This is a genomic window from Streptomyces sp. NPDC030840 (assembly GCF_055572015.1).
Genome location: NZ_JBVIEE010000033.1, coordinates 1 through 96,646 on the forward strand (window position 1 = coordinate 1; position 96,646 = coordinate 96,646).

Below are 96,646 nucleotides of genomic sequence, written 5' to 3' on the forward strand. Positions count from 1 at the left end.
CCGCCAGCGAATCAACGTGCTGTTCGCGATGCTCCGCGACGGCACCTTCTACGAACCCCGAACCCCACGCCTCGCTTGACGAAAGACATAGAGGCCCCCCCCGCTCGAGCGAAGCCGAGAGTGGGGGAGGAGCTACCAGGGCTTTTCGGCAACGCGGCGAGGTGCGGTGCCAGGCCGCGCGACCCGGACGGGCATAGTGAAAGGACCCCTTAAAGCCAATGCCGTGACTCTGTTGGTGATCTTCAGCGGGTGCTGACAGCTGTTCCGGTCGGTGCTTCAGTGGAGGCAGCGGGGCGGTGCCGAGGTCGGGGCGGGCCTGATGTCGTTGCAGCCAGGGGACTACCAGCGGATTCCGGCGCGGACGGTGCGCACAGCGTGGGCGGCGTGCCCGAAGGGAACCCCCGCGATGCTGGTGCGGGATCGCCTCGATGTGCTGTTCGAGGACGAGGAGTTCGCGGATCTCTATCCCGCTGATGGGCGGCCGGGGTTCTCGCCGGGGCAGCTCGCGCTGGTGTCGGTGCTCCAGTTCGCCGAGGACCTGTCGGACCGGGCGGCTGCTCAGGCGGTGCGCACTCGGATCGACTGGAAGTACGCCCTGGGGCTGGAGTTGGAGGACACCGGGTTCGACTACTCACTGCTGAGCGATTTCCGCGCTCGCCTGGTGCAAGGCGACGCGGCGGACCGGTTGTTGCGTGTGATGCTCACGCGGCTGACCGAGGCGGGATTGCTGAAGGCCGGCGGGCGCCAGCGTACCGACGCGACGTATGTCCTGGCCGCGGTGCGACGGCTCAGCCGGTTAGAACTGGTCGGGGAGAGCCTGCGGGCCGCCCTTGAGGAACTGGCCGTGATCGCGCCGGATTGGCTGCAGCCGCTGATCGAACCTGAGTGGGACAAACGGTACGGGCGGAAGATCGAGATCAGGAAGGTGCCCGGTGGACCGGAGGCCGTGACCGCGCGGGCGGAGGTCTTCGGACGGGACGGGCAGAAGGTGCTGGCCGCTCTGTGGTCCCCCGGCGCACCGGGCCGGCTGCGGACCCTTCCCCAGGTGGAGGTTCTGCGACAGGTGTGGGTTCACCACTACTACTGGGACGAGGAAGGACAGCTCCGCTGGCGCGACGGGCACGCGCTGCCACCGGCGAGCCTGCGCTTCGATTCCCCCTACGACACCGACGCGCACTACTGCACCAAGAACGGCACCGAGTGGAGCGGCTACCGCGTGCACTACACCGAGACCTGCGAGGAACAGCGGCCCGAGATCGTGGTGCACGTGGCCACCACGATCGCCCCGGTCCAGGACGGCCAGCTCACCGAGCAGATCCACGACGAACTGGCCCAGGCCGCCCTGGTCCCGGCCGAGCACGTGGTCGATGCCGCCTACATCACCCCGGCCCGCGTCCAACGCGCCCAGCAGGTCCACGGGATCACGCTGCTCGGTCCGATCGTCGCCGACCACAGCCGCCAGGCCAAGAGCGGCGAGGGCTTCGGGAAGTCCGCCTTCACCATCGACTGGGACCTACAGCAGGCAACGTGCCCCCGCGGCAAGACCAGCTCCCAGCCGGGGACGCTCCGCATCCAGGACCACGAATACCTTCAGTTCCGCTTCGCCAAGGCCGACTGCCTGACCTGCCCGGACCGTCACCCGTGCACCGCCTCGGCCACCAGACCCCGCTCGATCGCCCTGCTTCCACAACCGTTGCACGAGATCCAGGTCCAAAACCGCCTTGACCAGCAGACCGAGCAATGGCAACGACGCTATGCCGTCCGCGCCGGCACCGAGGCGACGCTCTCCCAGACCGTCCGGAGCAACGGCCTACGGCGTACGCGCTATCGAGGGCTCGCCAAGACGCACGTCCAGCACGTACTCACCGCCATGGCCTGCAACCTCACCCGCACCGCCGACTGGATCGCCGAAACACCCCGAGGACGTACACGATCAAGCCGCTTCCACGCCCTCTGTACCGAAGCGGCCGGATGACTCCTGAAGATCACCAACAGAGTCACAGTATTGCCCCTAAAGCGGGTGTCGCAGGTTCGAATCCTGCCGTGGGCACCATGTGTGATGTCTCAGGACATCGGAAACCCTCGAACCTACGGGTTCGGGGGTTTCGTCGTGTTGGTGGGGCGCTGGGGCTGGTAGTCGCGGGTGGGGGCAATGGTCAGCTCGCGTAGGAGTTCTCCGGTGGCGGCGTTGACGATACGGACGTGGAGGTTGTCGACGAGCAGGATGACGCTGGTTCGGGCGTAGGTCCGTCCGACGCCTATGTGGTGGAGCCTGCCGCCCACGCGGAGGGTGACCAGGCCGGATTGGTCGATGCGGTCGTGGCGGACGCGGGTGTGGGTGTCGGCGTCGCGACTGTGCGCGGGGATGGCCTTGGGCCGGGTGGTGTAGATCGCTGCCGGGGTGGCGCGCTGGGGCAGCGATCGGTGGGGCCGCTGGTGGTTGTAGGCGTGGACGAACTGGTCGATCAAGGTCTGCAACTGGGGCAGGGTGGCGGGCTGGTCGGGCTGTGCGCGCAGCCAGTTCTTCATCGTCTGCTGGAAGCGTTCGACCTTGCCGCAGGTGGTGGGGTGGTTGGGGGCGGAGTTCTTCTGGGTGATGTGCAGCCGGCGCAGTTCGTGTTCCAGGGCGTTGCGGCCGCCGCGGCCGCCTGAGAGGCGGGTGGTGAAGACCATGCCGTTGTCGGTGAGGGTGGAGGCCGGGATGCCGTGCGTGGCGACGGCCTGGCGGAAGGTGTCCAGGACGATCGGGCCGGTCACCCGCTTCCAGCAGGTGATGTGCAGGGCGTAGCGGGAGCAGTCGTCCAGCCAGGTGAGGATCTCGATGTCGGTGCGGTCGGCGAGGCGGTAGTGGGTGAAGTCGGCCTGCCAGGTCTCGTTGGGCAGGGCGGCCTGGAAGCGGATGTAGGACGAGTGCGGTCGTTTGGCGGGCTCGGGGGTGACCAGCCCGTGCCGGGTCAGGTAGCGGCTGATGGTGGCCCGCGAGACGGTGCGCTGGTGATGGTGGGCCAGGTGCCAGGCGAGCGTGTCGGGTCCGGCGTCCAGGCCTTGTTCCGTCAACTCCTTGCGGAGCCGGACGATCACCTCGACGGTCTCCGCGTCGAGCGCGGTCGGTGAGGTCTTGGGCCGCCTGGAGCACGGCTCGAACGCCGCCTCGCCCTCGGCTCGGTAGCGGGCGAGCAGCTTGGAGACCCAGCCCTTGGAGACCCCGTAGGCGCGGGCGACCTCGGCCTGGGAGCGTCCCTCGACGACAACAGCAGTGATGATCAGTCTGGCCTTCGACACAGCCGCCAGACTCTTGAGCGTTTCCTATCTCTTGAGACACCCGTTTCCTATGTCCTGAGCGAGGACACTGCCGTGGGCACCAGCCAAAGGTCCCGGACCGATCATGGTCCGGGACCTTTGACATCCACTTTTGGCATAAGGCCCAGCAGTTGAAGCCGCGACGCCACGGGGCCGGGAGGCGACGCACACCTCTTGTCCCCATAATGGCTTGCCACAAGCGCACTTCCTCCACGCGCCGCGGCGTGATCCGGCGCCGCATGCGGCAGCGCCTGCTCGGCCCAGATGGTCTTTCCGATGGGCGACTGGCGGGTGCCCCACCCCTGACGTCGCCGCCGCGGGTGGCCGCGGCCATATGCAGGGAGGCGGCCACCAGCTCCGCACCGTGGCGCTCGCCCATCGCGTAGCCGAGCAGGCGGCGCGAGAACAGATCGATCACGGTGGCCAGGTACAGCTTGCCCTCGCTGGTGACGATCTCCGTCATCTCCCCGGCCCACACCTGGTCGGGAGCGGTGGCGCTGAAGTCGCGGCGCACGCAGGGCCAAGCACTCCAGACCGGCCCCGAAGGGCAGGACGTGGGATTGCGCCACGCGACCGTGCGTGTCCAAGCGAACCTGTCGAGCTTCATGGATTTTCGGCTCATGAGTGCGTGAAAGCGATGTGTGCTCGACAACGGCGGTTCCGTAGCCCACACTGTCGTTGTCCAAATGGACAACGCCGTTCAGATCCCAGGGAGACAGATGGTTGCGACAACGGTCGAGTCCCTCGAGACCGACAGCTACCCGAGCTCGGTACTTGGCAAGGCACGCCTCCTCCTGGAGGCGTTCACGGGCGGCAACGCCACCTTGGGCCTGAGCGAGCTGAGTCGTCGCTCGGGCGTGCCGAAGGCGAGTGCCCATCGCCTTGCGGTCGAGCTGGTTGAGCTCGGCCTCCTCGCCCGGACCCCAGCAGGCTACGAGCTGGGCTGGCGCATTTACGAGCTCGGACGGCTCGTTCCCGGCCCTGCCCGACTCCGATCAGTGGCCTACCCCGTGCTGATGGATCTGCACGCGGCGCTCCGTGGCGTCGTGCACCTGTCCGCGGCGCACGGCACCGACTGCGTCTACCTCGAGCGGTTTGCGGGCCGCGGTGACCTGACCCCGCTCCGCGCGGTCGGCGCCCGCGTGCCATGCCACCAGACCGTCTCCGGCCGGCTCCTCCTCGCGTACGGCGACCCGAATGACGTCGACTCGACCGATCCCGACGTGCTCGCTGCCTTCCGGGTCTCCGCGCCGGCCCAGCTGACCACCAAGCTGGAGTCGATCCGCAACCAACGCTTCGCTGACGAGCACGAGCAGTGCCTACCGGGGTTCAAATCCGTGGCTGTTCCTGTCAGGTACGGCGACCAGGTGATTGCGGCGATCTCCTCCACGGTGGTGGTCGACCGCAAGGACGACCAGCAGGTCGTACACGCGTTGTGGGGTGCGTCGAACGAGATCAGCAGGGCTCTGCAACGCAGCTCGGCTCGCCGCCCGCAGGCGCCGCTTCTGGCGGTGATCTCGTGACCGAGTTCAATCAGGCCGCGTTCGCCGCACTCCAGGACCGTGTCGAGAGGCTCGAAGCCGAGGCAGACATCCGGCGGGTGCAGGCGCGCTACATGTTCTTGTGCGACACGCCGATGCCCGAGTTCGGCGTGACCGACGATGCCGAGCGAATCGAGCTGATCCTCGATCTCTACACCGAGGACGCCGTCTGGGAAGGCGTGGGCGAGTACTACGACAACCAGTTCGGCAGGGCGGTCGGCAAGGCTGAGATCCGCGCACACTTCCAGCGGTTCTGGCCGGAGGTCCGGGAGCCGGGACTCGTCCTGAACGCGCACTACCTCACGTCGGAGCAGATCCATGTTCACCCCGACGGCCAGACCGCCGACGGGCAGTGGATCCACTTCCAGCCGTGGCTGTTCAGCGACGGGCGCGGCCTCGTTCGCGGGAGCCGGCTGAACAACCTGTTCCGGCGCGTCGACGGCACTTGGAAGGTCGCGCGGACTCGGACAGAGAACGTCTTCGTCGTTCCTCTTCCCGACAACTTCGCCAGCGACTACCCGAAGGCGTCAGTGCTCCTCCGCCCGTGACGTCACCTTCTGCAGCTCCGCCTCCACCCAGACCGCCGCGGCGAGCGCAGCGGTTTCGCCTCCGGCCCTACCGATGAGCTGCAGACCGAGCGGCATGCCCGCGGGATCGCGCAGCCCCGGTAGGGCCACAGCCGGCAGGCCCAGCGAATGCCAAGCACGGCTGAGAACCGGATCCCCGGTCGAACCGAGACCCAGGGGAGCAGCACCCGGAGCAGCCGGGCCGATGATCCCGTCACATGTCGCCAACAGCTCGGCCACACGGCGCCGGCCATGGGCGATCACCGACCGGGCGAGCGCGTAGTCCGCCTGGCTGGTCGTCGCGCCGGTGAGCAGGAGGTCCGCCAGCGGTGTGCTCAGCTGGTCGGCACGAGAAAGCTCGAACGCCCGCTCACGCGCTGCCTCGTACGCCATCACGACCCTGTGCGCCGCCGTCACCTCGGCGACGAGGCGCTCGAGCGGGAACTCCTCGACCGTGGCGCCCGCGGCGCGAAGGTGATTCGCCGAGACGGTCAGCACCGCCGCCATCTCATCGCTCACCACACCGAGTGGCGCTGCGGTCCACAGCAGCAACCGCGGGGCCGGCCTCGTGGCTGCCCCGACATCGGGCTCGCCGGCCAAGACCGACCAGGCGAGCGCGACGTCCGAGACGGTCGCCGCGTAAACGCCGTGGCTGTCGAGGCTCTCGCTCAGGCCGACGACACCGTCGGTCGGAAAACGGCCGTGCGTCATCACCAGGGAGGCGACGCCGCAGAAGGATGCTGGGCGGGTAACGGACCCAGCCGTCTGGGTACCGATCGCGAGCGGTACCTGGCCGGCCGCGACGGCGGCAGCCGATCCACTCGACGAGCCACCGGGAGTATGACCGGTGTCAGCTGGATTGCGCGTCGGCCCAGGTGAGAAGAAGGCGAACTCGGTCGTCACGGTCTTGCCCAGCGGCGTCGCGCCCGTGCCGCGCCACGCGTCGACGATCGCCGCGTTGACGGTGGGTGGCGCGACGTCAGCTCTGAGCGCCGAACCACAGCGCGTCGGGAAGCCTGCCAGGTCGATGATGTCCTTGACTCCTAGCGGCACTCCCGCCAAAGGGCCGGAACCGACGGCTTCGGCGGTCTCGTCGAGCGCGACCCAGGCCTTCACGAGATCTTCCGTCTCGGCGATCCGTGCCCGCGACTGCGCGAGAACCTCGTTCGGCGTGGTGCGTCCCTCGGCCAGGTCGGCCACCACGGCGCGCAGCGACCACGGCTGCCACAGTGTCAGGCCCACTCGACGTCAGCCACCCAGTAATCCATCCCACTGTCGGACTGGGCGTGCCGCCATTGCGACGTGCGGCGCAACGTCGGCTCGACCTTCGCGGTGACGGCATCCGCGGCATCGGGCCCATCGTCGGACACAGCCCAGTGCACCCAGTTCAGCTCGCGTCCCGCGGCATCGTGCACGAAGAGATCGACGTGCTTCCACCCCCACCCATGGGTGTCGTTGTAGCAGGTGAGCCTCATGCGGTGGCCGGTCTCCGATGTGGTCATGACTCCTCGCTCGTGCTTCGGGCCGCCCCGATCATGGTGCTCTGGACGCGGTACCACCGACCGTACGTCGAACCGAGTCGCAGTGTGGACGTCGGGGTTCGCTGACCGGACCGAGCGATGGAGGACTCGCCAGGGGCGCCGCAGCATGACTGCCATGACCACCACGCCCACCGGATTCAGTCCCGACACGATCTACGAGCTTGCCGCTTCGGACCTGGTCCAGGCCGACCGGGTCGCGGGCCGGATGTACACGGACACCGCCATCTTCGACGAAGAGATGACGAAGATCTTCGAGCGGACGTGGATCTGGGTCGCGCACGAGTCCGAGCTGCCCAAGGCCGGTAGCTTCAAGTCGACGCACGTCGGCCGCCAGCCGGTCATCGTCGTGAAGGACCGCAAGGGGAATGTCAACACCCTCCTCAACCGGTGCCGCCATCGCGGCGCGAGCGTGTGCGAGCAGAGGAAGGGCACCACCAACGGCTTCACCTGTCCCTACCACGCGTGGTCCTACGGCCTGGACGGTGCCTTGCGAGGCATCCCCTACCCCGACGGCTACGAAGGCGTCATGGAGAAGGAGGGCATGGGCCTACGGCACCTCCGCACCGAGTCCTACGGCGGAATGATCTTCGCGACGCTCAATCCGGACGTCGAGCCACTCGACGACTTCCTCGGTGACGCACGGCTGTGGATCGACCGATTCATGAAGCAAGGCGGCGGATTCCCGATCAAGGTGCTCGGCACGCACACGTTCAAGTTCAAGGGCAACTGGAAGATCCAGCTCGAGAACACGACCGACGGCTACCACTTCCCCATCGTCCACCGCTCATGGATGGCATCGGTCGATGCCGAGACCGCGGACATGATGAGCTTCATGACCGACCCCGACTGTGTCACCCACGACCTCGGCAACGGCCACTCGGTGATGCAGATGGTGCCGGAGCACTCGGACCTCGACATCGACGACGGCTCGGAGAAGCTGCAGGGCCGCTTCGACACCCTCGTCGCAGAGCTCAAGGCTGCCGGCGCTGACGACGCACAGGTCCGCAAGCTGGTCCGGGCCATGCACGGCACCGGATTCAACCTGAACCTCTTCCCGAACGTGTCCCTCTCGATCTCGTTCTTCCGCGTGCTCCGGCCGATCAGCGTCGACGAGACAGTCATCGAGCACATCGCACTCGGCGCCGACGGCCCTGAGGAGATGGTGGGCCCGGTCAACCGCGACCGATTGCGGGTGCACGAGCACTTCCAGGGACCGTTCGGCTTCGGGACACCCGACGACGCAGAGGGCTGGGACCGGGTCCAGCGCGGAGCGCAGGCAGGCCCCGACATGCCGATCATGGTCAATCGAGGTCTCGGCCGCGAGGCGAGGAGCCCAGAGGGCTGGCCCACCTCCCACGTCACCGACGAGACCGGCATGCGCACGGCCTACGCCAAGTGGAAGCAGATGATGAGCGATGACTGAGGCGCCCCACACCCTGAGCGACCCGCGCATCGTGCGCGCGATCGAGCTGATCTGGCACGAGGCGGATCTGCTCGACCGCAAGGAGTACCACGCCTGGAAACAGCTCTACGCGCCCGATGCCCACTACGTCGTCCCGGTCGACCGCGAGACGGAAGACTTCGCGAACACCCTCAACATGGTGTACGACGACGCGCACATGCGTGACCTGCGGGTGCAACGCCTGACCGAGGGACACGCGATCGCCGCCGTCGACGCGGCCCGCACAATCCGCACGGTCTCGCGGTTCGTGCCGATCGAGGTGACGGACACCGAGGTGTCGCTCCGATCGGCGCAGGTGCTCGTCGCGTTCAAGCGCGGTCGGCACGACGTGTGGGCCGGGGAGGTCACGCACACGATCCGCCTGGCCGACTCCGGAGACCTCGTCGGCCGGAAGGTGGTCCGGCTGATCGACAGCGACGACGCCGTCCCCGCTGCGGGGTTCCTGTTGTGAGCGACACCGGTGTCGTCGTCCGAGTCGCCGAGATCGTCTCCGAGACGCCGAGCATCCGAGCCCTGCGACTCGTGCACGAGGACGGGCGCCCCTTCGGACCGTTCGCAGCAGGCGCGCACATCGACGTGACCGGACCGACCGGCGTCCTTCGGCAGTACTCCCTCGCGAGCGACCCCAACGATCCGTCCTCGATCGTCATCGCCGTCAAGCGCGAGTCGCCATCACGGGGAGGCTCTTCGGCGTTGCACGAGGTTCAGGTCGGTGACCGTCTCAAGATCGGGAAACCGCGCAACCTGTTGGCGATCGCCGACGATGCCGACCGGCACCTGCTCGTGGCCGGAGGCATCGGGATCACGCCGCTCCTCGCGATGGCGTACGACCTCTACCAGCGTGGCGCCGAGTTCGACCTCCTGTACGTCGTGCGCTCCCGCGAAGAGGCTGCCTTCCTCGACCTCCTGGAGAACCGGGTCGAGTTCGCCGACAGGGTCCACCTCGTGGTCGGCGTACCCCGTCAAGCACAGCTCGATGTGTTCGCTGAGCACGCCGGCCACCTCACGCCTGACAGTCACGTGTACACGTGCGGACCGGACGGCTTCATGGCCCAGGTCACTTCTGTCGTATCGGCGGTCCTGGGCGATGACCAGATCCACGTCGAGTACTTCGTCGCCGACAACGTCGACAGCGCCGACGACACGCCGTTCACCGTGGAGCTCGACACCGGTGAAACCTTCGAGATCCCTGTGGGCACGTCGATCCTCACTGTGCTCGAGGAGAACGGCATCGAGGTGTTCAAGTCCTGCCAGGAGGGGATCTGCGGCTCTTGCGTCTCGGGTGTCCTGGACGGCATCCCCGACCACCGCGATCACTGCCTCTCCGCGGCGGCGAAGGCGTCGAACAAGGAGATCGCGCTCTGCGTCTCGCGCGCCCGCACCGACAGGCTCGTCATCGAGCTGTACTGACACACCGCCGAGAATCGAACCTGCACGGCCCAGGGAAGTCCCCGGGCCGTGCAGGCACCACGAAGATCCAGATCGCTGAGCGCCGCGACGGGCGTGATGTGGTCATCGAGCATGTAGGCACAGCGCGCACCGACGCGGAGTTGGCGGTGCTGGTGGCACAGGCTCGTCGGCGCCTTCACGAGGGCCAAGAAGTGCTCGACCTCGACGTGGGTGGAGTCGATCGCTACGCACGATGTTCAGGTCCCTAGTACTGCAACGGTGCTTGTTCTGATTGCTGGGCAGTTTTCAGGGGCTGTGTCCGCGTCGTTTGTAGTGGCTGATGCGGGCTTGGTGCTGGCGTCGTCGTCGCCAGTGTGACCAGTGCAGAATGTCGTCGACCGGGGTGGGGCGACGGTCGGTGAGGCGGGTGATCAGGCGTCTGATCTCGGCGAGACTGAGGTGGATGAGCTGGGAGGATCCGTTTCTGCTTTTTCCGTGTCCAGCTCTCGGGCCCGCAGTACGGTCAGGCAGGCGTGGGCGGCCATGGCCAACGTCATGTGGCGGTGCCAGCCCGGGTAGCGGCGGACCTGGTAGTCGTCCAGGCCGCATTCCTGCTTCGCGGTCTGGAAGCATTCCTCCACGGCCCACCGGCTGCCCGCGACGCGAATCAGCTCGTCCAGCGTGGTGTCGGCCGGACAGTAGGCGATGTAGGAGGAGATCTCCTCGGGCCTGCTCACGCTGCGGCGGGCGAGGACCCAGTGACGACGGTCCTCGCGGTGCCAGGGCCGGACCTCGACGCGGGCCCAGTCGAAGATCCGCCGGCCGTGGGCCCCCTGTCCGCACGATCGGCGTTTCCACTTCTGCCGTGGCAGGCCGGGAAACAGTTCGTGCACGGGGTGGTCGATGGACCAGCGGGTGACGACGGTGTCGTGCCGGGTGGTGGCCATGACGTGGAAGACATCTGCTTGCTCCAGCTCGAACCGCCAGCCTTTGCTGTAGCCGTAGGCGGCGTCCGCCGTCACCCAGCCGAACGGGATCTTCTCGGTGATGGCACGGCGGACCATCGCCTTGGCCATGGCCACCTTCGTCTCGAACCCGACCGTGTCGTCGATGCCCGCCCTGCGGCAGCGATCCCGGTCGTCCGTCCAGGAGGTGGGCAGATACAGCCGCCGGTCGACCAGGGTGCGTCCGCGGCCGGTGGCGTAGGCGAGGAACACACCGATCTGGCAGTTCTCCGTGCGCCCGGCGGTGCCGGAGTACTGCCTTTGCACCCCGGCCGAGCGGATGCCCTTCTTCAGGAAGCCGGTGTCATCGACGATCAGGACGGCTTCGCTGTCGCCGAGGTGTTCCACGACGTAGTCACGTACGTCATCCAGGACCTCCTCGGCATCCCACTCGATCCGGTTCAGCAACCGGTGGATACGGTCGGGGCCGGCATGACCGGCCTGTTCCGCCAGTGTCCAGCCGTTCTTGCGTTCCAGCGGTGCCACCAGTCCTCGCATGTAGGCCAGCGCCGACTGACGCGGCTCTTCCCGGTTGAACCGGTGCACGAACCGCCCGTGTACCGCGGCCAGTTCACCGGCCCACAGCCGGACATCAGCAAGGTCCCCACCCATAACCACACCAACGACAGAACTGGCCAGCAGTCACCGCAAGCACCGTTGCAGTACTAGGGCGCGCTCAGGAACGCGACTACCGCGGCCAGATCGCTGCCGCCTGCTTCAACCACGCCGCCACCAACTGCGACGTGATCCTGGTCCTCTACGACGTCACCACGCTCTACTTCGAAGCAGAGACGGAGGACGAGCTCCGCAAGGTCGGCTACTCCCAAAGAACGTCGTGTCGACCCCCAGATCGTGGTCGGACTGTTGGTCGACCGACACGGCTTCCCGCTCGAGATCGGCTGCATCGAGGGCAACAAGGCCGAGACACTCACGATCGTCCCGATCGTGAAGGCCTTCCAAGAGCGCCATCGCATCGTCGACATGGTCGTCGTCGCCGATGCCGGGATGCTCTCGTCTTCGAACCTGCGCGACCTGGACGAGGCCGGCCTTCGGTTCATCGTCGGCTCACGGGTGACGAAGGCGCCAAAGGATCTGGAGTCCCACTTCCGCTGGCGCGGCACCGCGTTCACCGACGGGCAAATCATCGACACCATCACCCCGCGCGACCAACGCGGACCCGCCGCGAAGACGAGTGACCGATGAAGCGTGCCGAGCCGGTCTGAGACCCGACCCTGCATGCGAAGTCGTGGCGGGCGGTGTGGGCCTACTCCACCAAGCGGGCGGTGCGGGACAACAAGACGCTGACCCTGCAGGAGAACGAAGCCCGCACTGTCGTGGCCGAGAGAAGACCGCCCGGACCCCACGGTTCGTCAAGACCCGCAACGGCCCGACCGTCTTGGACGAAGCCTCGCTCGCCAGAGCACGGGGGCTGGTCGGGTTGAAGGGCTACGTCACCAACATCCCCGCCGACATCATGGGCGCCGGCGAGGTGATCGGTGGCTACCACAACCTGTGGCATGTCGAGCAGTCCTTCCGGATGTCCAAGACCGACCTCGCGGCCCGGCCGATGTTCCACCACGAACGCGAGGCGATCGAGGCTTCAACGTCGCTCGCCAACGCGCTGCCCGAACCAAGCGAGTATCTGCGGCTGGGCTGGCGCGCGGAGCGGCTCAGGCATCGGCCTCGTTCCGGCTCACGTGCATGGCGATGGCGCGGAGGAACTCGAGGTTCTCCATATCGCGATTGGTGGCTTCGTCGTGGGACGTACCGAAGTTGCGATTCGCCGAGAGCTTCACGATCGTCGTGCTGGTGCCGGGATCGACGTAGACGAGCTGGTTGAGGACGCCCATTGCGCAGAAGTCGCCGCGCGTCCCGGCCGGGAGCCACCACTGGTAGCCGTAGCCGAGGTCGACGGGCTGGTCCCCGACGATCGGACGGCCCGGTTCCCGGGTCGGCGAGTTCACGCTCGTGGACCTCCGCACCCACTCCTCGGAGACGATCCGCCGGCCCTCCCAGATGCCGCCGTTGCGGTAGAGCTCGCCGAGCTTCGCGAAGTCGCGGGCGGTGAGGTTCAGACCGGCATAGGACATCTCGGTTCCGCGCAGGTCCGTGATCCAGAAGCCAGGCGACTCGAATCCGAGCGGTTCCACCAGCTTCTCGCGCATGTAGTCCGCGACGGTGCGTCCGGTCGCCCGCGCCAGGAGCGCCCCGAGGACCTGGGTCTCCCCGGAGTTGTACCGGCACACGGTGTCGGGCGCCGTCTCCCTGACCATGCGGGCGACGTAGCCGTCGAGGCCGCCCCCCAGGCCGAGCATCGCACGGGAGATCTGGTGGACGTCGGACCCCGGATCGTTGTAGTCCTCGTTCCAGCGGGCTCCAGAGGACATGGTGAGCACCTTCTCGATCGACACGCCGTCGTACGCCGAGCCGGGCCGGACCGGAACGTAGTCGCTGATCGGCTGGTCGACGCTGCCGATCAATCCCTCCTCGAGAGCGATGCCGACCAGGCAGGACACGAAGCTCTTGGCGACCGACATCGACAGCCAGGTGACTTTCGGCCCGCCCGTCAACCAGTAGCCCTCGTAGCGGATCGCCCCGTCGACCAGGACCAGCAGCGCTGCGGTGTCGGTCTCGACCAGGAACTCCGCGGTGGACCGCGTTCGGCCATCGAACCGATAGCTCGTCGGCAGCTGCACACTGGGGCCTGTCGGCCAGGCGAACGGTCTCGACGCGGCCGGCATGCTCCTCGTCGGAGCGAGGTCGCGGATGCGCGGGAAGGTGTCGTGCTGCGGCGCACCGGTGAATAGCCCGACGTCGGCGAGCGAGGCCGGCGTCGACGACCTGATCGCCTTGCGACCGAGGTAGCGCAGCAGGAATGGAACGGTGTTGGCGCGCGTGTGAGCTGACATCGTGGTCCTTCGGGAGGGAGTTGGATAGGTGACGCGGCCCTCGAGATCGAGGGCGTAGATCATGTCGGCGGCCCGCTCGACCAGGTCGCGATAGTCCGGCTCGGGCGCCTCGCGCATGGCCATACGCTACTGTCCCCCGTTCGCGTCAGCTCGGCCCGAGCTTGGGAGCCACGTGGTTCGGGCGTTCCCTGCGATCGAGTCGTGCTACATGGTTGCGCGCGTTCTGGCGATCGTTGAGACGGCGGTGGGATAGCGAAGGCAAAGTCCTGGGCACCCCACCGCCGTGAGTGGGGCCGGGATCAGCGCCTGTCAGGCTGAGCAATACAGCCCCGGCGAGCGATCGCGGTCTTTGGGCAGGCGTCGGCAAAGTGACGTGGGCGCGTCACGCCGTATCAGGCTCGGGCGTCCTCAAGCGGTCCATCTCGGCCCGAACCAGAAGTTCGTGCTTCAGCTCGTCCTCGCGGGCCTTCCTGGGGTTCCACCGGCCGGTCAGGACCAGCACGCAGGGCAGGAACAGAACCTGACCAAGAAGACAGATCCACCACCATCGCTGCCACTGCCGCGGGTTGTCCTTCGCGGCCTCTTGTACGTCGACGGCGTGGGCCGAAAGGAAGGCCAGATCGGCAGGGGGGATCTGCGAGACTGACTGAAGTCGTGCTCCTGCGTTCTGGACCGCGGCGCCCTTGGTCTGCAGGAAGCCGAAGTCTGCGGCCGGAACGGCACCCAGCGCCTGAAGGCGGGCGGCTGCCTCACGTGCCCCGACGCCCAGCCTATCGACGATCTGTCCGACCGCTTTCGCAGTGGCCGCCGCATTGGTTGGCTCGGTGGCCAGTACGCCGAGAACGGCCGGGTCGACTGCCGCCGCGGTCTTGAGCTCGGCGCTGTACTTCGCACTCAGCGTGAGGATCTTCGTCACATCTTCGGCCGACATGCCGGACAGCTGCGAGAGAGCCGCGACCTGGGCCGCCTGGTCCTGTGGGTTCGCCTTGAGTGCTGCGAGCGTGGCACCGTCGACCGTCTGCAGCACCTTCACCTGGGCTGGGTAGGCCGCGACGATCTGCTGGACCCGCGGTCCGTCGTTCATCAGCGTGGAGACCGCCGGCATAGCGAACGGGAATACGGCGAAGGCGGCTGTCACCACGAGTCGGATCGTGTAGCCCCAGACCGCCAGCCCCGTAGCTGTGGCCGCTGGGTTGTGCTTTTCGACGGTCTCGGTGAACGCCGCCATCCAGGCGACGTAGGCGATCCCCTGGCCGACCGCCGCGAGCACGAGGGAGAACTTCAGGTCGGAGGTCGACGTGGACGGGTGCGTCGCCGCGGCAGCGAAAAGTCCCAGACCCACCATGCTGACCGCGGCTCCGACCAGCATGAATGGCTTGCGCACCCGCAGCCGGTCCGACAACAACCCGGCCGCGACCAGGGCAATGGCGTTCGGCGCCCAGAACCAGTTGGCCAATGAGTTCGACTCAGCCTCGCTGTAGCCGTAGACCGTGGTGAAGTAGACGACGATGAAACTGACGAGCACGAAGTAGAACATCAGGTAGAAACTCACGGCGAGCGATGATCCGATGATGTCCAGTCGCAGCATCTGCCGCCAACTTCCTGCGAGCGTCGCCTTCGGATCGATTCCCGCAGCGCGTGCTTCGATCAGTGCTCGGTCGCGCATGCTGACCATGAGCTGATCGCGCAAGGCGGGCGAGAGTTCCCGCAACCACAGCAGGGCGAGCACCCAGACGGCCAGCCCGAAGTAGCCGGCTACGTGGAACTGCCATTCCCAGTGGGGGTGACTGTCGAGTGTGCGGCTCGACACCTGCGTGAGCAGGAGGCTGCCGAGGACAGGACCCAATGCCCAGAAGCCCATTGCGGCGCCGCGGCCGATCTGGGGAGAGAAATCTCGGATCAGGGCAGGGGTGGCGACGAGCGCCATGCCCTCGACGATGCTGACCAGCGCGTAAATCACGGCGTACTCCGTCTTGGAGCCGGCCGCAGGCATGGCGAAACCGACCAGGAGCGCGGTGATGAGGAGCCCGCCGACGACCAGGTTCGCCCGTCCGAACCTGTCCGCAAGGCCAGCACCCAGAGAGGCGAACGCACCGACCAACCCGCCGACCACCCCAACGTAGACGAATTCGGCGAAGGTGAAACCAAAGTCCTGAACAATCTTGGGAGCGACCGCGCCCTGCACATAGAGCTCGTAGTAGAGCGTGATCGTTGCCAGCACCGTGATCCCCAGGTACACAGACCTCGGACCATTGCTCGGATAATGGACCAACCGTCGGTCCCAGACGCGAGAGAGCCGCTGCGGGGCCGCAGATGCGATGGCCATGTAATCTCCTCTTTGCGGTAGCGGGCGGGCCCACTGTGGATAGATCGTCCGAGCGAAAGACGCATTCACCGGACGGTTGCTGACCGCGTTGACGACTCATTCGCGGGTCTGGGTCGCGAGATCGGGGGGAAGATGACCGACCATGTCGCACGGCAGGTCGAGGCCACGTCCCACGCCGCAGCACAGGCGCTGTGAGCAGTGTCCTGGCCAGAACTCCTGAGTGTCCCGGCCAGAGAGTCGCACGTGCCACAGGCGAACGTCCGGGTGGGAAAGGTGCGGGCGGTAGCGGACACTCTCACCGGATTTTGCATTGTGCGAGCACGTCAAGGGGCCGCATCACACGCAACGTGAGGACACGCTCACGCGTCGTCGCCGGGGAGACCGAACATCGCGAGCGGGTCGAGCTTCGCGCGCAGTTCCACGATGCGCGTCCAGCTCTGCTCCGAGAACGAGCCCGGCAGTCGTCGCGGGTATGACTGGATGTCGCACTCGCTCACGAAGTTCCCCGAGCTGATCGGCTCCAGGATCGCCGACATCGACGCCATCCATTTCCTGTTCGGTTCGGCGGCCTCCTGTTCCCCGAAGATCGCGTAGGCCATCACCAGGGTCGGCTTGTCCATGGAGTACGCCGCTTCCTCGGGGGCGAGGCCCAGTAGCTCGCCGTGACCCGGCATGATGACCCCGAAGTTGTTCATGCCAGACGGCGCCTCCGTGAACTTCTCCTTCAGCGCAGCCGTGACGGCCTCTACATCGAGATCCGTCCAGAAGGCATCAGCGATGTAGCAGTGGTCCTCCGGATACTCCGCGTCGAATGACGCCGGGAGTTCCTCGAACGCCACCGGCACCAGTTCCTCGGCCGTCAGTGCTGGGAACCCTGGCCCCTGCGCGAACGGCGCCAATGCCGTGCGCGCCTCGTCCTCGGAGTCGACGTACGCAGTAGCGACGACGGTGACGATCCGGTCAGGGAAGCCGTCTGCCGGCAGGTGCTCATGCCGTGCCGGCCCAGACGCGGCCGTGAAGACCTCCACATGAGACGGCAGTTCTCGTGAGACCTGGGTGACCCAGCGCCCGACCGCGGCGACGTCGTCGAAGTCGAACGCCCACGACGAGACATGCGTTGCCCTGGGACGGTCCTGCAACTCGATCTCAAACTCGGTGACGACACCGGGGAAAGCAGGGCCCGAGCCGCGCGCGAGCCACCACAGGTCACGGTTCTCGGTCGCGGTGGCGGTGACCAGCTCGCCGGAGGCCGTCACCACCCGGACGCTCCTGATCGAGTAGCACGCGGGTTTCCAGTGGCCCCAGTTCAGCCCGAGGCCGCCACCGAGCAGGTAGCCCCCGGTTCCGGGGGCCCCGCAATGCCCCGAGGCGTAGCAGAATCCCTCGGCGGCAAGAGCCCTGGCGACGTCGCCACCCCGCGCGGCCGGCCCGATCCTGGCGGTGCGCGCCTGTGCATCGATCGAGATCGAGGTGAAGGCCGACATGTCGACCAGGACGCCGCCCTCGCGCAGCGGAGCGGCGATCCAGCTGTGGCCGCCGGAAAGGACGGCGACCTTCCGGCCGTACGCCGCTGCACCGCGGACCGCGGCGATGACCTCGTCTTCGGTCCGTGGCGAGACGACGAGGTCGGGTGCGCGGTCGAACCGCAGCTTGTTGTTCACCAGCCCGTGCAGGCGCTCAGCGAAACCTGCTTCCCCGCGTGACAGCTGTGGAGCTCCCGTACTCATGGTCGTGCCCTCATCCGACGACGAGCTGGCGCGACTCGTGGCAATGGATGAATCGCCAACCACCGTCAGTCCGACGCAGACCGACCGAGAACCGGATGTCGCCGGCGAGCAACTCGCCGGAGTCCTTGAACTCGAATGCGGTGTGCCACCGCGAGTAGACGAGCGCGGCATTGCCGAGCACAGCGACGTCGCTGCTGATCTCACGCCATTCGACGATCCGGCCGACGACTCCCGGAATGTAGCGCCAGTAGTCGACGATCTCGTCCCATGTCGTGCAGGCGACTTCGTACTCCTCCGGCTGGTAGACCAGGTGCTCGTAGCCGTCGTCCCACAGATCTTTCATCGCCTCGAGATCCATCGCCTGCATCGCCTTGCCGAAGGCCGTGCACGCGGCGCGGACTGCCGTCTCGTCGTCAGTCATCGGTGCCCTTGTCCTGTGTCGTGATGGAAGGTCCGGCTATTGGTACCCGTGCCGCCGGGCCCCGCCCACGCGTCGGTTCGCTCAACGGACCGGCTCGGCGCGCACCAACCCAGCTCGATCGCTCGGGCATGATGGTTCCATGGCTGAGTCGACGTCCCGACGGGGACCTGAAGGCACCGATCCCGACACCCGCACGCGCCTGCTCGACGCCGCGATCCACGTCGCCAGCACTGAGGGTATCGACAAGGTCACCTACCGGTCGGTCGCTGCCCAGGCAGGGCTGTCGCACAGTCTGGTGCGCTTCTACTTCGGCACTGGTACCCAGATGCTCGCCGAGGCGCTCGAGCGGGCAGCACAACTCGACGCGCAAGAGTCCCGGCTGCACGCCGAAAGCATCGACCACTTCGGACTCGATCTCGTCGATGTGGTCTCCGGCGAGCGCACCCGCGGCATGCTTCAGTACGACTACCTACTCCGCGCCGTGCGCGGTGGAGTGCCCCTGGAGCGGGTTCAGGCGCTCTACACGTTCTACCTCGACGAGGTGACGGGGACTCTCGACAACGCGGGCATCGACGATGACGACGGCTCCATCGCTGCCTTGATCTTCGCCGCGATCGACGGTTTGATCCTGCAGCACGCGGTCTACCAGTCCGACGAGCGCACCGAACTGGTGCTGGACAGGATCCGCGATGTCTTGCGCCTGCTCCAGCGACAGGCAGCTCATGCTCCGTCCTGACAGGTTCGGTCAGCGGACCGTAGTGATGCGTCCGCGCTGATCGCGTGGCACGGTCACGAGCATCTCGCACCACAAGGAGCTGCTCGTGAAAGCGACCAAGTTGCTCATCGGAGATGAGTGGGTCGACGCCGATTCAGGAACCACGGCCGAAACCATCAACCCGGCGACCGGTGAGGCCATCGCGACGTTTGCCGACGCCGGCGCTGCTGATGTCGACGCCGCTGTCGTGGCAGCGCGTTCGGGATTCGAGTCCGATGTCTGGCAGGCGATGAGCTTCGACGAGCGCGGCAAGATCCTGTGGCGCGTCGCGGAGCTCCTCGAGGAGAACGCGACCGAGATCGCGGCGCTCGAGACGCTGGACCAGGGCCAGCCGACGTTCATCTCCACCGGCATCTCGCTCCCCCTCGCTGCCCAGGTCTTCCGGTACTACGCGGGCTATGCCACGAAGATCGAGGGCAGAATCTCGCCCGTCTCGATCCCCGGCCAGCTCAGCCTCCAGCGGAGCGCTCCACTGGGCGTCGTCGGCCTGATCACCCCGTGGAACTTCCCTCTGGACATTGCAGCGTGGAAGCTCGCTCCGGCCCTTGCAACGGGCAACGCCGTGATCCTCAAGCCTGCGGAGCAGACCCCGTTGTCGACGGTCCGTCTCGCGGAGCTCTGTCTGGACGCAGGCGTCCCCGCCGGGGTCGTCAACCTCGTCACCGGCGGCCCCGAGGCCGGGAAGGCGTTGGCCGCCCATCGAGGCGTCGACATGATCTCCTTCACGGGCTCGACGGCGGTGGGTCAGGAGATCGCCCGGACCGCCGGCGCCGACCTGAAGCGCGTCGGCCTCGAGCTCGGCGGCAAGGCCGCGAGCATCGTGTGCCTCGACGCCGACATCGACGCCGCCGTGATCGGCAACCTCCGCGGCGCCGTGTTCAACACCGGCCAGGCGTGCGGCGCGTTCACTCGCTTCTTCGTCCACCGGTCCAAAGTCGACGAATTCACGACCAAGATCGCGGCCGCGGCCGACTCCCTCAAGGTGGGCCCCGGCCAGGACCCCGAGACGATCGTCGGGCCGCTCGTCTCCGACGAACACCTTCGTCGCGTCGACGGCTACGTCCGGTCGGGTAACGACGAGGGAGCCCAACTGGTGACCGGCGGATCGCGCGTCGGGGGCGCCCTCGAAAGCGGCTACTTCTACCGCCCGACCGTCTTCACCGACGTCACGGACGAGATGACCATCGCCCAGGAGGAGATCTTCGGCCCGGTCATCTCGATCATGCCCTACGACGACCTCGACGAAGCCGTCACCCGAGCGAACAACACGTCCTACGGCCTGGTCGGTGTCGTGTGGACCCAGGACCTCAAGACAGCGCACAACCTCTCGGCACGCATCGAGGCGGGCACTGTCTTCGTCAATCAGCTGCCGCTGATCGACCCCGCCTCACCCTGGGGCGGTCTCGGGCTCAGCGGATGGGGCCGCGAGCTCGGCCCCTACTCGATCGACGAGTTCACCGAGACCCGCACCACATTCATCAACCTCACCTGAGCCGCTCCCAGGCGCCCGAAAGGCACCCCATGCACAGCCCGTTGTTCGACTCCCTCACCGCCGACGAGATCGCCGCGGCGTCCGCCCTCATCCGCAAGGCGGGCATCGGCGGCGAACGTCCCGGCTTTGGCGCCATGTTCACCCAGGAGCCGGACAAGGCGAGGCTCCGCGCGGGTGAGGCGGTGTCGCGCCAGGCCCGGGCGCTGGTACTCGACCGCACTTCCGCGGCGACCTATGACGTGCTCATCGACCTCGACCTGAAGCGAATCGTCTCCTCGACCCAGCTCACCGAGGGTGGCGCCCAGATGCTTCACGAGGAGGTCGAGATCGTCGAGCAGGTCGCCAAGGCTGACCCGACGTACGTCGAGGCGCTCGCCAAGCGCGGCATCACCGATCTCAGCCTCGTCCAGCTGGACCCGTTCGGGACCGGGAACCTCTCCGATGTCGACCTGCGCGGTCGCCGTCTGTGGGCATGCGTCTCGTACTACCGGCACTTCCCCGAGGACAACGCCTACGCCCACATCGTCGAGGGCGTCATCGCCATCGTCGACACCGTCAGGCGAGAGGTCTACGAGATCCGCGACTCCGGCGTGAAGCCGCTGCCCCAGGCGTGCAACAACTACACGGCCGAGCACAACGGCCCCATGCGCGACGACATCAAGGCGCTCGACATCATCCAGCCCGACGGCCCGAGCTTCCGCCTCGACGGCCCACAGATGAACTGGCAGAAGTGGCGCTTCCGGATCAACATGCATCCGATCGACGGCCTGGTGCTGTCCGGCATCGAGTACGACGACTCCAGGTCCGGGGAGCCCGCGAACTTCCGATCGGTCATCCACCGCGCCTCCCTGGCCGAGATGGTGGTGCCCTACGGTATTCCGGAGGAGGCGCACTACTTCCGCAGTGCCTTCGACGCCGGCGAGTTCGGACTCGGCAGGATGGCAAACTCGCTCGTCCTCGGCTGCGACTGCCTCGGGGACATCACCTATCTCGACGCCGTGATGGCCGACGACGACGGCAACCCCCAGGTCATCCCCAACGCGATCTGCATCCACGAGGAGGACGCCGGCATCCTCTGGAAGCACACCGACTGGGTAACCGGGAACGTCGACGTGCGACGCTCGCGCAAGCTCGTCGTGAGCTTCATCACGACCGTGGGCAACTACCACTACGGCTTCTACTGGAACTTCTTCCAGGACGGACACATCGAGGTCGACACCAAGCTCATGGGTGTCGTCCAGACCATCTCCTACGACGCGGGCCAGGTTCCGGCCAACGCCAGCGTGATCGCCGAGAACCTCGCCGCCACATGGCACCAGCACCTGTTCAGCTTCCGCCTCGACATGGAGGTCGACGGGTGGCAGAACTCGGTCGTCCAAGGCGACGTCGACGGAGAGCCGATCGGTCCGAGAAACCCGTACGGCAACGCCATCCGCGTCACCAAGACCCTGCTCAAGACGGAGCAGGATGGCAACGGCATGACCAGCCCGCACACCGCCCGGTCCTGGACGGTGATCAACGCGAACAAGACCAACGCCTGGGGCGTTCCGGTCGGCTACAAACTGCTGCCGGGATGGGCGCAGGACACGCTCATCGCCCAGGAGCCGTCGCTGATGGTCACGCGAGCGGGATTCGCCACCAAGAATCTCTGGGTGACGCCGTACGCGCCCGACGAACTGCACTCCGCCGGCGACGTCCCCAACGGCGACCGGTCCGGCGCCGGCCTCCCTGCCTGGACGCGGGCCAACCGCTCGATCGAGAACACCGACGTGGTGCTGTGGCACACGGTCGGCGTCACGCACATCCCACGTTCAGAGGACTGGCCTGTCATGCCCAATGAGGTGGCCACCTTCTACCTCATCCCCAACAACTTCTTCGACAGGTCCCCGGCGCTCGACGTTCCGGAACAGTCCAAGGCCCACTGCGCACCGGAGGGCTGCTCCCACTGCGTTCCCGGCCACTGCACCTGCGGCCACTGAGGGCAACCGGTGCAGACCGCGCTCACCGTCGGATCGCTGCTGCCGGCAGGGATTGGTCTCGGCTGCTGCCTGCACCGCCGGGCCCACTGGCTCGGTCTGCTGGCGATGGTGGTGATGCTCTGCGGAATGTCCGACGTCATGCTGGGCGGGGCCCGTCTGCTCCCGGAAGCCGGCTGGGGCCTCGTGTTCGCTTTGGCCGCAGCCGCACAATTCGTCGCAGCCGGGACGATGCGGACCATGCGCATCGCCGAGCTCGGCGTGATGAGCCTCCTGATCGTCCTGATGCCGCCGATGACTTCCGACCCGACAGCCGGCATGCATCACATGGGAGCCATGGAGATGTCGAGCATGTCGAATACCGGTCACTCCATCACGCCATTTCTCGACTTCCTCGGGATAGCAGCGGCCTCTGGTTACCTGGCGTACGCAGCATCACGGTTCGTCCTCGCCAAAGCCGGGTTCTCCCGTCTCGAGGTGGGGATGAGCGCGGTCTCGGTGGCCGCGATGGCCGTGATGTTGGTGATCTGAACGGCGCAGGTGCGGGAGCACGCATGAAGACCATCGACGCCAACGATCCCGTCGGGGTGACGCCTCGCCGACCGGATGCGCGTGTGCCCGATGCCCGGGTTCGAGATGTCGGGCCGGTCATGCGGTGGCTGAGCACAGAGTGCGGAAGTGGGTGGCCCGGCGTCGTGTTCTGGGTGCGGTGTCGATCCAGTCGGCGACGCGGGCGACGTTGCACGCCATCGCGGTGAGGACGTGCGGGACGTGGGTGCGGGCCAGGCCGCGGTAGCGAGCGTCGCAGCCCGTGAGCCCGGACGTTCTGCGAGAGGGTGGCCTCGATGCCGGCGCGGATCGCGTAACGGTGCTGCCATTGCTCGGTCTGCTGGTCGAGCCGGTTTTGCGTCCGGATCTCATGCAGCGCCGGGGCAGCACGGCTACTGAGCGGGGCCGGGTCGCGGAGGACGTGCACCGGGTGCGGTCCGGGCAGGATCGGCAGTCCGCCTCGGCGAACCGGGCCTGCAGACAGGTGTTCCCCTTCATCCGCAGCTCGGTCCAGGACACACTCGTGGCCCCGCGTGGACAGATCGCCTGCTCGTTGTCCCAGTCGATGGTGAAGACGGCCTTGCCGAAGCCCGAACCGGCCTTGGCCTGGCTGCTGTGGTCGGCGACGACCGGGCCGAGCAGGGTTATGCCGTGCACCCGCTGTGCCCGTTCGATGTGTGCCGGGGAGATGTAGCCGGAATCGACGACATGCTCGCGGGCAGCAACTGCCGCTCGGCGAGCTCGTCGTGGATCGTGTCGGTCATCTCGATGTCCTGGACGGGGTTATGTGACCTGAACGGCTGTCTCAGACCCAGGGTGTCTCAGGCAGCGCTTCTTTGGCGGGACTGGCCTTGGAGAACATCGGTACAGCCTTGGTGCTGAGATTGATCATGGTTCTGAGCTGAGATGGCCCACTGCGGACCCCGAGTAGATGGTCTCGGCGTGACCGCCAACATCTCCGCGTGTGCGGAGACCTCACGCGGCTGTGCCCCCGGAAGAAGCCGCTTGGGTTCCACCGGTCGCGCGGTCGGCGGAACCCGCCTGTCATGGGCTGGGAGCAGGCGGTAAGGGACGGTGTCGGTGGTACAACTTGGTGCCGACCGTGCGCAGTGTGGCGAGCACCAGTGCCCGTTGTGACGGAGCCTGCGTGGCGTCGTTGACCGGGCATGATGCTGGGTGTGTCGGCTGAGCAGATAGCCGGGTGGGATGCCGAACTGCCCTCATCGACGGGTTCGTTGGGGTGTTCAACCGGCCGGAGCCTCGGGTGGTGTTCGCGCAGTTCGTTGAGGGCTGCTGGCGGAGCTGCCGAAGAAGAACGGCTGGACACTGTCGGAGCGTGCCGGGTGTGTGACCGCGGACCGGATGCAGTGGCTGCTGAATGGATCGGTGTGGGACGCCGACCGGCTGCGTGACGCGGTCCGCGATTACATCATCACGCATCTGGGCTGCGAGGACGCCTCACTCGTTATCGATGACACGCAGGCGCAGAAGAAGGGCACCAAGTCGGTTGGGGTGGCCTTCCAGCACTGTGGGCTGACCGGCGATGTCCGCAACTGCCAGACCATGGTGATGCTCACGCGTGTGCGATCGCCGTCTCCGAATTTCCCACTGCCTTCCTCATCTTGCTGAACACGAGAACACGTGGAAGCCGACGCACTGGCTTGCCGGCGCCTGCCGCTCTGACGTCCGGCTCGCAAGCACTCAATGGTTTCGATGCCGTTCACCCAGCCGCGGTGATGGCTGCCCGGCGGCGCCGCGCGCGAGCGCCGCCTGCCCTGCTATTCACGGGCTTTCTTGCGTACCACCGCTGTACTCGGCCTCAAGGATCGCTTCCAGCAGCAGTTGGGCGTCCTCGGTGTAGCCCTTGTTGATCTGCTTCTCCGGGATGCGCGTGTGATCGAGCATGAAGTCCCGGAACCGACGAACCGGCCAGGGGACGTTGTGGAAGACCTTGCCGAGCGTTCGAGCGAACGTCGTCACGCGATTGCAGTATGCGACACGCTGACTGTCGTACTTCGTCAGTCCTGCCCGCAGTGCAGCAGCTTCGGACAGGTCCGTGCCCGCCAGGTACCGGCCGAGGAAGAAGCCGTCCTCGATCGCCATGCCGGCTCCGTAGCCGGCGTACGGCGAGGTCGGGTGGGCAGCGTCTCCCAGCAGAGTAACCCTGCCTCGTGACCATGCGTCGAGCGGATCACAGCTCTTGACGACCCATCGGAAAAGTCCGTGTTCCGGGTCGGTGGCGTCGAGCAGATCGGCAACGGGATAGGTGAAGTCCTTCAGACGCTCTCGCATGTACGGCAACGGCTCTTCAGGTGCGGGCTGGTCCTCGGCGCAGGGTTCCACGAACCAGTACTCGAAGCAGTTCTTGCCTCGGAACCGGAGCGGCGCGTAGCCGAGTTGGTGGCGGTCGCTGTGGTGGAGCACCATGTGTGTGCGTTCCGGCCCCTCCAGTTCGCACCAGCCAAGCCAGACGGCGATGCCGAGGTGCTTGAGCTCCGAGGGCCCCCACAGCTGTCGACGAATGACGGAATTGATGCCATCGACCCCGATGAGCAGGTCGGCTTCGTAGGTCGACCCGTCAGCGAAGTGCAGCGTGACGTCGTCGGGTGTCTCGGTATAGCGCTCCACTGGCGCAGAGACCTGGATCATGTTGCTGGGGACAACGCGCAACATCCGTTCGTAAACCTCTGAGCGCATCATCCCGGAGATCCAGCCCGAGACTCCGGCTCTCTTCAAGAGCTCCTCATCAGTCTCCAGCGTGCCCGGAAATGTCCGTCGTACCGACGGAACTCTGATATCCCCGCGGTGTACAGATCGTCGACCTGAACGCCGTAGGAGCGAAGAATGTCGATGCCAACCGCGTTGAGCAGAATGGCGCCGCCCAATGCCTCGATCGCGTCGTTGCGCTCGAAGATGCGCACATGGTATCCGGCTTGCCGCAGGGCGATTCCGGCAGAGATCCCGCCGGGTCCAGCCCCCACGATGGCAACCCGCTTACCTCGCGCCCCTTCGGCGGCTATCTGATCGCCGGACGTCGTTGTCTCGATGTCGATGTGCATGGCTTTGCTCCTGGCTGCTTCCTGATTGTAGTGATTCGGAGGTGGGCGGTCATTGTGGTGATGGGCCCTGACCTGTGCTGCTCAAAAAGTGATCCGTGCTCCCGCATGGCCCCGGGTCGGATGCCCGGTTACTTTTGTGTGATCCCGGATGGGTTCCTGGCACCTAGGTGACGAGTCGGTGCAGGTATAATGGAGGATGGCTCAAGTGACGGATAACAGCGCGCTTTGCCGAGTTGGGCGATTGATGAATGATCGAAATTGAAGCGCATGCGAACGCCGTCGCCGACCTGCCCATTTGGCCTCCGCATCTTGCTGACTATGAGAACCACATGGAAGTCGACGCACTGAGCGTTTTCAGCGTTGCCTCTCCAGGGTGAGGACAGCTTTGGTGATGACGGTCATGCGGTTGGGGCTGATCCGGGATCTGCGGAAGATCTGCCAGACTTGAGCCGTGCCATGCCGCGTTCGACTGGTGCTCTCGCCGCCGCCAGAGCCCGGTTGACGGTGCGCTGGGTGAGGGGGAGTTCACCACCCGGTGGCCGTTTGAGTCCGGTCGCAACCCAGGGGCCGGCACCTTGGTAGGCGCGGTCGGCGAGGATCGGGACGCCCTGGCGTTCGCAGATCCGGATGATGCGGTGGGTGCGGGCTGCGGTCAGGTCGTGGGTGCGGCCCGGCAGCGCGGGTGAGATCCACAGGACCTCACCGGCGGGGTCGGTGACGACCTGGACGTTCACGCCGTGCCGACGGTGCTTTGCCGAGTAGTCGGCTCGGCTGTCACCGACGCGGTCGCACTCGGCAAGGGTCCCGTCCAGCAGGACGAACTCCGGATCATGCTCGCGCAGAGTCTTGAGCAGGCCCGGGGCCCGCTCGGCGAGCAGGACGGTCACGGCGGTGACATACGCGTGGGCGGTGCCGACGGATATCCCGAAGCCGGATGCGAGCCGGGTAAGGGTGTCGTGGCGGCGTAGGTACACCAGAGCGACGAGCGCCCGTTGGTGCGGCGGGAGTTTGCACCGTCGGTCACCCTCACGGCTGACGATGAGCATCGTGACCCACTCGACGAGGGCATGCGGGAGGTCGAGTGCGGCAGGATAGGGAACCAACAGGGCTCCTGTGCCGATGGGTTGAGACTTCGAACACCTCCCCCAACGGCACGGGGGCTTTGTGCGTTGCGGCCCTCACCTCGGCCTCACCGGCGTCACCCAATCAGTGGCCAGGCTGAAAACGCTCACTGGCTTGACGGGACCCGACGCTATGGCGTCCGGCTCGCAGGCACTTTGACGTCCGTCGGGCGCCCCAGGCTTCAGCATGCGGCGCTGAGCGCGTCGGTGTGCAGGGATGCACTGGTGCGTGCCCTGACCTCTTCAAGGGTGACGCCGGGTGCCGTCTCGACAAGGGCGAGCCCGTCGGGAGTGATGTCGAGGATGGCGAGGTCGGTGATGATTCGGTGGACGCAGGCCTCCCCGGTGAGGGGCAGGGTGCACTCTTCGAGGATCTTCGGGGTGCCGTCCCTGGCGGTGTGTTCCATGAGGACGATGACGCGGCGGGCGCCGTGGACGAGGTCCATCGCGCCGCCCATGCCTTTGACCGTCCTGCCGGGGATCATCCAGTTGGCCAGGTCGCCCTTCGCCGACACCTGCATCGCGCCGAGCACGGCCGTGTCGATGTGGCCGCCGCGGATCATGCCGAAGGAGAGGGCCGAGTCGAAGAAGGAGGCGCCGGGCAGCACGGTGACGGTCTCCTTGCCCGCATTGATCAGGTCGGGGTCCACCTCGTCGTCGTACGGATACGGGCCGGTGCCCAGGATGCCGTTCTCGGAGTGCAGGACGACATCGATGCCAGGGGGGAGGTGGCCGGGGATGAGGGTGGGCAGGCCGATGCCGAGATTGACGTAGGAGCCGTCGTTGAGTTCGGCGGCGGCGCGGGCGGCCATCTGATCGCGGGTCCAGCCGGTGGGCGTGCTCATGCGCGTACCGTTCTCTTCTCGATCCTCTTGTCGGCGGCCTGAGTGGTGGTCAGTCCCACTATTCGTTGGACGAAGACGCCCGGTAGGTGCACCTCACTCGGCTTTAGTTCGCCCGGCTCCACCAGTTCTTCGACCTCGGCGACCGTCACGCGTCCGGCCATGGCGGCCAGGGGGTTGAAGTTGGCGGCGGCTTGGCGGAAGACCAGGTTGCCGTGGTGGTCGCCGCGCCAGGCCCGTACGAGGGCGAAGTCCGTGGTAATAGCGTGTTCCAGGATGTGGGGGCGGCCGTTGAAATCGCGGGTCTCCTTGGCGGGGGACGCGAGGGCGATGGAGCCTCCCCCATCCTCCGCCCGGGAGGTGCCGCCGGGCGCGTACCGCCAGGGCAGGCCGCCTCGGGCGACCTGGGTGCCGACGCCTGCCGGGGTGTAGAAGGCGGGGATGCCCGCGCCTCCCGCGCGCAGGCGTTCGGCGAGGGTGCCCTGCGGGACGAGTTCGACCTCCAGTTCGCCACAGAGATACTGGCGGGCGAACTCCTTGTTCTCGCCGACGTACGAGCCGGTCACTCGGGCGATACGGCCGGCCGCAAGCAGTACGCCCAGACCTCGGCCGTCGACACCGCAGTTGTTCGACACGACCGCCAGGCCCGTGGCGCCCTGCTCGTGCAGGGCCCGGATAAGGACTTCGGGTACACCGCTGAGACCGAAACCACCGACGGCGAGCGACGCGCCGTCGGGGATGTCGGCGACCGCCTGCGCGGCGCTCGCACTGACCTTGTTCACGCTTGTTGTTCCTCTCAGTGCGGACGGACACACGTGTGTCGGCTCGCTGGCTTCATCGTGGCCGCGCGGTTCAGAAGGGCTGATTGAGGAAGCCCTCCACCTGCCCGAGCTGCCCGGGCAGGGCTTCGCGCATGTACTCGACGGCGTGCGGCAGGGTGGCCGCGGTGACAGCCATCTCGCCGAACAGGATCTGGTGGGACACCTCTTGGACGAGCCTGACCCGCTCGAGGCGACGCTCCATGAAGGCCCGCAGTGAGGCCTCGACGGTCCGGTCGGGCTCGGCGAGTTCTTCAGCGAGGACGACGGCGTCCTCGAGTGCCATGCCGGCGCCCTGGGTGAGGTGCGGTGCGCTGGCGTGTGCGGCGTCGCCCAGCACGATGGCACGGCCTTTGAACCAGGGCGAAGGCAGAAAGACCTCGTTCAGCGGGCTGTAGACGATGCCGTCAGGGCTGGTGATGCTGTCGCGGAGTTCTCCGATGAGCCCGCCGTACCCGGCGAGACGCTCGATGAGCAGATCAGCCATTCGGCCGGAGGGCATGTGCGGATTGCCGGGCTCGGCAGTGACGTGGAGCAGGTACATGCTGTCGTCGCTGAGGGGGATGACACCGGCCTTGGTGGCGTCGCCCTGGAACAACATCGTGTTGCGGACCTCTTCCGGGCGGGGCATCGTCAGCCGCCACACCGAGTAACCGGTGAAGACCGGCTCGTGCTCGGTGCCAAAGAGGCGCTGCCGCAGCGGAGAGCGCAGCCCATCGAAGCCCACGACCAGGTCGTAGGTCTCGGTCCTGCCATCCGAGAAGGTGACGCGTACCTCTTCACCCGTGTCCTCGAGATCCCGCACGCTCACACCGTGAGTGACCTTGGCGCCGGCGCGTTCGGCCGCACCGCTGAGGATGCGGTGCAGTTCGCGACGCGTGAGCGCGTTGTTGGCAGGGACGTCACCGCCGAAGGCGGACGGGCATTCGACGATGAGTTGGCCCTGCCAGTCGTAGAACGCGTTGCGGTCATAGCGAAAACCGGTCTCGAGAACCTCGTCCAGCACTCCCAGCGTGCGAAGTGCACGGAGTGAGTTGGCGGGTTGGTTGATGCCAACGCCCAGGACGCCGGAGTCCTCCCGGACCTCTACGACATCGACATCGACGCCGCGCCGGGCCAGCGCAACAGCGGCCCCGAGCCCGCCTATCCCTGCCCCGGTAACGAGAACTCGCGTGACCTGCATGGTCGCCACCTCACTTCAGTGTGTGCTGGACAACCGCGACGGTAGGACGCCATCACAATGTTTCAAAGCGATTACTATCAATGATGCAGATCGATACCATCGATGCCTGACGAACGGAGCACTTCGGTATGAGTCTGGGCGGGGTGGACCTCAACCTTCTGCTGGCACTGGACGCCCTCCTGGGTGAGCGCAACGTGACCCGGGCAGCTGAACGCATGTCGGTGGGACAGCCCGCCATGAGTGCGTCGCTGGGACGGCTCCGCAAGCACTTCGACGATCCGCTGCTCGTTCGCGAGGGCAGGACGTTGGTTCCCACACCCCTCGCCCTCTCGCTGGCCCCGCTGGTCCGCGAGGCGGTGGCGGCGGCCGAGGCGGTGTTCGGCCGGCCGCGGGGATTCGATCCGCTGGTCGACCGCCGGTCGTTCACTATCATGGCCAGCGACTACGTCACGCTCATCCTGCTGCGCCCGCTGGTCGCGCGACTGGCACAGGAGGCACCCCTGCAGCGGGTGCACGTCGTACCTGTACAGAGCAATTTCGCCGAACAGCTACACAAGGGCGAGATCGACTTTCTGGTGCTGCCCACGGAACTGACCGGGTCCCGGCTCACCTTTCCGCACCGCCACCTGTTCAACGACCGCTACGTCCTGGTGGCCGACCCGGACAACGACGCGGTCACCTCCGCGATCACCGCGGAGGACTTCGGCCGACTGCCCTACGTCGCCTACAGCGGCGGTCCGCTGCCCTCGATCGCCGACTCCCAGCTCGACTCGCTCGGGATCGCGCGACGGGTGGAGATGAGCACGCAGAGCTTCGTCATCATCCCCTTCCTGGTGACCGGCACCCCTTTCGTGTCGCTGGTGCATGAGCGGCTGGCCCGGCAGGTCGCCGACAAGGCCCGCCTGAAGGTGCTCGAGGCACCCGTGCCTCTTCGTCCGATCAGTGAGGCGTTGTCCTGGAGCCTCCGGCACACGGACGATCCCGCTTTCACCTGGTTGCGGGAGCGGATCGCTGAGCTCGCCGCCGAACTATAGAGATCGATGGCATCAATTTAATCCATCGATACCAATCGTTTCAGTTGTTGGCTTTCTCTCCGTAGCGTTCCGGCTGCGCCCGCAAGGATGCGGGGCGCGCACCACACGCTGGAGCAGCCGACATGAACCTCTCGACGACCACGCGCTCCCCGATCACCCATTTGCGCCATGTGGCCATCGCTGTGCCCGACTATGACCCCGCGGTCGAGTTCAACCGTGGGGTGTGGGGCTTGACGCCGGTCGCGGAAGACAGCGGTGTCTCCTTCTTCGCCGCGGAGGCCAGCCCCGAGCAGTACATACTGCGGGTCCGCCGCGCAGCCGAAAAGCGCCTGGACCTGATTGCCTTCGGCGCGGAGAACGCCGCCTCCGTCGACACCCTCGCGGAGCGCCTCATCGCCGCGGGCGTCACCATCGACCGAGAACCCGCGAGCCTGGATACGCCGGGCGGCGGATACGGATTCCGTTTCTTCGACCCAGAAGGCCGCCTCATCGAGGTCTCGGCCGATGTCGAGCGACGGACGGCGCGAACGCTGGAGCCGCGTGAGTCGATTCCGCAGCGGCTCAGCCACGTGGTGATCAACAGCGTGGACATCCTCAAGACCAAGGCCTTCTACGAGCAGCATCTGGGTTTCCGGCTGTCGGACTGGCTGGAGGACCACATGTGCTTCATGCGGACCCGGATCGATCACCACATCCTGGCCATCAGTTCGGGACCGCATGTCGCGCTCAACCACATCTCATTCGAGATGCGCGGCATCGACGAGTACATGCGCGGCTCCGGCCGGCTGATCCGGCACGGCAACAAGCCTCTGTGGGGCCCTGGCCGACATGGTGCCGGGGACAACACCTTCACCTACTTCCTGGACCCCAACGGCAACGTCGTGGAGTACACGACCGAACTGGAGAAGATCCCCGACGACGAGACGTGGGTACCGCGCCGGTTCGAGGCCACGCCCGAGGCCGCTGACCAGTGGGGAACGGGCGGGCTGATCACCGACGCAATGATCCCGGCGATGTTCAACGAGCCCGACAAGGGGCTGTGGACCCCGTCCCCGCTGTGATCACACCGCCCACCCCGTACGACAGGAGCCCGCAGTGAGCACCGTCCACCACGACGTCACCACCCTCGCCCCACCGCGGCTCGAAGAGGTCAGCGACGGCGTTTTCGCCTACATACAGCCCGACGGGAGCTGGTGGATCAACAACACCGGGTTTCTCGTCAGCGGACGCGGGGTGATCAGCGTGGACGCCTGCTCGACGGTCCGCCGTACCCGCGCCTACCTGGACGCCATCGCCACCATCACCCCGCAGCCGGTGCGGACCCTGATCAACACCCACCACCACGGCGATCACACCTTCGGCAACCACCTCTTCACCGGCGCCACGATCGTCGGACACGAGGCCACCCGGACGGGCATCCTCGACTGGGGTGAGCCGAAGTCGGCACCGTTCTGGACCGAGGTCGACTGGGGTGACGTCGTCCTCGAGCCGCCGTTCCTCACCTACACCGACTCGGTGACCGTGTGGGCCGACGACCTGCGCGCCGACGTACGCCACGTCGGTGTTCCCGCCCACACGACGAACGACTCGATCGTCTGGCTTCCGGAGCGCGGGCTGCTCTTCAGTGGCGACCTGCTGTTCAACGGCGGGACTCCCTTCCTCGTCCAGGGGTCGGTGTCCGGAACAATCCAGGTGCTGGAGGACGTCGTCAAGCCGCTGGGAGCGACGACCATCGTCCCCGGGCACGGCGCCGTCGCGGGGCCCGGACTCATCGACGACGTGCTCGGCTACCTGCGGTTCGTGCAGGCCGCCGCCCGCACCGGCCGCGACGCCGGGTACACCCCGCTGGAGACCGCCCGCGAACTGGACCTGGGCGAGTACGACGGCCTGCTCGACCGTGAACGCATCGTCGGCAACCTGCACCGGGCCTACGCCGAGTTGGAGGGCGGCCCGCTCGGCCGTCCCATCGATGTGGCCGCGGCCCTCACCGACATGATCGCCTACAACGGCGGACGTCCCCTCACCTGCCTCGCCTGAGCCTCACCGGAGCCGTCATGACCACCATCATCACCGTCGCCCCCACCGGCCCGATCGCCACCAAGGCAGACAACCCGGCGCTCCCCACCCAGCCCGAGGAGATCGCCGCAGCGGTCGCCGAAGGCTACGAGGCCGGTGCCGCCATCGCCCACCTCCATCTGCGTGACGGGCAGGACCGCCCCACGGCAGACCTCGGCATCGCCAAGGCCACCATGGACCTGATCAGCGAACGCTGTCCGATCCTCATCCAGCTCTCCACCGGCGTCGGCCTGACCGTTCCCTTCGAGGCACGCGAGGCGCTGGTGGAGCTCCGGCCCCGCATGGCCACACTGAACCCCTGCTCGATGAGCTTCGGTACCGGAGAGTTCCGCAACCCGCCGGACGCGGTCCGGCGCCTGGCCGGGCGGATGCTCGAGCTCGGGGTCAAACCCGAGCTGGAAATCTATGACACCGGCCATCTCGACGCCTGCCTTCAGCTGCTCAACGAGGGCCTGCTGGCCGAGCCGCTCCAGTTCAGCATCGTGCTCGGCGTGCGCGGCGGCATGGCCGCGACCCCGCAGAACCTGATGACGATGGTCGACCGGCTACCCGACGGCGCCGCCTGGCAGGTGATCGCCATCGGCCGGGCCAACCTCCAGCTCACCGCGATCGGCCTGGCCCTGGGCGGAAACGCCCGCGCCGGACTGGAGGACACCCTCTACCTCCGCAAGGGCGAACTTGCCCCCGGTAACGCCCCATTGGTCCGCCGCGCCGTGCAACTCGCGCACGCGCTGGACCGTCCCGTCGCCGACATCGACCAGGCCGCCGCCCAACTCGGCCTGCCCGCAGTCTGAGGAGCACCCCCGTGTTCGAGATCTTCCCAGGCAACTACGTGTGGAACCTGTCGGTCAACATCGCGCTGAACACCGGCGCCCACATCACCGAAGTCAGCGAGGCGTGTGCTCCGGTACTGGAGGCATCCCGCAAGGGAGAGGACGCCGGCACCGAGCTCTTCTTCGAGTCCTGGACAGCCCTGGCCGATCGCCTGGTCGGGCTGGCCGAAGAGGACGAGGCTGCCGGGCACACACTCACGGCCGGCGCCAGGTACTACCGGGCCTCCGTCTACTACCTGACGGCCGAGAGACTGCAAAGCCGCCACTACGCCCCCCGCTGGGACGCCTACCGCAAGATGCTCGACTCCTTCGAAAAGGGCATCACCCTCGGCCGCCACAACTGCACCAAGGTCGAGATCCCCTACGAGGACACCAGCCTGCCCGCCCTGTTCGTCCAGGCCGAAGGAGCCGCCAGCGGCCAGGCACCGTGCATGGTGCACTACAACGGCCTGGACAGCACCAAAGAGATGATCTACGGGTCCGGCATCGCCCACGAACTGGCCCGGCGGGGCATCTCCACCCTCATCGTCGACCACCCCGGCAGCGGCGAAGCGCTGCGGCTGCGAGGACTGACCGGACGGTACGACAGCGAGCACTGGTCGTCCGCCTGCGTCGACTGGCTGGAGAACCGCGACGACGTCGACCCGGCACGCATCGGTGTGATGGCCTGGTCGCTGGGCGGCTACTACGCGCCCCGCGCCGCCGCCTTCGAAAAGCGCTTCAGCCTCTGCGTCGCCTGGGGTGCCAACTACAACTGGGGCGAACTCCAAAAACGCCGACTGGCCCGCGAGGGCGACCGGCCCGTTCCCCACTACTGGGACCACGTCCAGTGGGTCTTCGGCAAGGAGACCCTGGATGAGTTCATGGAATTCGCCCCGAACATGAGCCTCGCCGGCGTCACCGAGCACATCACCGTCCCGTTCCTGATCACCCACGGCGCAGACGACCGGCAGATCCCCAGCGAATACGCCCTAGCCCAGTACGAGACCGCCGTCAACAGCCCCAAACGCGAGCTCAAGTGGTTCACCGAACGCGAAGGTGGAGTCGAACACGTCAGCGCCGACAACATGCCCGCCGCCACCGGCTACATCACCGACTGGATCGCCGACACCATCTGACCCGCATCATCGCTGCTGATGTTCAGGGTTGCAGGCCCGCAGCGACGTAGGCGATCTGCTCACGCAGCCAGCGGTGTCCCCGATCATTGTTGAGCCGGCGTGGCCAGTACAGGTTCTCGTGCAGACCGCTCAACTGCACGGCCGGCTGCACGATCCGGACGTCGGCCATGGATGCCAGCCCGGAGCAAGCCCCCGACCAGGGAAAGCTCCGAGCACCGACGAGAGCGAGGCCGCTGGCCGATCCCCGGCCCGCTCCTGCGGCGCTCGGTCCACACCATCCGGCACTGCCTGGCCGTCACCCACCTCAACCCCCACCACCCTGCGGAGACAGTCCTGACCTGCGGGATCCCGGTCCCCGGCGTCGGCTCCACCAGACCCGCGCCATGGTCAGTCACTACCGACGCCCCGGAGACCCGCTCCCGGACCGCCTCCGACCCTGGGCCCACCACCGGCCGATCCCACCCATCACCGACCCTCAAGATCTCCGGCTGTGGGAGTGTCATGAATCAGGTGTGAGCCTCCACGAAGGAGTCACCTGATGAGTACGACGATGGATCACCGGATCGAGACCTCGGGCAGCGTGTCGCTTGCCGTGGCCGGCAGCAGTGTTCAGGGTGCCGACGTGAAGTCGATGCCGGTGTCGCCAAACGGTCTGTCCAGCGAACTGCTGGAGGAGCTGGCCGCGCTCGCGGCCGAGAAGGTCCGCGGTGAAGGGCTGCGGCTGATGGGCGAGGGCGGGCTGCTGCCCGAGCTGGCCCAGCACCTGATGCAGGCCGCCCTGGAAGCCGAGATGGACGAGCACCTGGCCGCCGAGGCCGGCCGGACCGGCGGGCGCGGGTCCCGCTCGGGCGGCAACATGCGCACCAGCCGTCGATGTGGGTAGGGAAGGTTTCGGTGCCGAGGATGATCCGGTTGGGGAACAGGTCGCGGTCCAGGGCGTAGCGGGCCTCGGCGTAGTTCATGCCGGAGACGTCGAGGACGGCGAAGGACTCGGCGGTATGCTCGGTGACCAGCTCGGAGGCGCTGATCGTGTTCATGGCGTCGCCCGCGTCGGCCATGAGGGTGTTGATGCCGGCGCCGTCCTCCGCGGCCTGCTCCAGCCACTGCTCCCGGAGGGCGGCCAGTTCGGACATCACGGCCAGCATGCCGTTGACGGCGTTGGTGACGTAGCGCGTCGGGTCCAGGGAACGGACCTTCTCGGCAGGTCTGCGCCCCCACGCGGCGCCGTGGGGGGAGCCGGTCTCGGGGATCTCATTGCCGATCGAGTACGTGATGACGCTGGGGTGGTTGACGTCCTTGGCGACCATCGCCTCGATGTCTCACTCCCACCACTCCGGGAAGCTGAGGCTGTAGTCGAACTCGCTCTTGCCGGACGCCCATACGTCGAACGCCTCGTCCACGACGAGCATCCCGAGCCGGTCGCAGGCCTGCAGCATCGTCCTGCCCGGTGAGCCGAAGCTGGTGCCGCAGTGCACCTACCCGCTCGCCGGCGTCGGCTGTGTCAGCCGCGTCTACACGGACTGCGGCGTCTTCGACGTCGGCCCTGACAGCGTACGGATCCGGGAGACCTACGGCGCCGGCGCCCACGAGCTGGCGGAGCGACTCGGCATCACGCTGTCTTGGCGGGCGTTTGCATAGGGACCGCTCATCGAGGCGCCAACATGGGCGCCGTTGACTCCGCTTTTCGGACATGGGCGTGTAGGGGGAGCTGTGTACGAGGCCGGCACACTGTCCGCACCGTCCTCAACGCCAATCCGCTGGAAACTCCTCGGCCGTAACGACACTGCCCCCACACCCCAAGACCCGAGGTCACCCCGCACCCCTCCAGCGAACCACCCGAAGGCCCCACCGTCACTGGTCCATACAAGATCACCGGCAGAGTCACGGCATTGGGCCCAGGCACGTAGCGGCGTCGACGTCTTCGGCGTCCGGTTTTCGTTCGTCAGGCGCCTTCAGGCGCAAGAACGATGTCGAACTGCGCCCGGGACCATCCCTGTCCCTGGAGGTCGCGTCCGTCGGGTGTCGGCGTGCCGGCCTGCTGTGGCACGAAGTTCTTGATCAACGAGCGCTTGACGCCGAAGACCGAGTCTCTGCTCAGGAGCGCGTCTCCAGCCGGGAAGATGTGGGTGACCAGTCGACGACACCCGGGCGCAGTGACCATGAAGTGCAGGTGCGGCGCCCTCAGGGGCGACCGGCCAACGGCCCTGAGCATCCGGCCCACGGGCCCGTCGTCCGGGATCGGATACGGGGTAGGCACAATCCCCCAGAACGAGTAACGGCCTTGGTCGTCGGTGAACAGGTGCGCGCGACCCGCGACACGTCCGTCGGCGTACTGCACGTCGTACTTGCCGTCGTCGTCGGCTTCCCACACGTCGATCCGCGCCCCGGCGAGGGGCGTTCCCTGCCCATCGGTGACGATCCCCTCGACCCAGCACGGTGTGCCGCTTGCGCCGCATGCGATATCACCGCCGAGCTCGATCCGCGGTGACCCGTCGACGAAGAACGGCCCGAATACGGTCGCCTCCGTGGCCTCACCAAAGGCCTGGTTGTTGATGGTGATCGTCTGCATCGAAGCTCCGAGGACGTCGGAGAGCAGGATGAACTCGTGGCGGTGACCGTCGGTGATGTCACCGGCTTCCTTGAGGAACTCGATCGCTCGCCACCACTCGTCCTCGCTCAGCCGGGTCTCGCGCAGGAACGCATGCAGATGACGAACCAGCGCTTGCATGAGGTGCTTGAGCCGCGTGTCGACGCATCCCTCGAACGAATCCAGGACCTGCGCTACGAGTGCATCCTCGCGACGTTGCTGCTCGGGGGCCGGAGGTTTCGCGACATTCGTCATCGGGGTTCGGCTCCTTGCCAGGCTGCATGCAAGAGGTGTTCGATCTCGGTCGGCGTGACCGGCCTGGGGTTGTCTCGGGGCGCGACTTCACAGATCGCCTCGGCTGCAGGGCGCAGATCCGTGGGCTGCGGGGCGTAGTCACCCAATGCCCGCGGAGCGTCCAGTCGTTCGCACAGGTGTTGAAGGCCGGCGAGCGCGTCGTCGACGCCGAAGGCATCCGCGATGCGATGAGCGGCCGCAGGCGCGTGGGGAGCGTTGAACCCCAACACGTAGGGCAGCACGACGGCGTGGGTCTGCGCGTGCGGCAGGCCGAACATGCCACCCAGCACGTGACAGATCTTGTGGTGCAGTCCGGAGCCTGCCGAGGAGAAGGCCGAGGCAGCCAGGTACGCGCCGTAGAGGACCTCTTCCCGGCCTGCAGTGCTGCGCGGATTCGTCACAATCTTAGGGAGCCCGGTGTTGAGGGCCTGAATGCCCTCTCCCGCTATCGCACGGTCGATGGGATCGGACATCGGCGCCCACATCGAGTCCACGCAGTGCGCCACTGCATTGAGTCCTGAAGCGACACTCAACTCCACGGGGAGAGTCAGGGTCAACGTGGCGTCGTACACGATCGCCCGCGGAAGAACCGTCGGATCGATGCCGGTCGTCTTGCGCGATCGCTCGGTGAGGCCCCACACCGACGTGGCCTCTGAACCGGCGTACGTGGTCGGGACGGCCACAATGGGGAGATCACTTCGGAGTGCCACGCCCTTGGCCAGCCCTGTCGCCGAACCGCCACCGACGCTGACGAGGACGTCCACCCGGTGCTTCTCAGCGGCGCTGCAGGCACGCTCGACGACGTCAACCGGGACGTGCATGACCACCTCGTGGTGTCGAACAACCACCGGCAGCCCTGCGGTGACGCGATCAGCCAACTCGGCTTCGGCCTCGCCGGCGATCAACATCACCCGTTCAGCACCCAGTCGGTCGATCGCCGTCTCCAAGGACTCGCGGGCCCGGCCGGCAGCGAAGACGACCACCTGCGGGAGGGATTCATGCACGAAGTTGAGACTCACTCGACCAGCCTGCTCCTGTTCCTCATGGCAACGTTCGAGAAGTTCACCGCTCCCACGACACCGTTGGCACGTTGACGGTCCGTTCAGCGGACCGCCTCCGGTGCACGCAGCGAGGGAGAGTGTCAGGTGCGGTGCACGGCGCGGCGCAGCGGGCAACGGGCAACGGGCGACGAAGCCGTAGCAGATGGCCACACCGGCGCCCAGCGAGGCGATGGCCGCCAGGGCCGGGACCGCTACGTGGGCGGGGGGTCTGCTGGACCAGGACGAAAGTGCCCATGGCCAGCACGAACCAGGCGAAGAGCCGGGAGAGGACGTGGGCGGGGACCCGCCCGGCCAGGCTGCCGACGACCGCAAACCCGGTGACGGCCGGGGTCAGGCTCCAATCGATCTGGACGCTCGACAGGTAGCCGGCGAAGCCCGCGGCGGACTTCATCGCGATGACCAGCAGTGAGGTGCCGACGGCCACCGGCATGGGCAGGCCGCCCAGCAACGCCAGGGCGGGGACGACCAGGAAGCCGCCGCCCGCGCCGACCAGGCCGGTGGCCAGGCCGACGGCCGCGCCGTCCAGCAGGACCCGCCCCACCGGGAGCTGCTGATGAGCCCGGTCGGGGCCGGCAGTGCGGCGGCCGCGGAGCATGGCGGCGGACACGGAACCGCCTTATCGACGCGCTGCCGCCTCAACCTGACTCGACGTGTTGCCCCGAGATACTGCAGGCCACCCAACCCGCACAGCGTTGTGACCGGGGTGAGCATGGATGTCGTCGGGTTCGTCATGCTGACGACGACGCCTTCGCCGTTCCCGCGGGGCGTCGGACCAGGAGCTGAACCGCGGGGCCAGACCTGGGTATGACCCGGCATCGCACCCGACGGTGATCCGGAGGCTGCCGCTGGGTCGCCGTCCGCCACGCCCCCGACCACATCCACATCGCCGCCACCAAGGTCCGGCGGATCTGCGCACCGCACGCCACTGGAATGACTACCTCACCGCAGATCGCGAACTCACCGCCATCAAGAAGGAAGACGGCCTCTTCCAAGTGGTCCGCGGAGACCGCACCGCCGCCAAACGCCCCACCCGGGCCGAGCAGGAGAAGGCCCGACGGCCCACTCGCTTCAAGCGCGCCGACCGCATCCGCAGCGGCAGTGGTCCAGCCGCTGTCAGGACACCCTGGGCCCCGTCCGAGGCAAGAGGAGAGCGAGGGCGAACACGAACGCCCGATCGGCCCGCGCGCGGTCTCCCGAGACAAGAAGGTCGAGCTGAAGCCCCCGTACCTGAGCCAGGAAGAGGGTGGCCAGGGCCGACGCGTCCTCGGGCGCCCACCCGTCCTGCCTGAGCCACCCGGAGACGAAATCGACGTCGTCCAGCATCGGCTGTGTCAGCTCCCCGCCGTCGCCGGACTGCCACGCCTTGCCGGCGACGATTTCGAACAGGAGCAGGAACTGCCGCTGCTCCTTCGGCTCGCACAGCCGTCGCCAAGTGATCCTCAGCAGTTGTGCCGTCGACCCGGCTTCCTTCAGTTCCCTGTCGGCGGTCACCTGAGCGAAGAGATCGGTGCGCATCTTCTCCACTACGCACTTGATCAGCTCGTCCTTCGACGAGAAGTGGCGCAGCAGCGTCGCATGGGTCACCCCCAGCGCCTGGGCCACCGGACGCAGCGACAGGCCGGCGACGCCGTGATCGAGGACGTACTCGGTCGCCGCCGCCAGCAGCTCCGGCCGCCGGTGCTGAAACCGGAGGGTCCGCCCGTCGACGCGCTCGGAACTCATCATCTGCCGTCCTCACTCCGGATGCCTGGTTTCGATTAAGCGTACCAACCGGTTGCCCTAACCGAGTGGTACTGCTACTTTTTCATGCACCGGAGCCGGAAGCCTCCGCATCGGCCGAGACCCCCTGGGGGACGGCGATGACTGATCCGGCACGGGTACCGATAGCCGGACCTTCCATCACGACAAGGACACTGCTGATGACTGACACGACAACGACACCGATGACTGACGACGAGACGGCAGTCCGCGCCGCGAGCACGGCCTTCGCCCAGGCGCTGCAGGCGATGGATCTCGAGGCGCTGAAAGATCTGTGGGACGACGGCTACGAGCACCTGGTCTACCAGCCGGAGGAGATCGAAGCCGCCCTCACGACGTGGGACGCGATCGTCGACTACTGGCGCCAGCTTCCGGGATTCGTCGACCGGATCGAAGGGCGTGAGTACAGCAGCCACGTCGCTGTGCTCGGCGATGTCGCGCTCGTCTACTGGCGGGGCCACACCACGATCGAGTTCAAGGGCTCCAGCGAGTCACTCGCCGGCGACTCACGGCTCTCGGCCGCTCTGCGTCGGACTGACGACGGTTGGCGATTCATCCACTGGCACGAGTCGCGCCAGCTCGTCGCCGGGTGAGAGCACGACCATGAGTACGGGAGTTCCGCAGCTGTCACGCGGGGACGCGGGTTTCGCTGAGCGCCCGCACCGGCTGGTGTTCAACAAGCTGCGGTTCGACCGTGCACGCGACCTCGTCGTCCCGCCACGGCCCGACGACGAGGTCAACGCCGCGGTCCTCGGTGCAGCGGCATACGGCCGGAAGATCGCCGTCCATTCCGGCGGCCACTGGGAGCACTGCTGACCCGGGCGACCGGCCGTCCCCTCAGCGAGTACATGCGGGAAAAACGGTGTGAGCCCCTCGGCATGGAATCCCCCGTCCACTGGATCGTGGACTGCGCCGGCACGGAGATGGCCTTCGCCGGCCTGAACATGACCGCACGGGATTTCGCCAGGTTCGGTGAGCTCTACGGCAACGGCGGGCTCTGGCAGGGCAGGCAGATCATCCCGGCGCAGTGGGCGCGCGACTCCGTGACCGTCGCGGCTGCCATCTGGAGGCGGGCCGGCCCTGGGTCGGCCCGCAGAGAGACATTCCGCAAGACCACCGGCGTCGACGACGCCGTCCTGCCGGTCGCCGTGGTGTACGACTCGGAGCTCACCCTGTCGCTGCCCGTCGGTCTGTCGGTGGCCTCCGGACTCAACGCGATCGCCCACTGCGTCGACTCCATGTGGGCCCCGCGCGCCAACCCCGTGAACCATGCCTTCGCGATGGAGGGGCTGCGCGCCGTCGCCGACGGGCTGCGGCGCGTCGTACACGAGCCGGACGACATCGACGCTCGGGACGCCACGCTGTACGGCTGCCACCTGTCCGGAGTGGCCTTCGCCTCCACCGGCTCGGGTCTCCATCACAAGATCTGTCATGTGCTGGGCGGCGCGTACGACCTGCCGCACGCACAGACCCACGCCACCGTGCTGCCCTACGTGCTGGAGCTCAACGCGCCAGGCGCGCCTCAGGCCGCACACCGGATCGCCGGCGCTCTGGGCAGTGCCACACCGGTGAGCGGACTGAACGCACTGCGCGAGGAACTCGACGCCCCGCGCGGGCTGGCCGAGCACGGAATGCGACGCGAGGACATCCCCGAGGCGGCCCTCCTGGTCCTGCGCCACGTGCCGCCGGGCAACCCCGTCCCGGTCGGGGTCGAGGAGCTCACCGACCTGCTCACCCGGGCGTGGGCCGGGGAGCCCCCACGAGACAGCGAGGCGGTCTGAGATGGAGCGGCCTGAGATGGACAGGACGGCTTTCACCACCACGCCCGATAACCCGCACCTGGCAGGCCCGCCGCTGCTGCGCGGCGCGCCCCTCGACCAGGCCGGGCTGGTCGTCTACGCCGTGCACGGACGAGGACAGGGCCCTGCGTTCATGGCCGACCAGGCCCATCGCGTCCGTCTCCCCGGCGTTGCATGGGTGATCCCGGCAGCCGACGCCGACACCTGGTACCCGCAGGGCTTCCTGGCACCGCTGGAGGAGAACCAGCCACGCCTGGACCAGGCCCTCGACACGGTACGCACCCATCTCGCCGATCTGGGGCGCATGGGCTGGGGCCCGCAGGACGTGGTCCTGTTCGGGTTCTCCCAAGGAGCCTGTCTGCTCTCCGAGTACCTGCTGCGGGACCAGCCGTCGTGCGCCGGCGCGTTCCTGCACACCGGCGGCCACCTGGGACCGGAGGCCCGGCCGTGGTCCGCCGCACCCGGAACCGGCCTGCCCGGCACCGAGGTCGTGCTGCTGTGCGCCGAGGAGGACGAGTTCGTCCCTCTCGCGCGGGCCGAGCAGACGGCCGGCGCCCTGGCCGCACTGGGCGCGAGGATCGAGCTGACCGCATACGACGATCCGCTGCACCACCTCAACGAGGACTCGATCGTGCGGCTGCGGCGTATGCTCCGCACTCGTCTGCTGGATCGGGTCGAGATGGTAGCGGAGTCGGGAGCCCCAGGTGAGAGCCATCCTGGCCCGTAGAGACAGCCCCTGAGACGGCCGACGGGCGGATACGTCGGCATCGCGCCCCATGAGGCATCGACCGACGATGCGGCCGTAGCCTCTCTGCCGCGGGGCACGAAGGCTGGTGGGCAAGGAAGCCCTCCTCGTATCTGGGGTCGGCCACGGTGACGGCCGACTCCCGCCGCCGCGTCCTGCGGACGGTGCGCGTGCGGGTGCCGAGTTGCGCGACATCCATGAGGCGCTGGCCGACCGGAACGCCGAGCGAGCCGTCCTGGTGCGACGGTCATGCCGCACGTCATCTACCTGCACTCGGCCCTGACCGCGCAGCGGCAGCGGCCTGACGGGCCGGCCGAGCGCGAGCGTGCCCTGCGCACACTGCGCCTCGACACCACGCTGGGCCTGACAGTGGCCGGGCTGATCAACCTCTCGATGCTCTGCGTCGCGGCCGCCGTCTTCCACGGCGCCGCCGGAGGTTTCGACGGCAGCCTGAGCAGCGCGCACGAGGGCTTCGCCCATATCGTCGGTGGCGGCGCCGCGTTGGCCTTCGCCGCCACGCTCCTGGCGTCCGGCCTCTCCTCGTCGGGCGTGGGCACCTACTCCGGTCAGGTCATCATGGAGGGCTTCCTGCGGATACGGATCCCGCTGTTCGTGCGGCGGGCCGTCACCATGGCGCCCGCGCTGGCCGTCCTCGCACTCGGGGTGTCGCCGGACATCGTGCTGCTGATGTCGCAGGTGGTGCTCTCGTTCGGCATCCCGTTCGCGCTGATCCCGCTGGTTCTGATCAGCCGTCGCAGCGATCTGATGGGTGATCTGGTCAACCGGCCCGTGACCACGTTCCTGGGATGGGTGGCGGCTCTGCTCATCTCCGCGATCAACGTCTATCTGTTGCAGCAGGTCTTCTTCGGCTGAGCTCACGGGACTTCGGCCGAGACCACTGAGACCCTGACCCCGATGCGCCTGCTGTGCAGGCACGTCCGGGTTTCCGACGACCCTGATGTCGCGGTCGCACTGGAGCTGGGCGGCGCCCCTGTCCCGGACGACTGGGTGGTCGTCGGGCCGAGCACCGAGGTCATATCCAGTTCAGCCTTCTGAACGGGCGCAGCGAGCCTTCTTCCGGCACCAGGCCGACGCACGTCTGCGGGTATGGGGTCGGGTCCGCAGGATTGGCGGGGCACCGGCGGCCGGCGGCCACCGAGTCGGCGCCGTAGCCGAAGGCGCTCCCCCGATCCACCGCTGCAGTCCCGGGGCCTGTGCGGATCGGCGCGGAGGCCGTCAGGGTGCGATCGCCCGCGGGGCGGGCCGGGGCGGGGACGGAGGGTGTCCACGCGCATGTCCGGGCGCCGGCCGCGCAGGTGTCCGCGCGCCGTAGGTGTCCGCGGCTTCGCGAGCGGTCCGGTGTGAGGACCGGCCGGCCGGCGGGTGGAGCCGCTCGGCGGCCTGCTGCCGGAAGGGCCATTCCGGGCGTCAGCGAAAACGTGGCGATCTTCTGGTGACCTGGGGACGCCCAGCACGCTGTGGGCCTTGACGTTCTCCGCCCGGCAGGCCGCGTTCTTCCCGGAACGCCGCATGTCCGTGCGCGCAACGCCGCAGCGGCGAAGAGCCGGACTTCTAGCTTCTAGGCACTTCGAACCCCTCGGGAGGAGTAACCGACATGCCCACCGCGTTCCGCGTAGCAGCAGTCCAGGCCGAGCCGGTCTGGCTCGACATCGACGCCACCGTCGACAAGACCATCGCCCTCATCGATGAGGCCGCGAGCCAGGACGTGGCTCTCGTGGCCTTCCCCGAGACATGGATTCCGGGCTACCCGCTGTTCCTGTGGCTCGGCCCGGTCGTGGGTCAGATGCCGTTCATCGCCCGCTACCACGCCAACTCCATGACCGTGGACAGCAGGCACCTCACCGCGATACGGCAGGCCGCCCGTCGCAACGGCATCAGTGTGGCGCTCGGCTACAGCGAGAAGGACCACGGCAGCCTGTACATGTCCCAGAGCGTCATCGGTCCGGACGGGGACGTCCTGCTGCACCGTCGCAAGCTCAAGCCCACACACGTCGAGCGCAGCCTCTTCGGCGAGAGCGACGGCAGCCACCTGAAGGTGGTCGACACCCACCTGGGCAGGGTCGGCGCTCTCAACTGCTGGGAACACCTTCAGCCACTCAGCAAGTACGCCATGTACGCGCAGGCCGAGCAGATCCACATCGCCTGCTGGCCGGCCTTCGGCCTCTACAAGGGCATCGCCTACTCGCTCGGAGCCGACGCCAACATGGCCGCGACGCAGACGTACGCACTGGAAGGCAGCTGCTTCGTGCTGGCCTCGACCCAGGTGCTCAGCGCCGAGGGGGTCGGGGTCTTCGCGAGCACGGACAAACAGCGCGCCCTGCTGACGCCCGGCAGCGGCTGTTCGCGGGTCTACGGTCCCGACGGCTCGCTGGTCAGCAAGCCGCTGGACGAGCACGCCGAGGGACTCGCGATCGCCGACATCGACCTGGCCTTCATCGACCTCGCCAAGAATGCGGCCGACCCGGCCGGCCACTACGCCAAGCCGGACGCCACCCGGCTGCTGCTCGACAACAGGCCGAAGAACCCGGTGGTCACTCCGGGCGGGCCGACCGATCCGCTCTTCCCGGACCTGGATGACCTTGCCGACGAGCCCGCCGTCACCGGCTGAACCACACGTCCGAAAGACGAGGGGCGACACCTATGCGCAGACCCGACGGCCACCGGCCCAGCTACCCTGCCTTCACCTCCCGGTTCCCGGAGGCCACGGACAGCATCGTCTTCGCCCAGCTGGCCGTCGAGGCGGCCACGCCGGCGGAGCTGGAAGTCGGCACCAAGGAACTGGACGCCCTGCTGGCCGGCGCGGAAGGTCCCCGTCACATCAACAGGGTCCGACCGGTCGAGGAGTCGGGGAAGCACACCAGGATCGTGCTGGCCTATTGGGACAGCGCCGAAAGCCACCACGCGTGGCGGTCCTCGCAGCCCGTCCGCGACTGGTGGGACTCACTCCCGGAAGAGGGCACCCTGGGCCACTGGAGAGAAGTCGCCACGATCCCGGTGACCCGGTTCGAGTCGCTGCACTCCGGCGAATGGCACGACAACGGAGTCTCGCACTTCACCCCCGTCGAGATCACCGAGCACCACGACTACTGGGGCGGCATGCGCGACCGGATCCGCGCGTCGCACCACGACGACCTCGCGCCGGGCGGAGCCCGCGCCCGGACCGCCGCCCGCGGACGGCGGATCCGCTTCACCAATCCCGACAACCTGTGCCTCATCCGCACGGCGCAGGACTGGTCTCACTGCCAGGACACCGAGCGCTCCACCTACACGCAGGACGTGCTGCCCACGCTGCGTGCGGGCGCCTCCTACATCGGCTCCAACCCGGACACCGGCTGCACCTCAGCCCGTTACGTCCAGGAACTGGACGAGACGTGGTCGCGGCCCCAGGACCGGACCTGTGTGCTCGCGTGGTGGCTGTCACTGGCCCACCTGGAGGAGTGGACCGTCAACCACCCCACCCACCAGGCGATCTTCGGCGCCTTCCACCAGATGCTGCAGCACCACGAGTTCGAGCTCGACCTCCGCCTGTGGCACGAGGTCTGCGTACTGCCGGCCGGCGCCGCGGAGTTCGAGTACGTCAACTGCCTTCCCCCAACGGGCTTCGCCACCCAGCTCGACAACTAGATCTTGTCTTCCGGATCCGGCCGGGGCCGGCTGGGCCCACCCGAAAAGCTCCGTCAGCCGGAGTCGGCCTGATCCGGAAGAAAGGCCCAGGCCGTGGGCGGCCGTCCGGCACACGTGAGATGCCGTTCGCCGGTCAGGCCACCCGCTACCTTCTCCCTGCACATGCCCCGGAGTCACCCGCCATGAGAGTTCCTCTGCCCCATAGATCCACGCCCGCCTCCCGCCGCCTTCGCCGCACTGCCGCCGTCGCGCTCACGGCAGCGCTGCTGTTCGGCTCGGTAGCCTGTACCCGCGACACCACCGGCGTCGCCGCCGGCGAACAGCCCAAGGTCGAAGCGGCGACGTGTCCCCCGGACCTCTCGCCCCAGAAAGCCACCGGTGCGCCGATCGAGGTGGGCAACATCAGCTCTCTCACCGGTCCCTGCACCTTCCCGGAGGCCTCACAGGCCGTCAAGGCCGTCTTCGACCGCCTCAACGAGTGCGGTGGCGTCGGGGGACGCCCCGTACGCCTGCACGTCGAGGACGACCAGGGCGACCCGACGATCTCGGCGCAGGCCGCGCGGCGGCTGGCGGAACAGGACAAGGTCGTGCTGAACGCGGGCAGCGCCAGCCTGCTCGACTGCGCGGTCAACTCCGCCTACTACGTCAAGCAGAAGCTCCGCTCGATCCAGGGCACCGGTGTCGACCCCGTCTGCTTCGGCTCTCCCAACATCTCCCCGGTCAACACCGGCCCCTTCACGGGCGTAACGGTGTCGCTCTACTACGCCAGTGAGATCCTCAAGAAGGAGAAGATCTGCCGTATCAGGCTCTTCGACATCCCCGGGTTCGGCTCGGCCTTCGACGCCGCCGACGACCGGTGGGAGGCCATCACCGGGAAGAAGCTCACCTACAAGGGGCGGATCGGAAAGGCCACCGACGACGTGACCCCCCTTCTCCTGCAGGCGAAGAAGTCCGGCTGTCAGGCTGTCGTCGTCGACGGTGTCGAGGCCCAGGGCGCCGCGGTCGGCAAGGCGGTGCAGGCAAACGGGCTGACCGGCATCACCTGGATCGGCCTCACGTCCTACTACACCGACGCGGTGGCCAAGCAGCTCGCCTCGGCCGACAACGGACTGTACGCCAACGCGGAGTTCGAGCCCTACAGCGACGCCACGGTCGACTCCGCAGCCATGAACGACATGCGGGGTCTGCTCAGGAAGAACGACATCCCGCTGACCTCCTTCGCCGAGGGCGGATACCTGGCCGCCACCATCGCCGAGAACGTCCTGCTCGGCATCAAGGGCGAGGTGACCCGCGCATCGGTGGGCACGGCGCTGACCGAACTCCGTTCCTTCCGCACCCCCCTGATCGGTTCGCCGTACTCCTTCGGCCCCGGCGACACCCACGCACCCAATCAGTCCAGCAAGTTCGTGGTCCTAAAGGGCGGGAAGTGGACGGTGACCACCAAGGAGTGGATCACCCTCCCCGTCCACAGCTGACACCCCCCAACCGTGAAGGAGGTGAACCGCAGATGGTGCAGATGACCGTCGCCGGCCTGGCCCCCGGCGCCGCCTACGCGATCCTCGGATGCTGTGTGGTCCTGCTCTTCAGAACCACCGGCGTGCTGAACTTCGCCCAGGCCGTGCTGGGTGCCTTCGGTGCCTGTACCGCGGCCGAGGCCTACGACGCGCTCGGCCTGACCGCCGCATCGGCCGCGGCGCTCGGAGTGCTGTGCGGAACGGTACTCGCGGCAGCCGTCGGCGCCCTGATGACCTGGCTGTTCAAAGACAGCGAGGTCGGTGTCCGCGCGACGGCGATGATCGCCGTGACCGTGGGACTGCTCACCCTGGGCCTCAGGCTCTACGGCGACGTCCCGCTTCCGGTGGCCCCCGTGGTCCCGACGACCGTCGTCGATCTCGGCGCAGGGGCCACGGTGGCCCTGGACACGGTCGCGGTGCTGGCGCTCGGAATGCTGCTCGCCGCGGGATCGGCCCTCGTGCTGGGTCGTACCCGACTCGGCGCGGTGCTGCGCGCGGTCTCGGCCCGGCCCGCGACCGCGGAACTGCTCGGCGTTCGGGTGCGGCTGCTGTCGATCGGCATGTGGGCGGTCACCGGCGCCCTGTCCTCGGTGGCGATGCTGCTCATCGCTCCGGCGCGCTCCGACGATTTCCGCACCATGGGCATGCTGATCCTGCCCGCGCTGGCGGCAGTGCTGGTCGGGGCCTTCCGCAGCGTCCCCGCCACGCTGGCGGGAGGACTCGTCCTCGGTGTGATCGAGTCGGTCTCGGTCACCTGGCCGGCCGTCTCCGCGTACAAGGCCGTCCTGCCGTTCCTCGTCGTGATCGTCGCCCTGCTGTGGTCGCAGCGGAAGCAGGTGTGGGATGAAGCGCGCTGAACTCACCCCGGTGCTGGGCGGTGGCGCACTGCTGCTCGCGGTTGCCGGGGTCGCCTTCGGGTTCTCCTCGTACTGGCTGTTCCTGGCCACCAGCGCGGTGCTCGGAGCGCTGATCGCGCTGAGCGTGGGTGTCGTCCACGGGCGCGCCGGCATGGTCACCCTGTGTCCCATGGCCTTCGCGGGCATCGGCGCCTGGACGACCGGATGGCTGGGCATGCACACGGGGCTGCCGTTCCTGGTCCTCGTCCTGGTCGGAGGCCTGGCCGCCGTGCCGGTGGGTGTGCTGATCGGACTCCCGGCGCTACGGCTGCGCGGGGTCAACCTGGCAGTGGCGACTCTGGCCTTCGGCGGGGCGGTCGCCGTCATGGTGTTCGACAAGGGGTTCCCCGGGGCGGCGGCACGTACTCCGGTGGCCCGGCCCTCCTTCGCCTCGTCCGAATCCGGTTTCTTCCTGCTCTGCGTCCTCGTGCTGGTCGTCGTGGCCGTGGCCCTGTCCGCGGTCTCCCGGCGCATCACAGGCGCCCGCTGGACGGCCGTACGCGACAGCGAACGGGCCACGGCGGCACTGGGCTACAGCGTCACCACCACGAAGCTGACGGCCTTCGCGACCAGTGCCTTCGTCGCCGGTCTGGGTGGCGCGCTGACGGCCGGCCAGCTGGGCATTCTCAGTGGGGTCGGGTTCCAGCCGATGGCGTCCATCGTGGTGTTCACCGCGGCCGTGGCGTTCGGCTCGTCCTACGTAGAAGGAGCCCTGCTGGCCGGCGTGGCGACGACCGTAGTCCCGGAGCTGCTGCGCCAGCTGGGCCTGCCGCAGGACATTGCACCCGGGCTGTTCGCACTGGCCGCTTTGCAGGCGCTCGCAGCGGGCTCCGAGGGTGTCGCAGGGCAGCTGAGAGCGGCCCTGCGGGCCCGTCACCGCAAGCGCCACATCGTGCCCGCGGCCAAGACGGCGCCGGAGCCGGCCGGTGAGCCGGTCCCTCGCCCCAGGCCGCCGGTACCGGGGGAACCCGTCCTGCGGGCCACGGGTGTCAGTGTCCGCTACGGGACCGTCACGGCGCTCGACTCGGTGGACCTGACGATCCGGGCAGGCAGTGTGCATGGACTGATCGGACCCAACGGCGCCGGCAAGTCGACCCTGATCGACGTGCTCTCCGGGTTCGTCGGGCCCACCGGCGGACGTCTGCTGCTGCGGGAGACCCCCATGGACGGTGTGCCTCCCCATCTCCGCGCGCGCCAGGGCGTCAGGCGCTCCTTCCAGCAGGGCAGGGTCAACCCGCAACTGACCATCGGCCAGTACCTCACCCTCTCGGGACGCGGTCTGGCCGACCGGGACCTGGTCGAACGGCTGATCGGGGCCTTCGGGTGTCCGCCGGCCGATACCAGGGTGGCCGATGCCGATGTCGGCACCCGCAGACTGGTCGAGGTGGCCGCGACCCTGGCCGCGCAGCCCTCCGTGGTGCTGCTCGACGAGCCGGCCGCCGGGCTGTCCGCCGAGGAGTCCGCCAGGCTCGGCCGGGCCATCGCCCAGATCCCCGAGCACTTCGGATGCTCGGTGCTCCTGGTCGAGCACGACATCGAACTCGTCGCAAGCTGCTGCGACGAGGCCACGGCACTCGACTTCGGCCGGGTGATCGCGAACGGAACCCCGGCGGACGTCCTGAACGACCCCGTCGTGGCCCGTGCCTACCTCGGCACCGACGGCGGATCCGAGCCCCGTGCCGGTGGCACCATCATGGAGGTGCGCTCATGACGGACCATCTGCTCGACATCGCGGGCCTCAGCGTCGACCGGGGCGCCGGCGACGTCCTGCGCGACGTCCGGCTGGGCCTCCGTGAGGGCGAACTCGCGGTGCTGCTCGGACCGAACGGGGCGGGCAAGACCACTCTCCTGGAGGCCGTGTCGGGACTCGTCCGGCCCAGGACCGGTGTAGTCCGGCTGAGCGGCAGAGACGTGGCCGGGCTGTCCCGGACCGGGCGGGCCAGGCTCGGCATCCGCCATGTGGAGCAGGGCCGTACGGTCTTCGCCGACCTGACGGTGCGGGAGAACCTCGCCGTCGTCGCTCCTGCCCGGCGGCACACCGAGGTCCTGGAGCTCTTTCCCGAGCTGGAAAAACGCCTGCATACCCGGGCCGGACTGCTGTCGGGGGGCGAACAGCAGATGCTGGTCCTCGCCAGAGCGCTCATCGGCGGCGAGTCGACTCGCATCGCGCCTCCCCGGTTGCTGCTGCTCGACGAGCTGAGCCTCGGACTGGCTCCGGTGGTCGTTTCCCGGCTGCTGCCGGTCGTCCGCTCGCTCACCACACGCGGTATCACGGTGCTGCTGGTGGAGCAGTTCGCCACACTGGCGGTGCCGCTGGCCGACACCGTCCATGTCCTCGACCGCGGGAGCCTCGTGTTCTCCGGCACCCCCGCCGAACTCGACGACCACCCCGGTGTGCTGCACGAGGCCTATCTGGCCCGGTAACGAGTTCGTACCGACCCGCTCCACGAGGCCCCCTGCCGTCCGGACGCTGTTGGTAAATCCGCCCCGCTGGATGTCATCCAGCGGGGCGGAGTGCTGCGAAAGGTGAGGTGCGGGTGCGGGCGAGGGGTCTGCCGGTGAGCCAGGCATCGAGGCGGGAGAGGTTGACGGCGGCGCCGGTGAAGTGATGTTGCAGTCGGGTCTTGGCGAGTCCGCGGTAGCGGGATCTGCGCAGGCCGAACGCCTGGACGGCTTGGGAGATGGTGCCCTCGACCCCGGCTCGGTGGCCATAACGCCCTCGCCACTGCTCGGTATCCTGCTCAGCCCGTGCTCGTTGGAGGATCTCGTGTTCGGCCCGGGGCCGGAGCGTGAGCGAGCGGCCATGAACCGAGTCTGTGCAGGACGTCTTCAGCTCGCACCGGCCGCACTCGCGGGCCGGGAACTTGACGCGGGTCACGGGTGTGCCCCGGTGGCTGGTGGCCTCACGCCAGATGGTGTTCTGCCTGGCTCCGGGACAGGTGACAGTGTGCCGGTCCCAGTCGATGGTGAAGTGGGTGTTGTCGAAGTGACCCGATACCGCCTGCTGACGTGAGGTGATCGGTTTGACCGGCCCGACCAGTTCCACTGCATGATCGCGGTGGGCGTGGTGGATCTGCTCGGCGTCGATGTATCCGGCGTCCACCAGGTGCTCGTCCGGCAGAAGGCCGCGTTCGGCCAGGGCGGAGTGGATGTTCTCCACAACGGCGTCGTCGTTGACCGGTGCCGGAGTGGTATGGACGTGCGTGATCAGGTGCGGAGCGTCCGGCTCGCAAGTCTCGCTGAGGTGAACCTTGTAGCCAGACCAGCCCAGATCGCGCTTCGCCCCGGTCCTGGCCTCGGGCTCATACGGCGTGCGTAAGCGGATCAGGCCGGGCGGAAGGTCCTTCGACTCACGCCAGCGCACGACGCCGTCGGTGTGCTGGAACTGCTGCACCCACGTCTGGCGCAAGAACTCCACCGCAGGCAGAACCCGCAGGGCAGGAGGTGCTGCATCGGACCAGACGGCTTCCAGCAGCACCATGCCGTCGGCCCCGCACTGGTCACCGTGCTCGACGCGGGCCGCCCACCGGGACGGGAAACGGCTGTCCTCCGGCCGGGCCGAGTAACGGTCGAACCACTCCGGCGCCGCCAGTGCCATCAGCCAGTCCCCGGCCGCCTCTGCAACCTCGTTCAGCGAGGCCCGCAAGGTCTCGACCACGAACTCCAGCCGGTTCAGGTCCCTGGTCGCAGCCAGCACATGCGTGGCGTCCGTGCGCTGCCGCTTGCCCGCCTTCACCAGCCCGGCCTGTCCGGCCGCCCGCAGCACCGCGTCGAACACAGCCCGGCCTGCATCCGCCTCGACCAGCCGAGTACGGAACTCGCTGAGCACGGAGAAGTCGAAGCCGGTGTCGGTCAGCTCCAGCGACAGGGCGTACTTCCAGTCCAGACGCGAGCGGACCGCGTGCGCGGCCTGCCGGTCGGTCAGGCCCTCGGCGAACTGCAACACCGACACCAGCGCCAACCGGGCCGGCGAGATCACCGGCCGCCCCCGCGCCGGGAACAGCTCCTCGAAGTCGGCGTCGGTGAAGACCGGCCCGAGCACATCTCGCATCCGCATCGCCAGACAGCCCTTCGGGAACACTGCGCGAGCCACCCGCGCGGTCTCCTCTGGGATCTCCGCCAAATAACCCCGCGCCACGACACGACCCCACCCCAGCAAACACGACGACGGCCTGCACAGCCCCAACGGGGTCACACAGGCCGTCGTCACGCAGGTCCCGGATTTACCAACAGCGTCCGTCCGGCCGGGGGCCTCGTGGTGTCCTCGCACATCTTCACAAGAGCTTCCGCCGAAGGTAGTGTCAGTTAATCAAAGCTTTGATCAATTACTCTTGGGTCATGGCCCCGCTGCCGCGTGGTCCATATGCCGTGATCATGATAATTGTTTGTCTTTCGTATCATTCTTGGCATGAAGGTGTGACATGCGTGGCGCAGGGTCACCAGCGATGAAGGCATTGGTCGCTCACGACGCCGAGCAATGGGCGCACGTCATCAGCGAGAGTTTCGTGCCGCTCTCGCTCACGTCGGCGTGCGAGACGTTCCACGGCATGGCACGGCAGAGTGTCCTGCAGCCCGGACTGACCGTGACGGAAGTCCGGACCCGGGGATTCTCCATGGTGACCCGGACGCCGCGGCTGACGCGCACCGATCCACGCGACGACCTCATCTTCTCGCTGCATCTCAACGGCTCCGGGGCCGTAGTCCAAGGCGAGAAGGAGACCCCGATGCCGCAAGGGGGCGGCGCCCTGTACGACGCCGCGCGCCCCTACCGGCTGCTCTTCCCGACCGACACCAGGGAGGTCGTGCTGCAGGTGCCCCGCGAGCAGCTGCGCCGTCGCTTCGGCCGCGTCGAGGAGATCTGCGGCCTCGCGCTGCCCGCCGAGCGCCCGGCGACCCGCATCCTGGCGGCCTTCCTGCGCGAGCTGACCACGGTCGCCGTGGATCTCGATGCCGACCAGCGGTCCGAACTCGGCGACACCGCCGTGGACCTGCTGGCCACCGCGCTGCGCACACTCGCGGGTGACAGGGAAGAGGCACCGATCGGGCGGCAGACACTCCTCGCGGCGATGCGCGCCTTCGTCGGCGAGAATCTGACCGACCCCCGGCTGACCCCCGAGGCGCTGGCCCGCCGGCACCGCATCTCCGTCCGCTACATGGGGGAGCTCTTCGCCGAGGCCGGTACGTCGCCCGCCGCCTACATCAGGTCCGAACGCCTGCGTGCCGCCCACCACGCCCTGACCGACCCCCGGCAGTCCCACCGCACGGTCGCCGGCATCGCCTCGGCGACGGGCTTCACCGACCGTACGACGTTCACCCGGGCCTTCGTCCGGCGCTACGGTGTCACGCCCGCCGAGCTGCGGGCGGGCACCGGGAGCCGGTAGCCGCTCGCTCCGGCCCTCTGGTGTGGGCTGCGCCTGAGTCAGGCGCGGTGGCGGGCGTCGAACCGCACGGATTGCGCGGTGAGCTTCTCCAACAGGGCGACCAGGGTGGACTGTTCGTCCTCGGTGAGTGAGCCCGCCCAGTCCCGTTCGCGGGCGTTGTGTTCGCGGAACGCCTCCGTGATGGCCTCCCGGCCCTTGCCGGTCAGGCCCAGGAGGACGGCGCGTCCGTCGTACGGGGCCCGTTCCTTGGTCATGAGTCCGTCCTTGTCCAGCGTGGCGACCAGCGCGGAGACGGCGGCGCGGCTCATTCCGGACAGCTCGGCGACCTTCTTCGCCTCGACGGGGCCGGCGAGCCAGACGACGAAGAGCACCCGGAAGCCGGGCCAGGACCAGCCGCGCGGCCGGTGGACGGTGGATTCCAGGTCGTAGACCAGCATGTTCGCGGCGCGGTGGAGGGTGAGTACCAGGCGCATGGCGAGCGGATCCACGTCCGGCAGTTCCCGGCTGGTACGTGAGATCGCGTGATCGATGAACGACCAGAAGTGCAGTTGTTCGTTGTCCGGCTGTTCCTGGGGCACGTTCGGAGTCTATGGCCGCGTGCCCCCCGGGGCGGACCGCCTGCCCTCCGACGGTGTGTGGTAAGAAACCTCCTCCGCGGGGCTTCCGCTGACCGGTTGAGCGCTGCTTCGCTCGGCGACGCCGAACCCACCAGGTCGTCACCCGCACCACCGCCAGGACCGAGTACATCCTGTGCCTGGTGTCCCTGCTCACCGAGGCCATCGGCATCGAACAGTTCCAGCACGTCCAGGAGGACATCGCAGAGATCATCGTCACCCTGGAGATGCTGCGGGCCTTCCTGCGGGCAGCCGAGGCCGACACCGAGATCAACGGGTAAGGCGTCCTGACCCCGGCGCAGGTACCGGCCGAGGGTGGGCACCCAGGCGACGGGCCTCTCGCGCACAAGTCGTCGGTAGGTCGGGGCGGGGTCGAGCATCACCTCCGCGGGATCAACCCAGTCGGCGATGCGGGCCGCGGCGGTGGACGTCGTCGTCAGCGCGGTTCCTCATGCGCGACGTGCTCAGGACGTGGGGGCGAGTGCCCGAGTGAAGGCCTTGAGGGAGAAGCCGGGATCGTCCAGCTGCTCCGGCGCAGGTGAGCGCCCCTCGGCGAGCAGCCTGCGGGCGGCCATGTGGTCGGCGGGCCGGTTGAGCGATTCCACTGCGACGAGCCGTTCCCCGCGGTAGCAGCACACCGAGAACTTCCCGTCGGTCGGGTCGCCGAGGACGCGAGCACGGTCGCCGGGCAGCCGGAGGCCGGCGATCTGCAGCTTCAGGGACCCCTGGTAGCTCCAGAACCAGGGCAGCTGCTGGTATCCGCCGGGGTCCTCCCGACCCAGAATCACCGCCGCCACGTGCCGGGCCTGGTCAGTTGCGTTCTGAACCGACTCGAGACGAATCCGGGTGCCCGTGAACGCGTCCGGGAAGCTGGCGCAGTCCCCGATCGCGTAGATGTCGGGGTCGCTCGTGCGAAGGCGCTCGTCGACGACGATCCCGTTGTCCACCGCCAACCTCGCCTTTGCGGCCAGACCGTCCCGCGGGACGACACCGATGCCCACGAGGACCAGATCGGCCGTGTACTCGGTGCCGTCCGGTCCGAACGCGCCGCGGACGCGACCGTTCTCGCCGACGAACGCGGTCACGCCCGCACTGCACCGCAAGTCAACCCCGTTGGTGCGGTGAGCCTCGGCGATGTGCTCGGCCATCTCGGCGGACAGCGCGCGGCCCAGGGGCCGCGCGGCTGCCTCCACCACGGTGACGGAGATGCCGTGCTTGCGGGCCGCCGCAGCGAACTCGAGTCCGATGAACCCCGCCCCGACGACGAGCGCGGATCCGCACCCGGCCATCGCGGCCCGTATGGCCTCGGCCTCAGCGAGGGTGCGCAAGGAGTGGACGCCCTCGAGGTCGGAGCCGGGGACCGGCAGGGTGCGGTTCGCGGCACCGCTCGCGATCACGAGGCTGTCGTAGGGCAGATCGCGCCCGTCGGACAGGTGAACCGTTCTGTCTGCCCGGTCGATCGCCGTGGCCGACACACCCGTGCACAGCTCGATCCGCTGCTCGGCGAAGAACTGCGAGCCGCGCAGGGGAAGCGGCTCGGCTTCGGCCGTGCCGAGGTGTTCCTTCGACAACGGAGGACGCTGGTAGGGCAGGGTCGGCTCGTCACCGACCAGGGTCAGCGGCCCGTTGTGGCCCGCTGCGCGGAGGGCCTCGGCCACCTGGACGCCGGCGTGGCCGGCGCCGATCACGACGATGCTGCCGGTGGCCGCCTCATATCTGGAAGCCGGGCACATCGACCTCGACCTCCTCGAGATCCGGGCCGAGGACCACCTGACACCCGAGCCTGCTGCGGGTCGCGTCCCGCGGCGCGGCCGTGCACTCCAGCATCTCCTCCTCGTCCTCGCCGATCTCCGGCAGCCGATCGAGGTAGTCGTCGCGGACGTAGACGTGGCAGGTCGCGCACATGGCCTGGCCGCCGCACTCGCCCACGATGCCGACGACGGCGTTCTGCAGCGCCGCCTTCATCACGGAGGCGCCGTCGGGCGCTTCGACGACATCGGTCTTGCCGTTGTCGTGGTGGAAGATCACTTTGGGCACGGGAAACTCCTCGGAGGATCGGGTTCGGCGGTCAGTCCCAGAGGACGGGCAGCGAGGTCACGCCGCGGAACACCCAGCCGCCGCAGACCGCGGGTCGGTCGGGATCGAGTCGCAGGCCGGACAACTCGGTGAACAGACCCGGCAGCGCGACGTTCACCACGGAGGCGCGGGCGACCCAGGCACCCGCGCAGAAGTGAATGCCGCCGCCGAAGGCGAGGTGCGGCTTCCGGGGGCGGTCAATGTCGTAGGACTCGGCGTCGTCGAAGACCTCGAGGTCCCGGTTCGCCGCACCGACCGCGATACCGAGTCGCGCGCCCTTGGGGATGTGCAGGCCCGCAAGCTCGGTGTCCCGGGTGGCCTCTCGGGGGTACATGCCGATGGGCGCCACCCATCGGATCGACTCCTCGAAGGCGTCGGACCAGCGCCCGTCGGTGACCACGGAGGCGAGCTGCGCGGGATGGTCGAGCAGGGCCCAGGCCGTCGTGGCGATGGCGTCTCGAGGCTCGTTGAGCCCACCGCCGATCGTCATCTTGAGGTTCGCCCGCAACGATTCCAGCGGCATGCCGGACGCACCGAGCAACGACAACAAGGTGCCGTCCGGACGGTCGCGCAGGATCGGCAGCATCTCGTCGATCGCCGCATCGACCTCGCGGGAGGAGCGTTCGGCCGCGGCCCAGACGTCGGTGTCGTCGGCGTAGTTCCCGGTTCCGTCGATCATGGTCTGCGACCACCGCTGCATGTCCTCCTGCGTGGCGTTCTCGAAACCCATGATCACTCGGAGGTTCTCCGCGGCGAACGGCGCGGCGAAGTCCGTCACCAGGTCCGCGCCGGGGCCCACCTCACGGAGCCGTCCCAGGTACTTCATGAAGCTCCGCTCGAAGACCGCGGTCCACTGCTCCTTGATCGCCCTGGGCCGGAGTACACCGCCGTAGGCCTTTCGTTCGACGTCGTGTTCCGGGTCGTCCTTGCGGAGCATGCTGTGCCCCATCGCGCGCTTCATGAGTGACTTGGTCTCGTCGGCGGTAAAGCGCTCTTGGTCGAGCTCAATCGTGTGGCACGCTGCGTACCCGACCACCAGGTAGCGGTTGACCGCGGGGACCCAGTGGATGGGCGCCTCCGCACGGAGGCGTTGGTAGATCGGGTACGGGTCCGCGTAGAGATCCGGGATGGTGACCCAGTCCGCCGCGGGGATGGATCGAGCATGCGTGTCCGAGGTCATCGTTGACGTCGTCCCTTCTGGCTCCGTTCGTCAGAAGTGTGAGTCCGGTCCCCTCCGAAATAAAGTTCATACGAGCTGGCAACAAACGAACTTCAGGTTGGGTTTATGCGGCCCCGGCCTTGTGAGCGCGCGGGTCGAGGAGGTGCCCATTGCTCTGGGCGAAGTCCACAAGGGCCATCGCCCGGTCGGTCAGTCGCACGTCGTGAGGCCACATCATGCGCACGACGGCGGGTCGGACCGAGGGGCCGATCTCTCGGACGGCCAGAGGCATGCCGTCGTAGGTCGTGGGCAGGACGGGCCGCTGAATGAGGACCGTGTAACCGAAGCCGTGTGCGACCAGCGAGCGAGTGAGTTCGAAGTCCGTGGTCCGCTGCACGATGGTCGGTGTGACGCCTGCGTCCGCGTAGAGCATCAGCGTGTGCTCCTGGGCGGGCGGGAAGTCGAGGAGGATCATCGGCTCCGCGGCGAGGTCGGCCAGGCTGACCGACCTCGCCGACGCGGCGGGGTGATTCTCCGGCAGGAGCACGTACGGAGGCGCGTCGTACAGCACAACCGAGTCGAGTCCTGGCGGCAGGCCCATATCGTAGCCGACCGCCAAGTCCAGCGACCCGGCGAGCAGTCGGTGTGGCAGCTCTGCCTGACTGCCGGTGACGACGGTCAGGTCGACGGAAGGATGTCGCTCGGTGATCCATCGCATCAGGGGCGGAACGACGGTGGGTGCGAGCGTGGCGTAGCAGCCCAGAACCAGGGGACCGACAAGCTCGGTCCCGCCGCTCGCCGTCGCGAGCTGTAGCTCCTCGGCGTCCCGGAGGAGCGCGGCGGCGCGGTCGTAGAGGAACGTTCCGGTCGGGGTCAGGACGATCCCGTGAGCCTTGCGTCGAACCATCAGCTGCGTGTGCAGGATGCGTTCAAGCTCGGTCATCGCCGAGGCGACGGCGGTCGGGGTGACGTGGAGCGCGCCCGCCGCCGCCGATATCGAGCCCGCATCCGCGACGGCGACGAAGTACTCGAGCTGGCGCAGCGTGTAGGTCGGCATGTGAACCTCAGATGCTCGACCGGCCTCGTCCTTGAAGGCGCGGTGCGGAAGTCACCTTAGCGGCCGACTTTCGCCGCCCCAGTCGTTGCGGCCCTCAGCCTCGCACGTGCCAGAGCGCGGGCACTTCGTGCACGCAACGGACCGATGCAGGTCGCCCTGCGGACCCGGCGCTGCTCCGTACCCGGGAAGGCGGGAGCCTCGATATACCGACGCGCTGGACCCGCCCGCTTGACTCATCTTCGCCACGCATCCGGGTGCCGATGGACGTCCCGGCACCGGTGGGTCGATGACGGTCGACGGCGCGGACCTCTTCTTCGCGCCCTGCACCACTGGCACGCCGGTCCACGACTTCACTGTCCGCCGGCCCGTGGCCCTCTTCGCTCAGGGAGCCGCCGGCAGTTCACTCCGACCGGCCTCGTTGACGGAAGTCCCTCGGCGACGTCCCGTGCTCCCGGCGGAAGAACCGGCCGAAGACGGTCGGATCGGGATAACCGCAGCGGGCGCCGACCTCGGCGATCGGCAGCGCCGAGGCAGCGAGCAGGCGGGCAGCTGCTGCCGCGCGCTCGCGCCGTAGCCATGCCGCAGGAGAGTCACCGACCGCGGCGAACACGGAGTGCAGCCGGCGCTCCGACACGAAGTTCGCCCGGGCCAGCTCTGCCACGTCGAGGTGGGGGTCGCTCAATCGCTCTGTCGCGTACGCTCGCACGGCTTCGACGAGCCGTTCATCGCTTGGCTGCTCTGTTGTCGCACCGCTGACGCGCGCTATGGCCGCGGCGAGAAGGTGCTCCATCGCACGCGCCACGCTGACGGGCATCCCATCCGGTTCCGAAAATACCGCCCGGGCCATTGCGGCAAGGCTGGGCACGCCGGCGATACCCGCGTCCATAGTGCGGGCGACGGACGCCTGGACGGCGTCCGTCCTGATGCCCAGCGCTCGCCGATCCAAGGCCATCACAATCACTCTTTGAGCCCCAGCGCTGAGATCGAGCGTGTACGAGAACCTGGGATCGTAGATCGCGAGTTCTCCCGGTCGCAGTCGCGCATGGCGACCCGCCTGCACGACCGAACTCGACCCGGACACCTGAAGAGTTACGAGGAGGTCGTCCCCCGCGAAGCCGCGGGCCATCCTGTCCGACCGAGTGACCGTGAGCGGCTCCGACGACACGAAGCTCAACGCGGGTCCCCACGGACTCGCCCGGTGATCGAGACGTGCGCGAAATCGCGCGGAATCGCTCGAGCAGATCAACGGGACGAACACCTGACTGCCGATCGACTGCCAATCCTCGACCGCGTCGGCGGCGAAAATAGCCATGGATCACCATACCTCAGCCCGCGGCACGACCACGTGTCCGGCTTCACGCGGCACCCCCGGCACCTGCAGCAACACACTCGTAACAACGAGTGCGGGAGAAGTCGAATCGTGTGCGCGAATGGTCGAGACAGTCCCGCGGCCGCCTGCCTAACGTGCTCGCCACGCATAAGAGAGCGGAGCGGAAATGACGTTCAGACTGGCAGCGATTCAAGCGGAGCCTGTGTGGCTCGACCTGGACGCGACGACCGAGAAGACCGTAAGGCTCATCGAGGAGGCGGCCGATGGTGGCGCTGATCTCGTCGCCTTCGCGGAGCTTTGGCTGTCCGGCTACCCGGTGTTCCTGTGGTCGATGCCGGTGTACCAGCAAGGTGAGTTCGTCGCGCGCTACCACGCGAACTCCCCGACACTCGACGGTCCGCACATCGCGCGGATCCGCGACGCCGCGCGACGCAAAGGCCTCACCGTCGTAGTCGGCATTTCCGAGAAGGATGCCGGCTCGCTCTACATGGGCCAGTTGATGATCGGCCCCGACGGCGACATTCTGCAGTACCGGCGCAAGCTGAAGCCGACACACGCCGAGCGGACGCTGTTCGGCGAGGGCGACGGGACCCACTTGACGGTCGTGGAGAGTCCTGTCGGCCGGCTGGGGGGACTTCTCTGCTTCGAGCACCTTCAGCCGCTGTCGAAGTTCGCGCTCTACGCGCAGAATGAGCAGGTACATGTGGCCGGGTGGCCGAATCTGAGCATCTTCGGCGATGTGCCGATGCTGGCGCCGGAGTCACTGCTCGCCGCAACCGTCACGTACGCGTACGAGGGCAGCTGTTTCGTCGTGCTTGCGCAACAGTTGATGTCGGCGGAATCGGCCAGCATGTTCTCCATCGCGGAAGACGGATCCCTGCCGATCTTCACCGGCGGCGGCGGGATCGCGAGAATCATCGGCCCCGACACCTCGGTGCTGTCGGAGCCTCTCGCGCCTGATGCCGAGGGGATCGCATACGCCGACATCGATCTCGCCTGGATCGACTCGGCGAAGAACTTCGTCGATCCGGCCGGACACTACGCCCGTGGCGATGTCACCCAACTCGTCGTCAACGATCAGCCGCGCCGCGCTGTCGTGCGCCTTGGCGACCGCGGAAGATTGCAGGCCGGTCCGATGGAGGGCGCGGAGCTGGATAAGTTGATCAGCGAGCCGGACGAGGGCTGATTGCGAGTCGGCGGGGGTCGACGATCGACTTCGGCCGGTCGTCACCACCGCGCCACCGTCGTGCTGCAGATGAGACTGCCGGCCTATCGTCACCCTGTCGCGCCAGGCACTGTCTCCGGTTGTCCAGCCGCATCGCGAGCGGATCGGTGCCGGGCAACTCCCGGGTGGCCCGGTCGACGGCGGTCGATGCAGGGCCAGAAATTCAGATGCCCGGCGTCCGGCTGTTCCTGGCTCACAACGGGAGTCTGAGCCGTCCCCCTGCCGGGCCGTCGGCCCCGGCCGGCGCGGCCCGCACAATCCTCATTCCCGGGGGTTTCCAAGCGCCCGCGGCCAGGGTACTGTCCAATTAATCAAAGCTTTGATTACATGCTTTGATCCGTATATGAGCCCCTCCGTCCTCTCCAGGATCGACGGCATCCGCCTGCTGCCCAGCCGGCTCTCATGGAGTTCCCCATGCCTGAAGCGCTTGCTCCGCCCAGTCCCGGCGCTCTGCGCGCCTGTACGTCTCGGTTCGCGACCGGAGTCACCGTCGTGACGTACGAAGGCGACGACGGCCCGCGCGGCGCGACGATGAACTCGTTCACATCCGTCTCGGCGGACCCCCCGCTGGTGCTGATCAGCGTGGCCCGGCGCGCCCGTTGCCACGCCCAGCTGACGGACCGGCCGTTCTGCGTGAACATCCTCGGCGCCGAACAGGAGGCGCTGGCCCGGCAGTTCGCTGGAGCGCAGGGCGCGGCCGAACCCCGCTGGGTGGCCGGCGCCCGCGTCCCGCGCCTCGCCCACCCCCTGGCGTGGGTCGAGTGCGACCCATGGCGCTCGTACGACGGCGGTGACCACACCCTCGTCCTCGGTCGCGTCACCGACCTCGGCCACCGCGACGGGGACGCCCTCACCTACGCCTGGAGCCGCTTCGCCACGGCGGCCGAGGCCACCGATGGCATCGAGCACCTCATCTGACCAGCCCCGATCCTCCGGCCCGCACCACTTCTCAGGAGCAAGACCATGGCCGCACGCACCGGCAAGGAATACCTCGAGCGACTAGCCGAATCCCGCCCCACGGTTCACATCCAGGGCGAGACCGTCACCAGCGGGATCCAGGACCACCCGGCCTTCCGCAACGTCGTGCGCACCTACGCGGAGCTCTACGACCTCCAGCACTCCGCCGAACACAAGGACACTCTCACCTACACCTCTCCCACCTCGGGCGAACCCGTCGGTACCTCCTTCCTCACCCCGCAGACCCCGGACGACCTGGTCAAGCGCCGCAAGGCGTTCAAGGTGTGGGCGGACCACAGCAACGGCATGCTCGGCCGCACCGGCGACTACATGAACAGCTCACTCATGGCGCTCGCCTCCGCCGCCGACTGGTTCGCCCAGGTCAACCCGGCCTTCGGCGAGAACATCCGCCGCTACTACGAAAAGGTCCGCGAAGAGGACCTGCTGTGCACCCACACACTCATCCCGCCGCAGGTCAACCGATCCGTGGCCGGCACCCAGCAGGCCGGCGGCAAGCTTGCCGCACGGATCGTGAAGGAGGACGACAACGGCGTGGTGATCCGCGGTGCGCGCATGCTCGCCACCATCGCCCCGTTCGCCGACGAGATGCTCGTCTTCCCCTCCACCGTGCTGCGCGGCACCCCCGAGGACAAGCCGTACTCCTACGCCTTCGCCATCCCCAACGACACCCCCGGCCTGCGTTACATCGCCCGCGAACCCCTCGACCACGACCGCCCGCGCCACGACCACCCCCTCGCCTCCCGCTTCGAGGAGTCCGACTGCGTGGTCGTCTTCGACAACGTGCACGTGCCCTACGAGCGCTGCTTCGCCCTCGGCGACGCCGAACTGTGCAACGGCTTCTACGCGCAGACCTCGTCAGTGGTCCACATGACCCATCAGGTCGTCACCCGCACCACCGCCAAGACCGAATACATCCTCGGCCTGGTGTCACTGCTCACCGAGGCCATCGGCATCGAGCAGTTCCAGCACGTCCAGGAGGACATCGCAGAGATCATCGCCACCCTGGAGATGCTTCGGGCCTTCCTGCGGGCAGCCGAGGCCGACGCCGAGATCAACCAGTACGGTGTCCTCACCCCGGCCTTCGCCCCGCTCAACGCCGCGCGGAACCTCTATCCCAAGCTCTACCAGCGGTTCCCGCAGATCCTGCGCAAGCTCGGCGCCTCCGGCCTGATGGCCACCCCGACCGAGCTGGACATCAACGGGCCCGCCGCCGCCGACATCGAGACCTACCTGCAGTCCGCGACCCTGACCGGCCCCGAGCGCGTGAAGCTGTTCCGGCTGGTGTGGGACACCTGCATCTCCGCGTTCTCCAGCCGCCAGGCGCTGTACGAGTACTACTTCTTCGGCGACCCGGTCCGCATGGCGGGCGCGTACGTGAAGTCGTACGACCGCGAGCCGTACAAGGCCAGGGTGCAGGCCTTCCTGGAGCGTCCCTGATGGCGCATCCGCTCGGGAACCCGCCGACGAAGATCGTCGCCGTTCACCTCAACTACCCCAGCCGGGCGCGCGAGCGCGGGCGGGTGCCGTCGCAACCGTCGTACTTCCTGAAGCCGCCGTCGTCACTGGCGGGCACGAAGGAGGCGATCGTCCGGCCGGCCGGGTGCGAACTCCTCGGCTTCGAGGGCGAGATCGCGCTCGTCATCGGCTCGCGCGCCCGGCACGTAGCACCGGAGGACGGTTGGTCGTACGTCCGCTGGGTGACGGCTGCCAACGACGCCGGCGTCTACGACCTGCGCTACGCGGACCGCGGTTCCAACCTCCGCTCCAAGGGGGCTGACGGTTTCACCCCGGTCGGCCCCCGCCTGCTGGACGCCCGCCAGGTCGACCCGGCCGGGCTGCGGCTGCGGACCTGGGTGAACGGCGAGCTGGTCCAGGACGACGCGACCGACACGCTGCTGTTCCCCTTCGGGCAGCTGATCGCCGACCTGTCCCGCCTGGTGACTCTGGAACCGGGAGACGTGATCCTGACCGGCACGCCGGCCGGTGCTTCGGTGGTCCGCCCCGGTGACCTGGTCGAGGTGGAGGTCACCGCCGGACAGCTCTCCACCGGGCGGCTGCGTAACCCTGTCGCCGAAGGCGATCCGCTCGCCCCGTACGGAGCGATGCCCAGGGCCGACCCCGCCGAACGGGAGGCCGCCCATGGACCCTCGTACGAGCCGGAGCCCCTGCTCGACCCGAAGCTGGCGGACGGGCTGCGCTCGGTCGCCGTGGCGACGCTCAGCGCACAGATGCGTTCACGTGGCCTGCCCCACATGTCGATCGACGGCGTGCAGCCGCTGCGGCCGGGTCCGCAGAACATGGTCGGCGTCGCGCACACCCTGCGGTATCTGCCGCTGCGTGAGGACCTGTTCAAGCGGTGCGGCACCGGGATGAACGCCCAGAAGCGGGCGATCGAGGAGCTGCGCCCCGGGCACGTCCTCGTCATGGACGCCCGGCGCGACCCGTCCGCCGGCACGCTCGGCGACATCCTCGCGCTGCGGGCGGCCAAGAGGGGCGCAGCCGGTGTCGTCACCGACGGGGCGGTCCGTGACAGCGCCGCCGTCGCGGATGTGGGCCTGCCGGTCTTCGCAGCGGGCAGCCATCCGTCCGTCCTGGGCCGCCGGCACGTCCCGTGGGACACCGGGGTGCCGATCGCCTGCGGCGGCGCCCTGGTCCAGCCCGGCGATCTGATCGTCGGCGACGTGGACGGCGTCGTCGTCGTTCCCCCGGGTCTGGCGGCCGAGCTGGTCGCTGACTGCCGGGAGCAGGAGCGGCAGGAGCGGTTCATCGCCGAGCAGGTCGCCGTGGGCGAGAGCATCGACGGCCTGTATCCGCTGGGCTCTGCCTGGCGGGATGTCTATGAGAACTGGTGCAAGGGAGAAACACAGTGAAGTTCCGCAGCGACCCGTCCAGGATCCGGGGTTCGATCGCCCCGGTCGTGACGCCCTTCACCGCCGAGGGTGCAGTCGACCACGACAGCCTGGCCGGGCTGATCCGTTTCCAGTTGGAGTCCGGTTCGCACGGCATCTCGCTGGGCGGGTCCACCGGTGAGCCGAGCGCGCAGACGGTCGCGGAGCGGATCGCGGGCATGCGGACCGCGGTCGAGGTGGTCGGGGACCGGGTCCCGTTCATGCCGGGCACGGGCTCGCACAAGCTCGACGAGACCATCGAAATGACCGCCGCCGCACAGGAGTTGGGTGCGGACGCCGCCTTGGTCATCACCCCCTATTACGCGCGGCCCACGCAGGAGGCCCTGTACGAGTGGTACGCGACGGTGGCCCGGGAGTTCCCGGACATGCCGATCGTCGCCTACAACGTGCCTTCCCGCACGGCCGTGGACATCGCGCCGGAGACGGTCAAGCGGCTCTTCACGGACTTCGAGAACTTCGTCGGCGTGAAGGAGACGACGAAGGACTTCGAGCACTTCTCCCGAGTGCTGCACGCCTGCGGGCGGTCGCTGCTGGTGTGGTCGGGCATCGAGCTGCTGTGCCTGCCGCTGATGGCACTCGGCGGCGCCGGCTTCGTGTCGGCGGTGGCCAACCTGGCGCCGAACGCGGTGGCGCGCATGTACGAGCTGTGGGAGGCGGGCGAGTTCGACGCGGCCCGTGACCTGCACTACCGGCTGCACCCGCTGGTGGACCTGCTGTTCGTCGAGACCAACCCGGCGCCGGCGAAGTGGGTGCTCGCCCAGCAGGGCCGTATCTCCTCCGCGCACGTCCGCCCGCCGCTGACGTCGCCCACCGAGGCGGGTCTGACCAAGATCCGCGCGCTGCTCGCCGAGGGCGGCGACCTCACCACACAGATCGGAACCTGACCATGACCATCGAGAACCTGCCCTCCGAGATCCGGCACTGGATCGGCGGCGAACTGGTCGACAGCGCCGACGGACGCACCTTCGACGTCTCCGACCCGGTCTCCAACACCGTGTACGCGCAGGCCGCGCGGGGTTCGTCGGCTGACGTTGAACGTGCCGTGACGGCGGCGCGGGCCGCCTTCCCGGCCTGGTCCGGGATATCCAACCGGGAGCGTGCGAACGTGCTCTACCGGATCGCGGACGCGGTCGAGGCGAGCCATGACCGGCTGGCCGCCTTCGAGACGTACGACACCGGTCTGCCGATCACCCAGGCGAAGGGCCAGGCGCGCCGCGCCGCGGAGAACCTCCGCTACTTCGGGGACGTCGTCGTCGCCCTCGGCGAGGAGGCGTTCCGGCAGGGCGAGGACCAGTTCAGCTATGTCGTGCGCGTCCCCGTCGGGGTCGCCGGGCTGATCACGCCCTGGAACACCCCGTTCATGCTGGAGAGCTGGAAGCTGGCCCCCGCGCTCGCGTCCGGCTGCACGCTCATCCTGAAGCCGGCCGAGTGGACCCCGCTGTCCGCGTCCCTGTGGCCGGAGATCTTCGCCGAGGCCGGCCTCCCGGCGGGCGTGGTGAACATCGTGCACGGCATCGGCGAGGAGGCCGGCCAGGCCCTCGTCGACCACCCGGACGTGCCGCTGATCTCCTTCACCGGCTCCACCGACACCGGCCGCCACATCATCCGCTCCTCGGCCCAGCACCTGAAGACCACCTCGATGGAGCTGGGCGGCAAGTCCCCGGCCATCATCTTCGCGGACGCCGACCTCGACGCCGCCCTGGACTCCGTCGTGTTCGGCGTGTTCTCCCTCAACGGCGAGCGCTGCACGGCCGGTTCACGCGTCCTGGTCGAGCGCCCTGTGTACGAGGAGTTCACCCGCCGCCTGGCCGAGCGGGCCGCGAACGTGCGGGTCGGTGAGCCCGCCGACCCGGCCACTGAGGTCGGCGCGCTGGTCCACCCCGAGCACTACGAGCGCGTCCTGAACTACGTCGAGATCGGCAAGAAGGAGGCCCGGCTGGTCGCGGGCGGCAACCGCCCCGCCCAGCTGGCCGAGGGTAACTACCTCCAGCCGACCGTGTTCGCGGACGTCGAGCGCGACGCCCGTATCTTCCAGGAGGAGATCTTCGGCCCGGTCGTCGCCGTCGCGCCGTTCGACACCGAGGAGGAGGCGATCGAGCTGGCCAACGCCACCCAGTTCGGCCTCGCCGCCTACATCTGGACCTCCAACCTCAAGCGCGGTCACCGCATCGCGCACGCCGTCGAGTCCGGCATGCTCTGGATCAACTCGCACAACGTCCGTGACCTGCGCACCCCCTTCGGCGGGGTTAAGGCCTCCGGTGTCGGCCGCGAGGGCGGCGCCCACTCCATCGACTTCTACACCGAATCGAAGATCGTCCACGTCGCCCTCGGCGACGTCCACACGCCCCGCTTCGGAGCCACCTCGTGAGCACCCCGCACCCGGACGCCCCCGACGTCATCCGATCCGCCTACGCCCAGCTCGCCGTCACCGACCTCGCCGCCTCCCGCTGGTTCTGGGTCGACATGCTCGGCTTCCACGTCCAGTACGAGGACGCCGGCACCCTGTGTCTGCGCGGCAGCGACGAACTCACCCACCACTCCCTGGTGTTGAGGAGCGGTGAACAGGCCGCCCTGGACCACATCGCCTACCGGGTCCGCACCCCCGAGGACGTGGACAAGGCCGAGAAGTTCTTCACCGACCTCGGCCGCCCGGTCAAGCGCGTGCCGAAGGGCCAAGGCACCCCGGGTGTCGGCGACGCCGTGCGCGTAGTCGATCCGCTGGGCTTCCCCGTCGAGTTCTTCTACGACATCGATCGCGCCGAACGCCTCATCCAGCGCTACGACCTGCGCCACGGCGCCGAGATCGCCCGCCTGGACCACTTCAACATCTGCACCCCCGACATCCCCGCCGCCTACGCCCACTACCAGTCCCTCGGCTTCGGCTGCTCCGAGACCATCGAGGGCGACGAGCACGAGCTGTACGCGGCCTGGATGTACCGCAAGCAGACCGTCCACGACGTCGCCTTCACCGGCGGCGCGGGCCCTCGTCTGCACCACCTCGGGGTCGCCACCCACGAGTCCCACCAGGTTCTGCGCGCGGCCGACCTGTTCGGCTCGCTGCGCAAGGAGCACCACATCGAACGCGGCCCAGGCCGGCACGGCGTCTCCAACGCCTTCTACCTCTACCTGCGCGACCCCGACGGCCACCGGGTGGAGATCTACACCTCCGACTACTACACCGGCGACCCCGACCACGAGACGTACCGCTGGAACGTCCACGACGACCGGCGCCGCGACTTCTGGGGCAACGCCGTCATCGAGTCCTGGTACAAGGAGGCCACTCCCGTCCTCGGCCTCGACGGCCGGCCCCAGCCCGTCACCGACACGCTGCTGGACGAGTCGGCGGTGCAGGTGGGCGCGGACGGCCTCGGCTGAACACGATGAGAGGCGGGCCCAGCCGACAACCTGGGCCCGCGGCAGCCGCCCGCACGGTGGTCACCAGGACGGTGGTCAGCTCCTTGCCGCTGTCGATGATGTCCGCTTGAACCCGGTGCTGCTCGGCGAGTGTGAACTGGCTGTGACAAGGAGCGCCTCGCGCTCACCGGTGATCAGGACGGACGACTTGTGCAGGCCGGTGTCACCGCCGGTGTGAACGGTCTACGTCAGCGTGGAGGAATTGGTTTCTCCGTTCAATGGGGAATGACTTCGTCTCAAGAAGGGGTGGGTGTTCGCCCGAGGCGGGGTACGCGTTCAGGGGGCGATGGCGGCCAGGTGCTGGTCCAGCGCGTGCGTGAGGGCGTCGGCCGAGGAGACCGGGCCGCCCAGGCGGTCGGTGCCGTGAGTGGTGTGCAGCAGCAGCGTCGGATAGCTGTCGACGCCCAAGCGCCGTATCTCGTAGAAGTCGGCCTCCGCTTCGGAGCGAGCGGCGGGTGAGGCATAGGCGGCTGCTACGACCTCCGGGTCCAGCCCGAACGCGGCAGCGATATCGCGGTAGACCTGCACGTCGGAGAGACTGCGCCCGTCGATATACCACGCGCGCTGCATGGCTCCGGCGGCGTCGAGGGCGTTCACACCCGGCTGGCTGCGCAGGGCGACCAAGCCAGTGGCGGCGTCGGCGGAATTCATCACGGCGCCGCCCTCGACGAGTACGCGGGCGTAGCCTTCGCCGAAGGTGACGCCGGTCAGTTGAGCGATGCGCTCGTTGGCACCGGGGATGTGGGGGTATGCCGCCATCGGGAGGGCACGTGGCCCGGTGAACAGGCCGCCGGACAGCACCCTCAGTTCGATCCGGTCGGCGTTGGCGGCGGCGAATGCGTGCAGCGCGGGGCCGAAGCCGTAGCACCAGCCGCAGTACGCGTCGAAGGCGTAGGTCAGGCGGACGCGGCCTGCGGTCTGGTCGTGCTCCATGGGGGTCATCGGGATTGTCGTCCTCTCACCAGGTTCTGTCCCCGCCGTCCGGCGGTTCGCCGCGGTGCTGCGTCGCGGTCACACCAGAAACGTAGGAGCGGAAACCGGGGCGACCCGGATACGCTGGCGACTGATGATGGTCGGAACTGGACACAGCGCGGGGAATCACATTCCTGATGTCGCTTTTGCTGCCCCAGTGGGGACTCCGGCCGGGGTGGAGGTGCTCTCCCTGGCCGCGCTGCGCGAGCGGGCCCCGATCCGGCTCGGCAAGGGGCGGATCACGCTCCCCCAGCGCCCAGACTTCCACCACCTGATCACGCTGTCCGAGGGACGGCTGCGGCACATGGTCGACTTCACCGGGTACATCCTCGAACCGGGAACCTGGCTGTGGGTGCGTCCCGGCCAGGTGCAGCAGTGGGGTGACCTCGAGCGTGCCGAGGGCACCCTGATCCTCTTCGCGCGGGATTTCCTCGACCCTGCCACGGTGGCTGCGTCCCGCCTGGACGAACCGCACCCCTCGCCGCTTGTCACGCCGGTCGGCGAGGACCGCGAAGCACTCCGCACGGCGGCCGAACACCTGGAGGGCGAATTCGGCGCTCTGGGCCGCGTTCCACTGGAGGTGCACGTGATCATCCTGCGCCAGCTGCTCGGCGCACTGGTCCTACGTGCTGCCCACATCCAGGCCCCCGGCAGCCCGGCAGCCGACCCGGGCGAGCCGTACGCACGGTTCCGGGCCGCGGTGGGCCGCGACTTCGCCCGAGTCCGCCGCGTCGAGGACTACGCCCATACGCTCGGCTACTCAGCGCGCACACTCTCCCGCGCCACGCTCGCGGCCGACGGCGTCACCGCCAAGGAGTTCATCGACCGCCGGGTCCTGCTGGAGGCCAAGCGGCTGCTCGCCCACAGCGACCAGTCCGCCGCCCGGATCGCCGCCCAGCTCGGCTATTCCAGCGCCACGAACTTCAGCAAATTCTTCCACCGGCACGCCGGCGAGAGCCCCCTCGCCTTCCGCAGGAGGATCCGGGGCGTACAAAGCTGAGCCGGCCGGGAATCACCCCACGGGTCCCGGCCGGCTCATCGAGGAAGCGGCTCGCGCCGAAGCGTGACGTTCTTGGAAGCGGCGCGTCTCCTGACGATCTCGGCGTCCTCAGGGCTTGCGCTGCCGAATCTCGGCGAGACTTCGTCCCCGTCTGGAATGGTTGGACCACGTCCACGGACGTGGTGTACGGCGGGTTGTTGAGGTCGTCGCCGGTGGGGGTGGTTTGAGCGTGCAAAACCCGCACTGGCCGCCGCTCAGCTCGTCTTCGGCGACGTCCTCGCCCGGCATCCCCGGCTCCGGTTCGCGGACGCTGCTGGGGCTAGCGCACGCCCCTCGGCCAGAACGCGCAGCCGCTGGGCCTGCGCGCCCTGCAGACCGCTTCCAAGATCTCAGACCGACGCCGGAGCCGACGATCCCGAAGAAACCGCGATCTCACCGGAATGGAGAGTCAGATCCAGGGGTCCGTTTCCGTCGGCCAACCCTGCTCAGCCTCCTTCACGGTGCCCCAAGCGAGGGTCGCCCCGTTGAAGCGGGCTTCCGGGCTGCCCCGTTTGCCCAGGCACACGGGCAGTCCGTCTCCCCGCGCGGGGGACCTCCCCGCCGACGACACCAGTGTCGATCCGGGCAGAGGGGTGAACTCCCCCAACTGCCAAGTTGGGGGCAGGACTTACTTGAGCGCCACGCAATGGCCTTCGCGGACGTCCATGAGCTCGTTGAGGTACCGAGACTTCCAGGTCGGCGTTAGCGACGGCGAGCCGACCGGGCTGTGCTGGTGTCGGCGCCGAGGAACGGCAGTTTGTGCACCGGATGTTGCGAGAGCCAGCGCCAGCTGCCGCGCAACACGGCGGGGCCTTTGCCACATGACCCGCCCACCAAGCGACTCCCGGACGGCCCCTGAAACGCTCGCCAGGTCGGTTACGGCCAGGAACCATCAATCCCTCGCCATCAGCCGTCCCGCCTGAAGACATTTCCGCAGGCCGTGATCACGAAAGACGACCGCCACCAGCAGCGAAGAACCGCTGGTGAGCCCCGCCCCTGGCAGCCGACCACCGCCATTCAGTGCCTCTTCAGCGGCTCATCAGCCCGACTGTGCGCCGCGCCATCCCCATCCGCAAGGCGAACCAGCCCGCGGACCTCACACCACCCTGACCAGCGGCAACAGGCTCAACAGCCTGAAAGGGTGCGGATTCGACCCGGATTCGACCCGAGGGCCGCAGACTCCAAAACGAACAGCAGTTGACCTGCAGTGATGCTGATTCTTGCCGCTGTACCAAGCATCCACCGACAGAGGAGTTTAATAATTGAAACCAAGTGGACAATTTTGGGCGATTAACGCCACGTAGTGAGTAGTCGCACTCGCCGTCGCCGCGGCCGGCTCCCCCGAGCGCGAACCGAAGGGCCGCACCACGCGGCACTCCACTCTGGCGACTAGGGACTGAAAGAACAAGGCTCTGACCAGCCTCTTTACAGAAGGTCTTCCGCCTGACAGAAGCCGTCTTGCCGAGCCGATGCAAGCCTCACGACCCTGATTCCAACCACGGCACGCGGGGCGACGGCGCCCCGCCGACAGGGACGGGACCGCCCATGCCTCATATGACCGCCTTCGCCAGGAACCAGTGGTACAGCTAGCGCACCTTTCTGACCTGCGCTTGTGTGGGGGCGATGAGGCTGTGACCTGCTAGGACGGGTTGCAGAGGCGATCGGAGGCAGTCAGAGGAAACCGCTCTGATTCGACCCCGGTTCGACCCGGGTCGCTCGGAGGCAGTCAGAGGCAGCGACCTCTGCAACTGGCCTCTGGGGGACCTGAGTTGCCGGTGTGGATCACCAGTGGGCCTCTCTGGCGGTGCTCTGGTTCGACCTCGGTCGAGCTGCGATGGGGACGCCTGCCTCCACTCGGGGCCAGGCAAATGAGGGCCTCCAGGACGGCCATTCTGGAGACCTTTCTGGCGCCGATGGAGGTCGGTTCCGGACACCACCCATGGTTTTAGCGGGCCTGGGTGGCGTCCACGTTCTTGCGAGACGACCCCACCGTGCCAAACAGCACCCATCACGCCCTCTCTCAACGAAACTCCACCCAATTCCACGGCCTTTTGGAATACGCCCGACTGCCGTCGGCCGCGACCGATCTCATTCTGCTCGGCGACCTCACCGGCCGCTACGCCACCGGCAGTTACAGCAGGCTCGCCTCCGACGGCCGGAACGTTGCCCTGCGTCCAGACCGCCAGGGGGCGGCCGAGCACGGGCATCGGATCACTGCGGCCATCGCATGTCATGTGGCCCGCGCCGGCGGAACCGTCGACCAGCTGACGCAGCTCCTGCTGCACCCTGAGCACGAGGGCGGACGGCACGCGAGGAACATCGCGTTGCGGTCCGGGCAGTCGCGTGCCCTGGATTACATCCGCCGGGTCTGGGCCAGCGCCTCCCAAACGGTCAGCGCCACCAGGGCGCTGGACTCCCGGCATGACGCGTACGAGGTTCTCGCGGCGCTGCGGGACCGCATCGAGACCACGCCTTGGCGCGGGGAGCGGGGACGGACCGCGCTGCGGGTGCTGCGGGCGCATCTGACCTTCGCCGAGATCGCGGGCGGTCCCCTGCACCACGCCAGTGAGCGGCAGACCGCGGAGGAAGCCGGGATCTCCCGGACGACGTTGCGGGTCGTCTACGACACCGTCCTCAAGCCGCAGGGCTGGCTGCGCCGACTTCGGGTCGGACACGGCCGGGAGGGGTCCACCTGGTACCTCGACGACGGCACTGTCTCCGGTCACGGTGCCCCAGCTTCGTTGTCTCGTTTCCGGACCACTCAGTTCCCCCCCGACCCGGCACTTGAGGAGTGGCCCACCCCTGAGACGGCCACGACGGCCGACATCGACTCCACCGTCCTCGCCCGACTGATGGGCCACGACGCCTTCGCCCACCACGGCCTCGGCAGCGCCGCCCTCATGCTCATCAGCGCCCTGCACCAACGCCCCCACCAGACGGTCACCGAACTCATCGGTACCTCATCGGTCTCCCGCGCCACCGCCTACCGCACCCTGCGACGCCTCGCCGACCACGGCCTCGTCCAACACGCCGGGGAGACGTGGGCCCTGGCACCGCGCGCCTTGGAGGGCTTCGGAAGCAGCCTCCCGGACGGGGATACGTGCCTCGCTGCAGAGCTGGCCCAGGGCTGGGACAAGGTAGCCGAGCATCACGGCACCGCAGGCGTGGCGGCTCGCCGGAAGGCCCTGCACGCGGCCCAACGCGCCACATATCGACAAGCGTTGGACCGGCTCGCGGAGCACCGCAAGAAAGCCGTGATGATCGTCCGCGACGGCCACCAGGTCCTGGTCCCAGCGCCGCGTCCCGACGAGATCCCGCCGACGTGGCACGCTCCGGACGGGCGCGTCCTCGACCCCGTCACAGGTCGTCCGGCCGCCGACTGGCGGGTCGCCACGGACGGCCGCCTGATCCTCATCACTCCCGCCGACCAGCGCAGTTACGACGAGCTGGCCGCCGCCCACGTCGAAGCCCTCAGTGAATGGAACTCCGCCGCATGAACCCACAACAGAGCCAGCGCGTGTCCCCTGAGTCCCTGCGCAAGCAGTATGAGTCCGGCGCCACTGTCGACGAACTCGTTGCCGCCAGCGGGCTGTCCTACGGCACTGTCCTTAACCGGCTGCACGAAGCCGGGACCGTGATGCGCACGTCGTGGCAGACACGCAGGATGCGCCAGGACCCACAAGCCCGCCAACGTCTCGCCGCTCGCCTGCGCACCCTGTACGAGGAGCACGGGGCCACCCTGGCCGAACTCGCCGCAACGGCAGGCGAGACAAGGCGTGGTGCCCGGCGTCTGCTGATCGATGCCGGCGGCACCGTGCGCACCACGCAGCAGACGCTGCGGATGCGCGCCGCAGCGCGGGCCATCGAGCGTCAGAAGCTCGCGCTGTCCCTGCGCACGCGGTACGAGGCCGGCGCCACGGTCCCGGACCTCGCCCAGGAGTGCAACTACTCGATCGCCACCGTGTATCGGATCCTGCACCAAGCGGGCACCCGCATGCGGCCCAAGCACAACCACGGCCCGGCCCGCACCCCGAGGAAGCGGTCATGAGCGCCCAAGCGCGTGTCCCCGGCTGGGCCCGGCAGATCACGGGACCGATGGTATGCCATCCCGGACCCAGCCCTGCAGCACGAGCCCCTCCTCCGTCCGCACTCAGCCGCCTCCGTGCGTCGGCCTTCTCACCGACGTACACAAGTCCACGCACCTTTCCCGATTCAGGAGATCAAGCACACGTGAGTGAGAACACCCGTATCAAGACCCTGGCCGCTGCTACAGCGAGCCCCTGGGACGCCTTCGTCATCGTCGTCGGCATGCTCAAGGGCGGCACCGGCAAGACCACCTCCGCCTGGTTCATCGCCCTCTACTACGCCGTCGTCCTCGACCTGCCGACACTGCTGCTGGACGCCGACGCCACCAGCCAGTCCGCCTACGACTGGTTCAAGGTCGCCCAGGCCGCCGGCTTCGACATCCCCGCCAACCTGGTCATCGAGCGGTACCCGTTCGACGACATCGCCGAGTACATCCGGGCCAAGCGGTCCGAGTTCGGCGCGATCGTGGTCGACGCCGGCGGCGGCAGCGCCCGCATCTTCCACGAGGCTGTCACCGAGGCGAACCGGCTGCTCGTACCGGTCGCACCCACCAAGATCGAGCGCCGCAAGCTCGTGGCCACCTTCGACGAGGCCGAGCGCGCCGCCGCCCGCAACGAGCGCGACGTCACCGCCCATGTGGTGCTGGTCAAGGCCGACGACCGCACCAGTCTGCCCAGCCGGGCGAAGGAGCAGCTGCTGGAGCCCGCCGACGGCGAGGGCATCGGCCCGAACCGCGACGAGCCGTTCCCGCTCGCCGAGACCACCATCCACTCCTGGGTGCACTACATGGAGGCCTTCGGCGAAATCCCGACCGAACTGAGCGAGTACGCCGAGCTGATGAAGGAGCTGACCCAGGCATGAGCGAGAAGAACGAGAGGCTGAAGCCGCCAGCCCGCCGCACCGGCGGGCGTGCCCTGGGCGGGGCCAGAAAGACGACCCCTCCGCCTCCTCCCCCGGCCGCCGAGCTCACCCCCGAGCAGTACGCCGCCGAACAGGCCGCCACCCCGGACGAAGGCCGTCCCACTGCACGCGAGCCGCAGGTTCAGCCCGCTCCTTCCACCGTTCCCAACCCCGAGGGGTCGGCACGGGGCGAGGCCGAGGCGATGCCCGAAGTGGCACAGCCCTCCCCTAAGTCGACTGCTGAGGCTCCGAGCAGGCCCGTCCCGGAGCCGACCGCCAGTCAGCCAGTTCGCCCAGCCGTCGCCGCCATCGACGCGGGGACGGAATCCCCCGGTCAGCCGATGGAGTGGCAGGTACCGCCTGTGCTCCCGGCTGCTAAGCCCGCAGCACCTGCCATCCAGCCCACGCAGCCAGCCGCACCCGTTGTGCAGCACGGCCCGTCCACAGCTCCTGGCGCAGCCTCGGGCGCCGAGGTGGCGCTTCGCCCCGCAGATTCGCCGGCGGCAGGCGGCAACGGGTTCCCGGTGAGGACCGATGTTCCATGGGCTCACCAGGAACAGGATGCGCCATCGCAGGCAGCGCCCAGCGAAGGAACACCGTGGGCCCAGGGATCCGGCCGTCCCAAGGACATTCCTGAGACCGCCGTCGTTCTCAACCAGCGCATCATCACGCGCGAGAGTCTCGACTCGTCGGTCCCCGCGGCGCTGAAGTTGAAGAAGCGGCTCAAGCGCTTCGCGCTGGACAACGAACTCGACCACCTGCCCATCGGCGACATCGTCTCCGTCGCGCTGGACGAGTGGCTCACCACTCGCGGGTTCTGACCCGACCGCAAGGCACAGGGCGGCCCCCCTCGCGCAAGGGGGCGGCCGCCCCGTGCCGACTATTCCAATAACCCAATAGGCGGATAGCTATCCGCCTATCCGGACCGACCGGAGCAGCTCGCGTGCCTGATCACTCCCCCTACGCCCGCCGACTACGTGAAATCGCCGACGCGCTCGACGCCGAGCCCCAGCAGACCGATGACGTTCTCACGCCGCACCCGGACACCCTGGACGTCATCAGAAACCGGCACACCAAACGCGGACAGTTCAACCACGCCGTCCCCGAAGTCCTCGAGCTCCAACGCCGGATCCGGCGCTACAACGCCGACACCGGCGTACCGCACGGAGACATCGTCGCTCTCGCCCTCGACACCTGGCTCCGCGCAAAGGGCTACCCGCCCGACCTCAAGCCACGAGAGACAGACGGTTCCTGACTGCCTTCTGGGCCGTTCCTGCGACCTGATCGGGCAGCATGTCTTGGGCACGGCGGCTGCGGTCACGATGCCGACTGGACGGCGAGCGCCTTGAATGGGTCACATTGGGCCGTCGTCGAGGGGTGCTGCCGGGCGAAGATGACCGCGCCCAGCCACGACGGGCATCGTTTCTGTCCTCGCTCTGTAGAAGCGGGAACGGCAAATCCTTCCCTGAGTACGTGCAGCATCACTCGGTCATGGCAGCGGCCGCCCGTGCGTCACTGGCGCAAGTGCCGGCACACCGCAGACACACGCCCATCCGCCGCTCGACAGTCGCATCGCCACAGCGCCGGATACAGAGCCCCCGTCCGTGGCCGGCCATACGTATCCGCAGCAGGGGTCCACCACCCCCTCATACGCCAGACCCCAGGGAGCAACCGCCGCAGCAGCGACTCCTCCGGGGCGAGTAGGACGCGGGGAGACAGAGGCTCTGGCGGTCCCCATGCCCGCCGCCCGCGTCAGGCAGTTCCTCGACGCTGCCGTCCGGCTCCCCGGCCGCCCTGCCGGACCGCGTCGGCGCGAACCGCGCCACGGTGATCGCGCCCAGTCCGGCCCCGGCCTTCCCTCATCGGAGTTCTCCTCCGGGCGCCGCTCCCCCGACGGCGGCTCCCAACCGGTTGATGTCAGGGCTGTGCAGCACAGTGGGAGCGCTGCCTTGGAGGTGTACGACGGCGATCATCGCGCGGCCCAGGTGCTCGGTCGTGGTCGTGTGCGACGGTGCCAGCCGGTGCAGCAGGGGGTACAGCCACGACGTGAGCCGGTACATCAGACGGTAGGCAGGGGTTTGAGGGACGGCGCCGTTGCGGGGCCGGATGTACAAGGGCCGGAAGACATACGCGTTGAACGGCATCCTCAGCAGTGCGTTCTCGGTACGCCCCAGGACCCGGGCCCACGTCGAGCGGCTCGCTTCGGAGGCGCCCTCCCCCGACACGAAGGTGAAGGTCAGGGACGGGTTGGCGGCACTCACCGCGTCGGCAGCCGCCAGCGTGTGGTCATGGGTGATCCGGAAGTACTCCTCCTCACTGCGGCCGGCCGAGGAGACGCCCGCGCAGTAGAAGCCGGCGTCCAGATGCTCGAACTCGTCTCGCACGGCCGTGAAATCCGTGAAATCGGTATGGACGACCTGCCGGACCTTCGGATGGTCCACGTCCAGAAGGCTGCGCACCACCAGCAGGATGGAGTCGACTTGCTGGTCCAGAAGGCAGGCGCGCAGCACACCCTGGCCGATCATTCCGGACGCCCCGAAGATGACAACCCGCATGAACCGCTCCCGGTGCTAGATCAGGGCAGCGGCGAGGCGGCGCCACTGCGTGCGGGGAAGAGCCGTCAGAGGTGAGGCGGTCGACTCGGCGGTGAGGACTTGAAGGGCGACATGGTCGGCGCCGGCGGCCCGGTGCTCGTCGACCCGGCGCTTCACCGCCGCCTCGTCTCCCCAGGCGATCACGGCGCCGAACAGGCGGTCGCTCACCGTCGTCACGTCCTCTTCCGTGAATCCCAGCCGCAGGAGGCTGTTGGCGTAGTTCGGCTGGGCGAGATACGACCGCAGCCAGTCGCCCGCGACGGCACGTGCTTCGTCCGCGTCCGTGGCGAGGACGACCGTCTGTTCCGGGAGGACGAGCCCTCCGTCGCCCACGGCCTCGCGGGCTCGGCGCGTGTGCTCGGGGGTGACGAGGTAGGGGTGCACGCCCCGGGCCCGCTTCGCAGCCACCTCCAGCATCTTGGGGCCGAGCGCGGCGAGCACCCGGCCCTCGGACGGCACCGGATCGTCCGCCGTGTCCAGCCCGTCGAGGAACGCCGTCATCGCGGCCAGCGGCCGACGGTAGCGGCCGGGTTCCAGGGCGTCGACGCGATGGGCGTGACCCACGCCGACGCCCAACAGGAACCGGTCCCCGTGCGTGGCGGACAGCGAGGCGTACGACGCGGCGACCGCCGTCGGCGTGTGGGCCCACAGGTTCAGTACGCCGGTCGCGACCACCGTCCGGCGGGTGGCGGCCAGCAGCCGGCCGACCGCGTCGAACACTTCGGGCCCGCCGGGGTCCGGCACCCACAACGCGCTGAACCCCAGCTCCTCCAGCTCCGCCGCCGCGTCGGCGGCCTCGGCCGGATCGCCGTAGCCCAGCCCAGGACTCCACACACCCACACCGGAGAGATTCATGCCGACCTTTCGTCATCGGGCGTATCCCGAAGGGACACCACAAATAAAAACGACCCATAGTCGTTTCCTATTCGATCGTGCGGCTGCCGGTCTGTCAATCAAGACCCCGAGGAAGCTGGACGCGGGCAGGGAGCGGTGCGGCGGCGGCCCCCTCTACGTCGGGTACACCGTGGCCGCCCCGGGGGCGCGGAATGAGCAGCGTCACGGCGGTGGCGGCGAGCGCGCCGCCGGCGGCGACCACGAAGGAGACCGTGTAGGCGTGGTCGGTGGGCAGCGGGCCCGCGGCGGTCACACTGCTGGCGAGGATTCCGGCGATGACCTGGCTGCCGAGCGATGAGCCGACCGAGCGCACCAGCGTGTTCACGCCGGTCGCCTCTCCGGTTCTGGCGGCCTCCACGGAGTCGACGATCATGTTGGGCATGGCGGCGAAGCTCAGGCCGATCCCGGCGAAGGCGAGCACGGTGAATCCGAGCACAGCGCCCTGGGAGCCGTGGTCCGCCGCGAGGGCGAACAGGCCCGCGGCGCTGATCACGCCGCCCAGGGCCAAGGGCACCTTGCTCCCGAAGCGGCTGCTCAGCAGACCGGAGAACGGTCCCGCGACCAGCATCGTCAGGGAGCCCGGGAGCATGAGCAGTCCCGCGCGGGTCGCGTCGGCGCCGAAGCCGTAGCCGGACGACTCGGGTGTCTGCACGAGCTGGGGCACCAGCAGGAAGACCCCGAACATGCCGAAGCCGACCAGCAGGGTGGCCAGGTTGGTCATCAGTACCGGCCGTCGCCGAAGGACGGCCATGTCCACCAGGGGCTCGGCCGTCCGCCGCTCCACCAGCACCAACAGCGCCAGAACCGCCACGCCGAGGGCGATCAACCCGAGGGTTCGGCCGCTCGTCCAGCCCCACTTGGTGGCCTGGCTGACGGCGATCAGCGGGACGCTGATACCCATGGCCAGCAGCAAGGTGCCCCACAGGTCGACCCGGCCAGGTGCTCGGTTCGCGGACTCCGGCAACAGCGTCTGCGCCGCGACGGCCGCGAGGAGCGCCATCGCCGTACCGGCCCAGAAGATCCAGCGGTACGAGGCGTGGTCCACCAGCAGGCCGCCCATCAGCAGGCCGATGCCGCCGCCGATACCGGAGATGGCGGACACCAGGCCCACCGCTCTGGCGCGTCGCCGTTCGGGGAAGGTGTCGCGGACGATGCCGAAGCACAGCGGGAAGATGCCGCCACCCGCGCCCATGACGACCCGGCCGGCCACCACCAGGGCCAGGTTGTCCGCCGACGCGGCCATGGCACTGCCCGCCGCGAACAGCACCAGCGCGATCACGAGCAGCCGCCGCTTGCCGAACATGTCGCCGAGCCGCCCGATCACCGGTGTCAGGACCGCGGCCGACACCAGGTAGCCGGTGAACGCCCATGCCATGTCCTGCGCGTCGGCGTGCAGCGAGGCGGTCATGTCGCCCAGGGCCGGTGCGATGGACGTCTGCGCCAGCGAGAAGGTCATCGCAGCCAGCCCCAGAATCGCCATGCCGCGCGCTGCGGATGGTCTCGATGAGGGGTGGGTCTCCTTGGTCACGTGGTTCGTTCCTTTCCGATCCGTTGGCTCGACGTGTTGGTGTTCTCAGGACGCCTGATGGATGGGGCCCTCGCTGAGGGACAGCCGCTCTCCGCTCCCGCCCCACCGCTTGGCGATGATCTCCGCCGCGATGCTCACCGCCGTCTCCTCGGGCGTACGGCCGCCCAGGTCGAGGCCCAGCGGAGAAGACAGGCGGGACAGCTCCCCGTCGGTGAGGCCGCAGGCGCGGAGGCGGGCCAGGCGGTCAGCGTGCGTGCGGCGGGAGCCCATCGCGCCGACGTAGGCCAGGGGGAGGCGCAGGGCGACCTCCAGGACCGGGACGTCGAACTTCGGGTCGTGGGTGAGGACACAGACGGCCGTGCGCTCGTCCACGCGTCCCGCGTCCGCCTCCGCGCGCAGATAGCGGTGGGGCCAGTCCACGACCACCTCGGCGGCTTCCGGGAACCTGTACTCGGTGGCGAAGACGGGGCGGGCGTCGCAGACGGTCACCCGGCGGCCGAGGAACACGCCGATGCGGGCCGTGGCCGCCGCGAAGTCGGTGGCGCCGAACACGATCATGCGGGGCGGGACGGCCAGCACGGAGACGAGAAAGGTGAGGTCCTCGCCCTCGCACTCGCCCTCGGGGCTGTAGCGGAGCGTGCCGGTGCGCCCGTCGGCGAGCAGGGAGCGCGCGTCGGCGGCGACTGTGCCGTCGAGGCGTACCGAGCCGAGGGATCCCGCCGTACGGTCCGGCCACACCACCAGACGGGCCAGAGGGCCGGGGCCGTTCGCGGCGACACGGACCACCACGGCCACGGGCTCTCCGGAGCGCACGGACGCGGCCACCTCGCCGAGCTGCGGGAATCCGGCGCGGTCGATCCGCTCCACGAGGACGTCGATGGTTCCGCCGCAGGGCAGACCTACGGCGAACGCGTCGTCGTCGCCGACCCCGTACCGCTGGAGCACCGGGGCGCCCGTGGCGAGGACGTCCTGGGCGGTGTCGTAGACGGCGCTTTCCACGCAGCCGCCCGAGAGGCTGCCGACCGCCGTGCCGTCGGCGCCGACCAGCATGGCGGCGCCCGGCGGGCGGGGTGCGGACTGCCAGGTGGACACCACCGTGGCCATGGCCACCGGCTCGTCCGCCCGCCACCACCGGTCGAGGTCGTCCAGCACGTCACGCATCAGCTCACCGTCACAGACTGATGTAAGGGACTGTTACATTGCATGTATGAGCCTCTCACATTCACCTCCGGACAGCTCCGTCACCCCCCACCGGCAGGACTCCCTGAGCAGCGCTGTGACCCTGCGGATCAACGCGAGCGAGCACCACCTCACTCTCGACAACCGCGTCACCCTGCTCGACGCCCTGCGCGAGCGGCTCGGCCTCACCGGCACAAAGAAGGGCTGCGACCACGGTCAGTGCGGCGCCTGCACCGTCCTGGTGGACGGCGAGCGCGTGAACAGCTGCCTGACCCTGGCGGTGACGGCCGAGGGCAGGGAGATCGTGACCGTCGAGGGCCTGGCGGAGGGTGACAGGCTGCACCCGGTGCAGCAGGCGTTCCGCGACCACGAGGGACTGCAGTGCGGGTACTGCACCCCGGGCCAGATCTGCTCCGCTATCGGCGCGCTGGCGGAGGCCGAGCGCGGCTGGCCCAGCCATGTGACCGAGGATCTCGCGGCGGACGTGGTCGAACTGGAGGCCGACGAGGTCCGCGAGCGCATGAGCGGCAACCTGTGCCGGTGCGGGGCGTACGGCGGCATCGTCGCGGCCGTTCTCGAAGCCGCAGCCGAGAGCCCGGACCGCGGGAACAGGGGCGCGGCATGAGGGAGTTCGCCTACGTACGCGCGACGGACGCGCAGGAGGCCCAGACGCTGGTCGCGGGGCGACCCGACGCGGTCTACCTGGGCGGTGGCACCAACCTGGTGGACCTGATGAAGCTCGGCGTGACTAGCCCCGGCCTCCTGGTGGACGTCTCGCGGCTGCCCTACGACCGGATCGAACACCGTGCCGACGGGTCCGTGCTGATCGGCGCGGCGGTGCGCAACGCCCCGCTGGCCGGGGACCCCGGCATCCGCCGCCGCTTCCCGCTGCTCGCGGGGGCGCTGCTCGCGGGGGCCTCCGGGCAGCTGCGCTCGGCCGCCACCGTCGGCGGCAACCTGCTGCAGCGCACCCGTTGCGGCTACTTCCACGACGTCACCAAGCCCTGCAACAAGCGGTCCCCCGGCTCCGGCTGCCCGGCCGTTCACGGCGCACACCGGGAGCTGGCCGTGCTCGGCACCTCGGACCACTGCGTGGCCACCCACCCCTCCGACCTGGCCGTCGGCCTGGTGGCGCTGGATGCGATGGCGAGGGTGCGGTCCGCCGACGGTGGCGCGTACGCGGTGCCGGTCGAGGACCTGTACCTGCTGCCCGGGAGCACTCCGCATCGGGAGACCCTGCTCGCGCCCGGCGATCTGATCACCGGTGTGGAGGTGCCGCCGCCCCCGTCCGGGGCCGCGATGCGCTACCGGAAGGTGCGCGATCGCCGGTCGTACGCGTTCGCTCTGGTCAGCGCCGCCGTCTCGGTGTCCGTAGGCGACGACGGCGCGCTGCGGGACATCCGTATCGCGCTGGGCGGCGTCGCCCCGCGGCCGTGGCGGGCCTGGATCGCCGAGGAGCGTCTTCGCGGGCGGCGGCCCGACGGCGCCGCGGTGCGCGCGGCGATGGACGCCGAACTCGCCGGGGCACGCCCGCTGCCCGACAACGCGTTCAAGCTCGACCTGGCCCGCGACCTGGTCACCGCGTGCGTCCGGGACCTGGTTGCCGAACCGACCGAAACCGGTGAGCGACGATGACCACGGCCGAGCGGAGTGAACACCCCACCGGCGCCCCATTGGTGCGCGCCGACAGTCTCGACAAGGTCACCGGCAGCGCCCGGTACGCCTACGAGTACCCGGTACCGGACGTCGCGTACGTCTGGCCGGTCGGCGCGACCATCGCGCGGGGCCGGGTACGGAAGGTCGATCCGTCCGCCGCGCTGGCCGTGCCCGGCGTGCTCGCGGTTCTGGACCAGGACAACACGCCCCGGCTGCGGCCGGGTGCCAGGAGCGCCTTCGTCTCCATGGCGGACCTGTACGTTCTCCAGTCACCCGAGGTGGCCTATCACGGCCAGGCCGTGGCGGCGGTGGTGGCCCTCTCACTGGAAGCGGCCCGCGAGGCCGCCGCTGCGGTGCGCGTGACGTACGAGCGGCAGCCGCACGACGTGGTGCTGCGCGCCGACCACGAAGCGATACGCCAGCCGGAGAGAATGAGCGTCGGCTTGCCTGCCGCCGTGGCGTTCGGCGACGTGGAGCGGGCGCTCGCGGACGCGCCGGTGCGTATCGAGGCGACCTACACCACCCCCGCCGAACACACCAGCCCGCTGGAACCGCACGCCACCATCGCCTCCTGGGACGGGGACCGGCTGACGCTGCACAACAGCGACCAGGCCCCGCACTTCAGCGCCCAGGCCCTCGCCACACTGTTCGGCCTGGAGGAGTCGGCGGTGGAGGTCGTCTCCGAGCACGTCGGCGGCGGTTTCGGCTCCAAGGCGATGCCGCGCGTCCCCACCGTCCTCGTCGCCCTCGCGGCACGCGCCGTCGGACGCCCGGTGAAGATCGCGCTGACCCGGCGGCAGATGGTGTCCCTGGTCCCGTACCGCACGCCCACGATCCAGCGGCTGCGGCTCGGTGCCGACCGCGACGGGCGGCTCGTCGCGGTCGACCATGACGCCGTCCACCAGTGCTCGACGCTGATGGAGTACACGGAAGAGACGGTGGCCCCAACCCCGACCCTGTACGCCGTACCCCACCTGCGCGCCACGGCGCGGGTAGTGGCGCTCGACGTGCCGCCGCCCGGCTGGTTCCGCGCGCCCGGGTACACGCCGGGGATGTTCGCGCTGGAGTCGGCGATGGACGAACTGGCCTGCGCTCTCGGCATCGACCCGATCGAACTGCGGCTCCGCAACCAGCCCGAGACGGACGGCGCTCGCGAACGCGCCTCCTGCCTGCGTGAAGGCGCCGCGCGGTTCGGCTGGGACCGGCGCGCCCCCTCCCCCGGTGCGGGGCGCGAGGGCCGCTGGCTGGTCGGCACCGGTGTCGCCGTCTCCTACCACCCGTACACCGCCCTGCCGACCCAGGCACGCGCCCGCGTCGAACCGGACGGCACGTACCGGGTCACGGTCGGCGCCGTCGACATCGGGACGGGCGCGCGCACCGTGCTTCACCAGGTGGCCGCCGACGCGCTCAGCGCGCCGCTCGACCGGGTCCGCCTCGACATCGGGCGGGCGTCGTTCGGCTTCGCCGCAGCCGCCGGCGGTTCGATGGGCACCTCCTCGTGGAGCCGGGCCGTCCACAAGGCGTGCCGGTTGCTGGCGGCGGAGCTCTTCGCGCACGGCGGCAGCGTGCCGGACGACGGTTTGGAAGTGCTGGCCGACACGACCGAGGACCTGGGGGAGCACACGCCCGGGCACACCCACGGAGCGCAGTTCGCGCAGGTACGAGTGGACACCGACACCGGTGAGATCATGCTCGACCGGCTGCTCGGGGTGTTCGCGGCCGGCAGGATCCTCAATCCGAGGACGGCGCGCTCGCAGTTCCTCGGAGCCATGACGATGGGAGCCTCCATGGCCCTGCTGGAGAGCGGCGAACTCGCCCCCGGCTTCGGCGACTTCGCCGAACAGGACCTCGCCGCCTACCACGTCGCGGCCAACGCCGACATCCGCGACCTGGAGGCGGTGTGGCTGGACGAGCCGGGCGGCCCCGCCGACCCCACCGACGTCAGGGGCATCGGCGAACTCGGGATCGTCGGCACCGCCGCGGCGATCGCCAACGCGTTCCACCACGCCACCGGGGTGCGCGTACGTGACCTGCCGCTGCGCGTCGAACGGTCCCGGCAGGCGCTCGCGGCCAGGCTCCGCGGTCCCGCCCGACCTCGGTAAACTGCGGCAATGGCAATGACGGAGCGGAGGCGCGGGCGCGAGAGCTATCACCACGGCGACCTCGCCACCGCGCTGGTCCGGGCCACCCTGGAGATCGTCGACGAGGTAGGGGTGCGTCGCTTCTCCGTCATCGAGGCCGCGCGCCGCACCGGTGTCAGCCCGGGAGCCCCCTACCGCCACTTCGCCGACCGGGACGCTCTGCTGGTCGCCGCCTCCCTCGATGTCCTGAACAGGGTGAAGGAGCTCTTCCTGGAGGTGCTCGGCACCGCGAAGACGCCGACGGAGCGGCTGGCCGCGGTCGTGGCCGCGTACGTCCGCGTCGCCGCCGACCTCCGTGGCGGGTACGAACTGCTGACCGCTCCCTCCCTGCTGGAGGCCAACCCCGAGCTGCGCGAGGGCAACCGCGCGCTGGCGGACCTGCTGCTGCCGTCAGCGCTGGAGCTGGCTCCCGACGCGGAGTCCGCCCACGCCCTGCTGGACGCGATCTGCTCGCTCATGCGCGGGTATGCGGCACGACTGATCGACGGGGAGTTCGGCGCGTCGGAGCGGGCCGTGGAGGAGATCGCCGCCCGCGCGACGACAGCGACCCGGGCTCTGGTGGCGGGTCACAGGGGCGAAACGGCCGGGCAAGCGGAGAAATGAGCCGAGCCGGTGATGAGGCTTCGCCCATTGACGAACCTCATCACTGGCCGACGCGGAACTGGCCCACAGGACGCAGCCGGCTTTCCGGACGCCTGGACGGGGGAAGCGAGCGGACGACAGGTCGCTCGCACACCGGGGGCCCGCCGCCGTCACCCGAGGTCTGCCCTCTTGGCTCGCCGGCTTGGTGGTCGGTGCGGTGGCTTCTCTGAACTAGCGCCGCGTTGGGTTCGTGGCGATCCCCGGCTGCACATGGTGCAGCGGGTTTGCCGGTACCCGTGGACAGACCCGCAGAGTCGGCCGTAAACGCCCCGACGAGCTTGGCGGCGCACCCGTAGGCGCACCCGGTCCGACTCGCTGGAGCTGCCGTGATCATCACACCGACGGGTGGAATGATCTTTGTTTGGGTGCCGACCGGACGGCAGCCACACTCTCGCCCCACGATGGAGCGCGGCCCCGGCGCGGGATTCAGCAGTGGGGCAGCCGCGCCGACGGCGCCGAACGTCCAGGCCGGTGGCGGGGTGATCATCGCGGACGTCAGGACGTTGGATCCCTGCGCCCCGCAGATCTTCTGGTCGGCTTACCGGACTCTGCCGAGAAGGCGGGTGGCGTGGCGGACGGCGGCGATGGCGTGGCGGTCGTCGGTGGCGCGGGTGGCGACGGCGATCTCCACGGGCGGTCCGTCGAGCGGGACGAACCGGACGTCCGGGTGTGGGTAGAAGCGGCCGGCGGCTTCGGCGTGCAGGGCTATGCGGCCGGTTGTCGCCACGGCTCCTGGTATGGCGGCGGGGTGGCGCAGGGCGCCGCGGCTGTGGGATCCGTCGGCGGCGGGGCCGGACCATGCTTCGAGCGCGGGATGAGCGAGGGCGGTGGGCAGCCACGGGCTGTCACTGAGGTCGGCTTCGGTCAGCCGGTCGGCGTCGGCGAGAGGGGAGCGGGCGGGGACGACCACGACCCGGGGCATGGTCAGGGCGTGCTCGAAAACGAGCCCGTCGACGGGGCCGACGTACTGGACGATGCCCACGTCGACCCGGTGGCTGCGGACCGCTTCGTACTGGTCGGCCAGGTCCAGTTCGGCGTAGGAGAAGGCGATTTCAGGATCGTGGCCGTGCACTTTCGCGGTGAGATCCGGCCAGTGTTCGGCGAGTCCGAATCCCAGGACTCCCAGCGTGAGGAGCTTTTCGTCGGTGGCGCAGCGGCGGCGGTGTTCGGTGAGGGAGTCCACGGTGTCGAGGAGGGCTCGGGCTTCGGCGATCAGTCGCTCGCCCTCAGGGGTGAGGGCCACGTGGCGGCTGGTGCGTTCGAAGAGCTTGGTGCCCAGTTCCCGTTCCAGCCGCTGGATGTGGCGGCCGAAGGGCTGGGGGCTGATGTAGTGCCGCTGCGCAGCCCTGCCGAAGTGCAGTTCCTCCGCCAGTGTCACCGCGTAGCGGAGCGCCCGGATGTCCATGCCTGTGCCTCCGTGCCGTTCCGTACCGCCGCACTGCCGGTGCTTCCGTCTACGCCAGAGGAGCCCGGGCCGTCAACACCTCGGTCGCGGCCGGTTCACAACCGTTTCGGCTGATGATCCCTGGCGTGATCCTCTGGTGTGGTGAGTCCACGGGAGGCACTGCCTCTGTGGCTCGGATGACGAAGGAGTCATCATCATGGCTCGGCATCGCGTTGTGCTGCGCGGCGGCACCGTCCTCACCATGGATCCGCATCTGGGGAACCTGCCCCGGGGCGATGTGCTGATCGAGGACGGTGTGATCGCCGCGGTGGCACCGGACCTCTCCGTCGACGAGGCGGAGACGGTGGACGTCACGGGACACATCGTGGCACCCGGCATGATCGACACACACCGGCACACCTGGCAGACGCAGCTGCGCGCCCTGTGCGCCGACTGGACCCTGGCGGACTACCTGTTCGGCATCCGGCTCGGCGTCTCGCCGGCCTACCTCGCCGAAGACGTCCACCTGGGCAATCACCTCGGCGCCCTGGACGCCCTGAACTCCGGCGTCACCACGATCCTGGACTTCTCGCACTGCAACAACACGCCCGAGCACGCCGACGCCGCGATCACCGGGCTGCGGGACGCGGGAATCCGCGCGGTGTTCGGCTACGGCTTCTTCGAGTCGAACCCGCTCCAGCCGCCGCACTTCACCGACCACGCCTCGCGCCTGGCGGACTTCCGGCGCGTCGCCGACACCCACTTCCCGAGCCGGGACGCGCTGCTGACCCTCGGGGTGGCGCTCACCGAGTACGGCACGCGGCCGTTCGACACCACCCGCGCCGAGATCGCCGCCGCCCGCGAACACGACGCGCTGATCGTCACACACACCGGCTGCGTGTGGTCACTGCCGAGCGGCGTGCGTGAATTCGCCGCGGCGGGCCTGCTCGGACCGGACCAGGTCCACGTGCACTGCAACACCCTCACCGACGAGGAGTGGCGCCTGCTGGCCGACCACGGCGCCAAGCTGTCGATCTCGGTGGAGACCGAACTCAACATGGGCATGGGTCGCCCCGCCTTCGCAGCCGCCCGCCTGCACGGCATCAAACCGACCCTGTCCTGCGACGTCGTCTCCCTCAACACCGGCGACCTGTTCACCCAGACCCGCATGGGCCTGGCCTTCCAACGCTGGGCCGACACCGAGAACCTCAACCTCGCCGGCTCAGACCCCACCGAGGTGACCGTCACCGCGCAGGAGGCGCTGGCCTGGACCACCGTCAACGCGGCCGAGGCGATCGGACTCGATCACCGCATCGGCAGCCTCACCCCCGGCAAGCAGGCCGACATCATCGTGACCGGCGGGCCCGGCATGTCCCAGCACCCGCACCTCGACCCCGCCGGCACCCTCGTCTTCCAGACCACCCCCGCCGACATCCGCCACGTCCTGGTCGCCGGCCGCTTCGCCAAGCGCGACGGCCGCCTCACCGGCACCGACCTTCCGGCCCTGCTCGCACGGGCTGACGCCTCGGCCGAAACAGTCCTCGGCCGGCTCGCCGACGCCGGGCGACCCCTGCCCGGCACCCCGCCGGAAGCATGGGGCTTCATCGCCCGCATGTCGTCGGAACTCCAGGCGGCTCCGGAACACCAGAAGTCCGGAAAGTGATCATGCGCTTCGTCACCTACACCGAGAACGACGGCGACATCGACAGCGACGACGGCGACCGCGTCGGCGTACTCGACGCCGACGACCTCGTCCACGCGCTCCCACCCGGTGTCCGTCTCATCGACCTGCTCGAGGACCCGCAGCGGTTGCGCGACGCTGCGGACAACGCGTTGTGCGATCCCCGTGCCGTGCACCCCTACGCCTCGCTCAGGCTGCGGGCGCCGATTCCCCAGCCGCCGACCGTGCGGGACTTCATGACCTTCGAGAGCCACGTCGAGGGCGTGGCCAGACTGGGCGGACCAGAGGCAGGCCCGCCCGAGCAGTGGTACGAGGCTCCGGCCTTCTACTTCACCAACCCCTACGCCATCCAGGGCCCGCAGGACGACGTGCGCATCCCGCCGGGCTGCACGCGCTTCGACTTCGAACTGGAGGTCGCCGCCGTGATCGGCCGAGCCGGCCGGGACCTGAGCGTCGACGAGGCCGAGTCCCACATCGCCGGATACGTGCTGATGAACGACTGGTCCGCACGCGACCTGCAGTTCACGGAGATGCAGGTCCGCCTCGGCCCCGCCAAGGGCAAGGACAGCGCCACCACGCTCGGCCCGGTGTTCGTCACCCCCGACGAACTGGAGCCCCACCGCGCGGGCAACGCCTACGGCCTGCGGATGACGGCGGCCGTCAACGGGACCGCCGTCGGCGAGGACATGTGGAGCAACATGGCCTTCAGCTACGCCCAGATGATCGCCTACGCATCGCGGGGCACCGAGGTCCGCACCGGCGACATCCTCGGCTCCGGGACCTGCGGCGGCGGCTGCCTGGCCGAACTGTGGGGACGCCGCGGGCTCGACGCCCACCCGCCCCTGGCTCCGGGAGACACCGTCACCCTCAGCGTCGGGCACCTGGGAACCCAGATCTGCCGCGTGACCGAGCCTGCCGAGCGCCCCGCCGGCGACCTGCGGGCCACCTCGCACCCGCACCACGGAGGCCGCCCATGACCCCCGCCCCGAGCCTGCCACCGAACACCGCGGGCACAGCCCACGCCGTGGCCCCGGGTGTGTACGCCTGGATCCAGCAGGACGGTTCCTGGTGGATCAACAACGCCGGGTTCGTCATCACCGACGACCACATCGTCCTCATCGACACCTGCGCCACCGAGAACCGCACCCGGGACCTGCTGGGCGCCGTCGGCCGGGCGGCACCAGGCACACCGATCCGCTACCTGGTCAACACCCACCTGCACGGCGACCACACCCACGGCAACAGCCTGCTGCCCCCCACCACAGTGGTCATCGCGCACGAAGCCACCCGCGAAGGCATCCTGACCGACACCGTCATCGACGGCTGCCCACCGATCTGGCAGCCCGTCCCCGACTGGGGCGCGGTCACCCGGCGCGCCCCGGACCTCACCATCCGCACAGCACTCACCCTGCACAGCGACAGCCATCCCATCGAACTCCACCACCCCGGCCACCCCGCCCACACCAGAGGCGACCTGATCGCCTGGCTCCCCGCACAACGCGTGCTGTTCGCCGGAGACCTGCTCTTCCACCGCGTCACCCCCCTGGTGTTCATGGGCTCCCTGGACGGCGCCCTGCGCTCCCTGGACTGGATCGCCTCCTTCGCACCCGAACACGTGGTACCGGGCCACGGCCCCGTCATCGACGCACACACCCTGCCGACGGTGCTCGACCAGCACCGCGCGTACTACCGACTCGTCCACACCACCGCCCAGGCCGGCCTTCGCGACGGCCTCACACCCCTGCAAGCGGCACGCATCTGCCGCCTCGGCCCGTTCGCCGACCTGCCCGACGCGGAACGCATCGTCCTCAACCTGCACCGCGCCTACGCCGACACCACCGGCCACCCCTTCGACCTGCCCCAGGCATTCACCGACGCGATCACCTACAACTCAGGCCCCCTCCACAGCCGGGTCTGACCGCGTCGGCCTGACTCACGCACCCATACACCAGGACGGCCCCACGATCACCCACTGACCCAAGTGGAGTACCGCCCGGTCCGGCCGAACACGGTCGCCGAGTTCGTCGCCGCCACCGCCACCGTCATCGACGCCAGCGATACCGTCACCCGGTCCGCTTCGCACGCCTGCGCTACGACCTCACCCCGGAGCAGACACTGCCCTTCCGGCCTGAGCCCGCCGGCTGTCTCTTCCTCGCAGGGCCCCTATCACCCCTGCCGAGCAGACCGCGCAGCTGGCAGCCCCAGCAGGATGGGCCCACCCGCTGCTGCGGAGTCGATCTGGCCGATCTTGGCCTCGGCGCCGGCCAGGCTGACGCGGAGCCCTTCGATCTCGCCGAGCCAGCCCTCCCCTTCGGCCGGATCGGACACTAGCCACTCCGCAGCGCAGGCCCCCGCCCCCTGCGGACGCTGTTGGCGCGATGAGTTCCCTCGGCTCAGGAAGCGGTGAAGTCCTGCGGCTCGAAGCGACCGATTTCGGCGCGAAGCCGGTCGGTGGACCAGGGCCAGCTGAAGCTGTTGCGGCCGTTGGCGTCGAGGTAGTAGCTCCTGCACCCACCGGCGTTGTAGACGGTGCCGGCCAGCGCGGTCTGCAGCCGGGCGTTGTAGGCGGTCTGCACGTCGCCGCGTACCTCCAGCACCGCCCAACTCTCCTCCCGTGCGGCCTTGATGGCGCCCAGGACGAGGTCGAGCTGTGCCTCCAGAATGGCGAACGCCGACGAGTGCCCGGTGCCCAGGCCGGGGCCGAGGAGCAGGAAGGCGTTGGGGAAGCCCGCGACGACGGTGCCGAGGTACGCCTCGGGGGAGCCCTGCCAGCGGTCGGCGAGCGAGTGGCCGGCTCCGTCTCGGACCAGGCCCGCGAGCGGCATGTCGAGGATGTGGAAGCCGGTGCCGAGGATGATCGCGTCCACCTCGGCGGCGCTGCCGTCGGCGCCGTGCACGGTGTTGCCTTCGACGGCGTGCACCGCGGCGGCGTGCACGTCGACATTGGATCGCCTCAACGCGGGGTAGTAGTGGTTGGAGAACAGGATGCGCTTGCAGCCGATGGTGTAGTGGGGGGTCAGCTTGCGGCGCAGTTCGGCGTCGCGGACCGTGGCCCACAGGTGGGCCCGTGCGATGGCCTGGACGCCACGCATCAGCCCGGGGCGCCGGAATCCATGTCCGAGCGTCTCCATGGCCCGGTACTCCAGCCCTGCCACCGCGGCTCGCGCGCCCGGCAGGTGGCGCATCGCCCACCGTTCGGCCTTCGGTATGTGATGGTCCAGCTTGGGCAGCACCCACTGGGCGGTGCGCTGGAACACATGCAAGCGGGCGACGTCGGGGGCGATCGCCGGGACGAACTGCACGGCCGAGGCGCCGGTGCCGAGCACCGCGACGCGCTTGCCGCGCAGGTCGTAGTCGTGGTTCCAGCGCGCGGAGTGGAACACCTCGCCGGGGAAACCGTCGAGGCCGGGGACGTCCGGGACGAGAGGCTCGTTCCACGGGCCGGCGCCGGCGATCAGGAACCGGGCGGTGAACTCACCGGCGTCGGTGCGGACGAGCCAGCGGGCCTGGCCGGGCTGCCATCGCGCTTCGGTCATACGCACCCCGAACCGGGTGTGTTCGCGCAGCCGGTACGTGTCGGCGACCCGCCTCACGTACGTGAGGATTTCCGGCTGGTGCGCGTACACCCGCGTCCAGTCCGGGTTCGGAGCGAAGGAGTAGCTGTAGAGGCGGGACGGTACGTCGCACTGGCAGCCGGGATAGGTGTTCGCCCGCCACGTGCCGCCGAAGTCGTCGGCCGCCTCGATGATCAGGAAGTCCCGGATACCGGCGCCGCGGAGCCTGGCCCCGGCGCCAACCCCGGAGATGCCGGCGCCGACGACGATGACCTCGACGTGTGTGCTCATGCCGCAATGCTCCTGTCGATGGCTCGCTTGACGCGGTCGGGTGCGGTGCGCAGGGAGATGTCGAGCGTGGCCGTACGCCGCCGTGGGTCCATGAAGTTGGCCCCCATCACGGCCAGTTCCTCCACCCCGGGCTCGATTCGGACGACGCGGCATCCCGCCGCACGCAAGAGGCGTTCTTCGGCGTCGACGGTCCGGGTCATCCAGCGGCGCAGGATCCGTTCGAGACGGCTCAGGCCGGTGGCGGGTGCGCCCCCGGAGGTCGACATGGGAGCGACGATCACCACCTCGTCCACGCCCAGGGGTACGAGGAGGTCCGCCGAGGTCGGGGACACGGCGCCGCCGTCGAGGTAGGTCCGCCCGTCGATCCGCACCGGCGGGAACCAGCCCGGGATCGCCCAGGACGCGGCGATCGCGCTGCCCAGGTCCGTGGCCGGAGCTCCCGGCGCGCCGAACGCGACCCGCCGGCCCGAGCGCGCGTCGGCCGCCACCAGCCAGGTGTGCGTGGAATCCGGCCACGGGCGGCCCTCGGTCAGCGCGGCACCGAAGCGGTGCAGCCAACGCGCATCACCCCGGCCGCGCGGCAGCAGCCCCACCAGCCCCGACCCCGGCGAGACCCGGCCGCGTACGGCAGCGGTCACCAGCCCCGACCCCGGCAGCCCGGGCCACGGGACGGGAGGCAGTGCACCCGGGTGGGCGTGGACGTGTCCGAGTAGCACCGGGTCCGCGCCAGTGTCTCCCCGTACCGCCGCGAGCAGGTCGGACACGGACCGCCCGGAGCCGAGAGCGGACACGACTTCTGCGCCGGCGGACGTCCCCACCGACACCTCGGCGGTCCGCACGTCCCAGTCCAGCTCCGCTTCCACTGCGGTGAGCGCGGCGACGGTCCAGGCGAAGCCGAGCGTGCCGCCGCACCCGACCACCAGTGCACGACTTGGAACCACAGATCCCCCTGGAATTCAGATACCAATGGAATCCGGAAGCTAGCGGTATTCTGCATGCGTGGCAAGACTGACCCGGACCGAGAGCCAGGCCCGCACCCGCGAACACGTCCTCGACACCGCGCACGACCTCTTCCTGCGCGATGGCTTCACGAAGACCTCCATCGAGCGGGTCGCGGAGGCCGCCGGCTACTCGAAGGGCGCGGTGTACTCCAACTTCGCGACCAAGAACGAGCTTTGCCTGGCCGTCCTGGACCGCATTGCCCTGCAGCAAGTGGCGTACATCGCCGCCGAGATGGGAGACGCGCCCCGCCTGGAGGACAGGCTCGCGGGTTTCGCCCGGTGGGCCGAGCAGCACATAGGCGACAGCTCGTGGACCGCACTGGAAGTCGAGTTCGCCACCGCCAACCGCCGCGACGCACACGTCTGCGAACAGCTCGCCCACCGACGGCGCGCCGTCACCGAGGCCCTCGCGGACCTCATCCGGGCTCAGATGCAGGAACTGGGCGTCACGCCCCACATGCCCGCGGACACCGCCGCCTTCGTCCTTCTCAGTCTCGGGATCGGCATCGGCGTCCAGCGCGCGTTCGACCCCACCGTCCCCGTACAGCCGCTCGTGGACCTGCTCCGTCAGGTCATGACCGACTGACCCCGCCCCGGATCACGGCAGGCACCCGGGCTCGCGCCGGCGCCTGATGCGAGCGTGCACCGCGACAGCGGACTCATGTCCTCAGTCCGTGGCGAGTCCCTCAACCTCGGTACAGCGCATGATCTTGCCGCCTGCTCCCCAAGTCCCGTCCGGCTGCTCATGGATGAGCACGCACACCCGGAGCGCCTGGTCCGCACCGAGCCCCGCGGCGGCCAGCACCAGTTCCGTCGCCTCTCCAACCAGACCTGGGCGCCGCTCGTCATCGAGGACCCCGAACGGCACGGTGACGTCGACCCGGAAGCGCGGGCGTCATCGGCTGCGGTGACCAGCGCCCCGGCAGGCAGCACATGCAGGCAGGACTACAGCAGGGAACGGAATATCTCCCGGCCGGGTGCGCCCTCCCCACGTGAGCAGGGCACGCGCCAGGCCCCGTTTGATGCTCGCCGCGCCTTCCTCGGTCAGCGCACCCACGGGCACAGTGAGATCGATCTGGGACATAGCCCTTCTTCTCTCTTCCGCCAGGTCCTCGGCGGGACGAGCCTGGTCACCTGGCCATTGATGCCGACTGCCTGGCCGAGGCCTCCGCCTATGCTCAGCTCGTGCCGCCGCCTTTCGCGGTGTCCTCGTCGGCCTGCACCAGCTGGGCAATCACCGGAACCCGGTCCCGCCGGCCGAGGCCAACAGCATCATCGCGCGCCGGCAGCACACCGAGCTGGCGCTGCCCCGACGCACGATCTGCTGCAGCTTCTGCCCCTCCTGGTTGGTCAGTCTGCGCACTCGGACAGGCTCAGCCACCGCACCCCCAGCACTCGGATCGGACGTCACCGCACATCCAAACGCCCCGACCACCAACCCGGCGGGCCAATGCGGTCAGAGCACTAGTAGGACTCCGTTAGGTCTGTCTTGATCTTGGTGTGGTTCTGCTGGGTAGGGGTTGGTGGCAGGTGGTGCAGGTGCCGGTCCAGCAGTTCAGCAGGTCTTGGAGGGTGTCGAGGATCTGGTAGAGGGTGAGTC

88 protein-coding genes and 8 pseudogenes are annotated in these 96,646 nt (G+C 68.7%); 56 read left to right on the forward strand and 40 right to left on the reverse strand.

From position 1 onward, the window contains the following. Positions 1–319: 319 nt before the first annotated feature. Positions 320–1,975: an IS1182 family transposase gene (locus ACZ49J_RS41500; RefSeq protein WP_467456272.1), complete on the forward strand. Its 1,656-nt coding sequence runs from the start codon at positions 320–322 to the stop codon at positions 1,973–1,975. 113 nt (positions 1,976–2,088) lie between these two features. Here the strand turns inward: ACZ49J_RS41500 and ACZ49J_RS41505 are convergent, their stop codons facing one another. Next, a complete protein-coding gene (locus tag ACZ49J_RS41505) occupies positions 2,089–3,282 on the reverse strand; it encodes an IS481 family transposase (protein WP_467456274.1) in 1,194 nt (397 codons plus the stop codon). A gap of 388 nt (positions 3,283–3,670) precedes the next feature. Beyond that, positions 3,671–3,763 (reverse strand): annotated as a pseudogene (locus ACZ49J_RS41510) (hypothetical protein); the annotation flags it as partial. Between ACZ49J_RS41510 and ACZ49J_RS41515 the strand changes: the two are divergent. The 3 genes from ACZ49J_RS41515 (at position 3,747) to ACZ49J_RS41525 (ending at position 5,389) form a co-directional block, all read left to right on the forward strand. After that, positions 3,747–3,932, forward strand: coding sequence for a hypothetical protein (locus ACZ49J_RS41515; protein ID WP_467456275.1), 186 nt, complete (start codon positions 3,747–3,749; stop codon positions 3,930–3,932). The pseudogene ACZ49J_RS41510 and the gene ACZ49J_RS41515 overlap by 17 nt on opposite strands. Positions 3,933–4,019: 87 nt before the next feature. Further along, positions 4,020–4,823, forward strand: coding sequence for an IclR family transcriptional regulator (locus ACZ49J_RS41520; protein ID WP_467456276.1), 804 nt, complete (start codon positions 4,020–4,022; stop codon positions 4,821–4,823). Continuing rightward, on the forward strand, positions 4,820–5,389 hold the full coding sequence (locus tag ACZ49J_RS41525; protein WP_467456278.1) for a nuclear transport factor 2 family protein: 570 nt from the start codon (positions 4,820–4,822) through the stop codon (positions 5,387–5,389). The genes ACZ49J_RS41520 and ACZ49J_RS41525 overlap by 4 nt, the downstream gene beginning before the upstream one ends. On the opposite strand, the gene ACZ49J_RS41530 is transcribed toward ACZ49J_RS41525, so the two are convergent. Together ACZ49J_RS41530 and ACZ49J_RS41535 are read right to left on the reverse strand one after the other, a co-directional pair. Next, positions 5,369–6,649: an amidase gene (locus ACZ49J_RS41530; RefSeq protein WP_467456279.1), complete on the reverse strand. Its 1,281-nt coding sequence runs from the start codon at positions 6,647–6,649 to the stop codon at positions 5,369–5,371. The two genes, ACZ49J_RS41525 and ACZ49J_RS41530, sit on opposite strands and share 21 nt — an antisense overlap. Further along, positions 6,640–6,909, reverse strand: coding sequence for a hypothetical protein (locus tag ACZ49J_RS41535; RefSeq protein ID WP_467456280.1), 270 nt, complete (start codon positions 6,907–6,909; stop codon positions 6,640–6,642). The genes ACZ49J_RS41530 and ACZ49J_RS41535 overlap by 10 nt, the downstream gene beginning before the upstream one ends. 154 nt (positions 6,910–7,063) lie before the next feature. Between ACZ49J_RS41535 and ACZ49J_RS41540 the strand changes: the two genes are divergently transcribed. The 3 genes from ACZ49J_RS41540 to ACZ49J_RS41550 are packed head-to-tail and all read left to right on the forward strand — an operon-like array spanning position 7,064 to position 9,820. Further along, complete coding sequence (locus tag ACZ49J_RS41540) at positions 7,064–8,371, forward strand: aromatic ring-hydroxylating oxygenase subunit alpha (protein ID WP_467456282.1); 1,308 nt, start codon at positions 7,064–7,066, stop codon at positions 8,369–8,371. After that, on the forward strand, positions 8,364–8,861 hold the full coding sequence (locus tag ACZ49J_RS41545) for an aromatic-ring-hydroxylating dioxygenase subunit beta (RefSeq protein ID WP_467456284.1): 498 nt from the start codon (positions 8,364–8,366) through the stop codon (positions 8,859–8,861). The genes ACZ49J_RS41540 and ACZ49J_RS41545 overlap by 8 nt, the downstream gene beginning before the upstream one ends. Next, entirely contained in the window at positions 8,858–9,820 is a 963-nt protein-coding gene (locus ACZ49J_RS41550) for a PDR/VanB family oxidoreductase (RefSeq protein WP_467456285.1), read from the forward strand. Before ACZ49J_RS41545 ends, ACZ49J_RS41550 begins: the two co-directional genes overlap by 4 nt. A gap of 410 nt (positions 9,821–10,230) precedes the next feature. Here the strand turns inward: ACZ49J_RS41550 and ACZ49J_RS41555 are convergent, their stop codons facing one another. After that, the gene (locus ACZ49J_RS41555) at positions 10,231–11,415 is read right to left on the reverse strand and encodes an IS701 family transposase (protein ID WP_467456286.1); all 1,185 of its coding nucleotides are present in this window, start codon (positions 11,413–11,415) and stop codon (positions 10,231–10,233) included. A 71-nt stretch (positions 11,416–11,486) separates the two neighbouring features. On the opposite strand from ACZ49J_RS41555, the pseudogene ACZ49J_RS41560 reads away from it, so the two are divergent. Beyond that, positions 11,487–12,424, forward strand: a pseudogene (locus tag ACZ49J_RS41560) (IS1634 family transposase); the annotation flags it as partial. A gap of 49 nt (positions 12,425–12,473) precedes the next feature. Here the strand turns inward: ACZ49J_RS41560 and ACZ49J_RS41565 are convergent. The 4 genes from ACZ49J_RS41565 to ACZ49J_RS41580 all read right to left on the reverse strand — a co-directional run bounded on the left by ACZ49J_RS41565 (position 12,474) and on the right by ACZ49J_RS41580 (position 18,186). After that, positions 12,474–13,829 (reverse strand): serine hydrolase domain-containing protein, encoded by a 1,356-nt coding sequence (locus tag ACZ49J_RS41565; RefSeq protein WP_467456287.1) that lies wholly within the window; start codon positions 13,827–13,829, stop codon positions 12,474–12,476. Positions 13,830–14,094: 265 nt separating this feature from the next. Beyond that, on the reverse strand, positions 14,095–16,038 hold the full coding sequence (locus ACZ49J_RS41570; RefSeq protein WP_467456288.1) for an MFS transporter: 1,944 nt from the start codon (positions 16,036–16,038) through the stop codon (positions 14,095–14,097). Between the two features lie 359 nt (positions 16,039–16,397). Beyond that, positions 16,398–17,765, reverse strand: coding sequence for an FAD-binding oxidoreductase (locus ACZ49J_RS41575; protein ID WP_467456289.1), 1,368 nt, complete (start codon positions 17,763–17,765; stop codon positions 16,398–16,400). A 10-nt stretch (positions 17,766–17,775) separates the two neighbouring features. Beyond that, positions 17,776–18,186, reverse strand: a complete 411-nt coding sequence (locus tag ACZ49J_RS41580; protein WP_467456290.1) for a YybH family protein — start codon at positions 18,184–18,186, stop codon at positions 17,776–17,778. Positions 18,187–18,325: 139 nt separating this feature from the next. Between ACZ49J_RS41580 and ACZ49J_RS41585 the strand changes: the two genes are divergently transcribed. From ACZ49J_RS41585 to ACZ49J_RS41600, 4 genes are all read left to right on the forward strand, one after another. Beyond that, on the forward strand, positions 18,326–18,922 hold the full coding sequence (locus ACZ49J_RS41585) for a TetR/AcrR family transcriptional regulator (RefSeq protein ID WP_467456292.1): 597 nt from the start codon (positions 18,326–18,328) through the stop codon (positions 18,920–18,922). 85 nt (positions 18,923–19,007) lie between these two features. Then, entirely contained in the window at positions 19,008–20,453 is a 1,446-nt protein-coding gene (locus tag ACZ49J_RS41590; RefSeq protein ID WP_467456293.1) for an aldehyde dehydrogenase family protein, read from the forward strand. Between the two features lie 29 nt (positions 20,454–20,482). Then, positions 20,483–22,432: a primary-amine oxidase gene (locus ACZ49J_RS41595; protein ID WP_467456294.1), complete on the forward strand. Its 1,950-nt coding sequence runs from the start codon at positions 20,483–20,485 to the stop codon at positions 22,430–22,432. 9 nt (positions 22,433–22,441) lie between these two features. Beyond that, a complete protein-coding gene (locus tag ACZ49J_RS41600) occupies positions 22,442–22,960 on the forward strand; it encodes a hypothetical protein (RefSeq protein ID WP_467456296.1) in 519 nt (172 codons plus the stop codon). A gap of 117 nt (positions 22,961–23,077) precedes the next feature. Here ACZ49J_RS41600 and ACZ49J_RS41605 read toward each other — a convergent pair whose 3' ends face one another. Continuing rightward, positions 23,078–23,635: a transposase gene (locus ACZ49J_RS41605; protein ID WP_467456297.1), complete on the reverse strand. Its 558-nt coding sequence runs from the start codon at positions 23,633–23,635 to the stop codon at positions 23,078–23,080. A gap of 690 nt (positions 23,636–24,325) precedes the next feature. Between ACZ49J_RS41605 and ACZ49J_RS41610 the strand changes: the two genes are divergently transcribed. Then, complete coding sequence (locus ACZ49J_RS41610; protein WP_467456299.1) at positions 24,326–24,607, forward strand: transposase; 282 nt, start codon at positions 24,326–24,328, stop codon at positions 24,605–24,607. 153 nt (positions 24,608–24,760) lie between these two features. On the opposite strand, the gene ACZ49J_RS41615 is transcribed toward ACZ49J_RS41610, so the two are convergent. The 6 genes and pseudogenes from ACZ49J_RS41615 to ACZ49J_RS41640 form a co-directional block, all read right to left on the reverse strand. Continuing rightward, the gene (locus ACZ49J_RS41615) at positions 24,761–25,714 is read right to left on the reverse strand and encodes an FAD-dependent monooxygenase (protein ID WP_467456300.1); all 954 of its coding nucleotides are present in this window, start codon (positions 25,712–25,714) and stop codon (positions 24,761–24,763) included. Then, positions 25,711–26,037 (reverse strand): FAD-dependent monooxygenase, encoded by a 327-nt coding sequence (locus ACZ49J_RS41620; protein WP_467456301.1) that lies wholly within the window; start codon positions 26,035–26,037, stop codon positions 25,711–25,713. The genes ACZ49J_RS41615 and ACZ49J_RS41620 overlap by 4 nt, the downstream gene beginning before the upstream one ends. Before the next feature lie 354 nt (positions 26,038–26,391). Further along, positions 26,392–27,140, reverse strand: a pseudogene (locus tag ACZ49J_RS41625) (transposase). Positions 27,141–27,340: 200 nt separating this feature from the next. Further along, the gene (locus ACZ49J_RS41630) at positions 27,341–28,003 is read right to left on the reverse strand and encodes a CoA transferase subunit B (protein ID WP_467456302.1); all 663 of its coding nucleotides are present in this window, start codon (positions 28,001–28,003) and stop codon (positions 27,341–27,343) included. Beyond that, the gene (locus tag ACZ49J_RS41635; protein ID WP_467456304.1) at positions 28,000–28,782 is read right to left on the reverse strand and encodes a CoA transferase subunit A; all 783 of its coding nucleotides are present in this window, start codon (positions 28,780–28,782) and stop codon (positions 28,000–28,002) included. Before ACZ49J_RS41635 ends, ACZ49J_RS41630 begins: the two co-directional genes overlap by 4 nt. Positions 28,783–28,852: 70 nt before the next feature. Next, positions 28,853–30,001, reverse strand: a complete 1,149-nt coding sequence (locus ACZ49J_RS41640) for an FAD-dependent monooxygenase (RefSeq protein WP_467456390.1) — start codon at positions 29,999–30,001, stop codon at positions 28,853–28,855. Between the two features lie 128 nt (positions 30,002–30,129). On the opposite strand from ACZ49J_RS41640, the gene ACZ49J_RS41645 reads away from it, so the two are divergent. From ACZ49J_RS41645 to ACZ49J_RS41665, 5 genes are all read left to right on the forward strand, one after another. Further along, positions 30,130–31,035: a LysR family transcriptional regulator gene (locus tag ACZ49J_RS41645; protein ID WP_467456305.1), complete on the forward strand. Its 906-nt coding sequence runs from the start codon at positions 30,130–30,132 to the stop codon at positions 31,033–31,035. A 122-nt stretch (positions 31,036–31,157) separates the two neighbouring features. After that, positions 31,158–32,096 carry a VOC family protein gene (locus tag ACZ49J_RS41650; RefSeq protein WP_467456307.1) on the forward strand — a complete coding sequence of 313 codons (939 nt, stop codon included), beginning with the start codon at positions 31,158–31,160 and terminating at the stop codon, positions 32,094–32,096. A gap of 34 nt (positions 32,097–32,130) precedes the next feature. Further along, positions 32,131–33,072: an MBL fold metallo-hydrolase gene (locus ACZ49J_RS41655; RefSeq protein ID WP_467456309.1), complete on the forward strand. Its 942-nt coding sequence runs from the start codon at positions 32,131–32,133 to the stop codon at positions 33,070–33,072. 17 nt (positions 33,073–33,089) lie between these two features. Next, entirely contained in the window at positions 33,090–33,905 is an 816-nt protein-coding gene (locus tag ACZ49J_RS41660) for a beta-keto acid cleavage family enzyme (RefSeq protein ID WP_467456310.1), read from the forward strand. Between the two features lie 11 nt (positions 33,906–33,916). After that, positions 33,917–35,062: an alpha/beta hydrolase family protein gene (locus ACZ49J_RS41665; protein WP_467456311.1), complete on the forward strand. Its 1,146-nt coding sequence runs from the start codon at positions 33,917–33,919 to the stop codon at positions 35,060–35,062. 22 nt (positions 35,063–35,084) lie between these two features. Here the strand turns inward: ACZ49J_RS41665 and ACZ49J_RS41670 are convergent, their stop codons facing one another. Then, positions 35,085–35,231 carry a hypothetical protein gene (locus ACZ49J_RS41670; RefSeq protein WP_467456313.1) on the reverse strand — a complete coding sequence of 49 codons (147 nt, stop codon included), beginning with the start codon at positions 35,229–35,231 and terminating at the stop codon, positions 35,085–35,087. A 369-nt stretch (positions 35,232–35,600) separates the two neighbouring features. On the opposite strand from ACZ49J_RS41670, the gene ACZ49J_RS41675 reads away from it, so the two are divergent. Continuing rightward, the gene (locus ACZ49J_RS41675; protein ID WP_467456394.1) at positions 35,601–35,945 is read left to right on the forward strand and encodes a hypothetical protein; all 345 of its coding nucleotides are present in this window, start codon (positions 35,601–35,603) and stop codon (positions 35,943–35,945) included. 247 nt (positions 35,946–36,192) lie between these two features. Here ACZ49J_RS41675 and ACZ49J_RS41680 read toward each other — a convergent pair. After that, positions 36,193–36,369 (reverse strand): annotated as a pseudogene (locus ACZ49J_RS41680) (glycoside hydrolase family 2 TIM barrel-domain containing protein); the annotation flags it as partial. Positions 36,370–36,523: 154 nt separating this feature from the next. On the opposite strand from ACZ49J_RS41680, the gene ACZ49J_RS41685 reads away from it, so the two are divergent. After that, entirely contained in the window at positions 36,524–36,700 is a 177-nt protein-coding gene (locus ACZ49J_RS41685) for a hypothetical protein (protein ID WP_467456314.1), read from the forward strand. Between the two features lie 304 nt (positions 36,701–37,004). Here the strand turns inward: ACZ49J_RS41685 and ACZ49J_RS41690 are convergent, their stop codons facing one another. Genes ACZ49J_RS41690 through ACZ49J_RS41700 form a run of 3 tightly spaced genes read right to left on the reverse strand, consistent with a single transcriptional unit; the run spans position 37,005 to position 39,611 of the window. Next, complete coding sequence (locus tag ACZ49J_RS41690) at positions 37,005–37,904, reverse strand: dioxygenase family protein (protein ID WP_467456315.1); 900 nt, start codon at positions 37,902–37,904, stop codon at positions 37,005–37,007. Then, entirely contained in the window at positions 37,901–38,962 is a 1,062-nt protein-coding gene (locus tag ACZ49J_RS41695) for a maleylacetate reductase (protein WP_467456317.1), read from the reverse strand. Before ACZ49J_RS41695 ends, ACZ49J_RS41690 begins: the two co-directional genes overlap by 4 nt. A gap of 43 nt (positions 38,963–39,005) precedes the next feature. Beyond that, on the reverse strand, positions 39,006–39,611 hold the full coding sequence (locus ACZ49J_RS41700) for a sulfite exporter TauE/SafE family protein (protein WP_467456319.1): 606 nt from the start codon (positions 39,609–39,611) through the stop codon (positions 39,006–39,008). A gap of 204 nt (positions 39,612–39,815) precedes the next feature. On the opposite strand from ACZ49J_RS41700, the pseudogene ACZ49J_RS41705 reads away from it, so the two are divergent. After that, positions 39,816–40,071: pseudogene (locus tag ACZ49J_RS41705) on the forward strand (mobilization protein); the annotation flags it as partial. A 46-nt stretch (positions 40,072–40,117) separates the two neighbouring features. Here the strand turns inward: ACZ49J_RS41705 and ACZ49J_RS41710 are convergent. Then, a complete protein-coding gene (locus ACZ49J_RS41710; protein ID WP_467456320.1) occupies positions 40,118–40,729 on the reverse strand; it encodes a TetR/AcrR family transcriptional regulator in 612 nt (203 codons plus the stop codon). Between the two features lie 194 nt (positions 40,730–40,923). Here ACZ49J_RS41710 and ACZ49J_RS41715 point away from each other — a divergent pair, with 194 nt between their 5' ends. The 12 genes from ACZ49J_RS41715 to ACZ49J_RS41770 all read left to right on the forward strand — a co-directional run bounded on the left by ACZ49J_RS41715 (position 40,924) and on the right by ACZ49J_RS41770 (position 51,785). Further along, the gene (locus tag ACZ49J_RS41715; protein WP_467456321.1) at positions 40,924–41,355 is read left to right on the forward strand and encodes a nuclear transport factor 2 family protein; all 432 of its coding nucleotides are present in this window, start codon (positions 40,924–40,926) and stop codon (positions 41,353–41,355) included. A 10-nt stretch (positions 41,356–41,365) separates the two neighbouring features. Then, complete coding sequence (locus ACZ49J_RS41720; RefSeq protein ID WP_467456322.1) at positions 41,366–41,578, forward strand: hypothetical protein; 213 nt, start codon at positions 41,366–41,368, stop codon at positions 41,576–41,578. Positions 41,579–41,610: 32 nt separating this feature from the next. Beyond that, a complete protein-coding gene (locus ACZ49J_RS41725; protein WP_467456323.1) occupies positions 41,611–42,543 on the forward strand; it encodes a dehydroquinate synthase/iron-containing alcohol dehydrogenase family protein in 933 nt (310 codons plus the stop codon). Positions 42,544–42,559: 16 nt separating this feature from the next. Then, complete coding sequence (locus ACZ49J_RS41730) at positions 42,560–43,288, forward strand: alpha/beta hydrolase (RefSeq protein WP_467456324.1); 729 nt, start codon at positions 42,560–42,562, stop codon at positions 43,286–43,288. 267 nt (positions 43,289–43,555) lie between these two features. Continuing rightward, positions 43,556–44,179 (forward strand): Nramp family divalent metal transporter, encoded by a 624-nt coding sequence (locus ACZ49J_RS41735; protein WP_467456325.1) that lies wholly within the window; start codon positions 43,556–43,558, stop codon positions 44,177–44,179. A gap of 42 nt (positions 44,180–44,221) precedes the next feature. Continuing rightward, entirely contained in the window at positions 44,222–44,362 is a 141-nt protein-coding gene (locus ACZ49J_RS41740; protein ID WP_467456326.1) for a hypothetical protein, read from the forward strand. A gap of 559 nt (positions 44,363–44,921) precedes the next feature. Beyond that, a complete protein-coding gene (locus ACZ49J_RS41745; RefSeq protein ID WP_467456328.1) occupies positions 44,922–45,935 on the forward strand; it encodes a carbon-nitrogen hydrolase family protein in 1,014 nt (337 codons plus the stop codon). Between the two features lie 32 nt (positions 45,936–45,967). Further along, complete coding sequence (locus tag ACZ49J_RS41750; protein ID WP_467456330.1) at positions 45,968–46,951, forward strand: phenylacetaldoxime dehydratase family protein; 984 nt, start codon at positions 45,968–45,970, stop codon at positions 46,949–46,951. Between the two features lie 182 nt (positions 46,952–47,133). Then, complete coding sequence (locus ACZ49J_RS41755; RefSeq protein WP_467456332.1) at positions 47,134–48,426, forward strand: ABC transporter substrate-binding protein; 1,293 nt, start codon at positions 47,134–47,136, stop codon at positions 48,424–48,426. 32 nt (positions 48,427–48,458) lie between these two features. Further along, positions 48,459–49,322: a branched-chain amino acid ABC transporter permease gene (locus ACZ49J_RS41760; RefSeq protein WP_467456333.1), complete on the forward strand. Its 864-nt coding sequence runs from the start codon at positions 48,459–48,461 to the stop codon at positions 49,320–49,322. Further along, complete coding sequence (locus ACZ49J_RS41765) at positions 49,309–51,072, forward strand: branched-chain amino acid ABC transporter ATP-binding protein/permease (RefSeq protein ID WP_467456334.1); 1,764 nt, start codon at positions 49,309–49,311, stop codon at positions 51,070–51,072. The genes ACZ49J_RS41760 and ACZ49J_RS41765 overlap by 14 nt, the downstream gene beginning before the upstream one ends. Then, on the forward strand, positions 51,069–51,785 hold the full coding sequence (locus tag ACZ49J_RS41770) for an ABC transporter ATP-binding protein (RefSeq protein ID WP_467456336.1): 717 nt from the start codon (positions 51,069–51,071) through the stop codon (positions 51,783–51,785). Before ACZ49J_RS41765 ends, ACZ49J_RS41770 begins: the two co-directional genes overlap by 4 nt. Before the next feature lie 44 nt (positions 51,786–51,829). Here ACZ49J_RS41770 and ACZ49J_RS41775 read toward each other — a convergent pair. Beyond that, positions 51,830–53,499: pseudogene (locus tag ACZ49J_RS41775) on the reverse strand (IS1182 family transposase); the annotation flags it as partial. A 307-nt stretch (positions 53,500–53,806) separates the two neighbouring features. On the opposite strand from ACZ49J_RS41775, the gene ACZ49J_RS41780 reads away from it, so the two are divergent. Continuing rightward, positions 53,807–54,742, forward strand: coding sequence for an AraC-like ligand-binding domain-containing protein (locus tag ACZ49J_RS41780; protein WP_467456337.1), 936 nt, complete (start codon positions 53,807–53,809; stop codon positions 54,740–54,742). 38 nt (positions 54,743–54,780) lie between these two features. Here the strand turns inward: ACZ49J_RS41780 and ACZ49J_RS41785 are convergent, their stop codons facing one another. Next, on the reverse strand, positions 54,781–55,320 hold the full coding sequence (locus ACZ49J_RS41785) for a MarR family winged helix-turn-helix transcriptional regulator (protein WP_467456338.1): 540 nt from the start codon (positions 55,318–55,320) through the stop codon (positions 54,781–54,783). Between the two features lie 122 nt (positions 55,321–55,442). On the opposite strand from ACZ49J_RS41785, the pseudogene ACZ49J_RS41790 reads away from it, so the two are divergent. Beyond that, a pseudogene (locus ACZ49J_RS41790) lies at positions 55,443–55,637 on the forward strand (4-hydroxyphenylacetate 3-hydroxylase C-terminal domain-containing protein); the annotation flags it as partial. A 183-nt stretch (positions 55,638–55,820) separates the two neighbouring features. Here the strand turns inward: ACZ49J_RS41790 and ACZ49J_RS41795 are convergent. The 5 genes from ACZ49J_RS41795 to ACZ49J_RS41815 all read right to left on the reverse strand — a co-directional run bounded on the left by ACZ49J_RS41795 (position 55,821) and on the right by ACZ49J_RS41815 (position 60,960). Next, the gene (locus tag ACZ49J_RS41795; RefSeq protein WP_467456339.1) at positions 55,821–57,089 is read right to left on the reverse strand and encodes an NAD(P)/FAD-dependent oxidoreductase; all 1,269 of its coding nucleotides are present in this window, start codon (positions 57,087–57,089) and stop codon (positions 55,821–55,823) included. Beyond that, positions 57,067–57,393 carry a 2Fe-2S iron-sulfur cluster-binding protein gene (locus tag ACZ49J_RS41800; protein WP_467456340.1) on the reverse strand — a complete coding sequence of 109 codons (327 nt, stop codon included), beginning with the start codon at positions 57,391–57,393 and terminating at the stop codon, positions 57,067–57,069. The genes ACZ49J_RS41795 and ACZ49J_RS41800 overlap by 23 nt, the downstream gene beginning before the upstream one ends. 31 nt (positions 57,394–57,424) lie before the next feature. Then, positions 57,425–58,612 carry a cytochrome P450 gene (locus ACZ49J_RS41805; RefSeq protein ID WP_467456341.1) on the reverse strand — a complete coding sequence of 396 codons (1,188 nt, stop codon included), beginning with the start codon at positions 58,610–58,612 and terminating at the stop codon, positions 57,425–57,427. 103 nt (positions 58,613–58,715) lie between these two features. Then, positions 58,716–59,648: a LysR substrate-binding domain-containing protein gene (locus ACZ49J_RS41810; RefSeq protein WP_467456342.1), complete on the reverse strand. Its 933-nt coding sequence runs from the start codon at positions 59,646–59,648 to the stop codon at positions 58,716–58,718. A 400-nt stretch (positions 59,649–60,048) separates the two neighbouring features. Next, positions 60,049–60,960, reverse strand: coding sequence for an AraC family transcriptional regulator (locus ACZ49J_RS41815; protein WP_467456344.1), 912 nt, complete (start codon positions 60,958–60,960; stop codon positions 60,049–60,051). 184 nt (positions 60,961–61,144) lie between these two features. Here ACZ49J_RS41815 and ACZ49J_RS41820 point away from each other — a divergent pair, with 184 nt between their 5' ends. The 7 genes from ACZ49J_RS41820 (at position 61,145) to hpaD (ending at position 69,465) form a co-directional block, all read left to right on the forward strand. Beyond that, entirely contained in the window at positions 61,145–62,164 is a 1,020-nt protein-coding gene (locus ACZ49J_RS41820) for a carbon-nitrogen hydrolase family protein (RefSeq protein ID WP_467456346.1), read from the forward strand. A 453-nt stretch (positions 62,165–62,617) separates the two neighbouring features. Beyond that, a complete protein-coding gene (locus tag ACZ49J_RS41825) occupies positions 62,618–63,121 on the forward strand; it encodes a flavin reductase family protein (RefSeq protein WP_467456348.1) in 504 nt (167 codons plus the stop codon). 45 nt (positions 63,122–63,166) lie between these two features. Beyond that, positions 63,167–64,618 carry a 4-hydroxyphenylacetate 3-monooxygenase, oxygenase component gene (gene hpaB / locus ACZ49J_RS41830; RefSeq protein WP_467456350.1) on the forward strand — a complete coding sequence of 484 codons (1,452 nt, stop codon included), beginning with the start codon at positions 63,167–63,169 and terminating at the stop codon, positions 64,616–64,618. Beyond that, positions 64,618–66,051: a fumarylacetoacetate hydrolase family protein gene (locus ACZ49J_RS41835; protein ID WP_467456352.1), complete on the forward strand. Its 1,434-nt coding sequence runs from the start codon at positions 64,618–64,620 to the stop codon at positions 66,049–66,051. The genes hpaB and ACZ49J_RS41835 overlap by 1 nt, the downstream gene beginning before the upstream one ends. Continuing rightward, positions 66,048–66,974, forward strand: a complete 927-nt coding sequence (gene dapA / locus ACZ49J_RS41840) for a 4-hydroxy-tetrahydrodipicolinate synthase (protein ID WP_467456353.1) — start codon at positions 66,048–66,050, stop codon at positions 66,972–66,974. Before ACZ49J_RS41835 ends, dapA begins: the two co-directional genes overlap by 4 nt. Before the next feature lie 2 nt (positions 66,975–66,976). Continuing rightward, positions 66,977–68,458 (forward strand): 5-carboxymethyl-2-hydroxymuconate semialdehyde dehydrogenase, encoded by a 1,482-nt coding sequence (hpaE, locus tag ACZ49J_RS41845; RefSeq protein WP_467456355.1) that lies wholly within the window; start codon positions 66,977–66,979, stop codon positions 68,456–68,458. Continuing rightward, positions 68,455–69,465, forward strand: a complete 1,011-nt coding sequence (hpaD, locus tag ACZ49J_RS41850) for a 3,4-dihydroxyphenylacetate 2,3-dioxygenase (RefSeq protein ID WP_467456356.1) — start codon at positions 68,455–68,457, stop codon at positions 69,463–69,465. The genes hpaE and hpaD overlap by 4 nt, the downstream gene beginning before the upstream one ends. Positions 69,466–69,780: 315 nt before the next feature. Here hpaD and ACZ49J_RS41855 read toward each other — a convergent pair whose 3' ends face one another. Next, a complete protein-coding gene (locus ACZ49J_RS41855) occupies positions 69,781–70,437 on the reverse strand; it encodes a DsbA family protein (protein ID WP_467456358.1) in 657 nt (218 codons plus the stop codon). Between the two features lie 133 nt (positions 70,438–70,570). Between ACZ49J_RS41855 and ACZ49J_RS41860 the strand changes: the two genes are divergently transcribed. The 6 genes from ACZ49J_RS41860 to ACZ49J_RS41885 all read left to right on the forward strand — a co-directional run bounded on the left by ACZ49J_RS41860 (position 70,571) and on the right by ACZ49J_RS41885 (position 77,756). Further along, positions 70,571–71,476 (forward strand): helix-turn-helix domain-containing protein, encoded by a 906-nt coding sequence (locus ACZ49J_RS41860; RefSeq protein WP_467456359.1) that lies wholly within the window; start codon positions 70,571–70,573, stop codon positions 71,474–71,476. A gap of 2,090 nt (positions 71,477–73,566) precedes the next feature. Beyond that, positions 73,567–75,012: a helix-turn-helix domain-containing protein gene (locus ACZ49J_RS41865; protein WP_467456360.1), complete on the forward strand. Its 1,446-nt coding sequence runs from the start codon at positions 73,567–73,569 to the stop codon at positions 75,010–75,012. Then, the gene (locus ACZ49J_RS41870) at positions 75,009–75,563 is read left to right on the forward strand and encodes a helix-turn-helix domain-containing protein (RefSeq protein ID WP_467456361.1); all 555 of its coding nucleotides are present in this window, start codon (positions 75,009–75,011) and stop codon (positions 75,561–75,563) included. The genes ACZ49J_RS41865 and ACZ49J_RS41870 overlap by 4 nt, the downstream gene beginning before the upstream one ends. A gap of 182 nt (positions 75,564–75,745) precedes the next feature. Further along, positions 75,746–76,462, forward strand: a complete 717-nt coding sequence (locus tag ACZ49J_RS41875; RefSeq protein ID WP_467456363.1) for a ParA family protein — start codon at positions 75,746–75,748, stop codon at positions 76,460–76,462. Further along, positions 76,459–77,322 (forward strand): hypothetical protein, encoded by an 864-nt coding sequence (locus ACZ49J_RS41880; RefSeq protein WP_467456365.1) that lies wholly within the window; start codon positions 76,459–76,461, stop codon positions 77,320–77,322. Before ACZ49J_RS41875 ends, ACZ49J_RS41880 begins: the two co-directional genes overlap by 4 nt. Before the next feature lie 122 nt (positions 77,323–77,444). Further along, complete coding sequence (locus ACZ49J_RS41885; RefSeq protein WP_467456366.1) at positions 77,445–77,756, forward strand: hypothetical protein; 312 nt, start codon at positions 77,445–77,447, stop codon at positions 77,754–77,756. Between the two features lie 604 nt (positions 77,757–78,360). Here ACZ49J_RS41885 and ACZ49J_RS41890 read toward each other — a convergent pair. The 4 genes from ACZ49J_RS41890 to ACZ49J_RS41905 form a co-directional block, all read right to left on the reverse strand. Then, complete coding sequence (locus ACZ49J_RS41890) at positions 78,361–79,056, reverse strand: NAD-dependent epimerase/dehydratase family protein (RefSeq protein WP_467456368.1); 696 nt, start codon at positions 79,054–79,056, stop codon at positions 78,361–78,363. 15 nt (positions 79,057–79,071) lie between these two features. After that, positions 79,072–79,950 (reverse strand): TIGR03620 family F420-dependent LLM class oxidoreductase, encoded by an 879-nt coding sequence (locus tag ACZ49J_RS41895; RefSeq protein WP_467456369.1) that lies wholly within the window; start codon positions 79,948–79,950, stop codon positions 79,072–79,074. A gap of 94 nt (positions 79,951–80,044) precedes the next feature. Then, the gene (locus tag ACZ49J_RS41900) at positions 80,045–81,469 is read right to left on the reverse strand and encodes an MFS transporter (RefSeq protein ID WP_468352081.1); all 1,425 of its coding nucleotides are present in this window, start codon (positions 81,467–81,469) and stop codon (positions 80,045–80,047) included. Between the two features lie 93 nt (positions 81,470–81,562). Further along, positions 81,563–82,678, reverse strand: coding sequence for an XdhC family protein (locus ACZ49J_RS41905; RefSeq protein ID WP_467456373.1), 1,116 nt, complete (start codon positions 82,676–82,678; stop codon positions 81,563–81,565). Positions 82,679–82,724: 46 nt separating this feature from the next. Between ACZ49J_RS41905 and ACZ49J_RS41910 the strand changes: the two genes are divergently transcribed. From ACZ49J_RS41910 to ACZ49J_RS41925, 4 genes are read left to right on the forward strand one after another with little or no spacing between them, the layout of a single operon-like run. Further along, positions 82,725–83,321: a 2Fe-2S iron-sulfur cluster-binding protein gene (locus ACZ49J_RS41910; RefSeq protein WP_467456374.1), complete on the forward strand. Its 597-nt coding sequence runs from the start codon at positions 82,725–82,727 to the stop codon at positions 83,319–83,321. After that, the gene (locus ACZ49J_RS41915) at positions 83,318–84,331 is read left to right on the forward strand and encodes an FAD binding domain-containing protein (protein WP_467456375.1); all 1,014 of its coding nucleotides are present in this window, start codon (positions 83,318–83,320) and stop codon (positions 84,329–84,331) included. The genes ACZ49J_RS41910 and ACZ49J_RS41915 overlap by 4 nt, the downstream gene beginning before the upstream one ends. Next, positions 84,328–86,454: a xanthine dehydrogenase family protein molybdopterin-binding subunit gene (locus ACZ49J_RS41920; protein WP_467456377.1), complete on the forward strand. Its 2,127-nt coding sequence runs from the start codon at positions 84,328–84,330 to the stop codon at positions 86,452–86,454. Before ACZ49J_RS41915 ends, ACZ49J_RS41920 begins: the two co-directional genes overlap by 4 nt. 9 nt (positions 86,455–86,463) lie before the next feature. Further along, entirely contained in the window at positions 86,464–87,096 is a 633-nt protein-coding gene (locus ACZ49J_RS41925; RefSeq protein ID WP_467456378.1) for a TetR/AcrR family transcriptional regulator, read from the forward strand. Positions 87,097–87,673: 577 nt separating this feature from the next. On the opposite strand, the gene ACZ49J_RS41930 is transcribed toward ACZ49J_RS41925, so the two are convergent. Further along, positions 87,674–88,540 carry a LysR family transcriptional regulator gene (locus ACZ49J_RS41930; RefSeq protein WP_467456379.1) on the reverse strand — a complete coding sequence of 289 codons (867 nt, stop codon included), beginning with the start codon at positions 88,538–88,540 and terminating at the stop codon, positions 87,674–87,676. A 196-nt stretch (positions 88,541–88,736) separates the two neighbouring features. Between ACZ49J_RS41930 and ACZ49J_RS41935 the strand changes: the two genes are divergently transcribed. From ACZ49J_RS41935 to ACZ49J_RS41945, 3 genes are read left to right on the forward strand one after another with little or no spacing between them, the layout of a single operon-like run. Then, positions 88,737–90,182: an amidohydrolase family protein gene (locus tag ACZ49J_RS41935; protein WP_467456381.1), complete on the forward strand. Its 1,446-nt coding sequence runs from the start codon at positions 88,737–88,739 to the stop codon at positions 90,180–90,182. Positions 90,183–90,184: 2 nt separating this feature from the next. After that, entirely contained in the window at positions 90,185–91,177 is a 993-nt protein-coding gene (locus ACZ49J_RS41940; RefSeq protein ID WP_467456392.1) for a fumarylacetoacetate hydrolase family protein, read from the forward strand. After that, the gene (locus tag ACZ49J_RS41945; protein ID WP_467456382.1) at positions 91,174–92,118 is read left to right on the forward strand and encodes an MBL fold metallo-hydrolase; all 945 of its coding nucleotides are present in this window, start codon (positions 91,174–91,176) and stop codon (positions 92,116–92,118) included. Before ACZ49J_RS41940 ends, ACZ49J_RS41945 begins: the two co-directional genes overlap by 4 nt. A 248-nt stretch (positions 92,119–92,366) precedes the next feature. Here the strand turns inward: ACZ49J_RS41945 and ACZ49J_RS41950 are convergent, their stop codons facing one another. The 3 genes from ACZ49J_RS41950 to ACZ49J_RS41960 form a co-directional block, all read right to left on the reverse strand. Next, complete coding sequence (locus tag ACZ49J_RS41950) at positions 92,367–92,528, reverse strand: hypothetical protein (RefSeq protein ID WP_467456383.1); 162 nt, start codon at positions 92,526–92,528, stop codon at positions 92,367–92,369. Positions 92,529–92,593: 65 nt separating this feature from the next. Further along, positions 92,594–94,045: a flavin-containing monooxygenase gene (locus tag ACZ49J_RS41955; protein WP_467456384.1), complete on the reverse strand. Its 1,452-nt coding sequence runs from the start codon at positions 94,043–94,045 to the stop codon at positions 92,594–92,596. Beyond that, positions 94,042–94,986 carry a patatin-like phospholipase family protein gene (locus ACZ49J_RS41960; RefSeq protein ID WP_467456385.1) on the reverse strand — a complete coding sequence of 315 codons (945 nt, stop codon included), beginning with the start codon at positions 94,984–94,986 and terminating at the stop codon, positions 94,042–94,044. The genes ACZ49J_RS41955 and ACZ49J_RS41960 overlap by 4 nt, the downstream gene beginning before the upstream one ends. A 58-nt stretch (positions 94,987–95,044) precedes the next feature. On the opposite strand from ACZ49J_RS41960, the gene ACZ49J_RS41965 reads away from it, so the two are divergent. After that, positions 95,045–95,632 (forward strand): TetR/AcrR family transcriptional regulator, encoded by a 588-nt coding sequence (locus ACZ49J_RS41965; RefSeq protein ID WP_467456387.1) that lies wholly within the window; start codon positions 95,045–95,047, stop codon positions 95,630–95,632. An 81-nt stretch (positions 95,633–95,713) separates the two neighbouring features. Here the strand turns inward: ACZ49J_RS41965 and ACZ49J_RS41970 are convergent, their stop codons facing one another. Both ACZ49J_RS41970 and ACZ49J_RS41975 read right to left on the reverse strand, forming a co-directional pair. Further along, entirely contained in the window at positions 95,714–95,914 is a 201-nt protein-coding gene (locus ACZ49J_RS41970; RefSeq protein ID WP_467456388.1) for a tautomerase family protein, read from the reverse strand. 328 nt (positions 95,915–96,242) lie between these two features. Next, a pseudogene (locus ACZ49J_RS41975) lies at positions 96,243–96,427 on the reverse strand (IS630 family transposase); the annotation flags it as partial. Positions 96,428–96,646: the final 219 nt, after the last annotated feature.

Coding starts and splice junctions, on each gene's coding strand:
- ACZ49J_RS41720 (WP_467456322.1), top strand. CDS start 41,366: ATGAGTACGGGAGTTCCGCAGCTGTCACGCGGGGACGCGGGTTTCGCT.
- ACZ49J_RS41820 (WP_467456346.1), top strand. CDS start 61,145: ATGACGTTCAGACTGGCAGCGATTCAAGCGGAGCCTGTGTGGCTCGAC.
- ACZ49J_RS41935 (WP_467456381.1), top strand. CDS start 88,737: ATGGCTCGGCATCGCGTTGTGCTGCGCGGCGGCACCGTCCTCACCATG.
- ACZ49J_RS41910 (WP_467456374.1), top strand. CDS start 82,725: ATGAGCCTCTCACATTCACCTCCGGACAGCTCCGTCACCCCCCACCGG.
- ACZ49J_RS41520 (WP_467456276.1), top strand. CDS start 4,020: ATGGTTGCGACAACGGTCGAGTCCCTCGAGACCGACAGCTACCCGAGC.
- ACZ49J_RS41690 (WP_467456315.1), bottom strand. CDS start 37,904: ATGACGAATGTCGCGAAACCTCCGGCCCCCGAGCAGCAACGTCGCGAG.
- ACZ49J_RS41955 (WP_467456384.1), bottom strand. CDS start 94,045: ATGAGCACACACGTCGAGGTCATCGTCGTCGGCGCCGGCATCTCCGGG.
- ACZ49J_RS41715 (WP_467456321.1), top strand. CDS start 40,924: ATGACTGACACGACAACGACACCGATGACTGACGACGAGACGGCAGTC.
- ACZ49J_RS41870 (WP_467456361.1), top strand. CDS start 75,009: ATGAACCCACAACAGAGCCAGCGCGTGTCCCCTGAGTCCCTGCGCAAG.
- ACZ49J_RS41545 (WP_467456284.1), top strand. CDS start 8,364: ATGACTGAGGCGCCCCACACCCTGAGCGACCCGCGCATCGTGCGCGCG.
- hpaB (WP_467456350.1), top strand. CDS start 63,167: ATGGCCGCACGCACCGGCAAGGAATACCTCGAGCGACTAGCCGAATCC.
- ACZ49J_RS41805 (WP_467456341.1), bottom strand. CDS start 58,612: ATGACCTCGGACACGCATGCTCGATCCATCCCCGCGGCGGACTGGGTC.
- ACZ49J_RS41900 (WP_468352081.1), bottom strand. CDS start 81,469: ATGGCGATTCTGGGGCTGGCTGCGATGACCTTCTCGCTGGCGCAGACG.
- ACZ49J_RS41760 (WP_467456333.1), top strand. CDS start 48,459: ATGGTGCAGATGACCGTCGCCGGCCTGGCCCCCGGCGCCGCCTACGCG.
- ACZ49J_RS41855 (WP_467456358.1), bottom strand. CDS start 70,437: ATGGAGCACGACCAGACCGCAGGCCGCGTCCGCCTGACCTACGCCTTC.
- ACZ49J_RS41565 (WP_467456287.1), bottom strand. CDS start 13,829: ATGCGCGAGGCGCCCGAGCCGGACTATCGCGACCTGGTCGAGCGGGCC.
- ACZ49J_RS41895 (WP_467456369.1), bottom strand. CDS start 79,950: ATGAATCTCTCCGGTGTGGGTGTGTGGAGTCCTGGGCTGGGCTACGGC.
- ACZ49J_RS41710 (WP_467456320.1), bottom strand. CDS start 40,729: ATGATGAGTTCCGAGCGCGTCGACGGGCGGACCCTCCGGTTTCAGCAC.
- ACZ49J_RS41780 (WP_467456337.1), top strand. CDS start 53,807: ATGAAGGCATTGGTCGCTCACGACGCCGAGCAATGGGCGCACGTCATC.
- ACZ49J_RS41940 (WP_467456392.1), top strand. CDS start 90,185: ATGCGCTTCGTCACCTACACCGAGAACGACGGCGACATCGACAGCGAC.
- ACZ49J_RS41810 (WP_467456342.1), bottom strand. CDS start 59,648: ATGCCGACCTACACGCTGCGCCAGCTCGAGTACTTCGTCGCCGTCGCG.
- ACZ49J_RS41645 (WP_467456305.1), top strand. CDS start 30,130: ATGAGTCTGGGCGGGGTGGACCTCAACCTTCTGCTGGCACTGGACGCC.
- ACZ49J_RS41650 (WP_467456307.1), top strand. CDS start 31,158: ATGAACCTCTCGACGACCACGCGCTCCCCGATCACCCATTTGCGCCAT.
- ACZ49J_RS41755 (WP_467456332.1), top strand. CDS start 47,134: ATGAGAGTTCCTCTGCCCCATAGATCCACGCCCGCCTCCCGCCGCCTT.
- ACZ49J_RS41795 (WP_467456339.1), bottom strand. CDS start 57,089: ATGTGCCCGGCTTCCAGATATGAGGCGGCCACCGGCAGCATCGTCGTG.
- ACZ49J_RS41595 (WP_467456294.1), top strand. CDS start 20,483: ATGCACAGCCCGTTGTTCGACTCCCTCACCGCCGACGAGATCGCCGCG.
- ACZ49J_RS41860 (WP_467456359.1), top strand. CDS start 70,571: ATGATGGTCGGAACTGGACACAGCGCGGGGAATCACATTCCTGATGTC.
- ACZ49J_RS41835 (WP_467456352.1), top strand. CDS start 64,618: ATGGCGCATCCGCTCGGGAACCCGCCGACGAAGATCGTCGCCGTTCAC.
- ACZ49J_RS41765 (WP_467456334.1), top strand. CDS start 49,309: ATGAAGCGCGCTGAACTCACCCCGGTGCTGGGCGGTGGCGCACTGCTG.
- ACZ49J_RS41890 (WP_467456368.1), bottom strand. CDS start 79,056: ATGCGGGTTGTCATCTTCGGGGCGTCCGGAATGATCGGCCAGGGTGTG.
- ACZ49J_RS41540 (WP_467456282.1), top strand. CDS start 7,064: ATGACCACCACGCCCACCGGATTCAGTCCCGACACGATCTACGAGCTT.
- ACZ49J_RS41575 (WP_467456289.1), bottom strand. CDS start 17,765: ATGAGTACGGGAGCTCCACAGCTGTCACGCGGGGAAGCAGGTTTCGCT.
- ACZ49J_RS41585 (WP_467456292.1), top strand. CDS start 18,326: ATGGCTGAGTCGACGTCCCGACGGGGACCTGAAGGCACCGATCCCGAC.
- ACZ49J_RS41725 (WP_467456323.1), top strand. CDS start 41,611: ATGCGGGAAAAACGGTGTGAGCCCCTCGGCATGGAATCCCCCGTCCAC.
- ACZ49J_RS41620 (WP_467456301.1), bottom strand. CDS start 26,037: ATGCACATCGACATCGAGACAACGACGTCCGGCGATCAGATAGCCGCC.
- ACZ49J_RS41930 (WP_467456379.1), bottom strand. CDS start 88,540: ATGGACATCCGGGCGCTCCGCTACGCGGTGACACTGGCGGAGGAACTG.
- ACZ49J_RS41745 (WP_467456328.1), top strand. CDS start 44,922: ATGCCCACCGCGTTCCGCGTAGCAGCAGTCCAGGCCGAGCCGGTCTGG.
- ACZ49J_RS41535 (WP_467456280.1), bottom strand. CDS start 6,909: ATGACCACATCGGAGACCGGCCACCGCATGAGGCTCACCTGCTACAAC.
- ACZ49J_RS41920 (WP_467456377.1), top strand. CDS start 84,328: ATGACCACGGCCGAGCGGAGTGAACACCCCACCGGCGCCCCATTGGTG.
- ACZ49J_RS41670 (WP_467456313.1), bottom strand. CDS start 35,231: ATGGCCGACGTCCGGATCGTGCAGCCGGCCGTGCAGTTGAGCGGTCTG.
- ACZ49J_RS41750 (WP_467456330.1), top strand. CDS start 45,968: ATGCGCAGACCCGACGGCCACCGGCCCAGCTACCCTGCCTTCACCTCC.
- ACZ49J_RS41675 (WP_467456394.1), top strand. CDS start 35,601: ATGAGTACGACGATGGATCACCGGATCGAGACCTCGGGCAGCGTGTCG.
- ACZ49J_RS41945 (WP_467456382.1), top strand. CDS start 91,174: ATGACCCCCGCCCCGAGCCTGCCACCGAACACCGCGGGCACAGCCCAC.
- ACZ49J_RS41730 (WP_467456324.1), top strand. CDS start 42,560: ATGGACAGGACGGCTTTCACCACCACGCCCGATAACCCGCACCTGGCA.
- ACZ49J_RS41925 (WP_467456378.1), top strand. CDS start 86,464: ATGGCAATGACGGAGCGGAGGCGCGGGCGCGAGAGCTATCACCACGGC.
- ACZ49J_RS41880 (WP_467456365.1), top strand. CDS start 76,459: ATGAGCGAGAAGAACGAGAGGCTGAAGCCGCCAGCCCGCCGCACCGGC.
- ACZ49J_RS41740 (WP_467456326.1), top strand. CDS start 44,222: ATGCGCCTGCTGTGCAGGCACGTCCGGGTTTCCGACGACCCTGATGTC.
- ACZ49J_RS41580 (WP_467456290.1), bottom strand. CDS start 18,186: ATGACTGACGACGAGACGGCAGTCCGCGCCGCGTGCACGGCCTTCGGC.
- ACZ49J_RS41905 (WP_467456373.1), bottom strand. CDS start 82,678: ATGCGTGACGTGCTGGACGACCTCGACCGGTGGTGGCGGGCGGACGAG.
- ACZ49J_RS41555 (WP_467456286.1), bottom strand. CDS start 11,415: ATGGGTGGGGACCTTGCTGATGTCCGGCTGTGGGCCGGTGAACTGGCC.
- ACZ49J_RS41825 (WP_467456348.1), top strand. CDS start 62,618: ATGCCTGAAGCGCTTGCTCCGCCCAGTCCCGGCGCTCTGCGCGCCTGT.
- ACZ49J_RS41735 (WP_467456325.1), top strand. CDS start 43,556: ATGCCGCACGTCATCTACCTGCACTCGGCCCTGACCGCGCAGCGGCAG.
- ACZ49J_RS41630 (WP_467456302.1), bottom strand. CDS start 28,003: ATGAGCACGCCCACCGGCTGGACCCGCGATCAGATGGCCGCCCGCGCC.
- ACZ49J_RS41815 (WP_467456344.1), bottom strand. CDS start 60,960: ATGGCTATTTTCGCCGCCGACGCGGTCGAGGATTGGCAGTCGATCGGC.
- ACZ49J_RS41640 (WP_467456390.1), bottom strand. CDS start 30,001: ATGCAGGTCACGCGAGTTCTCGTTACCGGGGCAGGGATAGGCGGGCTC.
- hpaE (WP_467456355.1), top strand. CDS start 66,977: ATGACCATCGAGAACCTGCCCTCCGAGATCCGGCACTGGATCGGCGGC.
- ACZ49J_RS41660 (WP_467456310.1), top strand. CDS start 33,090: ATGACCACCATCATCACCGTCGCCCCCACCGGCCCGATCGCCACCAAG.
- ACZ49J_RS41500 (WP_467456272.1), top strand. CDS start 320: ATGTCGTTGCAGCCAGGGGACTACCAGCGGATTCCGGCGCGGACGGTG.
- ACZ49J_RS41570 (WP_467456288.1), bottom strand. CDS start 16,038: ATGGCCATCGCATCTGCGGCCCCGCAGCGGCTCTCTCGCGTCTGGGAC.
- ACZ49J_RS41915 (WP_467456375.1), top strand. CDS start 83,318: ATGAGGGAGTTCGCCTACGTACGCGCGACGGACGCGCAGGAGGCCCAG.
- ACZ49J_RS41770 (WP_467456336.1), top strand. CDS start 51,069: ATGACGGACCATCTGCTCGACATCGCGGGCCTCAGCGTCGACCGGGGC.